This window comes from Nostocoides vanveenii, from assembly GCF_039531165.1.
Classification (GTDB): domain Bacteria; phylum Actinomycetota; class Actinomycetes; order Actinomycetales; family Dermatophilaceae; genus Nostocoides_A; species Nostocoides_A vanveenii.
Window position 1 is genome coordinate 1 of the sequence record NZ_BAAAPN010000029.1, and the last position, 84,983, is coordinate 84,983.

66 protein-coding genes, 1 pseudogene and 1 CRISPR repeat array are annotated in these 84,983 nt (G+C 69.3%); of the genes and pseudogenes, 43 read left to right on the top strand and 24 right to left on the bottom strand.

The annotated features are described in order from the left end of the window. Positions 1 to 27: 27 nt before the first annotated feature. Positions 28 to 971: direct repeats of the CRISPR family, unit length 29 nt; unit sequence GGGCTCATCCCCGCGCGGGCGGGGCGGAC. Between the two features lie 44 nt (positions 972 to 1,015). Genes cas2e through cas3 form a run of 8 tightly spaced genes read right to left on the bottom strand, consistent with a single transcriptional unit; the run spans position 1,016 to position 11,285 of the window. Continuing rightward, on the bottom strand, positions 1,016 to 1,360 hold the full coding sequence (gene cas2e, locus ABD209_RS05495; protein WP_344063248.1) for a type I-E CRISPR-associated endoribonuclease Cas2e: 345 nt from the start codon (positions 1,358 to 1,360) through the stop codon (positions 1,016 to 1,018). Continuing rightward, complete coding sequence (cas1e, locus tag ABD209_RS05500; protein WP_344063252.1) at positions 1,354 to 2,310, bottom strand: type I-E CRISPR-associated endonuclease Cas1e; 957 nt, start codon at positions 2,308 to 2,310, stop codon at positions 1,354 to 1,356. Before cas1e ends, cas2e begins: the two co-directional genes overlap by 7 nt. Continuing rightward, positions 2,307 to 2,993 carry a type I-E CRISPR-associated protein Cas6/Cse3/CasE gene (cas6e, locus tag ABD209_RS05505; protein WP_344063255.1) on the bottom strand — a complete coding sequence of 229 codons (687 nt, stop codon included), beginning with the start codon at positions 2,991 to 2,993 and terminating at the stop codon, positions 2,307 to 2,309. The genes cas1e and cas6e overlap by 4 nt, the downstream gene beginning before the upstream one ends. Further along, a complete protein-coding gene (gene cas5e / locus ABD209_RS05510) occupies positions 2,990 to 3,694 on the bottom strand; it encodes a type I-E CRISPR-associated protein Cas5/CasD (RefSeq protein WP_344063258.1) in 705 nt (234 codons plus the stop codon). Before cas5e ends, cas6e begins: the two co-directional genes overlap by 4 nt. Next, positions 3,691 to 4,830 carry a type I-E CRISPR-associated protein Cas7/Cse4/CasC gene (cas7e, locus tag ABD209_RS05515; RefSeq protein WP_344063261.1) on the bottom strand — a complete coding sequence of 380 codons (1,140 nt, stop codon included), beginning with the start codon at positions 4,828 to 4,830 and terminating at the stop codon, positions 3,691 to 3,693. The genes cas5e and cas7e overlap by 4 nt, the downstream gene beginning before the upstream one ends. After that, complete coding sequence (gene casB, locus ABD209_RS05520; protein ID WP_344063264.1) at positions 4,820 to 5,506, bottom strand: type I-E CRISPR-associated protein Cse2/CasB; 687 nt, start codon at positions 5,504 to 5,506, stop codon at positions 4,820 to 4,822. The genes cas7e and casB overlap by 11 nt, the downstream gene beginning before the upstream one ends. Next, a complete protein-coding gene (gene casA / locus ABD209_RS05525; RefSeq protein WP_344063267.1) occupies positions 5,503 to 7,152 on the bottom strand; it encodes a type I-E CRISPR-associated protein Cse1/CasA in 1,650 nt (549 codons plus the stop codon). Before casA ends, casB begins: the two co-directional genes overlap by 4 nt. Next, positions 7,149 to 11,285: a CRISPR-associated helicase Cas3' gene (gene cas3, locus ABD209_RS05530; RefSeq protein ID WP_344063270.1), complete on the bottom strand. Its 4,137-nt coding sequence runs from the start codon at positions 11,283 to 11,285 to the stop codon at positions 7,149 to 7,151. The genes casA and cas3 overlap by 4 nt, the downstream gene beginning before the upstream one ends. A gap of 466 nt (positions 11,286 to 11,751) precedes the next feature. Between cas3 and ABD209_RS05535 the strand changes: the two genes are divergently transcribed. The 15 genes from ABD209_RS05535 (at position 11,752) to ABD209_RS05605 (ending at position 30,458) form a co-directional block, all read left to right on the top strand. Then, complete coding sequence (locus ABD209_RS05535) at positions 11,752 to 13,014, top strand: toxic anion resistance protein (protein ID WP_344063273.1); 1,263 nt, start codon at positions 11,752 to 11,754, stop codon at positions 13,012 to 13,014. Positions 13,015 to 13,041: 27 nt separating this feature from the next. Further along, positions 13,042 to 13,740: a hypothetical protein gene (locus ABD209_RS05540; RefSeq protein ID WP_344063276.1), complete on the top strand. Its 699-nt coding sequence runs from the start codon at positions 13,042 to 13,044 to the stop codon at positions 13,738 to 13,740. After that, entirely contained in the window at positions 13,740 to 15,569 is a 1,830-nt protein-coding gene (locus ABD209_RS05545) for an AAA family ATPase (protein WP_344063279.1), read from the top strand. The genes ABD209_RS05540 and ABD209_RS05545 overlap by 1 nt, the downstream gene beginning before the upstream one ends. After that, positions 15,566 to 16,864, top strand: a complete 1,299-nt coding sequence (locus ABD209_RS05550; RefSeq protein WP_344063282.1) for a hypothetical protein — start codon at positions 15,566 to 15,568, stop codon at positions 16,862 to 16,864. The genes ABD209_RS05545 and ABD209_RS05550 overlap by 4 nt, the downstream gene beginning before the upstream one ends. Further along, positions 16,861 to 17,835: a glutamate ABC transporter substrate-binding protein gene (locus ABD209_RS05555; RefSeq protein WP_344063285.1), complete on the top strand. Its 975-nt coding sequence runs from the start codon at positions 16,861 to 16,863 to the stop codon at positions 17,833 to 17,835. Before ABD209_RS05550 ends, ABD209_RS05555 begins: the two co-directional genes overlap by 4 nt. Then, positions 17,835 to 19,049, top strand: a complete 1,215-nt coding sequence (locus ABD209_RS05560; RefSeq protein WP_344063287.1) for a hypothetical protein — start codon at positions 17,835 to 17,837, stop codon at positions 19,047 to 19,049. Before ABD209_RS05555 ends, ABD209_RS05560 begins: the two co-directional genes overlap by 1 nt. Then, positions 19,046 to 21,457 (top strand): serine/threonine-protein kinase, encoded by a 2,412-nt coding sequence (locus ABD209_RS05565; RefSeq protein ID WP_344063290.1) that lies wholly within the window; start codon positions 19,046 to 19,048, stop codon positions 21,455 to 21,457. Before ABD209_RS05560 ends, ABD209_RS05565 begins: the two co-directional genes overlap by 4 nt. Continuing rightward, positions 21,454 to 22,935, top strand: coding sequence for a PP2C family protein-serine/threonine phosphatase (locus tag ABD209_RS05570; RefSeq protein ID WP_344063293.1), 1,482 nt, complete (start codon positions 21,454 to 21,456; stop codon positions 22,933 to 22,935). Before ABD209_RS05565 ends, ABD209_RS05570 begins: the two co-directional genes overlap by 4 nt. Next, on the top strand, positions 22,916 to 24,199 hold the full coding sequence (locus ABD209_RS05575) for a vWA domain-containing protein (RefSeq protein WP_344063296.1): 1,284 nt from the start codon (positions 22,916 to 22,918) through the stop codon (positions 24,197 to 24,199). The genes ABD209_RS05570 and ABD209_RS05575 overlap by 20 nt, the downstream gene beginning before the upstream one ends. Next, entirely contained in the window at positions 24,196 to 25,176 is a 981-nt protein-coding gene (locus tag ABD209_RS05580; protein ID WP_344063299.1) for a double zinc ribbon and FHA domain-containing protein, read from the top strand. Before ABD209_RS05575 ends, ABD209_RS05580 begins: the two co-directional genes overlap by 4 nt. Beyond that, entirely contained in the window at positions 25,173 to 25,940 is a 768-nt protein-coding gene (locus tag ABD209_RS05585) for a type 1 glutamine amidotransferase (RefSeq protein ID WP_344063301.1), read from the top strand. The genes ABD209_RS05580 and ABD209_RS05585 overlap by 4 nt, the downstream gene beginning before the upstream one ends. A gap of 125 nt (positions 25,941 to 26,065) precedes the next feature. After that, the gene (locus ABD209_RS05590) at positions 26,066 to 28,300 is read left to right on the top strand and encodes a metallophosphoesterase (RefSeq protein ID WP_344063304.1); all 2,235 of its coding nucleotides are present in this window, start codon (positions 26,066 to 26,068) and stop codon (positions 28,298 to 28,300) included. Positions 28,301 to 28,354: 54 nt separating this feature from the next. Then, complete coding sequence (locus tag ABD209_RS05595) at positions 28,355 to 28,984, top strand: SDR family oxidoreductase (RefSeq protein ID WP_344063421.1); 630 nt, start codon at positions 28,355 to 28,357, stop codon at positions 28,982 to 28,984. Further along, positions 28,981 to 29,172, top strand: coding sequence for a hypothetical protein (locus tag ABD209_RS05600; RefSeq protein ID WP_344063307.1), 192 nt, complete (start codon positions 28,981 to 28,983; stop codon positions 29,170 to 29,172). The genes ABD209_RS05595 and ABD209_RS05600 overlap by 4 nt, the downstream gene beginning before the upstream one ends. Before the next feature lie 8 nt (positions 29,173 to 29,180). Continuing rightward, entirely contained in the window at positions 29,181 to 30,458 is a 1,278-nt protein-coding gene (locus ABD209_RS05605; RefSeq protein WP_344063310.1) for a glycosyltransferase 87 family protein, read from the top strand. Between the two features lie 42 nt (positions 30,459 to 30,500). On the opposite strand, the gene ABD209_RS05610 is transcribed toward ABD209_RS05605, so the two are convergent. Then, entirely contained in the window at positions 30,501 to 30,635 is a 135-nt protein-coding gene (locus ABD209_RS05610) for a hypothetical protein (protein WP_324388482.1), read from the bottom strand. An 80-nt stretch (positions 30,636 to 30,715) separates the two neighbouring features. Between ABD209_RS05610 and ABD209_RS05615 the strand changes: the two genes are divergently transcribed. From ABD209_RS05615 to ptsP, 7 genes and pseudogenes are all read left to right on the top strand, one after another. Next, a complete protein-coding gene (locus ABD209_RS05615; RefSeq protein ID WP_344063314.1) occupies positions 30,716 to 31,600 on the top strand; it encodes a LysR family transcriptional regulator in 885 nt (294 codons plus the stop codon). A 123-nt stretch (positions 31,601 to 31,723) separates the two neighbouring features. Beyond that, positions 31,724 to 32,485, top strand: coding sequence for a DeoR/GlpR family DNA-binding transcription regulator (locus ABD209_RS05620; protein WP_324388485.1), 762 nt, complete (start codon positions 31,724 to 31,726; stop codon positions 32,483 to 32,485). Then, positions 32,482 to 33,429 carry a 1-phosphofructokinase gene (gene pfkB, locus ABD209_RS05625; protein WP_344063316.1) on the top strand — a complete coding sequence of 316 codons (948 nt, stop codon included), beginning with the start codon at positions 32,482 to 32,484 and terminating at the stop codon, positions 33,427 to 33,429. The genes ABD209_RS05620 and pfkB overlap by 4 nt, the downstream gene beginning before the upstream one ends. A 27-nt stretch (positions 33,430 to 33,456) precedes the next feature. Next, a pseudogene (locus ABD209_RS05630) lies at positions 33,457 to 34,263 on the top strand (fructose PTS transporter subunit IIA); the annotation flags it as partial. Positions 34,264 to 34,334: 71 nt separating this feature from the next. Next, complete coding sequence (locus tag ABD209_RS05635; protein ID WP_344063424.1) at positions 34,335 to 35,576, top strand: fructose-specific PTS transporter subunit EIIC; 1,242 nt, start codon at positions 34,335 to 34,337, stop codon at positions 35,574 to 35,576. 68 nt (positions 35,577 to 35,644) lie between these two features. Beyond that, positions 35,645 to 35,914, top strand: a complete 270-nt coding sequence (locus ABD209_RS05640; protein ID WP_344063319.1) for an HPr family phosphocarrier protein — start codon at positions 35,645 to 35,647, stop codon at positions 35,912 to 35,914. Between the two features lie 7 nt (positions 35,915 to 35,921). After that, positions 35,922 to 37,625 carry a phosphoenolpyruvate--protein phosphotransferase gene (ptsP, locus tag ABD209_RS05645; RefSeq protein WP_344063322.1) on the top strand — a complete coding sequence of 568 codons (1,704 nt, stop codon included), beginning with the start codon at positions 35,922 to 35,924 and terminating at the stop codon, positions 37,623 to 37,625. An 88-nt stretch (positions 37,626 to 37,713) separates the two neighbouring features. Here the strand turns inward: ptsP and ABD209_RS05650 are convergent, their stop codons facing one another. Next, on the bottom strand, positions 37,714 to 39,075 hold the full coding sequence (locus tag ABD209_RS05650; protein WP_344063325.1) for an MFS transporter: 1,362 nt from the start codon (positions 39,073 to 39,075) through the stop codon (positions 37,714 to 37,716). A gap of 74 nt (positions 39,076 to 39,149) precedes the next feature. Here ABD209_RS05650 and ABD209_RS05655 point away from each other — a divergent pair, with 74 nt between their 5' ends. Further along, positions 39,150 to 40,379 carry an AGE family epimerase/isomerase gene (locus tag ABD209_RS05655; protein ID WP_344063328.1) on the top strand — a complete coding sequence of 410 codons (1,230 nt, stop codon included), beginning with the start codon at positions 39,150 to 39,152 and terminating at the stop codon, positions 40,377 to 40,379. Positions 40,380 to 40,477: 98 nt separating this feature from the next. On the opposite strand, the gene ABD209_RS05660 is transcribed toward ABD209_RS05655, so the two are convergent. Both ABD209_RS05660 and ABD209_RS05665 read right to left on the bottom strand, forming a co-directional pair. Beyond that, positions 40,478 to 41,452 carry an endonuclease/exonuclease/phosphatase family protein gene (locus ABD209_RS05660; protein WP_344063331.1) on the bottom strand — a complete coding sequence of 325 codons (975 nt, stop codon included), beginning with the start codon at positions 41,450 to 41,452 and terminating at the stop codon, positions 40,478 to 40,480. Further along, positions 41,452 to 41,958 carry a low temperature requirement protein A gene (locus ABD209_RS05665; RefSeq protein ID WP_344063334.1) on the bottom strand — a complete coding sequence of 169 codons (507 nt, stop codon included), beginning with the start codon at positions 41,956 to 41,958 and terminating at the stop codon, positions 41,452 to 41,454. Before ABD209_RS05665 ends, ABD209_RS05660 begins: the two co-directional genes overlap by 1 nt. Before the next feature lie 294 nt (positions 41,959 to 42,252). On the opposite strand from ABD209_RS05665, the gene ABD209_RS05670 reads away from it, so the two are divergent. Then, complete coding sequence (locus tag ABD209_RS05670) at positions 42,253 to 43,122, top strand: crotonase/enoyl-CoA hydratase family protein (protein WP_344063337.1); 870 nt, start codon at positions 42,253 to 42,255, stop codon at positions 43,120 to 43,122. 135 nt (positions 43,123 to 43,257) lie between these two features. Continuing rightward, a complete protein-coding gene (locus ABD209_RS05675; protein ID WP_344063340.1) occupies positions 43,258 to 45,297 on the top strand; it encodes an NAD(+) synthase in 2,040 nt (679 codons plus the stop codon). Between the two features lie 5 nt (positions 45,298 to 45,302). Here ABD209_RS05675 and ABD209_RS05680 read toward each other — a convergent pair whose 3' ends face one another. The 3 genes from ABD209_RS05680 to ABD209_RS05690 all read right to left on the bottom strand — a co-directional run bounded on the left by ABD209_RS05680 (position 45,303) and on the right by ABD209_RS05690 (position 47,855). Then, positions 45,303 to 45,728: a pyridoxamine 5'-phosphate oxidase family protein gene (locus ABD209_RS05680; RefSeq protein ID WP_344063343.1), complete on the bottom strand. Its 426-nt coding sequence runs from the start codon at positions 45,726 to 45,728 to the stop codon at positions 45,303 to 45,305. Between the two features lie 87 nt (positions 45,729 to 45,815). Continuing rightward, a complete protein-coding gene (locus ABD209_RS05685) occupies positions 45,816 to 46,487 on the bottom strand; it encodes an LmeA family phospholipid-binding protein (RefSeq protein WP_344063346.1) in 672 nt (223 codons plus the stop codon). A gap of 12 nt (positions 46,488 to 46,499) precedes the next feature. After that, positions 46,500 to 47,855 (bottom strand): saccharopine dehydrogenase family protein, encoded by a 1,356-nt coding sequence (locus tag ABD209_RS05690; RefSeq protein WP_344063350.1) that lies wholly within the window; start codon positions 47,853 to 47,855, stop codon positions 46,500 to 46,502. A gap of 155 nt (positions 47,856 to 48,010) precedes the next feature. Between ABD209_RS05690 and ABD209_RS05695 the strand changes: the two genes are divergently transcribed. The 7 genes from ABD209_RS05695 to ABD209_RS05725 all read left to right on the top strand — a co-directional run bounded on the left by ABD209_RS05695 (position 48,011) and on the right by ABD209_RS05725 (position 54,578). After that, complete coding sequence (locus ABD209_RS05695; RefSeq protein WP_344063353.1) at positions 48,011 to 48,301, top strand: hypothetical protein; 291 nt, start codon at positions 48,011 to 48,013, stop codon at positions 48,299 to 48,301. Between the two features lie 38 nt (positions 48,302 to 48,339). Then, a complete protein-coding gene (locus ABD209_RS05700; RefSeq protein ID WP_344063356.1) occupies positions 48,340 to 49,590 on the top strand; it encodes a cupin domain-containing protein in 1,251 nt (416 codons plus the stop codon). Positions 49,591 to 49,844: 254 nt separating this feature from the next. Beyond that, on the top strand, positions 49,845 to 50,927 hold the full coding sequence (locus ABD209_RS05705; RefSeq protein WP_344063359.1) for a sucrase ferredoxin: 1,083 nt from the start codon (positions 49,845 to 49,847) through the stop codon (positions 50,925 to 50,927). After that, entirely contained in the window at positions 50,927 to 51,574 is a 648-nt protein-coding gene (locus ABD209_RS05710; protein ID WP_324387667.1) for a DUF1345 domain-containing protein, read from the top strand. Before ABD209_RS05705 ends, ABD209_RS05710 begins: the two co-directional genes overlap by 1 nt. Before the next feature lie 55 nt (positions 51,575 to 51,629). Then, a complete protein-coding gene (locus ABD209_RS05715; protein ID WP_344063362.1) occupies positions 51,630 to 52,094 on the top strand; it encodes a hypothetical protein in 465 nt (154 codons plus the stop codon). Further along, entirely contained in the window at positions 52,091 to 52,855 is a 765-nt protein-coding gene (locus ABD209_RS05720) for an HAD-IA family hydrolase (protein ID WP_324387671.1), read from the top strand. Before ABD209_RS05715 ends, ABD209_RS05720 begins: the two co-directional genes overlap by 4 nt. 73 nt (positions 52,856 to 52,928) lie before the next feature. Then, the gene (locus tag ABD209_RS05725) at positions 52,929 to 54,578 is read left to right on the top strand and encodes an FAD-binding dehydrogenase (protein ID WP_344063365.1); all 1,650 of its coding nucleotides are present in this window, start codon (positions 52,929 to 52,931) and stop codon (positions 54,576 to 54,578) included. A gap of 137 nt (positions 54,579 to 54,715) precedes the next feature. On the opposite strand, the gene ABD209_RS05730 is transcribed toward ABD209_RS05725, so the two are convergent. The 8 genes from ABD209_RS05730 to ABD209_RS05765 all read right to left on the bottom strand — a co-directional run bounded on the left by ABD209_RS05730 (position 54,716) and on the right by ABD209_RS05765 (position 64,124). Further along, positions 54,716 to 55,306 (bottom strand): bacterial proteasome activator family protein, encoded by a 591-nt coding sequence (locus ABD209_RS05730; protein WP_344063368.1) that lies wholly within the window; start codon positions 55,304 to 55,306, stop codon positions 54,716 to 54,718. 107 nt (positions 55,307 to 55,413) lie between these two features. Beyond that, entirely contained in the window at positions 55,414 to 56,352 is a 939-nt protein-coding gene (locus ABD209_RS05735; RefSeq protein ID WP_324388461.1) for an acyl-ACP desaturase, read from the bottom strand. A 59-nt stretch (positions 56,353 to 56,411) separates the two neighbouring features. Next, entirely contained in the window at positions 56,412 to 57,647 is a 1,236-nt protein-coding gene (locus ABD209_RS05740; RefSeq protein ID WP_344063372.1) for an MFS transporter, read from the bottom strand. A gap of 190 nt (positions 57,648 to 57,837) precedes the next feature. After that, positions 57,838 to 60,681: an FtsX-like permease family protein gene (locus ABD209_RS05745; protein WP_344063375.1), complete on the bottom strand. Its 2,844-nt coding sequence runs from the start codon at positions 60,679 to 60,681 to the stop codon at positions 57,838 to 57,840. Between the two features lie 3 nt (positions 60,682 to 60,684). Beyond that, complete coding sequence (locus tag ABD209_RS05750; protein ID WP_344063378.1) at positions 60,685 to 61,410, bottom strand: ABC transporter ATP-binding protein; 726 nt, start codon at positions 61,408 to 61,410, stop codon at positions 60,685 to 60,687. Next, positions 61,407 to 62,063 (bottom strand): PadR family transcriptional regulator, encoded by a 657-nt coding sequence (locus ABD209_RS05755; protein WP_344063381.1) that lies wholly within the window; start codon positions 62,061 to 62,063, stop codon positions 61,407 to 61,409. Before ABD209_RS05755 ends, ABD209_RS05750 begins: the two co-directional genes overlap by 4 nt. A gap of 157 nt (positions 62,064 to 62,220) precedes the next feature. Next, complete coding sequence (locus ABD209_RS05760; RefSeq protein WP_344063383.1) at positions 62,221 to 63,198, bottom strand: NAD(P)H-quinone oxidoreductase; 978 nt, start codon at positions 63,196 to 63,198, stop codon at positions 62,221 to 62,223. 161 nt (positions 63,199 to 63,359) lie between these two features. Next, positions 63,360 to 64,124, bottom strand: coding sequence for a hypothetical protein (locus tag ABD209_RS05765; protein WP_344063386.1), 765 nt, complete (start codon positions 64,122 to 64,124; stop codon positions 63,360 to 63,362). 454 nt (positions 64,125 to 64,578) lie between these two features. On the opposite strand from ABD209_RS05765, the gene ABD209_RS05770 reads away from it, so the two are divergent. The 10 genes from ABD209_RS05770 (at position 64,579) to ABD209_RS05815 (ending at position 83,228) form a co-directional block, all read left to right on the top strand. Then, positions 64,579 to 64,893 carry a hypothetical protein gene (locus ABD209_RS05770; protein ID WP_344063389.1) on the top strand — a complete coding sequence of 105 codons (315 nt, stop codon included), beginning with the start codon at positions 64,579 to 64,581 and terminating at the stop codon, positions 64,891 to 64,893. A gap of 261 nt (positions 64,894 to 65,154) precedes the next feature. Further along, a complete protein-coding gene (locus ABD209_RS05775; RefSeq protein ID WP_344063392.1) occupies positions 65,155 to 65,712 on the top strand; it encodes a hypothetical protein in 558 nt (185 codons plus the stop codon). Further along, positions 65,709 to 68,813 (top strand): hypothetical protein, encoded by a 3,105-nt coding sequence (locus tag ABD209_RS05780; RefSeq protein ID WP_344063395.1) that lies wholly within the window; start codon positions 65,709 to 65,711, stop codon positions 68,811 to 68,813. The genes ABD209_RS05775 and ABD209_RS05780 overlap by 4 nt, the downstream gene beginning before the upstream one ends. Positions 68,814 to 68,835: 22 nt before the next feature. Next, positions 68,836 to 72,303, top strand: coding sequence for a tubulin-like doman-containing protein (locus tag ABD209_RS05785; RefSeq protein ID WP_344063398.1), 3,468 nt, complete (start codon positions 68,836 to 68,838; stop codon positions 72,301 to 72,303). A 19-nt stretch (positions 72,304 to 72,322) separates the two neighbouring features. After that, complete coding sequence (locus ABD209_RS05790; protein ID WP_344063401.1) at positions 72,323 to 74,992, top strand: hypothetical protein; 2,670 nt, start codon at positions 72,323 to 72,325, stop codon at positions 74,990 to 74,992. 19 nt (positions 74,993 to 75,011) lie between these two features. Further along, entirely contained in the window at positions 75,012 to 77,762 is a 2,751-nt protein-coding gene (locus ABD209_RS05795) for a SaeA-related protein (protein WP_344063404.1), read from the top strand. Continuing rightward, the gene (locus tag ABD209_RS05800; protein ID WP_344063407.1) at positions 77,762 to 80,422 is read left to right on the top strand and encodes a GAP1-N2 domain-containing protein; all 2,661 of its coding nucleotides are present in this window, start codon (positions 77,762 to 77,764) and stop codon (positions 80,420 to 80,422) included. The genes ABD209_RS05795 and ABD209_RS05800 overlap by 1 nt, the downstream gene beginning before the upstream one ends. Before the next feature lie 14 nt (positions 80,423 to 80,436). After that, complete coding sequence (locus ABD209_RS05805; protein WP_344063410.1) at positions 80,437 to 81,438, top strand: hypothetical protein; 1,002 nt, start codon at positions 80,437 to 80,439, stop codon at positions 81,436 to 81,438. Positions 81,439 to 81,560: 122 nt separating this feature from the next. After that, positions 81,561 to 82,598 (top strand): TRAFAC clade GTPase domain-containing protein, encoded by a 1,038-nt coding sequence (locus ABD209_RS05810; protein ID WP_344063412.1) that lies wholly within the window; start codon positions 81,561 to 81,563, stop codon positions 82,596 to 82,598. A 48-nt stretch (positions 82,599 to 82,646) separates the two neighbouring features. Beyond that, complete coding sequence (locus ABD209_RS05815) at positions 82,647 to 83,228, top strand: TerD family protein (RefSeq protein ID WP_344063427.1); 582 nt, start codon at positions 82,647 to 82,649, stop codon at positions 83,226 to 83,228. 52 nt (positions 83,229 to 83,280) lie between these two features. Here the strand turns inward: ABD209_RS05815 and ABD209_RS05820 are convergent, their stop codons facing one another. After that, a complete protein-coding gene (locus ABD209_RS05820) occupies positions 83,281 to 84,042 on the bottom strand; it encodes an IclR family transcriptional regulator (protein ID WP_344063415.1) in 762 nt (253 codons plus the stop codon). 160 nt (positions 84,043 to 84,202) lie between these two features. Between ABD209_RS05820 and ABD209_RS05825 the strand changes: the two genes are divergently transcribed. Beyond that, on the top strand, positions 84,203 to 84,868 hold the full coding sequence (locus ABD209_RS05825; RefSeq protein WP_344063418.1) for an enoyl-CoA hydratase-related protein: 666 nt from the start codon (positions 84,203 to 84,205) through the stop codon (positions 84,866 to 84,868). Positions 84,869 to 84,983 lie beyond the last annotated feature (115 nt).

Here is an 84,983-nt window from a genome sequence, read left to right on the forward strand (position 1 = left end):
ATGGTGAAAGTCCTTGTTCTAGAAGAGGGGCTCATCCCCGCGCGGGCGGGGCGGACTTGGGGGTGCCTTTCGGGGTGTGTGGTTGAGGGGGCTCATCCCCGCGCGGGCGGGGCGGACGCGAACTGCGCGGCCAGCTCGTGGTCACGCCTGGGCTCATCCCCGCGCGGGCGGGGCGGACCTACCCGGTGGGCAGCAGATCGCCTCGCCCGCGGGCTCATCCCCGCGCGGGCGGGGCGGACGCACCACCAGATGCGCGAGCCGTTGCCGCCCGGGGCTCATCCCCGCGCGGGCGGGGCGGACTTGTTCAGGACGAACTCGTAGCCCTGAACCATGGGCTCATCCCCGCGCGGGCGGGGCGGACGCTCGCCCGTGGGACAACTCGGGCAAGCCCGAGGGCTCATCCCCGCGCGGGCGGGGCGGACCACCACCAGATGCGGGCGCCGTTGCCGCCCGGGGGCTCATCCCCGCGCGGGCGGGGCGGACACCTGGTGCCGGTCAGCCATGGAAGTGCATCCGGGCTCATCCCCGCGCGGGCGGGGCGGACGGTACTGGTGAGCCATGCGGCGGCACGGGCGCGGGCTCATCCCCGCGCGGGCGGGGCGGACCCGCCCCCCCCGCCCCCGCCGGGCACCGAGTGGGGCTCATCCCCGCGCGGGCGGGGCGGACCAGTTCGTCGTCGATGCCGCGCCAGTATCCGGGGGCTCATCCCCGCGCGGGCGGGGCGGACTCCCCCGCCATCATCGCCCGCAGCGATGTCACGGGCTCATCCCCGCGCGGGCGGGGCGGACTCGCGGTCGGGGCGACCGATCTTGGCGGCCCAGGGCTCATCCCCGCGCGGGCGGGGCGGACTCCTGCTTGTGTCCACATGGATTTGTGTGGACGGGCTCATCCCCGCGCGGGCGGGGCGGACAATTACGGATCGAAGCGGTGACCCGCCTTGAGGGGCTCATCCCCGCGCGGGCGGGGCGGACACTTGCTGAGCAGCCAGGATAGGCGAAGAGTCACCAAACCGCAGTCACTTTCGCCCGCGCCGTCGCTGGCTTGCAGCGCTCCAACCGCGGCGCATCCCGGTATAGCGCGCCGACGGTGCGCTTGGCCGGCGAATGAGCTGGATCCCGTCGAGGTCGACCGGCTCCCACTCGTGGCGATGGACGCGGAAGTACAGTCGCTGCTCACCGCGTGCGGACTCGATCATGATCGCGCGACCGTCCTTGCAGAGTTCGACGACCCGATCCCAGAGCTCATCGCGAACGCGACGGGTGAGGTGACCGACGAAGACTCCCGGGGCGATCTCCAGAAGCCATCTGGTGAGGTGTCCGCGGAGGCCGGCGGGCACGGCCGTCACAACGAGCACTACCACGGTGCGTCGTCCGAGAAGTTCTGGCCGCAAACGACCTTCGTGCCTTTCCGATCCCAGAGATAGATAACGTCCCAGTCCGGTGCATCGTCCGCCGTCTCACCCTGATCGCCAACGAGAAGGCGCCGGACGTCTCGCGCACATCGAGCGAGCAGGTCTTGCGAGACAATGGCGTCTCGCACCGCTCGTCGCGTCTCAGCGGGAATATCATCCGGCTCCTGCTCACTCGCCACCTTGAAGGCGACGGGTATGGCGATCTCCGCCTTATAGAGGTCCGCGACGTCGAACACGAAGGACCGCGCGTGGCCGGTATGGACGAAGCCCAGCCCGGGTGCGCACCCCAGCGCGACGATCACGGCGTGGCACACGCCATACAGGGACGTCGTCGCGGATGACAGCGCCATGTTGACCGGATCGGACCCGGTGAAATCGTCTGGTCGATAGTCGCGCTTCGTCCACTCGACCCCGAACTCCTCGGAGGCATCGCGATAAGCCTTCCGAACCCGTGCCCCTTCCCGGCCACGAAGCTGCTGCATGGTCAGCGCAGAGACATCCTCCCCGGGGAAGCGCATCGCATACATCTCGCGGGCGACGCGCAGACGCAAGTTCTGATTGCTCACCAGCGCAGCCTGCGCCTCCAGCAGACGCGAGGCGTTCGTCAGGGTCCGTCCGTGCGCGTAGTAGCGCACGCCCTGCTCGCCCACCCAGACGCACGTGGACCCGCTCTCGGCCATCAACACCATCGCCTGATGGGTGACATTGGTCCCCGGGCCGAGCAGGAGGGCTCCGACCGTGGCCGCGGGAAGGTGAACGACCCCGCGGTCATCCGTCGCCGTCAACGCGTTGCCGTCCCGGTGGACGACGCACCGCTCCAGATAGACGAAGCTCAACCGGTCCTGGGCGCGCTGCAGCGCCGAGATCGGCGTGGGGGGAGGCCCGGGGATCGGTTTCACGACCGCGGCGGGGCCAGGGTCATCAGGCCGCAGCCATACGCCTTGGCTCGGCCCATCCCCCCGACGAGTGCGGTCCGCAGCGCCGACGGAGCCACCACGGTCAATAGACCAGCGAAGCTAGCCCGAGACAGGGACACCCTCGACCTGCCTGCCTCGGCCTCTCTGCGCCCGAAACTGACCGTATGCCGCTCGCTCACCTCCGACAGCACGCCGAACGTCTCGTCCGTGGCCACCTCGAACCCCCACGATCGGGCGTGCTTGACGAGCCACTCACGCTGTTGATCCGCCGTCAGATGTGGCGACACGCGCCCGCGCCGAGGCCCGCCGGGCTGCTTGGGCAACACGCGGACGGGATTGGCGGTCAACCGGAACCGCCACGCCTGGCCGGCGGCCAGCCGGTCGAGAAAGGGCTCGTATGCCGTGCTGTCCCACTGGGGTTGACTCGGCCAACCGGCCTGTTCGATGAGACCGGTGAAGTCCGGAGCCGACGGAGAGACGACATAGAGCTGGATGTCGTGCGTCTTGGCCTGGTCGACCCGCCAGAGAACGCGGCCGGCGGAGTCCTCGTCAGCCAACTGGGGGTGTGAGCCCATCACGGCCGCGTGCATCGCCTGTGGCGAGGCCAGGAGTCGATGGGTGTCGCGACGGGTCGGGTTGAGCCGGACTCTCGATAACTCGGTCATGCGCTCGCCACCACCGTGAAGTAGTCGTCGCCGTCGTCGCGGGCCAGATCGTTCGGAAGGGTGGCTAACTGCTCGAGCCGGACGACGTCCCGCCATACGTACTCCCGGCGTTCCGGTGCGAAACTCGCTGGCACGTCGCGGGCCGTCAACCGGTCACCCGGCGCGCTGCCGTCATCGTCGATGACGATCGGCAGGCGCACGGTCGAGCCCATCCGCCGCCGGTGCCAGCGCGAGGCGACCCACCGGAAGGTGCTCAGGGCACTGACCAGATCGTCAGCCACGACCCCCTGGAAGAGATCCGGTGGAGCGGGGCAGGAGCGGCGGCCGAGATAGAGCGGGAAGGTCGGGCGCCGAAGCGATTCCGCCAGTCCCGCAACCAGTTCCGGCTCACCCTCGACCCCGGCGAGGAAGGCCGCGTCGGCGAGATAGAAGCGGGTGGACAGCGGCATGACGGCCCCGTCACTCGAGCGGTGGGCGGTCTGGAAGTCCCGCAGGATCCGGCCGGGCTGGTCGATCCGGACCCCGAACCGAAGCCCGAGCAGGTCCACGATAGAATCGGTCCGGGGCCGCCCCTGGGCGGCCGCGATCAACCCGAGAACGCCACTCTTGGTGGGCTCGGAACGCGTCTCGCGCCGGGTGAACCGGCTCGAGTCTCCCCAGGCTTGCAGCGGGCCGGCGAGACGCAGCAGCAGCGTGCTCATCGGGCTTCGCCGGTGCCGGCTCCCCGGACCGCCGACCCGACGGCGCCGACGAGGTCCTTCAGGGGCATTGGGGCAGCGACCTCGTCGAGTGCCTCGGCACGGCTGCTCCCGCGGGCGGTGAGTACGGCACGTGGGTCGAAGCCCATCCCCGAAACCTCGCGCAACTCCTCGACGAGGCGGCCGACCGACGCACGTGTGTATCCGCCGGCGCCCTCGATCGCCTCCTCGAAGGCGCCCACGAGGTTGACCGGGCGGTCGTCCCGGATGCACACGAGCACCGCGTCGGGCAGGGTGCGGTTGGCGAAGGTGTTCTGCTTACCGGTGGGCATACTTGTCACGAACCCTGAGACGAAGGCCTCCACCGCCTCTGCCGTCGCCTCGATGTCACCGTCGAGATTCTTCTGCAGCCCAGGGACGTCCAGGGTGGCGAACCGGTAGAGGGTCGAGGAGTTGAACTCGATCACCCCGATCATGCCGGCGCCGGTTTCCTCCTCCACGTTCGCGTCGTCGACGGCGGTGTAATAGTCCTGTTCCGGGGTGACGGCGTGCGTGCTGATCGCGTGCGCCACCTGCACCGCCGCGTCGACGTTGAGGTCCGCGGCGTCCGCCACCATTCGCCCGAAGAGGGCCACCTCAAGGCCGTGCTCGGCGTCGGCTGCCGACTTCGCCTGAGCCTTGGTCGGCTTCCCATCGACCGAAAGCGCCAGGTCGGCGAGCCGGTCCAGTTGGCGGTTGCTCCAGAAGACGAGATACTGCGTCTTTCCGTATGCCGCGGCCGGAGCCTCACCGGCGTCGATCGCCTTCTGCTGGGTCCGGGTCAGCTTGACCTCGTCGACCTTCATGCCGAGGGCCTCGATGACCGATTTGGCCCGCGACTGGGCCTCGGCCGGATCGAGATCAGGTCGGAGGTTTTTCATGCGATCCGCGAGCTTCTCCAGGGCCTGCTTGGTGCGGATCCCGAGGTTCGACTGATCGATGGAGTCGGCGAAGGATCCGCGCACGGCCTTCTTCCAGGCCTGGCTGCTGACGCGCGAGCGCAGGACGCCCCCGTAGTAGGCCGTCTTGGGGCTGCCGGTGTCGTCCCGGTTGATATTGCTCGGGGGGACGGACTGGATGACGTGGATGTCAACGAACATGAGCGGTCTCGCTTTCGGCGTCGGTCAGGAGCGGAGGGATGGTGTCTGGTGTGTCGTTGGAGGGGTTCTTCGTCGAAGTGCGGTGGAATCCTCGGCCCCAGCGCAATCGGACGATGGGGATGCCGCCGGGCTGCTGCCAGCGATAGAGATCGGCGGCCAGGGAGCCGTAGTCGAGCGGGATCGACTCGGCGCGCAGGATTTGCACGATGCCCCGCAGGTGGGTCATCAGCTGGTCATAGGTCTGTGCCCGGCCCAGAGAGTGGAAGCGGGCCATCACGGGGCCGCCCATGAGGTCGTCGGCGTCCCGGGACTCGGCGAGCTGGCGGATGGCCAGACCCAGGGGGCGCTCCCGGACGTGGACCGCCTGACGCGCTGACTGAGCGTGGGTGGCGAACAGGACGAGCGAGGCCTGAGCGGCCCGCTCCGCCGGACTCGGCTGGTCGGTGCGGCCCAGGAGGTCGGCCGGCAGCAGGTCCATGGTCAACGCCCAGGAGTCGGTATCGTCGCCGAGGTTGCCCGGATCGAGCCGCCGTAGTCGCGCCAGGGTGGCTCGGGTGGCACTGTCGGTGCGCGCCGACTCGGCGTCCATACCGCGCTGCAGCGTCGTCACCCGGATGCCGACAAGTCGGGCCAGCTTCCGCTCGGTATTGCGCCGGGAGGTCGTCGCTGTGGTCATCGCGTCGAACCCCTTGTTCCTGAGGGCGTGGGTATCGCGCTCATCTGCCTCTCCTGGTCGTGTGGAACTGGTTGCGGTGGAATGAGTTTCGACAGGGCGGCGCGGAACCACAGGTCTGCCAGCGCCGCATCGAGATGTCGCTCCTTGACCTTGCGGCCAAGGACGGCGTCGGCCCCGGCCTCACGGACGAGGCGGTCGGCCTCGGTCGCGATCACGGCCCGGCACACTGCTGACCAATCGGCCGACGCGGGCTCTGGATCCCCGTCGCCGAGCCGACCGAGCCACAATCGGAAGGCCCCGTCGAGCTGATGAAAGCCGAACTCCCGCGCCCTGTCCCGCGCCCCGGCTGGGTCGCGGCCGGCGGCACTGGCGAGGTTGCCGGCCAGATTGGCCAACAGGGTGACCGCAGCGACGGCCAGGTCCGCGGCGCGGAGCGCGGCGCTCGTCACCGGAGGATCAGTCAGGACCTTCGCCCGCAGCCGGAGGGCGTCGTCGTAGGTCGCCTCGATCATCGAGTCCTGGGTGCCGTAGGACATCCCGACCGCGTGGAGACGCACCGGCGTGTCGGGGGCGAGGCCACCGGCATCCCGCCGCTCGGCGAGCCAGGAGACCACGGCGGGAGCCAACTCCGCGACGGCCTCGCCGCTAACCGCGCCTCCGGTGGCACGCTCGATGAGGATGCCGTCGAGCCCGCGCCACAGGGCTCGGGCCGGGTCGTGCGATCGGGGCATGTAGGCGGTGTCGCCGGTGAGCTTCTCCTGGTTGGCGCTGCGTCTCCAGGCGGAATGGTGCTCGACCTTGTGCAGGTTGCGAGCGTGCACCGGGTCACCATTGGTGATGAGAACGTCCGTCACTTCGGTGCCGTTGTGGTGCAACAGTATTCGTCGCATGGACCACGTGGTCAGGTCGTTGGGTCCGGTGGGAAACGCATGCTTCGCGTCAACCCCCGGGCCGAGTGGCGATCGCTCCCACGCGGGTAGGTCGGATCGGCTGTCGAACTCACGGCGGGGGAGAACGAGGTTGAGCAGTAGCGTCTCGCGCAGATCGCCGCCCTCCACGAAGACCAGTCCGCATCGGCCGGCGAAGCCGGTCCCGATGGGATATCCCTTGCCGCCCTTGACGCGGGGGTCGCCGATGGCTCCGGTCTTGATCCCGGAGACGTCGAACTGCTGGCAGTGGACGAGCCAACGTGCAGCCTCGGCATACGACAGGCTTGTGATCTGTCGGCCGGCCCGGGTCGTGAAGTACTGCTCTCCCGCAGGCACTTCGGCGATGAGTTTGACCAGACCGGAGGTCTTGCTCGCGCTCAGGCCGGCCACCTGGAGGAATGGCGTCGTCGGCGACAGCAGGTCGAATCGCTCGCCCTGGGCGTCCAGGTAGGCGTCGATCTCGGCGAGGGGGAGTTCCCGCGCCTCCCACAAGCGGGTCCACTCCGGCGGGCCGTGGCGATGCTCCGGGATCGCTCGGTTGACGATGACGAGCAGCAGCCGGAGTATTGCCGCGTCTTGGGTGGGGATCTCGCCGGCGAGTCCGCGGATCTCGCCGGCCCGTTGGAACATCTCCCGCAGCGACAGCTCGTGCACCTGATCGCCGATGCGGACGGCGATCCACGGTTCGTCGCGCAGGTCGTATGCCGTGCGGCTCATCCTGACTCCCTATCTCTCGTCGTCATGAGCCCGAGGTCGGGTTCATAGCGCAACTGCCAGCCCGCGATGGTCGCGGTGAAGCTCTCGTCGAGGCAGAGCACGAGTTGGCGGGCCAGCCAGCGGGATTGCTGCCATCCTGTGAAGTCGGCGCATTGGTCTTCCAGCGCGCGGATGGTGCGGTCGATCTGGCCTTGCCGGGTCATGGCCGCGGGCAGGCGCACGGTGGCGGCGCTCGCCGCGAGCGCGAGCTGCTCAGGAGGCGGATCGAGGGTGACGACGCCGAGGTCGGCATCGGCATACGGGCCCGAGAAGGGCAGCAGGCGAACGAAACCGGACTGGCGATACACGACGATGACCTCGATCCCATCTTCACTGTCACGCACGCGTGCCGATCCCGTCGTCTCCTCGTCGGTGCCGGAGTCGTCGGTCCGTCCGGTCAACCATCCGAGCAGGTTCTCGTCGTGGGGTCCGGCGATTCGGAAGACCTCGGCGCGTCCGATCTGGTCGTCGGTCACCCGCGACTGCTCGGCCTCCGCACGTGCCCATGCCTCGCGCCAGGCGGGGGGCGAGACCAGGGTGGGGTCGTAGGCGTGCGTGACGAGGAGAGGAATGTCCGAGGGGATTCTGACTGGGACTCCCGCCACGTGCGGCGCGAGGACTGCGGCGGCACGCAGAAGCCGACTCTCGCCATAGACGGCTCGGCTTCCGGGCTGGAGTTCCGGGGTCCGCGAGTCTAGGTCGGGCAGACCCAGCAGGTGGAGACGGGGCGAGCGGCCGGTGGCAGGACGGTCCGCCTCCCCGGCGCCGCGCTCGTGCCGGTGCAACCGGCCGGCCCGCTGGAGGAGTAGATCGATCGGTGCGAGGTCGCTGATCATGAGGTCGGCGTCGATGTCGAGGGATTGTTCGAGCACCTGGGTGCCGACGACGACGAAGCCCCGGGGCCGGGTGACGCCCGGGCCGGGCGGCCCCAGCCGGGCGCGGAGGGTTCGCTCCCGCTCGGCACGAGCATCCGCGAGGAAACGACTGTGCAACAAGGTGACTCGATCCCCGAGAACCTCTCGCAACCGCATGAAGGTGTCCTGCGCCGACCCGACCGTGTTGCGGATGACCGTGACCACGGCCCCGTCCTCGACCAACGGGACCAGGGTGGCGACCAGGTCCAACTCGGCCAGGGCGTCCACGGACAGCACGCGATTCAGGCCGTTCCAGGGGACGGCATAGGTCTGGGTCGTTGCGCCCTGGACGGTGATCTGTGGGTAGCCGACCGATGCTGGTGGGTCGATCCGCTGGCCCAGGCCCGCGGCATACGCCTGCGCGAGGTAGGCGCGCTGGTCGGGTGGCAGGGTCGCCGAGAGCAGGATCACCGGAGTCCGGTAGGCCGCGAGCCATTGCAGGATGCCGCCGAGGTAGCGCCGCATGTAGTCGTCTGCCGCGTGGCATTCGTCGATCACCACGACCTTGCCGGCCAGGGCGAGGTGTCGCAGGGCGAGATGACGGGTCTTGAGCGCGCCGAAGAGGGCTTGGTCGATCGTCGCCGCGACCATGCTCGACAGGACGCCTTTGCGGCGGCCGGTTAGCCAGCCGGAGACGATGGCCGCGTCGCCCGGGTCGTCGAGGTCGCTCAACTCGGTCTCGCCGGCGTTGACGGCGTGGATCCGCTCGCCAGTGACCAACCCACGGTATTGCTCGTTCAACTGGGCCTTGCCGTGGGCGAGGAAGACAGTGCTGTCGGTGGCGTCGTCCAGGTGGCGGATCCAGGGCAGAAGCCGGTCGAACATCGCGTCCGACGTGGCCATGGTCGGCAGGGCGATGAAGACCCCGCCCTGGCCGAACCTCGACGCCAGGACTTCGGCGGCCATCAGTGCGGCCTCGGTCTTGCCCGAGCCCATCGGCGCCTCGAGGATAAGCAGGCTCGGCTCGGTCAGCTGTGCGGCGATCCGGACGAAGTCGCGTTGCAGCTGGCGTGGTGCTCCGTTGACGGCGGGGAATCGTTCGGGGAGGAGCTGATCCACATCGTGCGTAGGCTGGCCGGGATGCCACGGTGACAGGAGGTCGCGGCCGAGGTGGGCGCGGGCGACGCGCTGAGTGGACGGGGAGCTGTCGGCATACGGGAATCGGTTGGAGTCGCTCGCGAGCCAGTCGGCGACGATGACGACTGCGGTGAGCAGGGCCTGGGTGGTGACGCCGACGGGCAGCGCGGCCCACGCGCTCAGCCTCGCCTCGGCTCCCGTATGGCGAGCCATCGCGTCGAGTATCTCCGCCTGGACCGCACGCCACGCCTCGACCCGGTCGCCGACCCACAGGGGATCGCGGGCAAGGTCCTGCAATTCCAGTCCGGTCGGGGGCACGCCATGGTGCATTCCGACGGGGATCGACAGTGCAGTCGCCGCGGCATGAGAGATGGAGTGCCGCTCCATCAGCCACCCGCGCAGGAGGTGCTGGCCGATCCGGCAGTGCGGAGGGAGCTTGGTGAACCCGCCGGGCCGGTACGGCGGGCAGACCAGTCCGTGGCCGGCCATCCGGTCCACGAGATCGGCGAAGCCCGGCGCCATCCGGGCCTTCACCGCGAAGCCGGGGCTCGCCTTGCCGAGGTCATGGACTCCGGCCAGGAAGGCCACCGCGATCCGGCCGTCGGCCTCGCCGTCGGGGAAGGCCTCGCCGATCTGCTGACGGATGTTGGCGGGCAGCCAGTGGTCCCAGAGTTGCTCGGCGGCCGCGCTCGCATCGAGGAGGTGTCGGGTCAGGCGCATCCAGGCCCCGTCCTGGGCGTTGGTCTTGGCCCAGACCGACAGTGCGGCATCGGAGAACTCGGGCTCGGTCTCGTCGGTCCCGATCCAGGGCGATCTCGATTGGCCGCGGGGCAGGACCGGCGCCGGCCGGGCCGGGGGCGATTCGCGGGTGTCGAAGTGCGGGCTCGCGAGCCGGCGGGAAGCGAGGTCGAGAAAGTCGACGATGTCGTCGGCGACGATCAGGAGGCGGCCCCGGTCGTGCTTGGCGCTGACGATGCCGGCCTTCTGGAGCTCGGCGAAGGCGCGCGCGGCTGACCGTGGGCCGACGCCGAAGAGCCGCTGCGCGGTGTCGACGCTCATGACCGGGGCCTCGACAAGCCCGTCGAGCAGCGTGGCCACCGCGGAGCCGGCCCGTGGCCGCGGCGTGGTCCCCTGGGCGACTCGATTCGTGTTGAGGGCGACCGACCACCGATGGCGGATCTCGGTGACCTCGCGGGCGAGGGCTCGTGCTTGATCGGTCGCGTCGATGACGGCGGGCAGGAAAACCGCGAGCCAGGCATTGAGAGCGTCGATGCCGTCGTCGCCCCGCGGGTCACCGGCGAAGCGATACGCCTCCAGGCCAGCGATGTAGGCGTTGGTTCGTGTCATGAGAACGAGAGACACCGGGATGAGGGCGTTGCGGGTGAGCCCGCGACGACGCAGGATCAAGTGGATCAGGGCTCGGCCGACCCGGCCGTTGCCGTCGCCGAAGGGGTGGATCGTCTCGAACTGTGCATGCGCGATCCCGGCCTGGATCAGCGGAGACAGCGTCGTGTCGCTGACGAAGTCGACGAGGTCGGCGACCAACCGCTCGACGTGTTCGGGTGGGGGCGGGACATAGACGGCTGACAGCGGGTCGTAGGACGAACCGCCGATCCAGTTCTGGGTGGTCCGCAGGCCGTGCAGCACCTGCCGATCGGGGAGGAGTCGCTGCTGGAGTCCGACGAGGTCGTCCACCGTGACCCTGGGCGCCTGGGCGAGGTCGCGCACGGCCTGGCGGATGACGGCCGCGTTGTTGGCGACGAGACGGGCCGACGCGGAGGTCCCGCGGACGTCCTCGGTCAGGGACAGTCCGGCGAGGGCGATCTGGCGAGCGCCGGGCGCTACTCCCTCGATCCATGAGCTGGCGGCCGCCTCGGAGCTGACGAGCAAAGGGCCGAGGGCGTCGATCCCGGGCGACGTGCCGGTCTCGGCGAGTCGGTGGGCGGCCCTCTCCGCGAGGGTGAGCAGGCGTCGGCTGTCGGTAGTGAGTGTGACGATTCGGTCATGCAGGGGGTCGGGCACGTAGGCGCGATAGGTGCCGCTGCGACGAGCCCGGCGCGGGCCATCGCCACCGGTCCAGGTCCGCTCCTCGAATCGAGCCACGTTGGCCTCCTATGTGGCGATGACGGGATCATGTTCGCACAGTTCACAGTTAACTGTCCTACGCCGACTCACCAATAAAAGTTGCAAAGCGCGATACCCAACCAGCAACGCGGAGCCGAGATCCCCGCATAGCGGGGCGAGAACTCAGTTGAGGGCCTCCGACACACCCGTAAAACGGCTCATCCCCGCATGCGGGGCGCGAGTCAGCCTACGGCAGGATCGCGAGTTGGCCACGTAGGTTGTAGGGAGGCGCTCCCGATGAGGGACGGGAGGCGAACCCGCGTGGCGACCACGCATCGACCCAACGGGTCAGGGGGTGGTCAGGCGGCATACGGACTCGGTCGCGCACGGGAACCGCGTAGATTGCTGCCACGTCATTGACTAGCGCGTGCGCTTCAGCGCGCCGCGACAGATTCGCACGGCATACGTCCGGCCGCAGGGGGCCCGGCAGAAAGAGAGAAGGCGCATGTCCGACCAGCCCGCGATCCAGGACGCCGTCCAGCCCGCGATCCAGGACGCCGTCCAGCCGCTCGCGCCACCGAATGCCACGTTGACGCTCGACGCGCCGCCGGCGATGCAGACCGTGCCGTCCACGGCAGCCCCGGCCATGGCCCCGGCCGTGCCGGCCGCCGCCGTCCCGATGCTGGATCAGAAGGTCGACGGTTTCCTGTCGGCCCTGATGACGGCCGAGACCAAATCCCCGGCCTATGAGGCCAAGGCCAGCGAGATGCGCACCATGGGTGACGATGACATCCGGCGCGCGGCCGAGTCGAGCAACCGCCTGCTGCAGAGCCCGGTCAAGGCCCTGCAGGAGGGTGGGCTCTCCCAGGGCAGCAAGGTCGGCAAGACCCTGCTGGAGCTGCGGCGCACCGTCGAGGAACTCGACCCGAGCCAGGCCCAGGGTGCCAAGAAGGTCCTGGGGATGATCCCCTTCGGCGACCGGATCACCGACTACTTCCGCAAGTATCAGAGCGCGCAGAGTCACCTCAACGGCATCCTGCACAGCCTGCGCAACGGCCAGGACGAGTTGCAGCGCGACAACGTCGCGTTGAATCTTGAGAAGCAGCAGCTCTGGGACTCGATGGGACGGCTCAACCAGTACGTCTATATCGCCGAGCGCCTCGACGCCAAGCTGGCCGCCCAGATCGCCACCCTTGACACGAGCGACCCGGCCAAGGCCAAGGCGCTGCGCGAGGACGTCCTGTTCTATGTCCGGCAGAAGCACCAGGACCTGCTGACCCAGCTGGCCGTGAGCATCCAGAACTACCTGGCGATCGACATCGTCATCAAGAACAACATCGAGCTGATCAAGGGTGTCGACCGGGCGACCACGACGACGATCAGCGCGCTGCGCACCGCCGTGATCGTGGCTCAGGCGCTCGGCAACCAGCAGCTCGTCCTGGACCAGATCACGGCGCTCAACACCACGACTTCCGGCCTGATCGAGCGCACCTCCGAGATGCTCAAGGACAACAGCATCCGGATCCAGGAGCAGGCGGCCAGCGCGACCATCGGCCTGCCGCAACTGCAGCGCGCCTTCCAGAACATCTACGCGACCATGGATGCCATCGACACCTTCAAGGTGCAGGCGCTCGACAATATGGCGGCCACCATCGGCACTCTCGAGGGCGAGGTCGCCAAGTCTCGCAGCTACCTCGACCGCGTCCAGCGCGCCGACACCCGCATCGCACAAGGCTCCCTGGACCTCGGCTCGCCGACCCAGAACTAGTCACGGGCGCGGCGGCGAAAGGTCTCGATGGGCATCGGGGAATGGTTCGGCTTCGGCAAGAAGAATGCCCCGGAGCCGATCATTGAGGTGCCCGCGGCGCCGACGAGCGACTCGCTGCTGGCCGCTCTCGACGCGGTCGAACAGCAGGCCCGCGACGGGGTCGTGCCACCGATGGTCATGGCGCGGCTGAAGCGCGTGACGAATATCGTGCGCCAGACCATTCCCCGGCTCGACAGCCTGGGTGCCAGCCAGAGCGCCTACAACGTGATGGCGACCGCGACTGACTACCTGCCGGGTGCCATCGGCGGCTATCTCAGGCTGCCGCGCGACTGGGCGGATTCGCGCCCGGTCGATCGCGGCAAGACCTCCTTGCTGATCCTCATCGATCAGCTCGACCTCCTCGGGGCCACGATGGACAAAGTCTTCGACGCCGTATGCCGCGCCGACGCCGAAGCGCTCGTCGTCCACGGCCGCTTCCTGCAGGAGAAATTCGGCGGCCCGGCCGGCGGCGGCCTCGCCATCGACCCGGCGACGGCGCTGCCGCCGATGCCCGCCCCCGCTGGAGCGACACCTCCTCCCGATGACCCGGATACCGGCGACTTGCCCATCGTGCACCGCGCCACCGACAACGCTCCGGCCAGCACAAATCCCGCCAACTCTCTCGAGCTGCCCGCGGCACCCACGCAGTCGGGCCGGTTGGCGCCACCGATCGGAAGAGATTCCTGATGACCACACCCGCCGAGACCCTCGCGGCCTCGCTGGATGCGCTCGTCGCTGCCGCCGAGGCAGCCGGCCGCCCCGGTGAGGAAGCCCGCGCCGAAGGCCTGAGCTTTGCCGCAGCCATCGCCGAATCCGCCCCCCGGGCAAGCCTCGACTGGGCCGCAGCGGCGGGGCTCGGCGCCGACGATGCGTCCGCCGCGAACGCCGCCTTCTTCGAGGCGGCCTCGGCCGGACGCAAGTGGCGCCAGGCGCCGACCGCGGTGCTGAGCGAACTGGCGGCGACGCGCGCGCCGGGAGCCACGGCATACGGGCAGGCGCTGGCGGATATCGCCGCGGCCGCCTGCCTGCTCGGCGAGCCAACGCCGCGGGTGGCGGGTAATGCCGCCCTCGCCGCAGCGTCCCAGGCGGCCGTCGTGCCGGTCGCCCCGGCCACGTCGCCCGGTGCCCCGACGACGCCCGGTGCCCCGACGACGCGAGGTGCGCCGGCGACGCCCGGTGCGCCGGCGACGCCCGGTGCGCCACCCGCACCGTCGGGTGCGCAGCCACCCGCTCCGGCAACCGGCGAATCCACGACGACTCCGCGTCCGACCGACGCGCCCGTGCTCGGCGTCGGCGACCCGAACCGCATACCGAATCTGACGGAGTTGATGCTGGACAACCAGCGGCGCGTCCAGGCGCAGTTGGAGGCCATCAACCAACTCCGGGGCGGTCCGGCCTTCCCCGACCCTGGCCAGCCACCCGTGGGGGGCCTTCCCGGCCAGCCACCTGCCGGCCCGGGCCAGCCGGCCGCGCCCAGCAACCCGGCCGACCCAGCGAACGTGGCCGCACCGGGGCCCGAGCCTGCCGGCCCGCCCCCGAAGAGCCTCGACGAGTTGATGGCCGATCTCGACGGCCTGACCGGCCTGGACGCCGTCAAGAAGGAGATCCACCAGCAGGTGGCGATCCTCAAGGTCGAGAAGCGGCGTGCCGAGGTGGGTCTGAAGACCGCGACCATCACCCGTCACCTGGTCTTCGTCGGCAATCCCGGCACCGGCAAGACGACGGTCGCGCGCATGGTCGCGGGCATCTACCGTGCGCTCGGGCTGCTCACCAAGGGCCATCTGGTCGAGGTCGACCGCTCCGAGCTCGTTGCCGGCTACCTCGGCCAGACGGCGATCAAGACGGCGGAGGTCGTCGCCAAGGCGCTCGGTGGTGTGCTCTTCATCGACGAGGCCTATGGCCTCTCGGGTGACCAATACGGTCAGGAGTCCATCAACACCCTGGTCAAGGAGATGGAGGACAACCGAAACGACCTGGTGGTGATCGTCGCCGGCTATCCGACACCGATGGTGGAGTTCATCGCGCAGAACCCCGGCCTGGCCTCGCGCTTCAAGACGATCATCGAGTTCGCCGACTACACCGACGACGAACTCGTCGGGATCATGACCTCGCTGGCCACAGCCACGGACTACGACATCACGCCCGAGTCCGAGGCCGTCGTCCGCGAGATTCTCGCCGGGACGCCGCGCGATTTCACCTTCGGCAACGGCCGGTATGTCCGCAACCTCCTGGAGGAGGCGATCGGTCGCCACGCGTGGCGACTGCGTGACTGCGAGGAGGTCACCACCGAGCAGTTGCGCTCGCTGCTTCCCGAGGACTTCCGCGACCCGGTGGAGGTGGTGGCCTTCGGTGACGACGCCGGCATACCTGCAGGTGAGGAGGTTGTCGGTGGTGCCGATGAGACTGTGACATCTGAAGGTGACGCCACGGGGGTGGTTGTCGCGGACGAGGCGAACGACGAGGGCGGCGCAGGGGCCGGCTCCGCGGACGTGACCGATGACAGGAGTGACGTATGACGATCATCGCCAATGCGCCCGACCAGGCGCCCGCTCCTAGCGCCTCCGCGGCAGCGGCCAAACGCCGCGCCGAGGCCCGCCGCCACTACCTGACCGGCACGCCCGGCCGGATGCGCGTCCTCGCCGCCCTCGCCAGCCTGCTGTGCGTGGCGTTCGCCGTGACCGGCTTCCTCGGGCTGCGGGCGGTCGATGCCGCGGTCGACCGCGCCAGCGCCAACACCGAGCAGGTCGTACGGGTGCAGTCGATCTATGGCGACCTGCTCAAGGCCGACGCGGCTGTCACCAATGGCTTCCTGGTCGGCGGTCTGGAGAGCGAGAAGAACCGCCTGACCTATGACAGCGCCATGGCTGATGTGGCGCGCAATATCGCCGAGGCGGCGAAGGCCCAGCCGGCCGATGGCACCGCGCTGGCCGCCCTGAACCAAGCGGTCCAGGGCTACTCCAACAACATCGACCGCGCCCGCACCAACAACCGGCAGGCATTCACGGTCGGCCAGCAATATCTCAAGATCGCCGGTGACGGGTTGCGGCAGACGGCCCTCCCGATCGCCGCAAACCTCGCCAGCGCCAACGAGGCGCGCGCCGATGACGAACTCAATTTCGCCGGCTCCGGCGGATTGGTTCTCGGTATGGGCGTGCTGACGCTCGGCGCCCTTGTCGGCATCGGCCTGTGGCTGGCCCGCAAGACGCACCGCTACGTCAACCTGCCCCTCGTCGGCGCCGGCGTGTTGGTGGCGGGTGGCCTGGCACTGGCCACCATGCACGTCGTCGATGTCTCGTCCACGTTGATCGCCGTCAAGGGCGGGAACTTCAAGGCCGCGGTCTCCTTGGCAGGTGCCCGGGCAGCTGCCTTCGACGCCAAAGCGAACGAGAGCCTGACGCTCATCGCCCGAGGCAATGGCGCCACCTACGAGGAGCGCTTCCTCGCCTCCGCTGACCAAGCGGACAAGCAACTCGACGACATGCTGGCGGCGGACACGACCCGCACCTCACTCAAGCCCCAGTTCAGCGACTATCGGACCCTGCACTCGAAGATCCGCGACGCCGACGAAGGCGGTGACTGGAATGCGGCGGTGGGCCTCGCGACGAGCACCGCGTCGGGCTCGGCCAATGCCGTTTTCACCACCTTCGATGAAGCCTCCGGCACGGTCCTCGATCAGTTGGTGGCCGGCGTCGTCAAGGACTTCAACGGGCTCGGCGGCCGCTATCTGCCCTGGGTTCTCGGCTTGGGTGGCATCCTCGCCGCCCTGCTCGCGGGCCGCTCGATGACCAACCGGATCGAGGAGTACCGATGAACCGGCCGCGCGCTCTCCTCATCGCGGCGTCGGCCGCGCTGGGCCTGACCGCGTGCACGGGCGGCAACTTCGCCGACACGCCGCTCCCGACCGCCTCGTCCAGTTCGGCGTCCTCGAGTTCGCCGAGCAGCACCAGTGCGCCGGCGACCTGCACCAACGCCACGCAGTCCTACGACCCGCTGGGCAGCACCCCCCCGGCGAGTCAGATCACGGACTCGGCGCTGCGCCAAATCGTCAGCCGTGGCTATTTGCGGGTGGGCGTGTCCGCGGACAGCTATCTGCTGGGGGCCTACAACCCGCTCGACGGTCAGATCGAGGGCTTCGACATCGACATCGCCAAGGCGGTCGCCAAGGCACTCTTCGGCTCAGAGTCGAAGTTGCGGCTGGTGGTCATCACCGCCGGCGAACGCATTTCGGCCCTGCAAAGCGGCGAGGTCGACATGGTCGCCCGCAATATGACCATGACCTGCGGCCGATGGACGGACATCGCCTTCTCCAGCGAGTACTACCACGCCGGTCAGAAGGTCCTGGTGACGCGCGACAACACCGCCCAGAGCATGGAGGACCTCAAGGGTCAGAAGGTGTGCGCGCCTACCGGCACCACCAGCCTGACCAAACTCCAGGAGGTCGCGGCCAAGGTCGGCGGCATCGATATCGTCACCGCGAGCAATCACACCGGCTGTCTGGTTCTCTTCCAACAGGGCTACGTGACCGCGATCACCGGCGACGACACCGTGCTCGCCGGCCTGGCGGCCCAGGACCCCTATGCAAAGGTGACCGCCGCCGCCGCCGTGACTGACGAGCCCTACGGTCTGGGCATCGCGAAGGAGAACGTCTACTTCGTCCGGTATGTCAACGCGGTCCTCGCCCAGTTGCGCAATGACGGTGGCTGGAAGGCGATCTACAACAAATGGTTCGCCGCGAGCCTGGGCAAGGCCCCCAACCCGCCAGTTCCGGTCTACGGCCGCTGATGTCTCTCGACCTGGGCCGGACCGCGTCCCCCGGGAGCACCCCGCGTGCTCCCGGGCGCCTCGGCGTGCCGGTGACCGCGGCCGAGGCGCTTCGGTATCTCACCGACCTCGGGCTGTGGATCGACGCGCGCCGAAGCCAACTGAGCGCTATCGACCAGGCCGCGCTCAACGCTCCCGACCAAGGTGATCGCGAGGCGCTCACGCATGACCTGACCGTCTCGATGGCGCTGTGGAAGGCGATCGCGGACCGGTACGAACTGCTCAAGGTCGCGTTCGACTCCGGCCGAGTAGGCCCGACGCAGGCCGAGCAGATCTCGACGCTCATCTGGGGCCGACTCGATGTCACGCCGGGCCAAGCGGGTGAGGCGGCGCGTTCTCGCGTGCCGTCGACGGCCGACGGCGCGCTCGCCGTCTCGCTGCCCGAAGCCTGTCGACTCTCGGATGCGATGACCTCCTCCCTGCGCGCCCGACTCGCGCTGGAGCCGACCGCCATGGATGTCGGGCTGCGGGTGAAGTCGATCCGCGAGGGCATCGAACGCATTCGTGACCAGATCGGCCTGATCCCGCCCGGCGCCTCGCGGGACAAGGCCAATCACGACCTGGTCGGCCTGGAACAGCGGCTCTTCGGCGTCACCGAGCGCGCCAAGCGGGGCGCGGATGTCGGCGGCTATCTCGGCCCGCTGGAAGTCGATGTCGCCGGACGGGAACGCGATCTGATCGTTGCCGCGGCGCGTCGCGTCTCGGGGGAGCGGGACGCTGCGACCGCGCGCGCCAAGGTCGCCGACCTCGCTGCCCGCGGTGACGCGATCCGTTCGCTGCAGGCGCAGTGCCTGCGGGACGTGACGCCCGCGCCCAAACTGGGCGTGCCCGACGTCCGGGCCCTCGGTGCCGTCCCCACCGATGCCGACGCCGTGGACGCCTTTCTCCGGCGACTCGAACTCGTCTCCCGCGCTCTCGATCAGGCCCACGAGACGTATGCCCGTGCCCTCGCCGAGCGTGAGGAGTTGCGCGGGCTGCTCGGCGCGCTCGATGCCCAGGCGGCGACGTCCCCGGCGATCACCGAGGACGAACGCGCCGACCTGGCACCGCTGCATACCCAACTGGTCGCCACCCTGGCGAGCACTCCGGTGCCCCTGGTGCGCGCGCGGGCGTTGATGGCGGCCTACCAGAGCTACCTGCAGGCTGTGACGACGAATGTGAGAGGCCCACGATGACGGATCCGAACGCCTGTCAGCAGCCGGGATGCACCGGCACCATCATCGACGGCTATTGCGATGTCTGCGGGATGCCCGGTGCGACCGGCACCGGCGACGTCTCGGCTGTCACTCCGGTGGTCGCGACCATCGCGACGCCGCCTCCGCCGCGTCCGCGCACCAGTGCCAAGCCGCCGGCGCCCCCTTCGCACCGGGAGGGGCTGGCGTGCAAGCAACCCGGCTGCTCCGGCACGATCGTGGACGGCTACTGCGATGTCTGCGGCACCCCGAGCGTGCCCTCCGAAGTGACGCCCGGGGCCATGGGTGGGGAGTCGCCGGCTGAGGGAACCGCATCAAAGGTCTCCTCGCGGCTGGATGCCACCGCGTTGGGGTCAGCCCGGGCGCACTCCGGTGGCACGATCTCCACGCGTCGTATCTCCGGCCACTCCACTCGGATGCGGACGGCCCGGATCGGCGCCGGTGTCACGTCGGTCCCGCCGGTTCCCGAGATCGACGCCTCGTCGGCTGTCCTGAAAAATCCCGTCGTCCCGGAGGACAAGCGTTTTTGTCCCAAGTGCGGCGAGCCGGTCGGCCGTGGCCGCGACGGGCAGCCAGGGCGGACGACTGGGTTCTGCGCCAACTGCCGGGCGCCCTTCGATTTCACGCCCAAGCTCAAGCCGGGCGACCTTGTCGCCGGGCAGTACGAAGTCGCCGGCTGCCTGGCGCACGGTGGCCTGGGCTGGATCTATCTGGCCCGCGACCGCAACGTCTCCAACCGCTGGGTGGTGCTCAAGGGCCTGCTCAACTCCGGCGACCCGGACGCGCTCGCGGCAGCGCTCGCCGAGCAACGCTTTCTCGCGCAGGTCAGCCACCCCAATATCGTCGAGATCTACAACTTCGTCAGCCATCACAATGCCGGCTACATCGTCATGGAATACATCGGCGGCACGTCCCTGAAATCCCTGCTCAAACAGCGGATGAAGGCGACGGGGAGTTACAACCCGATCCCGGTCGATCAGGCCCTGGCCTACATCATCGAGATCCTGCCGGCCTTTCAGTATCTCCACGATCTCGGGCTGGTCTACTGCGACTTCAAGCCGGACAACATCATCCAGATCGGCGACGAAGTGCGCTTGATCGACCTCGGCGGCGTGCGCCGGATCGACGATGAGGACTCGGCGATCTTCGGCACGGTCGGCTATCAGGCGCCCGAGGTCGCCGAGCAGGGGTGCACGGTGGCCTCGGACATCTACACCATCGGCCGGACGCTCGTCGTGCTGACAATGGAGTTCCGCGGCTACCAGACGACCTACGTCAAGTCCCTTCCGCAGCCGGAGCAAGTGCCGATCTTCGCGCAGTACGACTCCTTCTACCGGCTCCTGCTGAAGGCCTGCGCCCCCTCGCCCGACGACCGCTTCGTCTCCGCCGACGAGATGCGCAACCAGATGCTCGGCGTGCTGCGCGAGGTCGTCGCCCAGAACCGCAAGGGTGGGGCCGCCTCCTCGTCCGCGGCGTCGGTGCTCTTCGATCCGCCGCCCACCGGCGATGCCGTGATGACCTGGGAGGATCTGCCGGCCCTGAGGCCGGACGCGAGCGACCCGCAGATCGGCTGGCTCGCGACGATCGCCGCGCAGCCGCCCGGCCAACGGCTGCTCGCCCTCAACGCCCCGCCCGGCCGGAGCACCGAAGTGGCCCTCGCGCACGGACTGGCCGCCTTGGAGGCCGGCGACTTCGCCGTCCTGGACTCGGTCGTGCAGCGGATGCTCGCGGACGACCCGTGGGAGTGGCGGGCGGTGTGGCTCTCCGGTCTCGGTGCCCTCGCCCGCAACTATCCGGCCCAGGCACAGAGCGCCTTCAATGCCGTCTATGGGCAGGTGCCCGGTGAACTGGCGCCCAAACTCGGGCTCGCGCTCGCCTGTGAGTTGAGCGGGACCGACGAGATCGCCGAGTCGCTCTACACCATCTGCGCGCGCACTGATGCTGCCTACGTGCCGCACGCGGCCTTCGGCCTGGCCCGGCTTCGAGCCGCCCGGAACGACCTGGACGGCGTCCAGTCCGCCCTTGCGCTCGTCTCGCCGACGTCGAGCGCCTATCCCCTAGCGCGGCAGCACTGGGCCGAGGCCCTAGCCGGAGCACCCCGTGACCTGGCCGATCTGGACCTGGCCCTGAGCACGGCCGCCACCGCTGGATTCAGCCGGCGCCGGCGCGCCGAGATCGCCGTGGACGTCTATCGCGATGGCTTGGCGAGGGTCAAGAAGGACGGGCCCACCGCCGGCGCGCAGGTCGGTGGCCGGCCGGCGACCGCGGACGGGCTCAAGGCCGGCCTGGAGAACTCCCTACGCGACCTGGCAGCGACCACCGAAAACCCGATCGAGCGGCTGCGGCTGGTCGATGAGGCCAACGCCGTCCGACCGTGGAGCCTGGTATGACCGACGTGCTGTGCCCATCGTGCTCGGCGGCCAATCCCGCCGGCTCGCAGTTCTGCGAGGCGTGCGGCGCCGACCTCTTCCCGGGCGGCTCGGGTGGCGCGGCAACCGCCGGTGGCCCGAGAGATTCCTCGGCCGCCGGGGTGGCAGGCCGGCTGACGCCCCCGAGTTGGCAGTCGGGGGGACTCCCCGCGCAGCACGCAACTGGCGACGGCACCGGCCCGGGACCGAGCGGGCCGGCCCCGGTCAGCGCCGGGAATGTCGACCCGGCGGCTCTGCCCAGCCCGCAGCGAGCAGCCACCCCGGCGCCGCCCATTGCGGGTGAGGAGTCACCGCTAGACATCGGCTGGACCGGCGTCGTGCCCGGTGGCACAAACCCGTATGACGCAGCCCCCGTCTCGGTTCCCTGTGTCGCGTGCGGGGTCGGGGTCTACGCCGACGGCTACTGCGACAATTGCGGCAGCAAGGAGCCCAACCCGCGCGACCACCTCGAGGAATCCCCGGCCCCGTGGGTTGCCGGGGTCAGCGATATTGGTCGCCGGCACTCGCGCAACGAGGACGCGCTCGCGCTCACCGCCGAGGCCGAGCATGGGAGTCGAGCGTTGCTCGTCGTCTGTGACGGGGTTTCCAACACCACCGACTCCGACAAGGCCTCGTTGGCGGCCGTGAGGGCGGCCCGAACCGTGCTCGACCAACCCCTGGCCGTGGGTGCGGGCACCCCGGAGGCCACCGCGGCTGCGGCGGTCAAGAGGCTCGGCGATGCCGTGGCGGCTGCCTCGAAGGCCGTTGTCGCCGTGGCCGGGCCTGAAGACCCCGCACCGCCGTCGTGCACCTTCACCGGCGCGATCGTGGTGGGGGACACGGCATACGTCGGGAATGTCGGTGACAGCCGCATCTATTGGCTGCCCGACGCCGGACCGGGCGCGCGGCAATTGAGCCGCGACGACTCGGTCGCCGCCGATCGGATCGCGTCGGGCGTCGAGCGCAAGGAGGCCGAGACGGGGCCCATGGCGCACTCGATCACCCGCTGGCTCGGCTCCGATCAGCCCGACGATGTGACGCCGCATACGCAGGTGGTGACGCTTGCCGAGCCAGGCTGGCTGCTTTTGTGCAGCGACGGATTGTGGAACTACTGCTCGGAGGCGGCCGACCTGCGCGCGCTCGTGACCAATACGCTCGCAGCCGGAACGGCACCTGAGCCCCTGGCACTGGCGCGCAGCCTGGTCGACTTCGCCAACAATGCCGGCGGGGTCGACAACATCACGGTGGCGTTGGCGCGGGTCGGTCCGCCGCCGGAGCCCATCGTCGTCGCCGCCCAGGCGAGTGAGGCGGCGCTCCCCGCGACGGATCCCACCCCGTCGAGCGCCGAGGTGGCGCCGGCGGATCCGAGAAAACCGGCCGGGCCGGACACGCCTGCCACGCCGGATTTGGCAGGATCGACGCAACAAGAGGGAGGATCCCGTGGCGACATTCACGGCTGAGGCATTCCAAAACGAGTACCTACCCGACGGCGCGACCGATGTGCACGCCATCGTGCGCATCGACGCGTCCGGCGCGAGCCAAGCGATCGCGAGCCCGAGCGGGGGGGCCGGCGCCGCCGAGGTGATCATGGTCGACACTTCCGGCTCGATGGGCGAGCGCGGCATCCAGCAGGGGTCGCTGGCCGCGACCGCCGCTCTGCAGGAGATCGTCGACGGCACCCACTTCGCGGTCATCGCGGGCAATCACCTCGCCTGGCAGGTCTACCCGCCGGCGCCGGTCCCGGGCCTGGCCATCATGGACGCGCGCACTCGCTCCGAAGCGATGAATGCCGTTCGCGGTTTCCGCGCCGATGGGGGCACCGCCATGGGGCAGTGGCTGCTGGCGGCCCGTCAGGTCTTCGCCCAGGTGCCGGACAGCTTCCGCAAGCACGCCATCCTGCTCACCGACGGCGCCAACGAGCACGAGACGCCGGACCAACTGACCTGGGCGATCCAGTCCTGCGCCGGCAACTTCCAGGCGGACTGCCGCGGGCTGGGGGATCGCTGGCAGGTCGACGAGGTCCGCCGGATCGCGTCGGCGCTGCTCGGCACGGTGGATCTGATCCCACGGCCAGAGGAGATGGCCGAGGAGTTCCGCGCGCTGATGCGCACCTCGATGTCCCGCGGCGTCGCCAACGCCGAGATCCGGGTCTGGGCGCCTCAGGGAGCCCAGGTGCTCTTCGTCAAGCAGGTCTCGCCGACTCTGGAGGACCTGACCAACCGCCGTCGCGAGGTCAATCCGCTCACCGGTGGCTACCCGACCGGGGCCTGGTCGGACGAGAGCCGCGACTACCACGTCGCCGTCCGCCTGCCGGCCAAGAGCGTCGGGCAAGAGCAACTCGCCGCCCGCGTGCAACTCGCCCTCGGCGACGACGTTCAGGCGCAGGCGCTCGTCAAGGCCAAGTGGTCCAACGACGATGCCCTCACGGCGCGGATCAATCCCCAGGTAGCGCAGTACACCGGCCAAGCCGAACTGGCCGCCGCGATCCAAGACGGCTTGGCCGCCAAGGCGGCGGGCCGCGACGACGAGGCAACCTCCAAGCTCGGCCGCGCCGTCCAACTCGCGACCCAAGCAGGCAACGACGAGATGACGACCCGGCTGAAGAAGGTCGTCGACATCGAGGATCCCGAGACTGGCACGGTGCGGTTGAAGAAGCAGGTGGAGAAGCTGGACGAGATGGCCCTCGACACGGCGTCGACCAAGACCACGCGGGTGCGCAAGTGAGCGCCGTCTGCCCGAACGGGCACACCAGCGACTCGACCGACTACTGCGACACCTGTGGAGCGCCCATTCCCGAGGGCGCCGTGACTCCGGGCGCGGCGGGCACTGCCGCGCCAGCGGCGTCGGTGGGCGCGGTGAACTCGCTCGACCTGCCGCCCGTCGGGGCGCCCGCGGCGCCGGCCGGACCGAAGGACTGCCCGAACTGCCAGACGGCTAATGCGCCCGAGAGCTTGTTCTGCGAGGCGTGCGGCTATGACTTCACCACGGGCGCCCTGCCCGCGAGCGTCGTTGCCGCCGAAGCCGAGTCGGCCGCCGAGGGAACGCCCGACGGCTCCGGCGAACTCGGCGGACTCGCCGGCGCCGAAGAACTCGATGCGGCCGGGGCCTCGGTCTCCGCCGAGGGCGAGGCCGGCGAGGGCGAGCCTGGCCCCGGCGAGCCGGGCGACCTCGGCCAGCCCGCAGCCGACCCCGGCTCGGCAGCTTCGCAGGCGGCCGGAGATCCGGCCGGCGACCTCGGCGGTGCCGACGGCGGCATCGCAACCGGTGTCGGCGGTGTGCCACCGCGGATCGCTTTCCAGTGGGTCGCCGAGGTGTGGATCGACCCCGATTGGTATGCCGATCAGCAGGCCACCGAGCCGCTCCCGTCCGCCGGTCTCCCGGCTGTCGTGCCGCTGCGGGTCGCGAGTGCGCTCATCGGGCGCAAGTCCTCCAGCCGCAATATCGCGCCCGACATCGACTGCTCCTCCGACCCCGGTGTTTCGCGCCGGCACGCTCAGCTGACGACGGACGGCACGCGCTGGTTCGTCGAGGATCTGCAGAGCTCCAATGGCACATTTGTCGGGCCGGCGTCGGGACCGCTGCCCGACGACCCGATCGCGGTGGGTCCCAAGACCGAGGTCGGCGACAACCGGATCTATCTCGGCGCGTGGACCCGGGTCGTCGTTCGCCGCGCGACCGATGAGGAGATTGCGATCGGGTGAGTGAACTGACCTTTCTCGTCATCGAACACGAGGACGAGTGCCCACCCGAGTGGTTTGGGCAGTGGTGGGACGCGCGCGGGGTGAGCCTGCGCCGGGTGCAGGCGCACGCCTATAGGCCCGTGCCCGATCAGCCAGTCGCCATACCGACCGAGTTGGGCGACGCGGACGCCCTCGTCGTCCTCGGCGGGGAGGCCGGAGCCAATGACGACGCCGACTATCCGTGGCTGCCCGCAACCCGCGCGTTGATCGCGACCACGGTTGCCGCGGGGCGGCCCTTCCTCGGGATCTGCCTCGGCCATCAACTCGCGGCGGCCGCGCTGGGTGGCCGGGCCGGTCCCAACCCGGGCGGGCAGGCGACCGGCCTGACCCCCGTCACTCTGACCGATGCCGGGCGTTCCGATCCTTTGCTCCACGCCTTCGACGGTGCGCGCTCGGTTCAGTGGAACAACGACATCGCGCTTGAGCTGCCTGCCGACGCCGTTGTGCTCGCGACCGCCCCGGATGGCAGTCCGCAAGCGGTGCGCTTCGCACCCGCGGCGTACGGCGTCCAGTTCCATCCCGAGATCTCGCCGGAGCAGTTCGACAGCTGGACGGTGCAAAAGCCTTCCGCCGCACTGGCACTCGGCCATGGCATCCACATGGAGGCTTCGCGGGCCGTGCATGCCGCGCGCGGCGAGCTGCGAGAGACCTGGCAACCGCTCGCCGACGGTTTTGTCGACCTCGTCCGCACCCACCGTCCCCAACCGCAGGTCGACTCGTCCTAGGCCGTGTTATGAACCACGGACGGACGGGGTCCCCGCGACGTAGTGGAGATGGGTCCCACGCTCTGCGTGGGCCGAAGGAGCGAGGGCCCCACGCTCGGCGTGGGCAAACGTCTCGGGGTGGCCTCGTGACGTGGCGGGTCGGGCAGCGACCAGGCCGGCGGGGACACCCACCGCTCGCGGTTGCAGCGGCCGCGCTCGCCTTCCTGATCTTGGGCGCCGGGAGCCGGCTCGCCGCCGAGCTGCAACCGCTGGGATTTGACCCGACCCGCGACTCGGCCACTCTGCTGCTCGCCAGCGGCACGCCGCATCGCTGGGTCGCCGCGGCCACCGCGGCCGTCACGGGCCTGCTCGTGCTGGTGGTCGCCTGGAGCCTGCCGCGCCTGCCCCGAGCTGCGGCCCTGGTGCTCACGCTGGCGGGTGCCGCCTTCACCGTCCTTGCCCTCGCCCCGCGCGGCTCCGACGTCGGCTGGAGCTGGCCCTCGGGGCTGGTCGCCGCCGTCGGCGCGCTGAGCCTCGCCCTGTGGCCGGCATTTACCGAAGAACCTGCGCCAGCGCGCCGGCCCGACGAACCTGCGCCAGCGGGCCGGCCCGTCAGACCTGCGCCAGCGCGCCGGCCCGACGAACCTGCGCCGGCGCCCGCCGGCGTGCGCACCGGGCTCGCGGTCAGCGGCCTGCTGGTCGCCCTGCTCACCGGTGCCGTGCTGGTCGGGCGGGAGGTGCAGGCATACGGGCTCCTCGAACGGGTTGCCGTGCTCGCCGCGCTCGGCTGGCTGAACGTCGCCGCCGTCCGCGCCTGGTGGATGGCCGGCCACCGGCTCGGATCGCGGCAGATGCGTCAACTGCTCGGTCTGGGCGTGACCACCATGGCCTGCGTTTGCGCCGGCATCGTGACCACAATCCTGGCTCCGGTGCCGGCGAGCACGGCGAACTTCTCGGCCCGGGTGAGTCTCTCGCCCGATCCCCGCGACGTCTCCCGCGTGGTGATCGAGACCGTTCTCGGCGACGTGGACCTGAGCTTTCGCGGCCTCGCGCCGGGCGTGCGCGTCCAGCCGCAGGTCCGCGCCGAGATCACCGAGGCGATCGGCGCGGCGGGCGCCTCCATCCGGAGTCTCCAGCCCACGCCGGCCGAGCAGGACGCCGCGATCGCCGCCGCGCTCACTGGTCTGGCGCTGCGTTTCGCCGCCGGTGGCCTGGTCGCGGCGACGGCTGCCGTCGTCGCACGGAGCGCCTGGCGTCACCGGCGCCCCGGCTGGCGCACCCTTGCCATCGCCACCGGGAGTTGGCTCGGCGCGCAGGCCATCGTCGCCCTGGCCGCCTTCGGGACATTTGCCGGCGCCACACCCGAGCAGATCAACGCCACCGGGCTGCTCGGCACGGTCCGGAATCGGGCCGGAATTCTGGACGACCTGCAGGCCCGGTCGGCCGAGGTGGCGCCCTACCTGCAGAATGTCATCGCGCTCAGCGCCGCGCTCCAGGAGCGCTATCAGCCGGCCGAGATCGCCGACGGCCAGGTGCTCCGCATCCTGCTGGTCTCCGACATCCACGCCGGCAACCAGTACCCCCTGATGGCGTCGATCATCCGCAGCGAGGACGTCGACCTGGTCATCGACGCCGGTGACCTGGTCAACTTCGGCACGCCCGGGGAGGGCACGATCGCCGATCTCTACACGGGCATCGAGTCGCTCGGCGTCCCCTATCTGTTCGTCCGCGGCAACCACGACGCCATCTCGCCGACCGACACCGCCGTCCTCAACCGCCTCGCCGAGATCCCGAATGTCATTCTCCTGCAGCCGACTGACAGCCTCTATCAGGAGGTCGACGTCGCGGGGATCACGATCGCGGGCTTCAACGATGTGCGCTACTGGGGCGACGGCGGCAAGGGGTCGGCCGAGAAGTCCCAGGCCCCCAAGCAGCGCTGGCTGGCCAGCTTCGCGCAACGCCCGGCGGTCGATGTGGTCGTCTCGCACGAGCCCTGGGCGGTCCAGGGCATCCCGCGCGCCGGAGTGCTGATCAACGGCCACATGCACACCGCCTACCGCGAGGGCAATCGCCTCCAGGCCGGCACCTTCACCGGCGGTGGGCCGCTCACGCACTTCGTGCCGGGCCAAGGCGGGGAGGAACTCGTGGGCCAGCCCTCGGCCTTCGACCTGCTCGATTTCGGCGCCACCTGCCGGCTGACGGCGGTGCGCCGCTACCAGTTCACCAATATCGTCGAGGGCCGTCCCGCCTATGACAACGTCTCGCTCGTCAACGGCGCCGTGGTCGACACCCGCCCGGTCGATCCGCTGCGCACCTGCGCGCACAGCGAGCCGCTGCGCGTGGTCAGCGTCGCCCCGGCCACGCCACTGCGCTCGCCGTAGCCTTCGTTCCATGACCGAGTTCCGGCCGGCGACGGCCATCATCACCGGCGGCGCATCCGGCATCGGCCGGCCCTCGCCGCCGCCCTCGTCGCCCGCGGGACGTATGCCGTGCTCGCCGACCTCGACGGCGAAGCGGCCGAGCGCGCCGCGCGTGAGCTCACCGCCACCGGCCCCGGACAGGCGGTCGCCGCACAACTCGATGTGGCCGACCGTGCCGCCGTCCTCGCCCTCGTCGAGCAGTTGGCGAGCGAGCGGGGCCGGCTCGAGATGATGGTCAACAACGCCGGCGTGCTCTTCGCGGGCCCGTTCGAGGAAACCACCGAGCGCCACTGGGCGAAGGCGATCGATGTGCACCTGCGCGGCGTCATCCACGGCGCGCACGCGGCATACGGGGTGATGCTGCGGCAGCGCGTGGGCAAGGCGAGCGCCGGCGTCATCCTCAACACCGGTTCGCTGGCGGGCCTGATCCCGGCGCCGAGGATGACGCCCTATGCGACGACGAAGTGGGCGGTCGTCGGGTTCTCGCAGGCGCTGCGCGCGGAGGCACGCCGCCACGGCATCCAGGTCAATGTCGTCTGCCCGCCTATGTCGACACAAAGCTCATCGACGAGCCCTTCGAGCCCTCCCGCTCGTATGCCGTGGGAAGCTTCCGCCGCAACACTCGCCTCTATCAGCCGCGCTTGACGACGCCAGCGAGGGTCGCCGAGGTGGCCTTGCGTGGCGTCGAGGACGACCGGCCGGTCATCACCGTCGGCGGCTTCGCCGCGCTGTCGTGGCGCACCCAACGCTTTGCCCCGGCCGTGATGCGCACCTCGACCCGCCTCCAGGCCGCCCGCGAGGCGCGTCAGGGCCGAACGGTGAGCGGGACATAATCGCCCTTGTGACCGGCGGCTACCTCGATCGGCGACCCGGCCGGTATGCCGCGGCGCGCCCGTCGTCGGGCAGGCACCGGCCGTGGCTCCTCCCGCTGGCGTGCGCCGTCCTGGCGCTGCTGATGTGGGTCGGCCCCTATACGCACGTCGGGCCGTGGGCCCGGCCGGGCCTGACCGACATCGGCGTCTACGAGCGGGTTGTCGAGGGGATCAAGGCGGGCCGGTTGCCTTATCGCGATCTCGATCTCGAATACCCGCCCGGCGCAGCGGTGCTCTTCTGGCTCGCATCCCTCGTCCCCGGGCACGACCTGACGCAGAGCTTCGGCCGGCTGATGGCCGTGACCTGGGCAATCGCGACCGGCGGGGCGACGACGGCCGCGGGTCTGCTCGGCTATGCCCAGCGGCGCCAGGCGCTGATCGGGCTGTCGATGGCAGCGCTGCCGTTGATGCTCGGCTCCCTCATCACGACCCGGTATGACGCGGTGGTCACCGCCGTCGTGTCCTGGCTCCTTGTCGCGGCCCTGGCCACGCGTTGGCGCTGGATGTGGGGCCTGTTGATCGTCGCGACCCTGCTCAAGATCGTCCCCGCGGCGCTCGCGCCGGCCCTGGTGATCTGGCAGGCGCACCGCACCGACTGGCGGCGGGCCACCCGTTCGCTCGCGCTCGCGATCGCCGCCGGCGTCGCGATCGTGGCGTCGGTGGTGCTCTGGGCGCCGGACGGACTGCGCTATGTGGTGCACTTCCATACGGCCCGGGGCGCGCAGATCGAGTCGACGGCCTCCAGCATCGTCCTCGCGCTGCATACGATCACCGGGCGCCCGGTCGTGATCGACTCAACCTTCGGCTCTCAAGGGCCGGTCGGCGCGGGTGTGACGGCCTTTGCGCAGATCACGATGGTGGCCTCGGTGCTGGCGATCGTCGTCCTCGTCGCGAGGTTCGTTCGCCGCCTGACCCGGCGCCCGGCTCCCGCCGACGCGCGCTTGGCCGTCACCGTGCTCGCGAGCACGATCGTGCTGCTCGTCGTGGGCTCGAAGGTGCTTTCGCCGCAGTATCTCCTCTGGATCGTGCCGGCGACGCTGCTCATCCCCGGCCGCCGTGGCCTGGCCGCGCTGGGCATGACCTGCGCGACGATGGTCGCGACCCAGTTGTACTTTCCGGGGTACTACTGGTCGCTCGTGGACGTTGAGACCTTGCCCATCTGGTTGCTGCTGCTGCGCAATCTGCTGCTCATCGCGCTCGTCGTGCTCTGCTGGCCGCGTCGGTCCGCCGCAGCCGGGCGGGCATGACAAAGGCGACCACTCGCGTGGTCGCCCTGGGTGTCGTTTGCGTCAGTGACGCGTGAGGCGGCGGCGCAGCGAGAGCGAGCGCTTGCGCGGCTCACGCACGTCGTGGTGCCAGTCCTGGCTCGCGGCCCGGAGTTCGTTCATCATGCGGGCGTAGTCCCGGTCGATTGCCTTGTCCATGCCTCTATTGTGCGCCTCCGAAATATTCAGGACAAGCGCGCTTTACTGCATGACCCATTAGCAGTGATTAAGATTGTCGTATGCTCGATCCCCAGCGCCTGCGCACCTTCCGTTCCGTCGTGGCCACCGGGTCGGTGCAGGCGGCTGCCGACCAACTCCGGCTGACGCCGTCGGCGGTCAGCCAGCAGGTGGCGGCCTTGCAGCGGGAGACCGGGCTGGTCCTGCTCGAGCGCGCCGGCCGTGGCGTGCGGCCAACCCCGGTGGGCATGCGGGTGGCGATCGCCTCCGGTGATGCGTTGCGCAGCCTGAATCGCTTGGGCGCGTTGGTGCGCGACCTGCGCGAGGGCAAGACCGGGCACCTGACGATCGGCCATTTCGCGTCGGCGGGGCTGGCCTTGATGCCGCGCATCGTGCGGACCCTGCGTGCGGAGTTCCCCGAAATGATGGTCGAACTCGTGCTCAACGACGTGCCCGGTGGTTCGCCGCTGACCCAGCCCGATATCGATGTCCGGATCGAAGTCCCTGACGAGGCGATTCCGTCCGGCTTCGGTCGGGTGCCCCTGATCGACGACCCCTTCGTCATGGTCGTGCCCCGCTCGCATCCGCTCGCCGACCGAGTCACCGCACGGCTCGCGGACTTCCGCGATGACGAATTCGTCGCCAATGACTTCACGGGCTCACCCGTCCATGAGGTGCAAGCCAAGGCTTTTGCCGCGGCGGGTTTCTCGCCGCGCTATATCGTCCAGGCCGCCGACCACATCAGCGCTCTCGCGTTCGTCGATGCCGGCATCGGGGTGACGATGCTGCCGGTCCTGGCGACCGTCGAGTTGCCCCCACATGTGCGCATCGTCGCGCTCACCGATCCGGTGCCTGTCCGCCATATCTATGCCCTAGTTCGTGATGCCATCTCGGCCGCGCCCGCGGCGCGCCGCGTGGTCGACTTGCTGCGCACGCATACGGTCTAATGTCCACATCGTGGAAACCACATAAACGGGCGCCCGTTTCGCTTCACATCGACGCATAGATGTGGTTTTGTTGTGTTCTGCAGCCCACAAGGTGTGGGTTTGGGGGACGAAGGAGTCCACAGGATGTATGCCGCGGAACGCCAGCAGCGGATCATGCGCGAGGCGCGCGAGGCCGGTCGAGTTGAGGTGGTCCTGCTCGCCGAGCAGCTGGGCGTGGCGACCGAGACGATCCGACGCGACCTGACCGCGCTCGAGCGCCGCGGCACGCTTCGGCGGGTGCACGGTGGCGCCATTCCCGTGGAGCGCCTGGAACTCGAGCCGACCCTCGCGACGCGGGCCGGAAGGCTGACCGAGGAGAAGCGGCGCATCGCCGCCCGGGCGTTGGAACTGCTGCCCCGCGAGGGCACCGTCCTCTTCGACGCCGGCTCGACAACGGCGGCCATCGTCGACCTGCTGCCACCCGATATCGATCTCACGGTGGTGACCAACTCCATCCCGATCGCGGTTGCGCTGGAGAATCACCCGGGCGTCAACCTCTACCTGCTCGGCGGCCGCGTCCGGGGGGTCACGGGAGCAGCCGTCGGTGAGTGGGCGACCAAGGCCCTTGCGGATCTGGTCGTCGATCTCGCGGTTCTGGGGGCCAATGGCTTCTCGGCGGCACGGGGCCTGACCACACCCGACCAATCCGAATGTCAGGTCAAACGCGCCATGGTCGCGGTCGCTCGGCGAGCGGTCCTGGTCAGCGACTCGAGCAAGGCCGGCGATGACCACATGCACCGGTTCGCCCACTTGTCGGACATCGACCTGGTGTTGACGGACGCCGGGCTGGGTGAGGACGTCGCCGCGGAGATCCGCGCCGCCGGACCCGAGGTCGTGCTTGCATGATCATCACCGTCACGCCCAATCCCAGCATCGACCGCACCATCGCCGTCGACGACCTGCGTGCCGGCCAGGTCCACCGAGCCACGTCAAGCCGGATCGACCCGGGCGGCAAGGGCATCAATGTCTCTCGTGCCCTGACCGCGCAGGACTCCCCGACCCTGGCCTTGGCACCGCTCGGCGGGCCGGAGGGTCACCTGCTCGGCGAGCTTCTCGCCACGGCCGGGGTCGCGCACCGTCCGATCGACGTCGGGGGTTCGGTGCGGATGAATGTCGCCGTGGTCGAACCAAACGGCACGACCACCAAGCTGAATGAACCCGGCCCGGTCCTGAGCGACGGCGAGGCGCAGGCACTGCTCGCCGCGACGGCGGACGCGGCGGTCGGCGCCACGTGGGTGCTCGGCAGCGGCAGCCTGCCGCCCGGAGCGCCCACCAATTGGTATGCCGATCTGGTCGCCGCCGCTCGTGACCGCGGCACCCGGGTCGCCATCGACAGTTCCGGAGCGCCGATGGCCGCAGCCTTGGCCGCCTGCCCGACGCTGATCAAACCCAATCTCGACGAGCTCGCCGAACTCGTCGGCCGCCCGCTGACCGTGCTCGGCGAGGTGGTGGACGCGGCATACGAGCTGGTCGAGGAGGGTATCGCCTTGGTGTATGTCAGCCTGGGCGCCGACGGCGCGATCGTGGTCGGCAATGACGTGCTCGCCTACGCCCGCGCCACGATCACCGCGCCGCTGTCCAGCGTCGGGGCCGGAGACTGCCTTCTTGCGGGCGTCCTCGACGCCCTCGCCCATGGCGCCGACCCGGTGGGCGCACTCCGTCAGGGGGTGCTGTGGGGGGCCGCGGCTGTCACCCTCCCGGGCAGCCGCGTGCCCACACCAGAGGACTTGATCGGCATTCCGGTGCAGGTCGATGCCCATCTCGATCGCTCCCTTGCCCTCGCCGGCTGACTTCGCCGCTGTCTGAAAGGAATGCGAATGCCCCTCATCAACGAAGGTCAGGTGGTCCTCGACCTGACCGGCGTCGATCGCCACGCGGCGACGCGCACGCTTGCGCAAACGCTGGTAACCAGCGGCCGATGCACCGACATCGACACCTTCCTGGCCGACGTGCGCAAGCGGGAGGAGACGATGGCGACGGGGCTGCCGGGCGGCATCGGCATCCCCCATGCGCGGAGCGCGGCGATCACGGAGCCGTCGCTCGTCTTCGGCCGGATCGCCGATGGCATCGACTGGGGCGCCAAGGACGGGCCGGCCCAGTTGATCTTCCTGATCGCCGCGCCCGAGGCTGGCGGGGATGCGCACATGCAGATGCTGCCGAAGCTGGCACGCGCGCTGATGAAGAAGGAGTTCAAGGCCGCGCTTCAGGCCGCCACCACCGAGGCCGAGATCGTCGAGATCGTGAACAACGCGGTCTCCCTGGACCCGGCTCCCGCGCCCGCTGCGGCCGTGGCGCCTGCGACCGGGCTCGCCCCGGCGCCAGGGGCATCGGTTATCGCCACCCCGGGCGTCCGACCGCAGGATGTTGCGGCCACGGCGCCGGTCCGGAGCCTGCACTTCGTCGGCGTCACCTCGTGCCCGACGGGGATTGCGCATACCTATATGGCGGCGGAAGGGCTCGAGCGGGCGGCGAAGGCGGCCGGTCATACGATCACCGTCGAGACCCAGGGATCGGCGGGCACCACGCCCATCCCGGCGGCCGAGATCGCCGCTGCGGACGCCGTGATCTTCGCGCACGACCTGCCGGTCAAGGACATCGGCCGGTTCGCCGGCAAGCCGACCGTCGACGTCGGCGTCAAGAAGGCCATCGCCGACGGGCCCGCGCTCGTCGCGGAAGCCGCGGACCTGGTCGCGAAATGGAAGACCGACCCGAGCCTCGCCGCGGCGGCTGCTGCGGGTGGCGTTGCCACGAGCGGCGGTGGCGGCGGCATGGTCACCAAGGTCGACGCGAGCGCGGGCGTCGGAACGCGGATCCGGCAGATGCTGATGACCGGCGTGTCCTACATGATTCCCTTCGTTGCCGCCGGCGGCATCATGATCGCCCTGGGCTTCATGCTCTCGAACTTCGCGCTTGGCAAGGAGGGCCCGGTCGAGATCGTCAAATACGGACTGACCGCCGAGGGCAACTACAACATCGTCCAGCACTTCAATCCGGTGAGCCTGACGAGCTGGGCGGCACTGCTTGTTGTCATCGGTGCGGCGGCCTTCGGCTCCTCGTCCCGATCCTGTCCGGCTTCATCGCGTATGCCATTGCCGACCGCCCCGGTCTCGTCCCCGGCATCGTCGGCGGGGCGATCGCGACCAGTATGGGTGCGGGCTTCCTCGGCGGCCTGGCCACCGGCTTCCTCGGCGGCTATCTCGCCTTGTGGGTCTCACGGTGGAAGGTGCACAAGAACGTCCGCGGCGTCATGCCGGTGGTCGTCATTCCCTTGGTCTCGACCTTCCTGACCGCCGGGCTGTTCATCACGATCCTCGGCCGCCCGATCACCTGGCTGATGTCGAATCTGACGTCCGCGCTGGAGGGCATGGGCGGCAGCAGCGCTATCCTGTTGGGCTTGATCCTCGGCGCCATGATGGGCTTCGACCTCGGCGGCCCGGTCAACAAGGTCGCCTACTCCTTCGGCGTGGCCGGCCTGACCGAAGGGTTGTCGAAGAATCTCGCGGCCGATGCGACCCAATACAAGATCATGGCTGCCGTCATGGCGGCCGGTATGGTAGCGCCCCTGGCCATGGCCCTCGCCACCACCATCCGTCCGCAGTTGTTCTCCGAGCCGGAGCGCGAGAACGGCAAGGCGGCCTGGTTGCTCGGGGCATCCTTCATCTCCGAAGGAGCGATCCCCTTCGCCGCGGCCGATCCCGTGCGCATCATGGTTTCCTCGGTCATCGGGTCGGCCCTGACCGGCGGCATCGTCATGGCGCTCGGCTCCACCTTGATGGCTCCCCACGGCGGTATCTGGGTGGGGTTGTTGATCGGCAAGCTCTGGGTCTTCCTGCTCGGCCTGATCATCGGCGTGCTGGTGATGACCGGCATCGTTGTCTTCCTCAAGCGGCGCGACCACAGTGCTGCAGCAGCCGCCGCGCAGACCGTGGAGGCCTGACCACTCCCACTCGGACTTCCGAACCCCGACCACCGACCGCCCCCAGCCCACAGAAAGAGAACACTCACATGGCACAGCGCACCGTCACCATCGCCTCCTCCGTCGGTCTGCACGCCCGCCCGGCCGCCCTCTTCGTCGAGGCCGCGTCCGAGACCGGGCTCGACATCGAGATCGGGCGTCCCGGCGAGGACGCCGTCGACGCGACCAGCATCCTGGGCGTGATGGCCCTGGGCGCCACCCACGGCGAAGAGGTCGTCCTCACTGCCGACGGGGAGGGCGCCGAGCAGGCCCTCGACTCGCTCGTCGCTTTGCTCTCCCGCGACCTCGACGCCGAGTAGTCGACGCGTGGGCACCGAGACCAAGGTGGGGATCGGCGTCAGCCCGGGCACGGCATACGGGCCGGTGGTGCAGGTTGCACCGGCGGTCCGGCCGCCGGTGAACGAGGCGCCGACGACCGATGCGGAGGCCGCGCTCGCCGAGGTCAGGGCGGCCTTCGCCGCCGTTGCCGGCGAGCTGCAGACGCGCGCTGCGACCGCTGACGACACGGCCCAGCAAATCCTCAAGGCGACGGCATTGATCGCCAAGGACAAGGGCCTGCTCAAGGCGGCCACCACGCACCTGGCGGCGGGTCGCGGCAAGGCGACGGCCATCGCGGCCGCGGTCGAGGAGTATGCCGCGCAGTTCGAGGCGCTCGGCGGCTACTTTGCCGAGCGGGTCACCGATCTGCGCGATGTCGGCGCGCGTGCTGTGGCCGCCGTGCTCGGCGTGCCGGCGCCCGGCGTGCCGCACCTTACCGAGCCGAGCATCATCGTCGCCGAGGACCTCGCGCCGGCGGAGACCGCGACCTTGAACCGGGCGCTCGTCGCCGGGATCATCACCCAGACCGGTGGACGGACCAGTCATACGGCCATCCTTGCCGCGCAGATGGGAATTCCAGCGGTCGTGCAGGTAGCCGGTGCGACCGCCATACCGTCCGGAATGCTGGTGGCAATCGACGGTGATTCAGGCGTGGTCACCATCGCGCCCGACCCGAAGCTCGTTGCGGCACAACAAGAGCGGCGTCGAGCGCGGGCCGAGGCGCTCGCCGCGTCGTCGGGTCCGGGGCTGACTCGGGACGGGCATCATGTGGCCCTGCTGGCCAATATCGGTGGCGTCGAGGACGCCGAGGCAGCCGGGCCGCAGGACCTCGAAGGGGTCGGGCTCTTCCGCACCGAGTTCGTTTTTCTCTCCTCTGACAAGGCGCCCACGGTCGCGGAGCAGGCGGAGATCTATCGGCGGGTTTTCGCGCCCTTCGGCTCCCGGCGCGTTGTCGTGCGCACCCTGGATGCTGGCGCCGACAAGCCGCTGGCGTTCGCCGACCTCGGGCCGGAGGAGAACCCGGCGCTCGGCCGGCGCGGCCTGCGGCTCTCGGCCGAACGACCGGAGTTGCTCGACGCTCAACTGGAGGCGCTGGCCGTGGCCGCCCGCGACACCGGAGCAGATGTCCGGGTCATGGCGCCCATGGTGGCGACGGCGGAAGAGGCCGATTGGTTTGCGCGGCGGGTTCGCGAGAACGGACTGCCCAGGGCCGGCGTGATGATCGAGGTGCCGGGCGCCGCGTTGCGCTCCGAGCACGTGCTGCGTGACGTCGATTTCGGCAGCCTCGGCACCAACGACCTGGCGCAGTACACCATGGCGGCCGACCGGATGCAGGGGGTGTTATCGGACCTCCTCGATCCCTGGCAGCCGGCCGTGCTCGATGTCATCGCGGCCGCCTGCGAAGGCGCGGCCCGAGCGGGCCGGCCGATGGGGGTTTGCGGCGAAGCCGGTGGCGATCCGCTGCTCGCCCTGGTGCTGACCGGTTTGGGAGCCGGGAGCCTGTCGATGGCGCCGTCGAAGGTGGCGATGGTGCGCTATGCCCTGTCCCTGCATTCCTTGCCCGACTGCCAAGGGCTGGCCGCCGCCGCCCGAGGCGCGCGAACCGCACGCGAGGCGCTGGATGCCGTGCGCGCCGCTGTCCACGCCGACCTGCTCGCCCTGCTCGATCCGACGTGGGCCGCTCCGGGCTGAGGGGTCAGGCCCGCGCTGCCGCCCCATTCTCGGGGGCCCCCGGGTACCCATCACGTAAATGCATTGGCCGCAGCGACGGGCGGGAAACTCAGGTGAAGGCCATCTCTTCGGCGTCGTCCAGCTCGTGCGGGTGCGGCGGGCTGGGCGGGGCCGGCGGAGCATCGGGATCGGCCGCCGGGCGTCGCGGAATGGTCAGCGCGATGAAGGCCGCGATCAGGCAGAGCACTCCGGCGCTCGCCCACGCCGTCCGATAGGTGCCGTCTACCGTGCGGATCCAACCGGCGAAGGAGGCGCCGAGGCCGGCGCCGACCATGTGGGCGGCATACGTCCATCCGAAGACAATTCCGGAGTCGTTCAGCCCGAAGTGGCTGCGGCACAAGGCAACCGTGGGTGGGACGGTGGCCACCCAGTCGAGACCGTAGAAGACGATGAAGACCCACATCCCCGGTTCGACACTGGGCGCGAGGAAGGCGTTGACCGTGAACAGCGACGCCCCGCGCAACCCGTAATAGCCGACCAGCAGCAGCCGCGGGTCGACCCGGTCGGTCAGCCAGCCCGAGGCGATCGTGCCGACCAGGTCGAAGATGCCCACCAGCGCCAGCAGCCCGGCGGCTGTCGTCGCGGGCATCCCGTGATCATGAGCCGCCGGGATGAAGTGGGTCTGGACCAGGCCATTCGTCGACCACCCGCACACGAAGAAGGTCAGCATGAGCGCCCAGAAGGTCCACGTGCGAGAGGCGGACCGCAGCACTGCGATCGCGGCCACCACGGGTGAGACCGACGGCGGCGGTGCCGGCGCGGCGTCGGGGGAGCCGGGGACGGCGCCATACGGGATCAGGCCGGCATCCTGCGGCCGGTCACGGATGAAGAGCGCCACCAGCGCCATGGTCACCAGGGCGAGCGCAGCGACGATCGCGGCGGCCCACCGCCAGCCGTAGGACGTGGCCGTCGCGGCGATCGCCGGGAGGAAGATCAGTTGGCCGGTCGCGCTGGCGCCGGAGAAGAGCCCAGTGACCAGGCCACGGCGGGCCACGAACCAGCGGTTGGCGATGATCGCCCCGAGCACCAACGCCATCGACCCGGTGGAGAGCCCGATGACGACCCCCCACAGCAGCCACAGTTGCCAGGGCGCGGTCATCACCGTGGTCGCGGCGGACGCCACCCCGACGATCGCCAGCGAGATCGACACGACGCGCCGCGGTCCATACCGCTCGAGCAGGGCGGCGGCGAAGGGCGCGATCAGACCGTAGAGGACGAGGTTGAGGCTCACGGCGCCGGACGTCGTGGCGCGAGACCAGCCGAACTCGCGCTCGATGGGCTCCATGAGAACGCCGGTCGAGGAGCGGAAGGCAGCCGCGGCGACGAGGGCGGCGAGCGTGATGCCGGCGACGAACCAGGCCCGCCGGGCATACACCGATCGCGACTCGACCTCCCTACCCGCCTGCGTCATTTGCGCATCATGACAGCCACGCTGGCATCGTGCCGCGCTGTTTCGCCTCCGCGGGATGTGGCAGGCTCGCGCGTATGACCGGTGCCCCAGATCGCCTGCTGTGCTCCGCCGAGGAGCTCGCGGCCGAGGCCGACCGGTTGCTGGAGTTCACCCGGGCGTCGGCGGTCGAGGGTGGTTTCGGCTGGCTCGATAACGACGGGGCGGTCGAGGAGCGCGACCTGCAGTTGTGGATCACCGGCCGCATGACGCACGTGTGTGCCCTCGGTCACCTGCTGGGCAAGCCCGGCTTCCTCGAGCTTGTCGAGCACGGCGTCGAGGCACTCGGCGAGAACTTCCACGACGACGAGTTCGGCGGCTGGTATGCCGCGATCTCGCCCGACGGCGAACGCCCCACGGGCTTCGCGAAGGAGGCCTATGCGCACTCTTTCGTGATCCTCGCGGCGTCGAGCGCGCAGCTGTGCCAGGCCCGGGGCGCCGACGATCTGTTGTCGGATGCCCTTGCCGTGCACGACCACCACTTCTGGGACGACGCCGCCGGTATGACGCGTGAATCCTTCTCGGCGAACTGGCGCTCGGAGGAGGCCTATCGCGGGATCAACGCGAACATGCATACGGTCGAGGCTTTTCTCGCGGCCGGCGATGTGACCGGGGACGAGCGTTTGCACCATCGCGCCGGGCGGATCGTGACGCGAACGATCGACGGCTTCGCGCGGGGGAACGGCTGGCGCATCCCGGAGCACTTCACTCCCGACTGGGAGCCGATGCTCGAGCACAACCGTGACGACCCGGCCCATCCCTTCCGGCCCTATGGCTCGACGATCGGCCACGGGCTGGAGTGGACCCGGCTGACCCTGGCGACCGCGGCGAGCATCGGCGGGCCGGAGTGGGACTGGGCCACGCCGGCCGCTGTCGCGCTCGCGGAGCGCGCCATCGCCGACGGGTGGGCGGCCGACGGCCACGACGGCTTCATCTACACCACCGACTGGTCAGGCGCGCCGGTGACCCGCGCGCGAATGCACTGGGTGGTGACCGAAGCCCTGGGGGCGGCCTGGGCCCTGCACCACGTGACCGGGGATGCCCGGTGGCCGGAGTTGTTCGGCCAGTGGTGGGACTACGCCAAGGCCAACCTGGTCGACCACGAGCGCGGGTCCTGGCACGCCGAACTCGCGCCCGGCAACACCCCGGCCGCGGGCACCTGGTCGGGCAAGCCCGACACCTATCACGCGGTCCAGGCGATGCTCCTGCCCCGCCTGCCCCTGACCCCGTCCTTCGCCTCCGCGCTCGCGGCCCGCCCCCGTTCCTAACTCCTGCTAGCAGGGTTTAGGTGAGGTCGAGCAGGGTCTACCCTGCTCGACCTCACCTAACGTGTGTTAGCAGAGGTTAGGTCGCCCCTGACGCGCGCTCAGCCGACTCGCAGGACGGCCCGGATGCCGAGGTGGTCGGAGCCCGGCACTCGCACGGTCTCCACGGATTCGGCGTACACCTCACCGCGCAGCAGCGTCTGGTCGAGCCCCAACAGCGCCGGCACGTATGCCCGGTCGGCCGGGTAGGTGCGCAGCCACCCCGCTCCTGCCTCGTCGGCCGCGTCGCGCAAGCCGGCTTCGTCGCGCATCCGCCGGATCGTGACGTGGTCGGGCGTGGAGTTCAGGTCGCCGATCACGACGAGGCGGGCGCCGGCATACGTCGCTGCCTCATCGGTCATCAGCCGTGCTTCGCGCAACCATCCGGTGCGGCTGATCGGCGGATTGACGGGATGCCCGGCCAGGAGACCGAAGCTGCTCGCCTGTCCCGGGTCGACCACGGCCAGATAGGTGCCGAATTGCGTGGGCAGGGTGCGCACGAGCCGCAGCGGCCGGCGCGCGAAGATCACCGAGCCTTCGGCCCAGGCCCCCACGCGGCCCACGTGATACGGGAAGCGCTCGGCCCATCCCCTGCCGGCAAGCGCGGCCTCGGTAGACCTGTCGTATTCCAGCAGGACGACGACATCGGCGTCCTGCGCGGCGCGCGTCAGGGCGTCCGGATCCGCCGCTCCACCAAGCACATTCACCGACAGGATCGTCACTCGTGGCCCGGTCAGCGGCCGATCGTCGGCGCGGTAATAGGGCGCGATCCACGCCGCGTGCCAGGCGGCGAGCGCCAGCGCGACCCCCACTGCGACGACCCGCCGCCGACCGCGCAAGACGACCCCGCCCAGAGCGGCGACCAGCATCCAGACAACCAGCCCGTATGCCGCGAAGCTCGCCACCAGTCCGGCGCCTGGCAGTTCCTGTGCCCGAGGCACCGCTCGCAGCGAGGTCAGCACCGAGCCCAGTCCAGCCAGGCCGGCCAGCGCAATCCCCGCGACCACCCGACGCGCCCGGCTCGTCAGCCCCTGCACTACCTCTCGGCTCCGAGTGGTCGGCGCGTCAGTCCGTCGGTGGACAGCAGGCGCACACCACGCATCCGGCGTCGTGCGCCGGTCGACCGCTCGGCGAGGGCACGCGCCTGGTGTCGGTGGCCGTACAACTCATAGGCCACGACGACCAGGGCAGGCGCGAAACACAACACGATCAGCGCGACCGAGATCGGCACGTGGGCTGTCGCCATCCAGACTGACGTGAGGATCACCAGGCAGGTTGCCGTCACGGTGATTGGGTGGACCTTGTCCGGCGAGCGGAACAGGAAAGCCCAGAGCGAGAACAGCGTGATGACGAAAACGAGCACCGGGATCGCGACTGCCAGCACCGCACCGGTTTCCCCGATGAGGCGATAGGGCCAGTCGTCGGTGTGGTGGGCCGAGGCGAACCAACTGAAGTTGATCCACGCCCAGGTGATCCCGAAGATGGCAAAGCAGAACCCCGCGACCCCCGCCCACGTATGCCCGGCCGCCACCAGGTGCGCCATCTCGTTGCCGGCGTTGCCGAAGGCACCACGAAGGTCAGGTCGAAGAGCAGCTCCAACGGCGTCGCCGCTCGCCCCTTCTCCTCCGGGTCGCGCCCGGTCATCTGCCTTATGCCGTGCGCCACCGTGCTCGCGCTTCGCTCGGCGGGCGTGATCTGCGTGGGTGGGGTCATCGTGTCCTCACGTTGGTTGCAGTCGCCGGCATTCTAGCCGATCGTTCCGGTATGCCGTTCGGCCGGTGTGACGTGAGCTACCCGCGGCCGTGAGTGGGCAGGGAGCGTGCCTACGATGCCCGGCGTGTCTGCTGAAACGTCCTCCGTCGAAACCGGGCCAACACCTACCGCGCCCGCAACCCCTGGGGGCGCACCAGGTGCTCCAGTCCTCACCTGTGAGATCGCGGACCGGGTCGCGTACGTTCGGCTCAACCGACCGGACAAGCGCAATGCCCTGTCCACCGAGTTGCTGCACGAGTTGCAGCACACCGCCCACCGGCTGGCGAAGGATCGAACATTGCGCGCCGTCGTCCTGGCCGGCACCGGCAAGGCGTTCTGCGCCGGCATCGACCTGAGCGTCCTCGCCGATGCCAAGGGCAGCTTTGTCAAGGGGTTCCTGCCGCGGCCGTGGCGGGGCACGAACCTCTTTCAGGAGGCCTGCTGGGCCTGGCGCCGGATCCCTGTCCCGGTGATCGCGGTCGTCCACGGCACCTGCTTCGGCGCGGGGATCCAACTCGCGCTGGCCGCGGATTTCCGGTTCACCACGCCGGACGCGCAGTGGTCGGTCATGGAGAGCAAGTGGGGTCTGGTCCCCGATATGTCCGGCGTGCACGCCCTCTCGCAACTCATACCCATCGATATCGCCAAGCGGCTGTCGATGACCGGCGAAATCATCTCGGGGGAGCGGGCCGCCCAACTAGGTCTGGCGACGGCGGTGGCGAGCGATCCGCATACGGCCGCGGGCGAGTTGCTCGATGCGATCCTTGTGCGCTCGCCCGACTCGGTGGCCGCGAGCAAGCGGATCTTCGACGACACCTGGCACGCCGGCGCCCGCCGCACCTTCGCCCGGGAGCGCGCCGAGCAGGCCCGCCTACTCTTCGCGCGCAACACCGCGATCGCCCGCAAGGTGGCGACCGGCGCGGCCAAGCCGGACTACGCCCCGCGCCCCCGCTGACTGGTCGCCGGGTGCTCAACCAGGGCCGACTCAGCACACGTGAGGTGACGTCCAGCAGGGTCTACCCTGCTTGAGGTGACCTAATCCCTGCCAGCAGAGGTTAGGTTCGGGGGCGCCGCGCCTAGGATCGCGGCTATGGAGTTTCGGTCGGCCTACGCCCATGGTTTCGCCCGCGTCGCGGCGTGCACGTTGCCCATCAAACTCGCCGAACCGGCCGCCAATGCCGAGTCCTTGCTCGCCCAGGCGCGCGCGTGTGACGCCGACGCGGTCGCTCTCGCCGTCTTCCCCGAGCTCTGCCTGACCGGCTACTCGCTCGAGGACCTCTTCCTCCAGGACCCGGTGCTCGACGCCGCGGAGGATGCACTCCACCACTTCGTCGCTCAGACCCGAGACCTGCTCCCGGTCATCGTCATCGGTGCGCCGCTGCGCAATGGCAACCGGATCTTCAACTGCGCCATCGTCATTCACCGGGGCGAGATCCTGGGTATCGCACCCAAGGCCTACCTGCCGACCTATCGCGAGTTCTACGAGCGGCGCCATTTTGCTCCGGGCGATGATCAACGGCGTGCGTCTATCGCGTTGCGGGGCAAGGAGATTCCCTTCGGCACCGACCTGATCTTCCGGGCCCGGGATCTCCGGGGCCTGTCGATCCACATCGAGGTGTGCGAGGACATGTGGGTGCCGATCCCGCCAAGCGCCGAGGCGGCCCTCGCTGGAGCGACCGTGCTCGGCAATCTCTCCGGCAGCCCGATCACCGTTGCCAAGTCGTATGACCGCAACCTCCTGTGCGAGTCGTCCTCCTCGCGCTGCAACGCCGCCTATGTGTATGCCGCTGCGGGAGAAGGGGAGTCGACCACCGATCTGTCTTGGGACGGGCAGACGATGATCTATGAGATGGGGACGCTGCTCGCCGAGACCGAGCGCTTTCCCGACGGTCCTCGGCGCAGCGTCGCCGACATCGACCTGGACATGCTGCGTCAGGAACGGATGCGGCAGGGCACCTTCGATGACAATCGCCGCACGCACGCCGCGCGGCTTGACTTCCGCACCGTCGACTTCGCTCTTGACCCCCCCGCGACGGACGTGGGGCTGCGGCGCAAGGTCGACCGCTTCCCCTTTGTCCCCGACGAGGAGGACCGCCTCGCCCTGGACTGCTACGAGGCCTACAACATTCAGGTCAGCGGGCTGGAGCAGCGCCTGCGTAGCATCGGCCAGCCGAAGATCGTCATCGGCGTCTCCGGTGGCTTGGACTCCACGCACGCGCTGATCGTCGCGGCCAAGGCGATGGACCGTCTCGGCAGGCCGCGCAGCGACATCCTCGCCTTCACCATGCCGGGCTTCGCGACGAGCGACCACACCAAGAACAATGCGACCGCCCTGTCCGAGGCACTCGGTGTCTCGTTCGAGACCATCGACATTCGCCCCGCAGCGACCCAGCTGCTGACGGACATGGGCCACCCCTTCGGCCGCGGTGAGCCGGTCTACGACGTGACCTTCGAGAACGTCCAGGCCGGCCTGCGCACCGACTACCTCTTCCGGCTCGCCAATCAGCGTGGCGGGATCGTCCTGGGCACCGGGGATCTGTCCGAGCTCGCGTTGGGCTGGTGCACCTATGGAGTCGGCGATCAGATGTCGCACTATGGCGTCAACTCCGGCGTGCCCAAGACGTTGATGCAGCACCTGATCCGTTGGGTGGTCACCTCGGGACAGTTCGACGCGGCCGTGGGCGAGATCCTCACGTCGATCCTCGACACCGAGATCTCACCTGAACTCGTGCCGAGCGCGGACGGTGAGACGCCGCAGAGCACGGAGGCAATGATCGGCCCCTACGCCCTCCAGGACTTCACGCTCTATCACGTGCTGCGCCGCGGCTATCGGCCGAGCAAGATCGCCTTTCTCGCCACGCACGCCTGGTCCGATGCAACCGCGGGGGAGTGGCCGCCGAGTTACCCGGATGCCAAGCGCACGGCATACGACCTCGCGACCATCCGCCATTGGATGACGGTCTTCGGCAAGCGCTTCCACGCTAACCAGTTCAAGCGGTCGGCGCTGCCGAACGGGCCTAAGGTGGTCCGCGGTGGCTCACTGTCACCGCGTGGTGATTGGCGTATGCCGTCCGATGTCTCGGCGCGCACCTGGCTAGGCGAGCTCGAGACAAACGTCCCGAGCGCGTAGCGCGCCTACTGCGAGCGCATGTGCGCCCATGGCTTGTGGAGCGCGAAACGGCGTCCACTCATTTCGCTGACCGTGATAGCGACAACGACGAGCTTCGTGGTCGCGACCCACGGACGCAGCGGCAGGTGGTCGACGGCGTCCGCCTCGTCGCCTTCGAGGGTCTCGGCGCTGCCGCGCAGGACGACGCTGGTGGCTTCGGTGTCGGTGAACTCGTCGGCCTCGAAGGCGACGTCATTGTTCATGGTGACCCCGAGCAGCTTGTTGCCCTCGGCGGTGCGGAAGATCAGGCGCTGGCCGTCCACGACATAGTTGACCGGGGTGATGTGGACCTCGCCAGCTAGGTGGAAGGCGAGCCGACCGAACTCGTGCTGCCCCAGGAAGTCCCAGCATTGGTCCTGGGTCAGATCCGTGACGGGGTTGTCGTCGAGCATGTCTCCTCCTGGTCAGCGATTCGTCGGCCGGTGCGTCTCCCACGCTAGTCCCTCGCGGCGAGGCGTCCCAAGCTGGGCGACGTGCGGTCAACTGCTGCTGCCGGCGATTGTGACATCGGTGCCTTTCAGCGTGGCCCGAAAGCCATTGGGCCCCACGGTGACTGCGGTCAAGCGCAGCCCGGGCGGCAGACCCTGAACACTCTGGCGCACCGTCACCAACTCGCGGACCACACCGCTGAGCGCGTCATTGATCACGCCGGGCATGCCGATATCAATGGTCTGCGGCACGATCACCAGATCGCCACCCTCCGCGCTGACTTTGCCGGTGGCCCGGATCGTCAGATCCTGGCCGAGGACAGTGGCCGTGCGCGCAACTGCCGCCAGTCCGCCGCCGGCGTCGTAGAGGCGCACATCATGGCCGACCTGCTCGGCGGCCACGGCGAACGGCAAAGTGGCGACGAGCGTCACCGCGCCCACGCGCAAGCCGGCCTTGGTGACGCGCACATTGGTCCCGGTGGCGTGCACATCGCGCAGCGGGCCGTCCGGCGTCACCAGCGCCGACGACGTCAGGTCGACATCGCCGAGCCAGGTCTCGTCCGGGGAGAGATCGGTCGGTGGCTCACTTGGGCTCACCCCCGGCCCCATCGGGGCGGCGTGCGGGGTCGTCGAGCCGACCGAACCGAGTCGGCTCGCGGCGACGAAGCCGAAGACGACGACCAGCACGAGCATGGTCGCCATCCCGGCTAGAAACCGCTTCATTGCCGTATGCCGTCAGCTCGCGTCCGCGCGCGCGTCACCGGCCGTGGTGGCGTCTGTTGTCGTCGCGTCTGCGCTCGTCGCGTCGGTCTCGGCGGGGTCGAGACGCTCGGTGGTGAGCGTGAAGCCCTGGATGCGCAAGCGCTCGGCGAGGACATCGCCCATGGCGGTTGCCGGAGTCAGCACGCCCGCGCGGTCGGGCAGGGTGTCGAGAGCCAGGCACAGCGCGGACTGACCGAGCATGATCGCCGTGCCCGAATAGCCGGGGTCCGCCTTCGCGGCGACCGTCGTGCGATAGCGCGCGCCCGTGGTGGTGGTCGATTCGATCTCCATGCGGAACCGGCCACGGCCCTGCGCCTCGACGCTCGGGCCCTCGCCCGGCTTGGGGAGCACCCGGTCGAGAATCGTCCGCGTAGGCCCGAACGACATCCCGCCGGCGACGCCGAGCAGGCCCGCGGTAAAGGCTCCGGCCATTGCCGGGGCCATGACGGAAGTGCCGAAATCCATGACCTCCTGATAACGGAAGCCACGGCCGTAGGCATGGCCGAGCAAGGCATTGCTGCGTCGCACGATCCGGGTGTTGAAGGAGGCCATGACGAAGGGTCCGGTCCAGTGCCCGTCGGCCGTCCGGCGCACGGGCAAGGCGCCTGCAACGCCCTTGAGAACGTCGATCGGTGAACTGGCCTTGGCGCGCTTCGACCCGCCGCGCGAGGGTTCGGCGCCACGGTCGGGGCTTAGGCCGTAAGGGTCGGCGACGATCTTGCGGTCGCTGGCGTTCGCGGCGCTCTCGATGGCCTGCGTTCGCATCGAGTCGATCGTGCCGCCGCTGAATCCACCACGCAGTTGACGCACGTAGTTGACGGTCTGGCCCAACTCGCCCTGCCCGTCGGCGGCCGCGCGCTCCGCGGTCAGGAGTACACCCAGGTCGGACGGGATGGAATCGAAACCGCAGGCGTGCACGACCTTGGCACCACTGGAGCGGGCTAAGTCGTCGACGCCGTCCGCGCTGCGGCGCACGAAGAGCACCTCACCGGTCAGGTCGGCATAGTGCGTGCCCGCCTCGGCGCACGCTCGGACCAAGGGCATGCCGTATTTGGCGTAGGGACCCACGGTGGTCACGACGACCTTGGTGCTGGCCGCGAGGCCCGCCATCGCCGCATCGTCTCCGGCGTCGGCAACGACGATCGCCCACTGCGCAGCCTCAGGGCCGAGTCCGCTTCGGACGGATTCGAGCTTGTCGCGACTGCGTCCAGCGAGCGCGATGCGCACCTCGGGTGGTGCGGTCTTGGCCAGATGACCCGCGGTCAGTTTGCCGACGAAGCCAGTGGCCCCGAAGAGAACGATGTCGTAGGTGCGTGCGTCTGCCGTCATGGCGCGAAGTCTAGGTCGGGCCACCGACAGGGCTCCCGGCCTGGGCATTGTCTCGATTGCCCAGCGCCTTATCCGCCGCATCGATCGCCGGGCCGGTAGACATTGAGGTGCGCCGCGGGCGCGAGCACGATCCCACCCAATGAAGGGAGCAGACGATGAGCAGTGCACCGGGCGAGGGCACGGATGTGCCTCTGGAGACCATGGAAGAGGAGTCGCCGGCAGTGGCCGGTCTGAGCGCCGACGGTGGCGCCGGTGTCGGTGGTGACGGCGGGGCTGACGGCGGCGCGGATGGTGGTGCCGACGGCGGCGCGGACGGCGGGGCTGACGGCGGGGCTGACTTCGGAGCCGATGGCGGGGCTGATGGCGGTGGCGATGGCCGTGCTGACGGCGGTGCGGATGGTGGTGCCGACGGCGGCGCGGATGGTGGCGCGGACGGCGGAGCCTGAACGGCATACGGCAAGGCGCGTCCGATCGTGACGACGACGTGACCGACTTCGCAATGACCGGCGGGACGGCGGGCAACCGCCGTCCCGCTCTGGCGCGCCTATTGGCGATCAGCACCGACGAATTCGCCGAGAAGTACTGGGGAAGCGCCCCGAAGCTGTCGACGGCCGCCGAGCTCGGCGCGGCCTTCGACGATCTGTTCAGCAATGACGCCGCCGACGAACTCATGGCAAAGCGCGGTCTACGGACGCCCTTCCTGCGTGTTGCCAAGGACGGCCGCACGCTCGGCGACGCCGAGTTCACAGCACCGGGCGGGGTCGGCGCTGCCATCCGTGATCAGCTCAGCGACGATCGCCTGTTGCGGCTGTTCGCCGACGGGTCGACGCTCGTCCTGCAAGGCCTGCACCGTACGTGGGGGCCGCTCATCGACTTCGCCGGTCAGCTCGGCACCGATCTCGGGCACCCGGTCCAGGTCAACGCCTATGTCACGCCGGCGCAGAGCACGGGCTTCAGCTCGCATTACGACGTCCACGACGTCTTCGTCATTCAGATCGCCGGCCAGAAGCGGTGGCAGATCAGGCAGCCCGTCCTCAGCATGCCGCTGCGCACCCAGCCGTGGGAGCAGCGTCGCGCTGCCGTCGCCGAGGCCGGGCAGGAGAAGCCGCTCCTGGAGGTGACGATGTCGCCGGGAGATGTGCTCTATCTGCCCCGCGGCTATCTCCATGCCGCGACCGCGCTGGGCGAGATCAGCACGCACGTGACCATCGGCATCCACGCCTGGACGCGTCACCACCTGCTCGAACGACTGATCACGTATGCCGTGGCTCGCCTCGCGGACGACCCGGAAGTCCGCCGCTCCTTGCCGATCTCGGCCGACGCAGGCCACGCCGACCGCGTGCCCGCGTCCGACTTCGAGTCCGTCCGCGAGCGACTGATCGCCGTTCTCGCCGGCGCTACGCCGGCCGATGTTCTGCCGCAGACCGAACTCGCGCACCGGGCTGCGCAGCGCGCCGCTCCGGTGGCGCCCATCGCGAGCGTGGTGGCCGCGGGTGCCCTCGGCCCCGACGACATCCTTACGCTGCGTCCGCATCTCGCCGCCGTGCTGACCGAGCCGAATGCGGACGGGGCCGCCGAAGTTGTCAGCCGCGCCGGCCAGTTCGCCGTCGCCGCCGGCGAACTTGCTGGTGTCGAGCAGTTGCTGGCCGGCGGCACAATCGCCGTGCGGGAGAGCGGGATCGACCTGGCCCGCCGCCTGGTGCTCGGCGGGATCGCGACCGTCGTTCGACGCTAGCTCGACACCACCCAGGGCTGAAGCTTCACCGTCGAGCGCGCACCTACCGCGCATCGGGAGTGCACTCGGACACCGAAATCGCCCAGGAGCCCCAACACGCGGAGGCCGAATGCCCGGAGCCGCTCGATGGCTGTCGACGGGGGCAAGGGCTAAGGCCGGGATAGCCTCACGGGATGAGCGCGAGGACGACATCTCCGGGGCCCGGGGATCGTCGCGAACCCTGCTCAAACGGCGCCCGCCGGCGCCCCGACCCGTTGATCGCCTCAGCCCCCCCGACCCAGCGCTGGCTGCTGCTGGAGGTCCCGGCCGCCTGGTCGGAGAAGGTCCTCAACTCCCGCGACATCCGTGGTGCCCGCGAAACGCTGGCCGGGATTGTGGAGCGCCGGCACGGGCGGGTGCTCTTCGTGCGACGGCCCGGCCGGCGACCAACCGGCGCCAACGCCTCGGAGGGACCTGCCGGCACAGTGGGGGTCGATCTCGCGAGTGGGTCGCGCATGTCAACCGGCGCCAACGTCCGGGAGGGAACTGCCGGAACAGGGACCTTGGACGGACCATCCGGGGCCATCGCCCCGGACGGACCTGCGGGCGCCGGCCATGCCACCGAGGCGGGCGAGCGCACGTGGGTCGTCGTCGACGCGGCGACCGGGACCGAGTCGGCCGGTCACTGGACTTCGGCCGATGGCAGCCGGCCCGCCGACCTGAAGGACGCGATCGCCGCCTTCGATAGCGACGGGCCGCTGGCCCTGCCGGCGACCACCCGCCTGCTGGTGTGCACGCACGGCACGCACGATCAATGTTGCGCCGTCCGCGGCCGACCGGTTGCCGCCGCCTTGGCGACCGAATGGCCCGAACTGGTCTGGGAATGCAGCCACCTCGGTGGGGATCGCTTCAGCGGCAATCTGATCGTCCTGCCGACCGGCACCTACCTCGGCCATCTCGACGCGGCCTCGGCCAATGCCGTCGCCCGTGAAGAACTGGCGGGACGCACCCCGCCGGAGCACCTACGGGGGGTCGCGACCCAATCCCCAGTGGTCCAGGCGGCGGTCACCGAAGTGCTGCGCGTCTTCGGCCCGTATGCCGCCCACCTCCTGCGCGGCCGCGTCGTGCCCCCGGCAGCCTCCGCTCCCAGCACCGACAACCTCGCCTCGGACGAGGTCGAGGTGCTCGTCACTGGCCACCCACGCGCCGAACGGGTGCGCGTCCGGGTCACGCGCGTCGTGCTCCCGCCGGCGCGACGCGCGTGTCTGGCCGACATCGAGAAGGTCGCGATCACGCATACGGCCATGCTTGCGGACGGCACCGACAACTCTCTCCCCACCGATCCCCTGGAGCGCTGATGACCGAGAGCGGCGACCCCCTTCCCAGCTCCGCGACCACCCGCCTGCTCGGATCACTCGTAATCGGCGTGCTCGCCGGCGCCGTCATCGGCGTCCTTTTCGACACGGCCATCGGGCTGCTGGCCGCCGTGACGGCCGGCCACGGGGCGTTCGTGGCCTGGGGGTGGGCGACGCTCTGGCCGATGGACGCCGACTTCACCCGCCGCAACACCCGCCGTGAGGACGTCCGCGCAAGCGTCGAGGAACTCATCGTGGTTGTCGCGGCCATCGGTGGGCTGGTCGCGATCGGCGTCCTGGTCCTCCTGGGCAATTCGGCCGCCGCCCAACTCGCCGCCGCGCTCGCCCTGGCCGGCGTCTTCATGGCCTGGGCCAGCCTGCACCTGATGTATTCCGCGCGCTATGCCCGCCTCTATTACGCCGACGACACCGGCTCCGGAATCGACTTCAACCAAAAGCAACCGCCCGCTTACCGCGACTTCCTCTACTTCGGCTACAACCTCGGCATGACCTATCAGGTCTCCGACACCGCGGTGACCAACCCGGCGATCCGTTCGGTGATCCTGCGCCATTGCCTGCTGTCCTATGTCTTCGGCGCCGTCGTCCTTGCCAGCACCATCAACGTCGTCGCCTCCATCGTCGCCAAATAGCGTGGCCGGGCGCGTACCGAACCACCCGGGCGGGCCGAGACGGCATAGTTGCCGTATGACCGAGTTCACCGAGTCCGAGCACGACACCATCCGCTTGGGAGCCTTCGGGGCCATCGCCCTGGTCTCCAAGGCCGACCCCGGGTTTTTCTCGACCTTCAAGGAGTCGATGGCCGGATCCCAGGCCCTCGCCGCCGCCCCCGAGTCCGTGCGCGACCTCCTGCGCGGTGGGGGCTTCGTCAGCCCGCCCCGCGGCACCCCGGAGCAGGTCGACGCCGAGGTCCTGGACACCCTGCGCCAGGCGACGGCGCTGCTCGATGCCAAGGACCCGGCAGCTGCGGCCGGCTATCGCGAGGTCATCCGGGCGGCGAGCGATGCCGTCGCCAACGCCTCGAAGGGCGTCAGCGACGAGGAGCGCGCCGTGATCGCCCGGATCGAGGCCGCCCTGACCGCTGCCGTCCCCGCGGACGCTGCTGGGCCGACGGCGGACGCCGCGCTGCCGCCGGCCGATTCGCCGGCGTGACCGCCGGGCAGTCGTCGACTGGCTCGCCGGATGTGCTGACCCAGGAGCCCGAGCCGGACCGCTCGCCGCCGCTGATCGACGGCCTCGACGCCCTTGTCAGTCGCGGATTCGCTGCCGTCTTGTTCGACCTGGACGGCACGCTTATCGACTCCACGCCCTCGGTCGAGCGCAGTTGGGCGACGTGGGCCGGCACCTACGGGCTGACCCTGGCCGACCTGCAAGGCTGGCACGGTGTCCCGGCGCGCGGGCTGATCGCGCACTTCCTCCCGCCGGAGCAGCACGCCGAGGCCGAGCAGGCGATCACCGACCTGGAGATCGCTGATGTGGAGGGCATCGCCGCCCTGCCGGGGGCGGCGTCCTTTCTGGACGCGCTGGCTGGCACCGGACGATCGGCGATCGTCACCTCGGGCGTTGATCGCCTCGCGCGGGCCCGTATTCAGGTCAGTGGCCTGACGGCCCCCGATGTGGTCGTCACTGCCTCCGATGTTGTCCACGGCAAGCCCTCGCCGGACCCGTATGTCCTTGCGGCACAACGCCTCGGCGTCGACCCCGGCGCTTGCCTCGTTGTCGAGGACGCACCCGCCGGCCTCGCGGCCGCGCGAGCCGCGGGGTGCGCCACCCTGGCGGTGACCACAACCACGGCGTATGCGGATTTGGTCGCCGACCCGAACGCGGACGCGGTGGTGCCCACCCTGGCATACGTCCGCGCGGTGGTCGGCGACGACGGGGTGCGGATCGTCAGGAGCGACCTGACGACCTGAGCACCTGCCGCCCTGGTTACCAAGGGGAAGACACGTCTCTCGTGCCCTCCTACCCGTGGGTAATATCAACGGTATGGACGCGGACCTCATCGTCGTCGGCCACGGTTTGGCCGGCTTGGTCGCCACGGCCGAAGCAGTCGCCGCGGGCAGCCGAGTCGCGCTCGTGGATCAGGAGAGCCAGGCCAATCTCGGCGGTCAGGCGTTCTGGTCCTTCGGTGGTCTGTTCTTCGTCGGGAGCCCCGAGCAGCGGCTCATGGGGATTAAGGACAGCGTCGAGTTGGCTTGGCAGGACTGGTGCGGCACAGCGGGTTTCGACCGCCCGGAGGATCATTGGCCGCGCCGGTGGGCGCGGGCCTATGTCGAGTTCGCGTCCGGCGAGAAGCGGTCCTGGCTCGCCGGGATAGGCATGCGCTGGTTCCCGCTGGTCGGCTGGGCGGAGCGCGGCGGTGGGCGCGCCGGGGGTCACGGCAACTCGGTGCCGCGCTTCCACGTGACGTGGGGGACCGGCCCCGGGGTCGTGGCTCCGTTCGAGGAGCGGGTGCGTGCGGCGATCGCGACGGGCCGGGTGGTGCTTCACGACCGGCACCGCGTCGAGGAGTTGATCATCGAGTCCGGCCGAGTGGCCGGCGTGCGCGGGGTGCGTCTGACGCCCGACGCCGCCGCCCGCGGGGTGGCCAGTTCGCGTGAGCCAGTGGGGGATTTCGAGTTGCGTGCGGGAGCGGTCGTCGTGACTTCCGGCGGCATCGGAGGCAACCACGATCTGGTGCGCGCTCAGTGGCCCGCGCGCCTCGGGACGGCGCCGGCGAGGATGCACACGGGCGTCCCGGCCTATGTCGACGGAAGCATGCAGCCGGTGGTCCAGTCCGCCGGCGGACGGCTGATCAACGGTGACCGGATGTGGCACTACGTCGAGGGCATCGAGAACTGGGACCCGATCTGGCCAGGGCACGCGATCAGAATCCTCGGCGGGCCCAGCTCGCTGTGGCTCGATGCCCGCGGGCGGCGCCTCCCGGCGCCCCTCTGGCTCGGCTATGACACGCTGGCGACGCTAAAGCACTTGCGGCAGAGCGGTTTCGACTATTCCTGGGTGCTCACCAATCGGGCGGTCGCCGGCAAGGAGTTCGCGCTCTCGGGGTCGGAGCAGAACCCGGACCTGACCGGTCGTTCGATCCCCGCCGTGCTCAGGCGCGCGCGCACCGAGGTCGGGCCGGCGCTGCAGAACTTCCTTGATCACGGCGTGGATTTCCTGCAGGCCGACGACATCGCGACGCTCGTCGCGAAGATGAATGGGCTCGCCGGCAGCACCCTGTTGGACGCCACCGCGATCGAGCGCCTGGTCCGTGACCGCGACGCCCAGTTGGGTAATCCCTTCGCCAAGGACGCGCAGGTGGTCGCGCTGCACAATGCGCGCGCCTATCGGGGCGACCGGATCAGCAAGCGAGCCTTCCCACCCCACGCGTTGCTCGACCCGGCCTATGGCCCGCTCGTTGCCGTGCGGATGCATGTGCTCACCCGCAAGAGTCTCGGCGGCATCGAGACCGACCTGGGCGCGCGGGTGCTGTCCGTCACCGGAGACCCCGTTCCCGGCCTGTATGCCGCGGGCGAGGCGGCCGGCTTCGGCGGCGGTGGCGTGCACGGGTATGCCGCGCTCGAAGGCTCGTTCCTCGGCGGCTGCCTGTTCTCGGGGCGGGCCGCCGGCCGGGCGGCCGCCGCCGACACCTGATCGTTCTCAGCCCGGGTTCAGCCCCTGCCCGGCGCGGCGGGCCGCCGGATCAGAGGTATTGGCCGGTGCCACAGTCCTCCGGTCGCGACCGCATCAGAGGTGCTGGCTGGTGCGAGCGGCCTCCGGTCGCGGACTGATCAGAGGTACTGGCCGGTGCCACCGGCCTCCGGCGGGCCGCCGGGGCGCATCGGCATACCGGCCTGGGGGGCCTGCGCCTGCTCACCCGTCGCCGCGGGGTGACCGGGTGGCAGGGCATGGCGCATCTGCTGCAGTTGCGCTTGCGCGGCCATCTGCTGCGCGACCAGCGCCGCCTGGATGCCGTGAAAGAGGCCTTCGAGCCAGCCGACCAGCTGGGCCTGGGCGATGCGCAGCTCCGCATCGCTCGGCGTGGTCCCGGCCCCGAAGGGCAGCGCCAGCCGGTCGAGTTCGTCGACGAGCTCTGGGGCGAGGCCGTCCTTGAGTTCGGCGATGGAGCGCTGGTGGATCTCGGCCAGGCGCGCGCGGCCGGCCTCGTCCAGCGGGGCGCTGCGAACCTCGTCCAGCAGTTGCTTGATCATTGAGGCCACGCGCATCACCTTGGCCGGTTGTTCGACCAGGTCGGACGGGTTGCGCCCGCCGTCGCCCGACTCGACGACGCCCATGCCCTCGGGGGTCAGAACGACGATCCGGTTGCCGTCATCGGTGCCCATCGTCCGGGGGGCCGAGTCCTCACCTGGCGATTGCGTCATAGCCCGTCATCTTGCCACCCGTCCCCGGCCGGGGCCGCTACCGCCGCGCGGCAGGGCGCCGACCGACTGCCCGGGATGCCGGTGTGCGATCCGGGGGTCAGGCTGCGTCAGCCGATGTTCATCCGGGACTTCAGGGTGTCGCGCTTGTCCTCGAAGCGGGACGCCTGCTTGTCCAAGTCGGCCATGAAGGCATCGAGCTCGGTCCGGGCCTGCTCGCCGTCGGCGCCCAAGCCCTCGACGTCCCAGATCTTCCAGAAGCGCAGCACGGGGGCGACGACATCGTCGTGGTGCGAGCGCAGGTCGTAGATCCCGGCGACGGCGATCTCGACGGCCTTGCGCTGGAAGCCCGGGATGTCGGTGCCGGGCATCTGGAAGCCGGTCACGACATCGCGGATCGCACACATCGCCTGGTCCGGGGCCAGTTCCAGGGCCGCCCCGAGCAGGTTGCGATAGAAAATCATGTGGAGGTTCTCGTCGGCCGCGATCCGCTGGAGCAACTGTTCGCACATCGGGTCGTCGGTGTATTTGCCGGTGTTGCGGTGCGAGATCCGCGTCGCCAACTCCTGGAAGCTGACATACGCCAAGGAGCGCATCATGTCGCCGGAGTGGCTGGAGGTGTAGCCCGTGCCCATGTGCGTCATCCGGAAGCGCTCCAGCTGGACCGGGTCGACGAGCCTCTTGACGGTCATGTAGTCGCGCATCGCGATGCCGTGCCGGCCCTCCTCGGCAGTCCAGCGATGCACCCATTCCCCCCACGCGTCGTCGCGACCGAAGATGATCGCGATCTCGTGGTGATAGCTGGGCAGGTTGTCCTCAGTGAGCAGGTTGACGATCAGCGCGGACCGGGCGACATCGCTGAGCGGTGCGTCGTCTGGGCTCCACGGCTCGCCCCCCATCAATCCGTCGAAATTGCGGCCGTCCGACCACGGGATGTAGTCGTGCGGGAACCACTCCTTGGCCACCTTCATGTGCCGGTTGAGCTCGCCCTCGACAACCTGGTCGAGCTCACGAAGCAGGTCGGTCTGCGTCCATACGGTCGTGCTCATCTGCCCGCCTTCCGGATCGAGCGCCACCCGCGGGCAGCATTCCCTTTGGTTGACCCACGCTAGCGCTCGGAGGCCACGCCGCGCAGCGACGACCCCCAGCCGTATGCCGCGGCGAGCCCCCCGATTGCGACCATCAGCACCAGCGTGCTCGCCAGTCCCAACCACCCGACAAGGGCTCCTGCGGCCAGGGCGCCACCCGTCCAGCCCACGCCATAGGACAGCATGCGTCCCGCGGTGTTGACCCGGCCCAGGAGGTGCTCGGGAGTCACCTGCTGGCGATAGGTGAGGGCATTGATGATGACGACTTGATAGGCGACGCCCCAGGCGATCATCAGCGAGGTGGCGAGCATCCAGTGTCGGCTGAGCGCGACGGCGACCCCGGCTGCGGCCGAGGCGGGGATGAAGGCCAGGGTCACCCACGCGGTTGAGCGCTTTCGCAACAGCCGGGGCGTGAGCGCCGCGGCGATGATCCCGCCGATTCCCCAGGCCGCGAACAACATGCCGAATCGCAGACCGGATGTTCCGATGTGGAGGAGGCGATCGGCATACGGCACGGCGAGGGCCATGAAACCGGCGCCGGCCATGGACTGCAGCATCCCGATCACGGTCATCGCCCGCACGCCGGTGTGGGCCCAGAGGAAGCGGAGGCCCTCGCCGACATCGGCGCGGATCTGGCGCGCCGAGAAGGCGGGAGCCCGCGAGCGATCCCCCGTCATCGGGCGACGGATACTGCCCAACAAGACGGCCGAGGCGACGAAGCTGAAACTGTCGATCAGGAGCAGGTCGGCGGGATGGACGACGGCCAGCGCGATTCCGACGGCCATCGGCACCGACAGATCGAGCACCCCGCCGAAACCCCAGATCGCGGCATTCGCCTCGCCGATCCGGTCGCGCCCGACGAGCGTCGGTAGTGCCCCGAAGGCCGCCCCATCGAAGAGGGTGAACATTGCCTGGCTGACGAAGGCCGCGCCGAGCACATGGGGAATCGTCAGCACGCCGGCCTCATAGGCGATCGGGACCGAGGCGATCGCTGCGGCACACACCAGGTCGGTGCGAACCATCAGGCGTTTGCGGTCGAGCCGGTCGGCGAGCGCGCCGGCAAAGAGCCCGAAGAGGACGTAGGGGAGCCCCTCGAGCACGGTCGTCAGCGCAGTCAACGCCGGCGAGGCGCTGACGCGATAGATGAGCACCGGCATGACGACCGCGGTGACCAGCGACCCCATGACCGACACCTGCCGGGCGCCCCAGTAGCGGACGAAGTCGCGGTCGTCGCGCAGGCGGGTGGGGGCGGTCACGGGGTCACTCAACCATCCGTGTCCCCCAGGTGGTGGACTTGTCGCCCGCGCCCCGCGTTTCTACGCTACGAGTGCGGCTCCCGCACCCCCGTGCGGCCCGCCGCCACGTGCCGAACGGATCGTGCGGCGCGCGCCCGGTGAGGGGGGATGCGCGCTGCACGATCCGTTCTCGGCTCAAGGGTGCGAGCGGTCAGTTGCCGCGCCGAGTGACATGGGGCGCGCGACGGATGCTCGCTGCGGCGATGGTGGCCGCGATCAGGGGGACACCGAGCACGATGATCAGGATCGGTAGGACCGGAATGCCGATCGTCGGCGCGACCTTGTGCGGCCCGAGGTCGTCCCACCACGTCGTCGTGGTCGGCCAGGCGATCGCGACGCCGGCAACCAGTCCGATCGCGATACCGAGGAGTCCACCCAGGAGCGCGACGGTGGCGGCTTGGGCGGCGGCGAATCGCCGACGGGTGCCCTTGGTTGCCCCGACAGCGGCGAGGGTACCCATATCGGCCTGTTGCTCGGCAAGGGCGAGCGCGGTGCTGATCAAGGTGACCGTGACCAGCAGAAAGCCGGTGATGCCGAGCACGCCGAGCATCAGCCACTTGTCGGGTCGCTCGTAGCCACGCTCGACGTTGACACCGGAGTTCGCGAGCTGCTCGGCGACCTTCTTCTGGTCGGCCTTGGTGATTGCTCCGCGCGTGTCGTAGACATGCAGACTGCTCGGCGCCGTCTGCAGGTTGATATCGCCCGCCACCTCGGTCGGGATCACCAACCCGGTGCGCGATTCCACGGCCGCCCGCTGGTAGGCCGATTCCGAAATCGCGATCGCCGGCACCTGCTTGGTCGTGGTGACCTTGGGGTCGGACTGCGTGCCGGACTTCGGGTCGTTCGTGGCCGAGCCCATGGCGAGGGTCACGGTTCCGCCTTTGATCAGGGCTTCGTCGCCCACGAGCACCGCGCCACCGGCAACCGCGGCCGCATCGGCTTTCGGCAACTGCAGGCGCCTGGCGATCTCGGCGGCCGGAACCACCGTCACGCCATATCGCGTGGCACCGGGCAGATAGCCGATGGAGGTCACCGTGCGACACGGATCCGCAGCGGGCTGTTCCGGGGGTGGGGCACTGCCGTCGTCCAGCTGAGGAAGCGCCTGGGCTGTGCTGCACCCAGGTGGGACGACAACGACGAAGGGCTCGCTCGTCGGTGCCGTGTTCCCGGTGTAGTCACCCTGGACCGCGCGTTCCTCGACGACCCGCCAGGTGGGCGCCAGGGTGGTGATCTGCTTGATGAGAGTCGGGTATTCCGACTCGGCACTCCACAGGGTGCCTTCCCCAGCAACCGTCTGTGGCTGGTAATGCTTCGCTTCGAACCGGGAGTTGCTCTCCAGGGCGATCGCGAAGGTCGCCAGGAGCGCGGCCCCTGCCATCAATGCGGCCACCGTAGGGGCGGAGCGGTGACGTTGCCGGGCGGCATCACGCGTCGCCATCCGAACGGCCACCGGGAAGCGACCGGCCAGCCGGCCGGCCCACACCAGGCCGAGCGGAATCACGCAGATCGCGCCCCCGACGAGCCCGAAAACCCCGGCGACGCCGGGCGCCGTGGCATTGGCCGTGACGGCGAGGAAGAGCCCGGCAGCGCCGAGGGCGAACAGGGCCAGGCCGACGAACGGCAGGATGCGGTTGTGCGGGGGCGAGACATTCTGCCCCTTCATCACGCCCACGATGTCGAGGCGGCCAAGCCGCAGAGCCGGGATCATCGCGGCCGTCAACGCGGCGAGCACCGCGCAGATCAGCACGATGATGACCGCGATCATCGGGATGTCGAAGGGACCGACCAGCGTCGACCACGGACGGATGCCGCGCCATACGGCCGCCCCCGCCGCCACCGAGGCCGCCCCCAGCGCGGCCCCAGCAACGGCGGCGAGGACGCCGAGAATGAGGGCGCCGGCGAGCACCGAGCGGCGCAGTTGCCGCACTTCGGCGCCATTGCTGGCGGCGAGCGCTAGCGACCGGCGCTGGCGGCCGGCGCTGACCGCGAAGGCCGGGCCGACGAGCAGGGCGGTGACCAAGAAGAGCACGGCGCCGAAGATGGCGGCCATCACCTTGGTCTCGGTGTCCATCTGCCGCTGGGCGTCATATCCCTGACCGGGCATTTCCGAGGCCGGCGGGGGGTGCGCCACGACATCGGCGCTGGTGATCGCCAATCCGTAACCGTTGAGCTTGCGGACTTCCGCCCAGCTCATCGGCGTGGAGCGTTTGACGATCCACGAGGTGCTGTAGACATTCCGCTCGTCCCACGCGGCCGTTGTCATGGCATAGGGCATGCCCATGTCGGTGTCGAAAACGTCCGCGATACCCACGATGGTGATCTGCCGCCGGGTTTCCCCGGCGTTCAGCTCAAGCGTGCCGTCTCCGGGCAGCCCGTTGTGCAGGCCGGCGGGGGTGACGACGATTTCGTCATTGGACGCCGGCCACCGACCGGAGACGAGGTGCAGCTTGGGGCCGAGATCGACGCTCGGGTCGATGAACATCACGGTGCCGTATGGCCGCCGCGTCAAGTCGGTCCATCGGAACTCGCCGGTCTGCACCGGGACGAGCGTGCCGGGGACGATAGCGCCGAGGGCCTTGGTCCGTTGCGCCAGCGTGCCGTCGTCGGTCAGGCCCGGAATGCGCTTGGCCGTGGGCGGATGCTCGGTCCCGTCGGACGTTGACCAGCTGTTGTTGCCGTCCACCCCCTGTTCGACGACATCGGGGGAGATCCCGAGGATGATGGCCTGGCCGTTGCCGAGCAGCCAGGGCAGTTTCTCTGCGGTGCTGCGCGTGCTGGTGCTGGCGAAGGTCAGTCCGGCGACGATCAGGCCGACGGGCAGCGCGACCATGATCAGCACGAGCACACTGCGGCCCTTGTAGCGCAGGGCGTCGCGACGGGCCATCTTCAGTGAGACCCGCCAACTGGCCAGCCAGCGCTGGAAGCGGCTGCCCGATCGGCTCGGGGGTGCAGGTGCCTCGGGCGCGGCAGGACGCTCGATGATGGAGGTGGTCACGGCTCAGTGCTCCGAGGCGACGAGAAGGTCTTCGGCGACCTCGGCGGGGCCGGTGGTGTCGACGACGACGCCGTCGCGCAGGAAGACCACCCGGTCCGCCCAGGCGGCGTGCCGGGCTTCGTGCGTGACGAGAAGGCCGGCGGCGCCGGAGTCGCAGCGTTCACGCAGGACGCGGAGCACACCCTCACCGGTGTGGGAGTCCAAGGCACCGGTGGGCTCGTCGGCGAGGACGAGGCGGCGATCGCCGACGAGGGCGCGGGCGATGGCGACGCGCTGCTGCTGCCCGCCCGACATCTTGTCGGGGTAGCGATCGGCCAGTTCGACGACGCCGACGGTCTCCAGGACGGCAGCGGCTGCGGCGCGCGCCTCGCGAACGGATGTGCCGTCCAATTCCAGTGGGAGAGAGACGTTCTCGCTGGCGGTGAGCGAGGGGATGAGGTTGAAGTCCTGGAAGACGAAGCCGACCCGGCGGCGGCGCAGGGCCGCGAGCTGCAGGGCGCTCAGCGAGCCGAGCTCCTGGCCCTCGATCCAGACTTCGCCGCTCGAGGCCTTGTCGAGGCCGCCGGCGAGATTGAGCAGTGTCGACTTGCCCGAGCCGCTGGGGCCCATGACGGCCACCAGTTCGCCCGGGAAGACGTCGAGGCTGACGCCGCGAAGGGCGAGGACGGCGGTGTCGCCGTCGCCGTGGGTACGCGTGACATGGGTCAGGCGAAGGATTGGTGCAGTCATTGCGGGGCCCCCTGCATAGGTGCGGTGTCGACGGTGGTTCGGGAGTAGGGACGAGCGCCGCCTGAGGGCCCGGGCCCGGCCGGGCGGGCATACGTGCGGGTCCGGGGTTTGCGTGCCTCGCTGGCGAGGCGGGCTTCGACGTGGTCGAGCCAGCGCACCTCGCTCTCCGCGGCGAAGATCAGGTTCTCCAGGACGAGGACCCAGGCCAGGTCGTTCTCGGTGGCACCGGCGGCCTGCTCGCGGTCGGCCGCCTGCACCTTCAGGCGCGTCAGGTCGCGCAGGTGAGCCACGGTCGCCGTGCGCTGGGTCTGGACCACCCGCGGCACGTCGACGCCCGGGGTGGTGACGGCGATCGCGAGTTTGATGACCAGTTCATCGCGGGGCGTCTCGTCGCGCCGCACCGGGGTCTGCCACCACTGCTGCACCTCACCACGGCCGAGCACGGTCAGGTGGTAGAGGATGCGGCCCTCCTCGTCGGCCTGCGCGTCCTGCTCGACCAGGCCGTCGCGTTCGAGCCGGGCCAAGGTCGTGTAGACCTGCCCGACATTCAGCGGCCAGGTGCCGCCGGTGCGCGCCTCGAACTCGCTGCGCAACTGAGCGCCGTACATCGGCTCCTCGGCGAGGAGGGCGAGCAATCCCAACTTGACCGACATCGTGGCTCCTGGCGTCGTGCGGCCCCTGACTCGGCGTGCATACCGAGTATTAGGGCGAACACCGCGAGACTATACCGGGTATGCAGGCGCGTCAAGCGATGCGGTTGTGATGTGTGAGGCGCGTGTTGCGCGGCCAGGCGAGTGGGGCCCGCGCGCGTCAGGGATGGAGGAGCAGCTTGCCGATGTGGCCGCTGGCTTCCATCTCCTGGTGCGCTTCCGCTGCGCGGGCGAGCGGGTATGCCGCATGGATAACGGGCCGCAGCCGGCCCGCCTCGAGCAGTGGCCACACGTGCTCGCGGACGGCCGCGACGATCGCCGCCTTCTGAGTCAGTGGCCGTGAACGCAAGGAGGTCGCGTGGACCGCAGCGCGCTTGCTCAACAGCAGGCTGAGGTTGAGCTCGGCACTGACGCCGCCTTGCAGACCGATGACGACTAGGCGCCCGTCGAGAGCGAGGGCGTCGAGATTGCGGGCGAGATATTTCGCGCCCATATTGTCGAGAATGACGTCCGCCCCGTGACCGTTGGTGGCGGCCCGGACCCGCTCGACGAAATCCTCCGTGCGGTAGTCGATGAGGATCTCGGCGCCCAAGTCACGGCATACGTCCAGCTTGGTGCGGCTGCTCGCGGTGACCGCGACGCGAGCGCCGGCTTCCCGGCCGAGTTGGATGGCCATCGTGCCGATGCCGGACGACCCGCCGTGGACGAGCAAGACTTCTCCCGCAGTGAGATTCGCGGTCATGAAGACGTTGGACCAGACCGTGCAGGCGACTTCGGGCAGGGCGGCGGCGTCGGTGACCGACACCCCCGTGGGGATGGGTAGGCACTGCGCGGCGGGCGCGATGACGTTCTCGGCGTAGCCGCCGCCGGTCAGCAGCGCGCAGACCTGATCGCCGGCCGACCACTGTGTGACGCCGGCCCCGAGAGCGTCCACGACGCCACTGACTTCGAGGCCCGGATAGGGCGAGGCGCCGGGTGGGGGCGGATAGAAGCCGCGCCGCTGCATGACGTCGGCGCGATTGACGCCCGCAGCGACCACGCGGATGCGCACCTCGCCCGGCCCGGGTTCAGGGGTCGGCACATCGGCGAGGACGAGGGCTTCGGGCCCGCCGGGCTCGGGAATGGTGATCGCGCGCATGGCGTCCACGGTAGGGCTGTGCGCCCGCGTGGGCTCGGGCCCGGCCGTGTGAGGGTGGCCGCAGTCTCAGACATGAACCTGATTACGCAACGTCGTCAGGGGTCCGGGTCCCGCGGAAGTACCGAAGTGACGAAGGAGCGAAGAACGTCGTGGGGTGTGGCCTACCGGCCGTCATCGAGGAGGGCGTCGAAGATCGGCCGGAAGGGACCGAGGTCGATGTCGTTTTCGTCCGCATAGGCCATGACGGATGTGCCGGCGGCCCCCGCGGTCCCCGCGAGTTGCGTGCGTACGCGCTCCTGAACCACGTCGGCGCCGAGTTGAACCGCCCCGAGGAAGACCAAGGGCGTGACGAATACGCCCAGAGCGAGGGCGACGCCGGCCAGACCGCGGCGGGATCCGCGGATCAGGGCGATCACCGCAATGATCAGGCCGATAGTGATGATCACGTCCATCCCCACCCAACCGGTGAGCCACAGCAACCCGTCGCCCAATGGATCCTTGGAGATCAGGCTCACGGAAGCAATGGCCTGGTAGAGAAGGAAGCCGCCGACCACGGTGCCCAGGAGCACAGTGCCGAAGGCGGTGAGCCCGAGTCGGCCGCGGCGTGGCGTCCTTGTCGCTCTCCTCTGTTCCCCAACGGCGACAGCTGTCGCGTAGGGCACCGGAGTCGACGGCTGGGCCCAGGGCGCCAAGTCTTGGGCGGGCATCGCGGATGGGAAGGTGGGCGCGGCGGAACCGGGTATCGTGCCGAAGGCCGGGTAGGCGGGCGAGGCGGAAGCGGGTGTCGTGCCGAACGCCGGATAGAGGGGCGTCGCGGCGCCACCGGCCCAGCCGGGTGCCGCCCCTCCGGATGTGGGCTGGCCAGGGGCGGGGTAGGCATCGGGGTCGGAAAGCCTGAGGTCGTCCGTCGACCAGGGATCGCCCATGCGGTTCACCAGTCCTTCGCGGTGGTCAGCACCACGTCCAAATCGCAGCAGCGTGATGTCCCGCCAACTCTAGGCAGGGCAATGCCCGGACGGATGTCCCCATCTTTGGGGACACCCCTGCCCGAGAAGCGAAACGCAACCTTTAGCCGATGGCAATGGCCAGGACGGCTGGCATTCAGGAATTTGTCCCCCAAAGTGGGGGGCTTTCCCGCTCCTTGCATCATTCACCTTTAGGGATGGGACCCTCCCTCCGAATATTCGCCGGCCGGTGCGTACTCGAATCTCGAAAGGACGAATCGATGGATTGCAAGAAGTGTCACCGCCCACAGCGTGACTGCCCGAGCTGCAATGGCTGCCGGGCTTCGGGCATGTTCGGCAAGCTCACCTGCAGCAAGTGCAACAACACCGGCCTCGTATGCAACGAGCACGCAGGACATCACGGACGCTGACCTCCATGGCCAACTGGGCGTCCCTGGTCGACTACGTCAACCGCAACTACAAGATCGCCGATCAAAACGACACCATGGTGAAATTGATCTTCAATACCGGCGACCTTCGAAGCCAGGTCATCTTCGTGTGGAAGTCTTCTCTCATGAATGGTGCCGAAGAATGGGTCACCTTCGAATCGCCCTTCGCCGAAATCGCACAAGTTGACCTCGGCACCGTGCTCAAGGAAGCCAGCAATTTGGTGTGCGGAGGCCTGGGGCTGGTGGGCTCAATGCTGACCTTGCGGCATTCGGTGCCGCTGCAAAACGCAAGATCCCAATGAGATCGACCGGCCACTTGCGCTGATCAGTGGAAGTGCGGACCGTCTGGAGCGCCAGTTCGTCGGCACGGATCAGTTCTGAGCCCCTCTCCGGGCCTGACGACCGGCCGGACGAGGAGCGGGGACACTGCGTCGTCAGGCCTGTCGTCAGCCTGTCCCTCAATGTGAGGACTGGTCGCCGGCCGATCGCTCCGGCACGTTGACACATGGCCTGCCGGGCGAGGTGGCCGGTGCCAGTGCAACCCCGCGTACAGAGGACGATTCATGAGCTGGGACTTCAACAATCCCTCGGGCCTGGGCGGCGACGCGGCGACCGGGGGGGCCTTCTCCACCTCGGGCAACGCGAACTTCGACTGGGCGGGTGCCAGCACCTCGACTCCCGAGGCTCAGGGCGGTAGTGCCTTCGGATGGCCGGCGGGCAACGAAGCGGCCTCCCTGTCGGACACCATGTGGTCGGGCGACACCGGGTTCATCGACCCGAACGGTGTGACGCTTGCCGCAACGCCGCTCCCGCCCGGCAGCCCGCCCGTTCCTTGGATCGCGGGCGCTGCCGCGAGCGCGGTGGTCGCCCTGGCCGGCGCACTGGTTGCCGCCTTCGCCCTCTCCGGCTCAGTGCCCGTAGCGGCCGCTAGTTGGGTGCTGGCCGGCCCGGCCGCCGTGCTGCTTCTCGGCGAGTTCGTCAAACGCGATGAACGCCAGCGTGCTCGGGCCTTCTACAAGGGGGACTGGGCGCGCCCGGCGTCCATCGCCGTCGGCGTGGTCGCCCTCCTCGCCGTCGGCGTCGCGGCCTACGTCATCGCCGACTGGGTGGCGACGCGATGAGCCCCTTGATCCGTATGGCCGCGGCGACGGTTCTCGCCATGGGCGCACCTGGCGCGCTGGCCGTGCTGCCTCAGGCCGCCGCGGCACCGATGCAGCCGCGATATTCGGCCCTCCCGGCGGAATCGGGCTCCTCAGCAGGACTGGCCAAATTCGGCGCCTGCCTATATGGCAAGAAGACGGCCGATGTCGTCCTGTTGCTCGATGAGTCCGGTTCGCTCCAGGGCAGTGACCCGGACGGTGCTCGCGTCACCGCTGCGAAATATCTCGTCAAGCAGTGGAGCGCCCTCAGTCTGGAGACCGGGGTCAAGATCGCCATTCAGACGATGGGCTTCTCTGGCGGCGTCCAGGACGCGAGTGGTCGCTGGCTGGATGCAGGCAGAGACCTCCCCCAACTGAAGAATGATCTCGATGGCTTCCGGACCCGCGACACCGGTCAGCAGACCGACTACTGGATGGCGCTCGATGGCGCTCGGAAGGCACTGACCCAGCGAGCCGCCAAGGGCGGATCCAGCTGCCAGGCGGTGCTGTGGTTCAGCGACGGCAAGCTCGACGCCTTCGCCACCTATCCCAACGCGGACGGCAAGAACATCGTCAAGCCTTATCTGGACAAGAAGACCGACGACGCCACGGCCAATGCGGCCGCGGCCAAGGACCTGTGCCGCAAAGGCGGGCTCGCCGACCAGGTGCGCTCGTCCGGCATCGCCACCTTCGGTATCGGTCTGGCGGCGAAAACTGCCACCGCCGATGACCTGCAAATGATGCGGTCGATCGCCCTCGGCGAGAACAACTGTGGAGCGGTCTCCGCCAAGGGCACCGGCGACTTTCACCTGGCCACGGACATCGACCAACTGATCCTGGCGTTCGACGCCCTCCGGGCGCCCGGCAGTGTGACCGTCGAACAGTTGCGCAAGGTGTGCCAGGGACAGATATGCCCGACGCAAGCGCACAAGTTCGTCCTGGATGACTCGATCACGCGCGTGCACGTGGCGGCATCGGCGAATGCCGACGGTCTCAAACTCTTTGTGGTCCCCCCGTCGGGCAAGGCCGTCGAGGTGCCGATGGCCGGGGAGACCCAGACCACGGTCGGGCCGGCGACCGTCGCTGGCGACGGCTTGACGCCGCATACGGTCTCGCTGGACTTCGGCAAGAAGGAATCCTGGACCGGTGAATGGTCGGTCGTCTTCGTCGACCCGAACGCGAAATCCGCGAACGCCCAGTCGATCACCAAGCTCGAACTCTCCGCCGACATTGAGCCCGTCGTCACCTTGCCGGCCGGCAAGATCTACGCCGGCCGGCCCAGTGATCCGGTCAAGATCGGTCTGCAGAGTCATGACGGCAAGCCCATCGACCCGGCGTCGCTCCTGGGCAAGGTCGCCTTCTCGGCCGTCTTCACCGACGCCGCCGGCACAGAGATCCCGGTGGCCACGGATCTCGATGCCGCGGCCTTGGCCAAACCCATGGTCATCGACCTGACGGATGCCGCCGAGGGCACGGGCACGCTGACGGCCAGCGTCAACCTCACGACCGCCGAGGTCAAACCCGCCAAGGGCAAGGCCATCCCGGGGACCAAGATGGCCCCGGCCACGGCAAACTTCGATGTTCCGGTGCTGCCGCCATTGGGGTTCCCGGTCATCGGCGACAAACTGACGTTCGGCACCGCGACCGGCATTGCCAAGCTCGAGACCACCATCAAGGCCACGGGTCCGGGGTGCGTCTGGTTCGACGCCCCACAAGTCACCGCCTCCCCGGAGAAGGCCGGAACGGTCGGTGTGTCGAGCTCGGCCGGCAATGCCGCATCGTGCGTGCAATTGGCCGAAGGCGAGTCGAAGGACATCCCCGTCACCTTGACCACGACGGCGGCAGCCAATGGCTCGGTCAATGGCACCATCACCGCCCACCTCGCCCAGACGGACAAGCTCGCGCAGGCGCGCACCAAGTCGGTGGCCTTCGTGGCGGACCTCGACAAACCCGCCAACCCCACGACGAAGTGGGCGACTTTCGCCCTAGTGCTGTTGGGTGGGATCGGGGTCCCGCTGGCCCTGATGTACCTCGTCAAACGGGTCAACTCCAAGATCCCCGCCCTCCCCCTGCTGGGCGGCACCTTCGATGTGGCCGTGGAGAACGGCCTGGTCACCCGCGCCGGTATGCCGTTCGCCCTGCAGCCATCGGAGTTGCGCGATCCCATCGTGGTCCCCACGGGCGGGGCGACCGCGCTGACTGTGGGCGAGGCCCACCTACGGGTCCGCAATGGGTGGTTGCCCTTCGGGCCTGGCTCGGTGCTCGCAGCGGTTGCCGGCGCAGTCGGCGTCTCCCAGAGTCAGTCCGGCCCGCGCAAGGACGGTGGGGCCGAACTGCCGCTCGCCATTCACAACAATTGGGCACTCTTCACTGCTCCCGAGCGTGGCCCGGGTCAGGGTCGTCTACTTCTTCTCGTCAGTGCGGATGCGCCTCCCGAGAAGCGCCAGGACATGATCGACCGCGCGCTCGCTGAGGTGCCGAAGCGGCTGGAGGCTTTGGCGGGGGCGCCTGCGGCGGCTGGACCAAGTGGTCTGGTCGACCCTGGCGGTGCCGGCGGTGCCGGCGGACCCTTGCTGACCGACCCGGATGGCGGGTGGGCCTCGCCGCCGCCCGCGGGCGGCGGATCATGGGCCGTGCCGGCGACGTCCGGTGCGGGCACCGATTCCTGGCAGGGCGGGCAGGACCCATGGAGTCAGGCACAGCCTGGGCCGAGCACCTCAGGTGGCGATCCGTGGTCGCCGTCGCCGTCCGGGACTGTGGCCTCCCCATGGGGCGAACCGGCCCCCTCGCAAACGATGGCCGCGCCGTGGGGCGAGCCGGCCTCGTCGCAGACCATGGCCGCGCCGTGGGGCGAACCTGCGGCTTCAGGGACCGTGGCCGCTCCCTGGTCAGGCACGCCCGCCCCATCGAACGGTCCGATCGCAGATCCGTGGGCCGCCCCGAGCGCAGCGAGCGCAGATCCCTGGGCCCTACCTGCCCCGGGCGGTGATCCCACGACAACGCCGCAGACCGGCCTCGACGCAACCGCGCCTCGGACGGCTCGCGGCACCACCCCGCCCGACTTCGACAACCCGGCTCGCTGACCGCGACCCAAAGGAGCCTTCTGTGCGCAATATCCTCTTCGTCGGCTGTGGCGGTTCGGGTGGGGCCCTCCTGGGCTACCTGATGGACCAGCTTCGCTCGGACTTGCGTCGCCATGGCATCGAGCAGTTGCCTCGTGGCTGGGGATTCATTCACGTCGACTGCCCGCCGGCCCCGGATGCGATGGCGCCCGGTCTGGGAACCGTCTGGGATCTCGGGGGCCGGTATATCGCGCTGGCCCCACAGGTGGGCTCCTATGCGATCGTCGACCGCGCCGTCACCAGCGGCAGCGCCATGGGCGAGATCGCCACTTGGGCGCCGCGGCGGCCCGATCGGGTCACGGTGCCGATCCAACTGGGCGCCGGCCAGCAGCGTGTGCTAGGGCGGGTGCTCCTTGCCTCTCGTGCACCAAGCCTGCTGGAGCAGTTGAAGGCGGCCGTGGACGTGATGAAGTCCGCGGAGGCCACCAGTGAGATGTATGCCGCTGCGCAAGCGCTCGGCGAGCCCTATGACGCGTCGTCAGCGGCTTACACCATCGTCCTGTCCTCGATGGCCGGCGGGACGGGCGCCTCCATCGCGCTCGATGTCTGCCGAATCCTAGGCCAGATCGTCGACAGTTCGATGATGTCGGTCTTCATGTGCTCACCGGACGTCTTCGACTCGATCCCGGCGTCGCTGCGCGCGGGCGTGCGACCCAATGCCCTGGCCATGCTCGGCGAGATCGTGGCCAGCCAGCTCGGCGAGTCGCATGAGCACGATCTCGCCCTTCTTGCGGCTGTGGGGGCGCCCGTCACCGGTGCCGCGCCGGTGCCCTTTGCCCGAGTCATCCCCGTCGGGCGCTTCCTGGGCACCGCGGGGACGCCTTTCGGCGACGGCAGTATGCAGACGATCTACCGCGGGGTCGGGCAGTGCCTGGCGGCGCTCTCGGTCAGCGATAAGGCGCTGGACAATTACCGCAAGTTCATCCTGGAGAATTTCACACCACGCGCCCACACCAGGGTCTCAGCCTTCGGCTGGGGTGCGCACAGCAACCCCGACATTCAATGGGGGTCGATCGGCTACGCGTCGTTGTCGATGGGACGTGATCGTTATGCGGAGTATGCCGCTCAACGCATGGCGCGCGCGGCGCTCGATCACCTCATCGGTGGCCACCTGCAGAAGGGCAACCCCAACTCCGGACAGTTGCAAGCCCGCGCGATGGTGGCCTCTCAATGGCCGTATGCGTGCACCCAACTGGGCCTGCCGGTCGGCGGTGGCCAAGACCCGCAGGCCCTGGCGCGGTGGGTCTACGACATCGGCCTGCCGCGGCAGAAGTCCGCTCAGATGGCCCGGGCCGTCATCGAGCGCGGCTTTACCAACGAGATGCCCATGGCACCCGCAGGCATGCCGTCCGAGCAGTACATGCCGACCCTCATGGGCTTCCTCAACTCCCGGCGGGCCCGGCTGGGCCAGCTAACCAAGGACGCTGCTTATGCCGACGCGTACACCTGGTCGGGGCAGTTCGTCCAGCGCGTCGAGCACGTCATCGGCGAGGCGATCGCGACCCACGGCCTGGTCTATACCAAAGAGCTACTCGCCGCCTTGCAAGAGCACCTCTCCGGGAACTACGGAGCGACCGGGTTGGCCGCTCTCGGCGCGCAGACGCCGGATGCCGAGCAGATCCCGGCGGCAGTCGGCGAGTTGTTCCAGAACATGCGTGGCGTCATCAACCGGGGTCAAGAGGTCGTGGACCAGGTGCGCGATCGCTATTACCACGTGCTCGACGGAGCCGCCCGTGGTCAGTGGTGCACTCTCGTCGCGCAGGTCCTCGCTGACGTGTCAGCCAATGTTCTCGCACCGTTGGACGAGGCGGTGCAGTCCGCGCTGCGCGAGGTCGAGACTGCTCAACAGGTCGCGGCCACCCGCACGGGATTGGCGACCGTCGCTACCTCCCAGTACCCGCTGTGGCCGTCGGACTCCGATGTCATCGTCGATGCGCGATGGAGCGCGGCCGACAACGAAGTTCTCCTGACGCCGGCCGCAGCCTTCCCGGAGCAATATCTCCGCGATCTCGCTGCGGCCAGCCAGTCCGAGAGCGACGGTGCACCCCCGCCGGCCGCCGAGGCCCGGCGCCGGACAGTTCGGGCAGTAGTCACCGGGATCTGGCCGACGGCCGGCGGATACTCACCGCCTGCTGGGCTGATCTCCACGGATCCACAATTCGTGGCCAAGTCCCTGCCGATCGACCCGTCGACCGGACGTCCACAGATCCCGGCCCGGGCCGTGTATGCCGTTCACGTCTCCGCCACCGAGGTCCTCGACCGGGCTCGGCAATACGTCAATCGGACGCAATCGTCCTTCTCGATCTTTGTCCAGGAATCGATTCGCTCGTATGTCGACTCCGGCGGCGGACAGCGCAGCGGCGAGGTCGTCGGCAAGTTCCGACAGGTCCTGACCAAGGCGGTCCCGTTCGCACAGGTCAGCCCGCAGGTCGTCGACGAGGTCCACGACGGGCCCGCGACCGTGAACTTCTTCTTCTCCGACATCCCCTTCGCCGGCCTGCCGATCGCGGCCGACCTCGAAGCCCTCGTCACGCAGGACTCCACGGTCGATGCCTTGACCACGCAGAACCTGACACTCGCCCTGAGCCAGGCTCCGGCGACGCGCATCGACGTTTTCGGCTACTACCCCAACGAGTTGCCGGTTGTCTATTCCGGCCTTCTCGAACCGACCCGCGCGCAATGGGCGCAATCGCTTTCCCCCGACTCGAAAACGACCTTCTGGCACGGTCGGCGCAGCCGCCCCCTCGGAGCCGCCCTGGCGATGAGCAAGGCCGAGCGCCAGGCCATGATCGCCGGGTGGTTCCTCGGACAGATCACCGGCGAGATCGACATTCCCGCCCCGCCCTACAGCCAGCCGGTCCGTGTCTGGGACCATCACAAGAACACCTGGCAAGCCTTCCCCAACCCGCTGCTCACGCCACCCGAGCGCTTCCTGCGGAATTTCGACTGGCTGCCGGCGGTGCTCGAGTCGCACCTACTCGCCGTCGCCAACTTCGGCGCCAGCCCTGTTGGTCAATCCATGGCGCCCTACGAATCGCTGCGCAGCCTGTGGGATGACAACCCGAACGGCCCCACGCAGATGGCAGCCGGCATGTTCCGGCTGCGCGCATCGGATGCGATCGCGAAGTGGTTGACCGACGGCAAGACCCCCGCCGGTCCCGGCTCCCGGGTCCCCGGCCCAGAAGCCTCATCCACTGGCGAAGATCGCCGGACCGCGGCGCTGGAGTGGCTCAACTCGATCCTGGGCCTGGTGGGCGATCACTTCGACGCCGCCGGCGCCGGTGAATTCGCCCGGATCACCTCGCCGGATCAGCGCGAGCGGGTGCCCTATTTCCGTGATCTCGCGCCCGACCTGATGGGCGTGCTCCCGCAGTTGATCGAGATGGTCACCACCGCCTCGATCGGCGGTTCCACGACCGGCAACTCCAGCTTGATGAACTCGACGTTCTAGGGACAAGGACCGTATGCCGATGAACGACTTGACCATCATCGTCACCGAGGACCCGGTGCTCGCGGCCATCCCGGCCGCCCTGCGGGACTGGTCGGCTGCCGGGCTGATTCGGCCGTTCGTCTGGATGCCGCCACCGGGGGCCGGCCTGCGCGGCGCGGAAGCGCGGTTGGTGGAGGCGGGCGAGGTGACGGTCTGGTCGCCCGGTGACCTGCTGGCCCGGCGATCCCCTCATCACGTGCGCGTTGTGGCGCTGACCAGCGACCTCGCTACCGGCGTGGCCTCCACCCGGGCCGCGGAAGGCGTCCTCGCCGGTGTCAGCGCTGCCGGTGGTGAGATACGGACCACCAAACTGCATCTCGTGCTGACCCGGCTCGGGGTTAGAGTCGGCGAGTTGACGGGCATCGAGGGGTGGCACAACCTGCTCATCTCGCCGGACGACGCCGCCGGGCCGACCCGCCCGCACAACACCTTGGAGGGCGCCGCGAGCGGTGAGGATCTGGCGCGTTATGCGCTTCCGGCGGTCGCCGTCCTCGGCGCCCTGTTCGACAGCCAGGATGCCGGGCCGCTGGATCAGCAGGCGCCCCCGCCGGGCCGCCAGTTCCGGGTCCTGCGCGCCTTCGCGCGTCACCTGGATGGGACCGATGTGCACGAAGCCCTTCAGAGGCAGGCGCTCGGACTCGCCGATGGCTATCCGCTCGTGCTCGAGGGCGGCACTACCCCGGCGACCTATATCGAGAACATCGACCACGCGAATCAGCAGATGTCCGATGCCGTCTGGGCTCGCCACCAGGACGTCTACCTCAGTGCGCGCCGTCGACCGGAAAAGGCCCCCGTCGAAGACCTGGGCTTCTTCAAAGCCTTCCGGATGCTGTGGTCCTTCCTGTGGGCGGCGCTGAAGAATGCCCCGGCCGCGTGGGCCGACAAGGTCATCTATACGGCCAAGTATCGCTTTGCCAGCGCGGCGACTGGGGCGATCTTCGGCCAGAACAGTGCCTTCGCGGTCGTCGTCGGCGGTGTGCGTGGAGGCCCGGGCAGCAGCTGGGAGAACCAGATCCAGGCTCTGGCCAACATCGAGAACTCGCTGCCGCAAGCGGAGGGCCATCAAGTCCATGCCCGCTTGGACGGCCTGTGGATGGACGTCGTCGCCGGTGGCTTGACGCTACTGGACGGACAGGCGCGCGGGGGACTGGAGGCGCCACGGATCGGGATGGAAACCGGGGTCCTTCGCTTCGGTCGGATGCTGGCTCCTTCCCGTGCTTCCGACTCCTTCACCGAGATCCCCGGCGCGGTGCGGGCCGCCGTCCCGAACGACTCGCTCGCGCCTTACGACACGATGTCCGTCAACCGCTTCGGCCGGGCAGTGAGTGCGATCGCCGCGGATCCGTTGGCCGGTGCCGAAGCTACCTCGACGCTGGAGAGCTTCTCGGGGTGGTGGCAACGGATGCGCACCACCTACACGGCGAAAGTTGCGCAGCGGCTTTCCAGTGAGTTCGAGGCTCGGTTGGCCGAGATCGCGGAGTACACCAAGATCCTCGAGGCGGCCGCAGCGACTTCCGGGCTCCCCGAAGAGATCCGGCGCCAGCAAGTGCGCCTGGCCAAGCGGCTGCGATGGCTCCTGATCGGGCTTGTTCTCCTCGTGGCGGCCACGGTGACGCTTGGCGTGCTGGCCTTGATCGGCTGGGTGGTTGTTGCTATCGCCGTCACCGTGTGGATCTTGTGCTGGCTCCTTGGGTCCGTGCTGACTTTCATGCGGGCTCAAGCGAAACTCTTCCAGCTCAAGAACGCACGGGCCGAGGCACTCAGCAAGGCGGCTGCTGCCGAGTTCAATCTGGCCGCGGCCATCCGTGACGCCCGCCGGTGCGGTGACGCCTATCGGCTGCTTCAGCACTGGGCGGAGGTGCTTGCGCTCTTCGCAGGGGACCCGCTGGGGCGCGGGGGGACCCAGGCCGTGGAGAGCCGCACGCCGGGCACCGATCACCCGCTAGCGATCCAGTTCGGGAAGGCCCTGGTCAATGACGCAGCGATCGCCCGCACCGCGGTCGAGTTGCGGCGTCAGGTCTTCCCCGTCGGCTGGCTCGACCCTGTGTGGGATACGTATTTGCGCTCGTCCGGGAATCTCATCGGGACGCGCGGGAGCGTCCTCCTGGACGACCCCCGCCTGCTCTACAAGCAGCGCGCAGTGCAGGAGGACGTCCTGCTGCCGATGTGGGTCGACGCCCTTGGCGCCCAGGGCGTTCCCGGTCGGGCCGGGGATCAGCTCTGGCAACAGATCGTGAGTCTTCTCCACGGCCCCGGACGCGAAAGGCTCGATCAACTACTGGCAACGGTTCGCGTCGAGACAGGAGCGTCGACCTCGCTCGGGGAGTTCCTCGGTGGCCTGACCGCCCGGGTGACCACACCGACCATGTTCCCCAGCCAACTGTTCTCCGCTTCCGGCGTGACCGGTGGCATGCCGACGCCCCTCGCCCCCTGGTTGCAGGAGCGAGTGGACGGCCTGTCGCGGACGGTGGTACTGGTTCAGTTCTCCGACGCCATGGCGCCGGAGTTCCTTCGGTCCGATATGCCGATCCTGCCGGACCCGGTGCCACCCCCCATTCCGCTACCCGACGACGAATTCTCGCGCTCTGCGGTCCCGCCGCGCGCTTCTGCCCCCCCGGTGCGCCCCGCGCTGGGCAATAGCACCTTCTGAGGGACCAAGGGGACCCACCGTGCGTGCAACGAATGACTGCATCCTGCTCAGTTGGCGCGCCGCGATGCTCGCGCGCGGGGTCGCTCCGCTGCCGACGGAACAGGAACTGCGGCAGATCTGCGCCCAAGGCCAGATTCCGGACCCACCCTCGCCGACCATCGCCCCGTGGGTGCATGTCATCGCCTTCTTGCAGGCCCAGAGCAGATTCGGTGTCACCTGGGAGAGCCTGCACCTGACCCCGGACCTGCTCACACCGCGACCGGTTGCCCCGACGCCGCAGCCGCAGACCGGCCAGGCTGCCCTTCCATCAGCCAACGCTGCAACGCCATCACCTGCCACCTCCACGCCCGAGGCGCGGGCGATGGAGCAGTTGCGGGCGTGGCGCAGCGACGCCGAAGCGAGCGGTCGTCTCAAGCAGGGTGGCGTGACGGATGGCCAGCTGATGTTTCTCGTGCGTTCGCTGGCGGCGCCCGAGGACGTCGGCCGGCGCGTTCGGGCCCTGGCGCCGTTCGATGCGGAGTTGTTTGCGCTGATCACCGATGCGCTTGGCCGTGCCCCGAGGCCGGCGAACTCGGCCGCGGACGATCTGGGCCGGACGCGGCCGAGGAGCGCACTGGGCGGGGCGGGCATACCGCCGGCATCGCAGGCCACGCCCGGGGCCCGGCACGCCGAGCCATCGCCCGCCCCCACGGTGCCCCTGCAGAGCGCTGCGCCACTCCAGCTCGCGACCCAGGAGCGGCCTGAAGTCCAGGCCGAGCACGCCGCATGGGTCCCCGGCACCGATCCGGTGTATCCCCCCGCCGACGGGATGCGGCGGGCCACCGCGCCGGCGGGACCTCCGAACCGCACGGCCAACCCGGCGCCCGCACCTTCGCCCACGTCGCCGCCGGAAGTCGAGCCGGCGTCGCGCATCGGGTCCCCGACCAATCCTGGCACCGCACCAGTCACATCGGGCTCCGATGGGTCCATCGGCTCCAATGGGTCCATCCCGCCACGGTCCGTCATCACGCCCGTGCAACCCGCAGCCGACCCAGAGCCGGCGCCGACCGCTACCACAACAAGCGGCCCGGTGGACACTGTCCACGGTTCGGTGGACTCCGCCGGAGAGCTGCTCGGCGGCTACGCGGAGGCCATGAGCGTCGCGGACCAGCCCGCCACGACCATCGTCGAGCAGGTGGTCGAGGAGGGGCAGGTCACCTATCGCTGGCCCGCCCTGCCCGGAATCGTCACGATTTTCCGAGTTGTCGTCTCCGACGCCCAGCGTCCGCTGGTCCCGGAGATGGGTGACATCCTCCTCGCCACAACCACTACCTCGGCGCTCGATCCGGCACCGGTCAACTCCCTCTTCCGATTCGTCCAGATCTGGGCCAATTCCGGCAGCACCGTAGCCGAAGCCAAGGCTGCTCAACCGCAGTTGCACGCCGAGTGCGTCCGGGTCGGCGGGGTGACTGAGGCCTCGGGGACGGCCGACTTCGGCCAGGTCTCTCTGGTGTGGGCGGCACCCGGTGGTGCTCAGCGCGTCCGCGTCTACCGCTTGCCGGATGGCGTCAATCTCACTCTTGGGCACGCGGCATTCGAGATCAGCACCGATCGTGACAACCTGACGGGGTGCCTCGATCGTGGCGGCACGCCAGGGGCGAGCTACACCTATCGGATGATCGTCGAGGCGCGTGACGGAACCGGTGCCGGACATACCTCCGGTCCGGTTGATGTGCGCCTGGAGTGGCCGGCCGTCATCCGCGAAATCACCGACCTCGCCGTCCACGTGGTCCGCTACCCGACGCAGTACGACCCCGGTGAGGTCGATCTCGAGTGGACCCAGCCGCCGGTGAGCTTGAGTCACATCTTCCGGATTGAGGAGCCGGTCGGTCCCGGGATTCTCGGCGTCAAGGTCGACAAAGGGGCATTGCCCCAGATGGGCTTCACCGACGTCGAACGGTGCCGCAACCCGATCGAGTTGCCCGACGCCTCGGGCAAGGTGCGCATGCTCGGGGTGGTCTGGCCGCCAAACTGGGCTCGAATCTACTTCGTCCCGGTCACCATCCTGGGTCAGCAGGCGCTGCCCGGCACGCCGGTCAGCAGCGAGTGCATCGTCCCGCCCGGCGACCCGCGACTCGTCGATCGGGTGACCGAGCAGGTCGTCACCTTCGTCTGGCCACCCGGCGCCACATATGTCCGCGCTCACCTCGGACCGCTGGGTGCCGCGCCTCAGGACATCTGCGCCGGAACCTGGCACACGCAGGTCTCGGAGGAGGATTACCGTCGCCACGGCGGGCTGCGGCTGCAATTGGCCCCGACGCAGGACATGGCCGTCTTCCTGACCGCAAGTCGCGGTCAGACCGTCAGCGAGGCGGTCACCGTGCCGCTGACTCGACGGCTGCGCATTCAGTACGCGGTCGAGATCCGTCGCCGGATGCGGGTGGGACCGGTCGACTATGCACGGGTCGCCGTCTGGGCGCCTAATGATGCCGTCCAGGGGCCACCGCCCTTCGTGGTCGTCTTCCGCGACGACCGCCTGCCGATGCATGCTCGCGACGGCACCATCCTCGGCACCGTTCCCGACGAAGCGGCGGACGGCTCCGCCCCGATCCAGGCCTTCCGGCCGGCCACCTTGACCTATAGCCCCGACATGCCGAAGTGGCGGATCCTGGTTCCGGGCGGCGTGGCCCGCGGCTATCTCCGCGTCTTCGTATCCCCCGGGGTTCCGCCTGAGCTGGCCCGCCGCATCGTGGTCCTCGACCCACCGGTCGCGCAGCTGAGGTGGGGCTGATGACGGATGCCGTCCGCGCCGCGGCCGCCGATCGGTTTGTTCAGATGGCCTACACCTCCGGACAAACGGGCTTCGGCATCCATTCGGCCGTAGGGGCTCCGACGCAGGCCGAAAGCGATGTGATCGTCAGCGGTGCGGATCCGTCGCGCACCGACTTCGGCCAGCCGTTGCCCCGCTTCGCGGCGCCCGAGGAAGTGGCGCGCTTCAACCGCAACCTCGTCGCCTACCCGGTCGCGCCCGGGGAGTCGGCGATCTGGCATACGGCCCCCGCGGGCGCGGACGAAAGCGGACGGACTGGGAATGTCTTCGTGCACGCGATCCTCGACCGCGATGCCGGAACGGATGCCGTCCGCGCTGTCGATCGCTGGCGTTCGCCAGGCTGGGTGACGCCTTTCGGCGCGGCAGAAGTGCGGGCGAGTGCATTGCCAGAACTGGCGCCGGGGCCTGGGCCTGCCGTTGGCGGCCGCCAGGTGTGCGATTTCCTGCTCGACCCCACGACCTGGCGGTTGGCGGTGCTTTCGCGGTTACTGGAGGAACTCGCACTGCCTCGCGGCGCTCGGGGCCCGGTTGTCCTGGGCGTGGATTCGCCCGATCACGGCGCCTTGTGGGTCGGCGCGGTAGCCCACCTGATGTCACCCAGATCCGCCGCCCAGATGGGGTTTGGAGTATGGGAGACGCCGCGGGCGCTGCAGCCGGAGCGGATCGGCCGATTCGACCTGGTCTGCATGTCACCGCGCGACCTCGCAGAAGTCCGGGAGCGTTTCCCGCAGGTCACGGCCTTCGCGACGAGCGACGACTTGGCTCCTCGGGATTGGTCGCCTGGGGACGAGCGCGGGGAACTTGCCTGGGGGGCGTTGGCCCTGGGCATGTTGAGCCTGGCCGACGACCCGGTGGAGGTCCTCGACGAGATCGACGCCCTTGCTGCCCGCGTCGGCGATCGGGCGCTGGCTCGGTACTGGCCGCTGGCCATGGCCATGGCAGGACGGATGGATGCCTGGGACTTCCTCTCCCACCCCATCGCCGCCGCATTGCGGGCGGGCAGCCCGCCAGAGTTGGCCGTCTGCCCCGACCTCCTGGACTCGACTGCGGAACTGGTGGGACGGCATACGGGCTCGACCACCGGAGAGTCCTGGGCGGCGTTGAACGAGTGCGCTCCGGGGCCGATTGCGCATGTCCTGCAACGGATTTACCTCGGCCGAGCACTCGCGGATGACGCGTGGTTGCTCCAGGAAGGTGGCGCGCCGGCCCGGCGCGATCCCGGCTGGAACCCGGCCGCCGACCCGGCGCTGGCCACTGGGCTGACACGGGCGATCGAGCGCGCGGCGGCCCTTTCCGACCCGATCACGCGTGCCGTGGCCGCCGTCAGCCTGACGGACTTGATCATCCGGACCGGCTGGCCCAGTCACGACCCCGACGCCCTGGCGGTCGGTCGGCTGCTCCCGTTCCTGGCGGGGGCACTTCGACCCGTGCTGGCGGATACCTCCGCCCGCGAGGTCTTCACCGCCGGGTGCCAACCCGACGGCGACACGCTCGTGGTGATACGTGCGGCGCTTGCCGACTGGCCCCTGGACATCGCGGCCGCGGCGGGGGTCGGGAGGCGATTGCCTGTGGCGGTCCTGGCCTGGCTCTACCCGGAGGGTCCGGCGGCGGGGCCGATTCCGGAGAGCCTGTCGTTGCTCGACGTCGAAGCGTTGGCCCTCGCGGCCACGGGTGCCCGCGATCCAGAGTTGCGTCAGAAGGGTCGTGAGCGATTGCTCACCGAAGCCATCTCGTTGCACGAGGAGCAGTTCGCGCAGGAGCGCGCCGACCTGATCGCCGTGGTCGATCAGTCGAATCCCTTGGTGGCGTCCGAGCTGCGGCTCCTCCGAGCCAACGGCTATCGGCCGACCGACAGCCAACTCGCCGCTGCCATCTTGCGTGGGCGTCTGGGTGAAGCGGACGACGTCTTCGCCCTCCTCACGGAGGCGTCGGCGCAGGGCGATCGACCGGCCATCGACCGGGCACTGCGTTGGCTGCCCCTGGTGCGATCCGGGCCGGCGTGGGGGGCGCCGACCTTCGACGTCGCAGCCCGAACGTATGCGCCGAACACCATTGCCGCCCTCTCGGAGCTCTGCCGAACGGCGCGATCGCCGGTCGGGCCACTATGGGCAGCTCATCTGGCCTGCGCGGTCGAGTTGGCGGATGTTCGTAGTGGAGAGCACGGCTTCTTGGCGAGCATGATGCCGCCGCCAGGCACTCTCGCACCTGGGCTGGATGAGTTGTGTGCTGCCGTCCTGGAGTTGCCCATGACCGATGTGCAGTGGTGCTTCGACCGGATCGACCAGATCACCCTCCGGGCCGTGTTGTCTGACCCGGATTTCCCGAGGCCGATCACCTCATCGCCCGCCACGCTTGCCCACCGCCTCGCCGACGAGGACGGACGACCGGCCGTCGTGGCCGGGCTAGAAAGCTTCTATGCCGGCATGGTCAAGGAGGACCTGGTGGGCACCAGGGACGCGCTATTGGGCCTCGTGCAGGAGTCCTTCCCGGATGACCCCGAGGTGGCCGACTTCGCCCGATCTTGGTTCGCCACGACGAGCGGCAGCAAGGGCATGGGCGATCGGCTCCGCCACGCCGGTGGACGCTTCTTCGGCAAGTCGAGCCCGACAGCTTCGGTGTGAGAGGGAGAAACTAGATGACCAACTACGAACTCGGGAAAGCCCCCGTCGGTCTGCGGGCTGGTCGCGTCATGGTTGCGGCATCGTTGGGTGGCGAGCCGGTGACGATCCACCTGCGAACTGCCGATCCGGCGGTGTCGATCAAAGGCCTTTGGACCCAGCACGGCGCGGGATATATGGGCATGTTCAACAGGCCTTCGACTGAGTTGCCCAAGCAGGTGACGCTGAGCGTGGCCCGCGCTGACGGACGTCCCTTCCCTGCGGAACCGCGTCTCAATGTGACGGCCACGGTCGGTCTCGACTCGGTCTCGTGGACGGTCGCAGGGCTCGGCGGGATGCCGGTCGCAGATGTGGTCACGCTGAGCGTCGACGACGACTGGTTGACCTTCGCTCGACCAGCGGGCATCGAGCCGCCCAATGACAATCTCACCGGCGGTGCTGCGTCGATGGCGGCGGCGGCGCGCCAGATCCTCGGGGTCGCCAGCGTCCCGCCCACCCAGCGGGCGCACGTCGTTGTTGCCGTTGACCCCTCGGGTTCGATGAAAACCCGTCAGGTCCGCTCGAGCCTGAATGAGGCACTCGAGGCCATGGCCGGTATCCACGCGGTCCTCGGGGGTGAGGGCAAGCGACTGGAGTGGTATCTCGCCACCAGCCCGCCCCGGCGCTACGACGATCCGGAGGCTCTGCTCGCGGCGCTGGAGGAGGCGGCATACGGGCTGGGATCCTCGCTCGATCTGCCGAGTCTGGCACCGTCGAACGGCAACGAACTCAGTGTCGTCTACCTGATCAGTGACGACGTGCCGGGCTCTCTCGCCCAGTTCGCCGACGTGGATATGCAGGCGCGCCACCTCGTGGTCGTCGCCAACCCGGCTACTGCGCCGGCAGCCCTGGGGCCGGTCGATGTGACCGTATGGCCGGCTGGCCCACTCGATGATTCCCGCCGCCCGGCACTTGCCAAGGACCTCCTGCGCGGATGTTTCGACGCCAATAGCGCCTGTGGGCGGGCGGTGGGCGCGTGAGTAAGTGCCCCCTGTGCTTCAGCGACGTCGACCCGGGGCGGGCCCGTTGGCAGTGCATGAACCGCGAGTGTGCGGGTCCGGCATCCCCGGAGCCCCTGGCCACGAGCTATCTCGGGCACGAGATGACTGTCAAGCAACGCCGCGAGGAGGTGCGGCCGAGTGATCACCGCGGGGCCTGGGCGCCCCGAGCGCAGCAATTCTGCACCGACTGCGGGGTGTCGATGACGCGCGCGTGCACCGTCTGTCGCTACCCCTTGCCGGCCGATGTCGGGGAGTCGGACGTCGTCTGCGTGGCGCTGGCAGGAGCCCGGGCAACCGGGAAATCGGTATCGATCGGCGTCATGCGACTATTCCTCGAGAAGTTTATCGAAGAACTGCGTTCATCGCTCGATTTCGAGTCGCGGTACTCGGAGAGCGACGAAGACAAGGAATATGTCAAACAGATTCTCACTGGCATGGTTTACCCACCCACCCCGCCTGGGCAGGCCCGCTCCCTGCTCTACAGCATGGGTCAGATCAATGGCAAGCGGCGGTACCTCGCTTTACGCGATATCGCGGGAGAAGACCTGGAGGCGGCTGAGGCCAAACTGAATCTTAGTTTCCTCGGGCGTGCCGATTTGGTCATCTTTCTGTTCGACCCCTTGGCGATCAAGAGCATTCAAGATGCCTTGGAGAATCTCATTCCGCGGCAACGAGCGGTTGGGCAGGAGCCACAGAAGGTCCTGCAAACTGTCCTTCGTCACATGGGCGCGGGGCGTCCGCATCTGGCCATCTGCCTGGCCAAGGTGGATGCTCTGCAACGACTGGCCGATCACAACAATCCCATCAGCCCGGTATTCGCCAATCCCGGCACGACGTTGATGCGTGAGTCGGTTCGACACGGGGTGACCAGTGGACCCGGATACGACGAACATAGTGCGCAACTTCTCAGTGAGGAAGTCCGCTCCACCTTGATGCTGCTCAATGGCACGGTCATTGTCAATATGGTCGAGAATCCCGCCAATGGCAACATTCTGCCGCATCGGTTTTTCACCACATCGGCCCTAGGGGGCGCAGCAGATGGCGAACTATTGCCACCGCACGGGATCACGCCCTTCCGCGTGCTCGATCCGCTGCTCTGGATATTCCATCAGAAAGGAATGATTCCCTCTATCGCGTAACTGGATTTGCGGCGGTTCCGATTTTTTCAAGAGAAAGTAGTTCAACAAATGGCTATCAACCTTAGCAAGGGCAGCGTGATCTCGCTGGCCAAGGAGTCAGGCCCGGCGCCTCTCGATCGCATTCTGATCGGTCTCGGATGGGATCCGGCCGATACTGGGGTCGCTTTCGACCTGGATGCCTCGGTCTTTCTGACCGACTCATGGGGGCGTTGCCAGTCGGACGCTGATTTCGTCTTCTACGGTAGCAAGGTGCACTATTCCGGCTCGGTCACGCACCAGGGCGACAACCTCACGGGCGACGGGGACGGCGACGACGAGCAGATCCTGGCGGTATTGACGCAGGTTCCGCCCGCTATCGAGCGCCTGCGCATCGCGGTTAGCATCCATGACGCCGCGGCGCGGGCACAGCACTTCGGGCTCGTCAGCAACGCCTTCATCCGCATCGTGAATCAGAGCGACAACCGCGAATTGGCCCGATTCACGCTCAGCGAGGGCGCAGGCGGCCAGGACAGCCTGACCTTTGCCGAACTCTTCCGAGACGGAGCAGATTGGCGCTTTCGCGCTATCGGTGAGTTCAACCTCGGCGGCCTGGCCGGCGCATTGGCGGCTCACGGGCTAACGGCCGGCTGACCCTGGCGATCACGCCGGCCCGGAGAAGGTATCGGGCCGGCGTGATCGCCCGTCAGGCGCGCCCGCCCAGGCGCGCGCTCAGGGTGGCCGCAGCCTCGATGACCAGGGCGGCGAGGTGCTGCTCGGCGGTGGCGTCGAACTCCGCCGAGGGGAAGGTCAAGGCGAAAGCGCCGAGCGGGTGGCCGGTGTGGTCGACCGCGGCCCGCGCGACCGATGCGAGCCCGGGGCTGATCGTGTCGTGCTCCACGGCATACGTGCGGGCGCGGGTGTCGACGAGCAGGCGTTTGAGGTCGGGCAGGCTCTCGGGCCCGCGCTCGCCGCGGCGCACAAAGGCATCGCGCGTGGGGAAGATGGCCCGGACCTGGCGTGGGGGGAGCGCGGCGAGAATCGCCAGGCCGCTCGCTGTCAGGGGCGCGGGAAGGCGCACGCCGACGTCTGTCACCAGCGGTGGGCGGCCGTGGGCGCGCTCCTCGATCAGATAGAGCACGTCGCTGCCGTGCAGCACGGCGAAGTGCCCGTTGACGCCCGTGCGGTCGACCAGCTTGGTCAGAATCGGGCGGGCGCGCCGCTGGAGGGGGCCCTGCCGAGAGAAGGCCGACCCGATCTCGTAGGCTGTGCGCCCGAGCCCGTAGCGACGGTGCTCCGGCAGGTGGGTGACGAAGCCGCGGTCGGCGAGCACAGTGAGCAGGTGGTAGACGCTGGAGCGTGGCAGGCCGAGTTCGCGAGCGATGGCGGCTGCGGGCATCGGCTCGCCGTGCGAGGCGAGCAGCGTCAGGATGTCGAGGGCGTGACCCGCGGCCGGTGCGTTGGACACAGGAGGCAGTCTGCCGCATTGCCGGACCGGAGCAGGCCGCAGAGCCGCCGCGCTTGGCGGTGCGCGGATGGTCGAGTCTGCGTGCCGTCGGTGGTGGGGTGAGGCACATTTTGGGCCGCGTGGGTGCCGCCAAGGCGGGCGGCGTGCTGGGATGAGCGGCATGCCCACGCTCACTACTGATGGCCCGCTCTGGACGCTCGACCTCGGCAGCGACGAGAACCGCTTCTCTCCGGCGTGGCTCGATGACGCCGAGGACTTGCTCGCCCAGGTCGCCGCGTCGACCGAGCCGGTCGCGCTGGTCACCAAGGGGAGCGACAAGTTCTACAGTAACGGCCTCGACCTGGACTGGGTGATGGCCAACCCCGCGGACTTCTTGACGTATGCGGGCCGGGTCCAGGCGATGCTCGCGACCATCCTCACCCTCCCTGTCCCGACGATCGCCGCCGTCAACGGGCATGCCTTCGGTGCTGGCGCGATGCTCGCGCTCGCCCACGACTTCCGGGTGATGCGCGCCGACCGCGGCTTCTTCTGCCTGCCCGAGGCCGACATCCGCATCCCCTTCACCGACGGCATGTCCGCGCTCATTCAGGCCAAGCTGACGCCCCAGGCCGCCGTGGCGAGCATGACGACCGGGCACCGCTTCGGCGGCGAGGAGGCCGCGGCATACGGGGTCGTCGACGCGGTTGCGCCGCTGGAATCCCTGGCGGACGCTGCCGCCGCCCGCGTGCGCGGGTTGGCCGGCAAGGACCGGACCACCCTCGGGACCATCAAGTCCCGGATGTATGCCGGCGTGGTCGCCGCCCTGCTCGCTCCGCCCCGTTCCTAACGTCTGCTAGCCTCCGTCTTTCACGGGGCAGCGGTTTGATGACGTGAGGTGCGTGGAGGGGCTGTCGGCGTGTGGGGGCAGGCGTTGGTGCCGCGTGGCGCTGCGGTGCGGGTTT

Excerpts from the sequence above, each read along its gene's own strand:
- ABD209_RS05800 (WP_344063407.1), top strand. The coding sequence starts at position 77,762 with ATGACGGATGCCGTCCGCGCCGCGGCCGCCGATCGGTTTGTTCAGATG.
- ABD209_RS05690 (WP_344063350.1), bottom strand. The coding sequence starts at position 47,855 with ATGACGGCAGACGCACGCACCTACGACATCGTTCTCTTCGGGGCCACT.
- casB (WP_344063264.1), bottom strand. The coding sequence starts at position 5,506 with ATGACCACAGCGACGACCTCCCGGCGCAATACCGAGCGGAAGCTGGCC.
- cas7e (WP_344063261.1), bottom strand. The coding sequence starts at position 4,830 with ATGTTCGTTGACATCCACGTCATCCAGTCCGTCCCCCCGAGCAATATC.
- ABD209_RS05725 (WP_344063365.1), top strand. The coding sequence starts at position 52,929 with ATGGACGCGGACCTCATCGTCGTCGGCCACGGTTTGGCCGGCTTGGTC.
- ABD209_RS05780 (WP_344063395.1), top strand. The coding sequence starts at position 65,709 with ATGAGCCCCTTGATCCGTATGGCCGCGGCGACGGTTCTCGCCATGGGC.
- ABD209_RS05565 (WP_344063290.1), top strand. The coding sequence starts at position 19,046 with ATGACGGATCCGAACGCCTGTCAGCAGCCGGGATGCACCGGCACCATC.
- ABD209_RS05750 (WP_344063378.1), bottom strand. The coding sequence starts at position 61,410 with ATGACTGCACCAATCCTTCGCCTGACCCATGTCACGCGTACCCACGGC.
- ABD209_RS05775 (WP_344063392.1), top strand. The coding sequence starts at position 65,155 with ATGAGCTGGGACTTCAACAATCCCTCGGGCCTGGGCGGCGACGCGGCG.
- ABD209_RS05655 (WP_344063328.1), top strand. The coding sequence starts at position 39,150 with ATGACCGGTGCCCCAGATCGCCTGCTGTGCTCCGCCGAGGAGCTCGCG.
- ABD209_RS05675 (WP_344063340.1), top strand. The coding sequence starts at position 43,258 with ATGGAGTTTCGGTCGGCCTACGCCCATGGTTTCGCCCGCGTCGCGGCG.
- ABD209_RS05650 (WP_344063325.1), bottom strand. The coding sequence starts at position 39,075 with ATGACGCAGGCGGGTAGGGAGGTCGAGTCGCGATCGGTGTATGCCCGG.
- ABD209_RS05790 (WP_344063401.1), top strand. The coding sequence starts at position 72,323 with ATGAACGACTTGACCATCATCGTCACCGAGGACCCGGTGCTCGCGGCC.
- pfkB (WP_344063316.1), top strand. The coding sequence starts at position 32,482 with ATGATCATCACCGTCACGCCCAATCCCAGCATCGACCGCACCATCGCC.
- ABD209_RS05555 (WP_344063285.1), top strand. The coding sequence starts at position 16,861 with ATGAACCGGCCGCGCGCTCTCCTCATCGCGGCGTCGGCCGCGCTGGGC.
- ABD209_RS05540 (WP_344063276.1), top strand. The coding sequence starts at position 13,042 with ATGGGCATCGGGGAATGGTTCGGCTTCGGCAAGAAGAATGCCCCGGAG.
- ABD209_RS05815 (WP_344063427.1), top strand. The coding sequence starts at position 82,647 with ATGGCTATCAACCTTAGCAAGGGCAGCGTGATCTCGCTGGCCAAGGAG.
- ABD209_RS05545 (WP_344063279.1), top strand. The coding sequence starts at position 13,740 with ATGACCACACCCGCCGAGACCCTCGCGGCCTCGCTGGATGCGCTCGTC.
- ABD209_RS05810 (WP_344063412.1), top strand. The coding sequence starts at position 81,561 with ATGACTGTCAAGCAACGCCGCGAGGAGGTGCGGCCGAGTGATCACCGC.
- ABD209_RS05550 (WP_344063282.1), top strand. The coding sequence starts at position 15,566 with ATGACGATCATCGCCAATGCGCCCGACCAGGCGCCCGCTCCTAGCGCC.
- ABD209_RS05665 (WP_344063334.1), bottom strand. The coding sequence starts at position 41,958 with ATGGCGCACCTGGTGGCGGCCGGGCATACGTGGGCGGGGGTCGCGGGG.
- ABD209_RS05620 (WP_324388485.1), top strand. The coding sequence starts at position 31,724 with ATGTATGCCGCGGAACGCCAGCAGCGGATCATGCGCGAGGCGCGCGAG.
- ABD209_RS05770 (WP_344063389.1), top strand. The coding sequence starts at position 64,579 with ATGGCCAACTGGGCGTCCCTGGTCGACTACGTCAACCGCAACTACAAG.
- ABD209_RS05695 (WP_344063353.1), top strand. The coding sequence starts at position 48,011 with ATGAGCAGTGCACCGGGCGAGGGCACGGATGTGCCTCTGGAGACCATG.
- ABD209_RS05560 (WP_344063287.1), top strand. The coding sequence starts at position 17,835 with ATGTCTCTCGACCTGGGCCGGACCGCGTCCCCCGGGAGCACCCCGCGT.
- ABD209_RS05615 (WP_344063314.1), top strand. The coding sequence starts at position 30,716 with ATGCTCGATCCCCAGCGCCTGCGCACCTTCCGTTCCGTCGTGGCCACC.
- cas6e (WP_344063255.1), bottom strand. The coding sequence starts at position 2,993 with ATGACCGAGTTATCGAGAGTCCGGCTCAACCCGACCCGTCGCGACACC.
- ABD209_RS05825 (WP_344063418.1), top strand. The coding sequence starts at position 84,203 with ATGCCCACGCTCACTACTGATGGCCCGCTCTGGACGCTCGACCTCGGC.
- ABD209_RS05760 (WP_344063383.1), bottom strand. The coding sequence starts at position 63,198 with ATGCGCGCGATCACCATTCCCGAGCCCGGCGGGCCCGAAGCCCTCGTC.
- ABD209_RS05715 (WP_344063362.1), top strand. The coding sequence starts at position 51,630 with ATGACCGAGTTCACCGAGTCCGAGCACGACACCATCCGCTTGGGAGCC.
- ABD209_RS05755 (WP_344063381.1), bottom strand. The coding sequence starts at position 62,063 with ATGTCGGTCAAGTTGGGATTGCTCGCCCTCCTCGCCGAGGAGCCGATG.
- ABD209_RS05535 (WP_344063273.1), top strand. The coding sequence starts at position 11,752 with ATGTCCGACCAGCCCGCGATCCAGGACGCCGTCCAGCCCGCGATCCAG.
- casA (WP_344063267.1), bottom strand. The coding sequence starts at position 7,152 with ATGAGCCGCACGGCATACGACCTGCGCGACGAACCGTGGATCGCCGTC.
- ABD209_RS05805 (WP_344063410.1), top strand. The coding sequence starts at position 80,437 with ATGACCAACTACGAACTCGGGAAAGCCCCCGTCGGTCTGCGGGCTGGT.
- ABD209_RS05735 (WP_324388461.1), bottom strand. The coding sequence starts at position 56,352 with ATGAGCACGACCGTATGGACGCAGACCGACCTGCTTCGTGAGCTCGAC.
- ABD209_RS05685 (WP_344063346.1), bottom strand. The coding sequence starts at position 46,487 with ATGAAGCGGTTTCTAGCCGGGATGGCGACCATGCTCGTGCTGGTCGTC.
- ABD209_RS05610 (WP_324388482.1), bottom strand. The coding sequence starts at position 30,635 with ATGGACAAGGCAATCGACCGGGACTACGCCCGCATGATGAACGAACTC.
- ABD209_RS05570 (WP_344063293.1), top strand. The coding sequence starts at position 21,454 with ATGACCGACGTGCTGTGCCCATCGTGCTCGGCGGCCAATCCCGCCGGC.
- ABD209_RS05710 (WP_324387667.1), top strand. The coding sequence starts at position 50,927 with ATGACCGAGAGCGGCGACCCCCTTCCCAGCTCCGCGACCACCCGCCTG.
- ABD209_RS05635 (WP_344063424.1), top strand. The coding sequence starts at position 34,335 with ATGGAAGACCGACCCGAGCCTCGCCGCGGCGGCTGCTGCGGGTGGCGT.
- ABD209_RS05640 (WP_344063319.1), top strand. The coding sequence starts at position 35,645 with ATGGCACAGCGCACCGTCACCATCGCCTCCTCCGTCGGTCTGCACGCC.
- ABD209_RS05765 (WP_344063386.1), bottom strand. The coding sequence starts at position 64,124 with ATGGGCGATCCCTGGTCGACGGACGACCTCAGGCTTTCCGACCCCGAT.
- ABD209_RS05730 (WP_344063368.1), bottom strand. The coding sequence starts at position 55,306 with ATGACGCAATCGCCAGGTGAGGACTCGGCCCCCCGGACGATGGGCACC.
- ABD209_RS05680 (WP_344063343.1), bottom strand. The coding sequence starts at position 45,728 with ATGCTCGACGACAACCCCGTCACGGATCTGACCCAGGACCAATGCTGG.
- cas5e (WP_344063258.1), bottom strand. The coding sequence starts at position 3,694 with ATGAGCACGCTGCTGCTGCGTCTCGCCGGCCCGCTGCAAGCCTGGGGA.